The organism is Streptomyces sp. KR80 (assembly GCF_052245555.1).
In the GTDB taxonomy this organism is placed as follows: Bacteria; Actinomycetota; Actinomycetes; order Streptomycetales; family Streptomycetaceae; genus Streptomyces.
On the sequence record NZ_JBQQCD010000007.1, the window covers coordinates 226627 to 315864 of the forward strand.

The 89238-nt window shown below is 69.8% G+C and carries 73 protein-coding genes (1 of these 73 only partly in view); 41 read left to right on the plus strand and 32 right to left on the minus strand.

Features of this window, described 5'->3' with window-relative positions:
• Nucleotides 1-1049, plus strand: the 3' portion of a protein-coding gene (locus ACTWQI_RS13580; RefSeq protein WP_443270226.1) for a beta-N-acetylhexosaminidase. It extends 577 nt beyond the left edge of the window; the window shows 1049 of its 1626 coding nt (coding positions 578-1626); its start codon lies beyond the left edge, outside the window; its stop codon occupies nucleotides 1047-1049.
• A gap of 99 nt (nucleotides 1050-1148) precedes the next feature.
• Here the strand turns inward: ACTWQI_RS13580 and ACTWQI_RS13585 are convergent, their stop codons facing one another.
• On the minus strand, nucleotides 1149-1796 hold the full coding sequence (locus ACTWQI_RS13585; protein ID WP_443270227.1) for a hypothetical protein: 648 nt from the start codon (nucleotides 1794-1796) through the stop codon (nucleotides 1149-1151).
• A gap of 1611 nt (nucleotides 1797-3407) precedes the next feature.
• On the opposite strand from ACTWQI_RS13585, the gene ACTWQI_RS13590 reads away from it, so the two are divergent.
• The 6 genes from ACTWQI_RS13590 to ACTWQI_RS13615 all read left to right on the plus strand — a co-directional run bounded on the left by ACTWQI_RS13590 (nucleotide 3408) and on the right by ACTWQI_RS13615 (nucleotide 16116).
• Nucleotides 3408-11168, plus strand: a complete 7761-nt coding sequence (locus ACTWQI_RS13590; RefSeq protein WP_443270339.1) for a golvesin C-terminal-like domain-containing protein — start codon at nucleotides 3408-3410, stop codon at nucleotides 11166-11168.
• 1194 nt (nucleotides 11169-12362) lie between these two features.
• Nucleotides 12363-12860, plus strand: coding sequence for an RDD family protein (locus ACTWQI_RS13595; RefSeq protein WP_443270228.1), 498 nt, complete (start codon nucleotides 12363-12365; stop codon nucleotides 12858-12860).
• Nucleotides 12861-13432: 572 nt separating this feature from the next.
• Nucleotides 13433-13861 carry a DUF5959 family protein gene (locus ACTWQI_RS13600; protein WP_443270230.1) on the plus strand — a complete coding sequence of 143 codons (429 nt, stop codon included), beginning with the start codon at nucleotides 13433-13435 and terminating at the stop codon, nucleotides 13859-13861.
• A gap of 163 nt (nucleotides 13862-14024) precedes the next feature.
• Nucleotides 14025-14261, plus strand: a complete 237-nt coding sequence (locus ACTWQI_RS13605) for an AbrB/MazE/SpoVT family DNA-binding domain-containing protein (protein ID WP_443270231.1) — start codon at nucleotides 14025-14027, stop codon at nucleotides 14259-14261.
• A 275-nt stretch (nucleotides 14262-14536) separates the two neighbouring features.
• Nucleotides 14537-14962, plus strand: a complete 426-nt coding sequence (locus ACTWQI_RS13610; RefSeq protein WP_443270232.1) for a hypothetical protein — start codon at nucleotides 14537-14539, stop codon at nucleotides 14960-14962.
• A 275-nt stretch (nucleotides 14963-15237) separates the two neighbouring features.
• Nucleotides 15238-16116: a L,D-transpeptidase family protein gene (locus ACTWQI_RS13615; RefSeq protein WP_443270233.1), complete on the plus strand. Its 879-nt coding sequence runs from the start codon at nucleotides 15238-15240 to the stop codon at nucleotides 16114-16116.
• A gap of 331 nt (nucleotides 16117-16447) precedes the next feature.
• On the opposite strand, the gene ACTWQI_RS13620 is transcribed toward ACTWQI_RS13615, so the two are convergent.
• Nucleotides 16448-17353 carry a DMT family transporter gene (locus ACTWQI_RS13620; RefSeq protein ID WP_443270235.1) on the minus strand — a complete coding sequence of 302 codons (906 nt, stop codon included), beginning with the start codon at nucleotides 17351-17353 and terminating at the stop codon, nucleotides 16448-16450.
• A 37-nt stretch (nucleotides 17354-17390) separates the two neighbouring features.
• Here ACTWQI_RS13620 and ACTWQI_RS13625 point away from each other — a divergent pair, with 37 nt between their 5' ends.
• Nucleotides 17391-18803: an aminotransferase-like domain-containing protein gene (locus ACTWQI_RS13625; protein WP_443270237.1), complete on the plus strand. Its 1413-nt coding sequence runs from the start codon at nucleotides 17391-17393 to the stop codon at nucleotides 18801-18803.
• A gap of 483 nt (nucleotides 18804-19286) precedes the next feature.
• Here ACTWQI_RS13625 and ACTWQI_RS13630 read toward each other — a convergent pair whose 3' ends face one another.
• The gene (locus ACTWQI_RS13630) at nucleotides 19287-19607 is read right to left on the minus strand and encodes a hypothetical protein (protein ID WP_443270238.1); all 321 of its coding nucleotides are present in this window, start codon (nucleotides 19605-19607) and stop codon (nucleotides 19287-19289) included.
• Between the two features lie 184 nt (nucleotides 19608-19791).
• Here ACTWQI_RS13630 and ACTWQI_RS13635 point away from each other — a divergent pair, with 184 nt between their 5' ends.
• Together ACTWQI_RS13635 and ACTWQI_RS13640 are read left to right on the plus strand one after the other, a co-directional pair.
• Nucleotides 19792-20640, plus strand: coding sequence for a helix-turn-helix domain-containing protein (locus ACTWQI_RS13635; RefSeq protein WP_443270239.1), 849 nt, complete (start codon nucleotides 19792-19794; stop codon nucleotides 20638-20640).
• Nucleotides 20619-20837 carry a DUF397 domain-containing protein gene (locus ACTWQI_RS13640; RefSeq protein WP_443270240.1) on the plus strand — a complete coding sequence of 73 codons (219 nt, stop codon included), beginning with the start codon at nucleotides 20619-20621 and terminating at the stop codon, nucleotides 20835-20837. Before ACTWQI_RS13635 ends, ACTWQI_RS13640 begins: the two co-directional genes overlap by 22 nt.
• A gap of 93 nt (nucleotides 20838-20930) precedes the next feature.
• Here the strand turns inward: ACTWQI_RS13640 and ACTWQI_RS13645 are convergent, their stop codons facing one another.
• Nucleotides 20931-23201 carry an ABC transporter permease gene (locus tag ACTWQI_RS13645; RefSeq protein WP_443270241.1) on the minus strand — a complete coding sequence of 757 codons (2271 nt, stop codon included), beginning with the start codon at nucleotides 23199-23201 and terminating at the stop codon, nucleotides 20931-20933.
• Entirely contained in the window at nucleotides 23198-23881 is a 684-nt protein-coding gene (locus tag ACTWQI_RS13650; protein WP_443270243.1) for an ABC transporter ATP-binding protein, read from the minus strand. Before ACTWQI_RS13650 ends, ACTWQI_RS13645 begins: the two co-directional genes overlap by 4 nt.
• Nucleotides 23882-24236: 355 nt before the next feature.
• On the opposite strand from ACTWQI_RS13650, the gene ACTWQI_RS13655 reads away from it, so the two are divergent.
• Together ACTWQI_RS13655 and ACTWQI_RS13660 are read left to right on the plus strand one after the other, a co-directional pair.
• Nucleotides 24237-24743, plus strand: coding sequence for an AMIN-like domain-containing (lipo)protein (locus tag ACTWQI_RS13655; RefSeq protein ID WP_443270244.1), 507 nt, complete (start codon nucleotides 24237-24239; stop codon nucleotides 24741-24743).
• A gap of 196 nt (nucleotides 24744-24939) precedes the next feature.
• A complete protein-coding gene (locus ACTWQI_RS13660) occupies nucleotides 24940-25176 on the plus strand; it encodes a hypothetical protein (protein WP_443270245.1) in 237 nt (78 codons plus the stop codon).
• A gap of 114 nt (nucleotides 25177-25290) precedes the next feature.
• On the opposite strand, the gene ACTWQI_RS13665 is transcribed toward ACTWQI_RS13660, so the two are convergent.
• The 3 genes from ACTWQI_RS13665 to ACTWQI_RS13675 all read right to left on the minus strand — a co-directional run bounded on the left by ACTWQI_RS13665 (nucleotide 25291) and on the right by ACTWQI_RS13675 (nucleotide 30275).
• Nucleotides 25291-28047 (minus strand): FG-GAP-like repeat-containing protein, encoded by a 2757-nt coding sequence (locus ACTWQI_RS13665; protein WP_443270247.1) that lies wholly within the window; start codon nucleotides 28045-28047, stop codon nucleotides 25291-25293.
• A 267-nt stretch (nucleotides 28048-28314) separates the two neighbouring features.
• On the minus strand, nucleotides 28315-29454 hold the full coding sequence (gene rho, locus ACTWQI_RS13670) for a transcription termination factor Rho (protein WP_443270249.1): 1140 nt from the start codon (nucleotides 29452-29454) through the stop codon (nucleotides 28315-28317).
• Nucleotides 29455-29720: 266 nt separating this feature from the next.
• Nucleotides 29721-30275 carry a GNAT family N-acetyltransferase gene (locus tag ACTWQI_RS13675; RefSeq protein ID WP_443270251.1) on the minus strand — a complete coding sequence of 185 codons (555 nt, stop codon included), beginning with the start codon at nucleotides 30273-30275 and terminating at the stop codon, nucleotides 29721-29723.
• 283 nt (nucleotides 30276-30558) lie between these two features.
• On the opposite strand from ACTWQI_RS13675, the gene ACTWQI_RS13680 reads away from it, so the two are divergent.
• From ACTWQI_RS13680 to ACTWQI_RS13700, 5 genes are all read left to right on the plus strand, one after another.
• Entirely contained in the window at nucleotides 30559-31203 is a 645-nt protein-coding gene (locus ACTWQI_RS13680; RefSeq protein ID WP_443270252.1) for an RNA polymerase sigma factor, read from the plus strand.
• A complete protein-coding gene (locus ACTWQI_RS13685; protein ID WP_443270255.1) occupies nucleotides 31200-32018 on the plus strand; it encodes a hypothetical protein in 819 nt (272 codons plus the stop codon). Before ACTWQI_RS13680 ends, ACTWQI_RS13685 begins: the two co-directional genes overlap by 4 nt.
• Nucleotides 32019-32939: 921 nt before the next feature.
• Entirely contained in the window at nucleotides 32940-33716 is a 777-nt protein-coding gene (locus ACTWQI_RS13690; RefSeq protein WP_443270340.1) for an RNA polymerase sigma factor, read from the plus strand.
• A complete protein-coding gene (locus ACTWQI_RS13695) occupies nucleotides 33716-34786 on the plus strand; it encodes a hypothetical protein (RefSeq protein ID WP_443270257.1) in 1071 nt (356 codons plus the stop codon). Before ACTWQI_RS13690 ends, ACTWQI_RS13695 begins: the two co-directional genes overlap by 1 nt.
• Nucleotides 34787-35215: 429 nt before the next feature.
• Nucleotides 35216-36823 (plus strand): acyl-CoA mutase large subunit family protein, encoded by a 1608-nt coding sequence (locus ACTWQI_RS13700; protein WP_443270260.1) that lies wholly within the window; start codon nucleotides 35216-35218, stop codon nucleotides 36821-36823.
• 80 nt (nucleotides 36824-36903) lie between these two features.
• On the opposite strand, the gene ACTWQI_RS13705 is transcribed toward ACTWQI_RS13700, so the two are convergent.
• Nucleotides 36904-38988 (minus strand): M4 family metallopeptidase, encoded by a 2085-nt coding sequence (locus ACTWQI_RS13705; RefSeq protein WP_443270262.1) that lies wholly within the window; start codon nucleotides 38986-38988, stop codon nucleotides 36904-36906.
• A 266-nt stretch (nucleotides 38989-39254) separates the two neighbouring features.
• Here ACTWQI_RS13705 and ACTWQI_RS13710 point away from each other — a divergent pair, with 266 nt between their 5' ends.
• Nucleotides 39255-40274, plus strand: coding sequence for a hypothetical protein (locus tag ACTWQI_RS13710; protein ID WP_443270263.1), 1020 nt, complete (start codon nucleotides 39255-39257; stop codon nucleotides 40272-40274).
• A gap of 105 nt (nucleotides 40275-40379) precedes the next feature.
• On the plus strand, nucleotides 40380-41051 hold the full coding sequence (gene leuE / locus ACTWQI_RS13715; protein ID WP_443270265.1) for a leucine efflux protein LeuE: 672 nt from the start codon (nucleotides 40380-40382) through the stop codon (nucleotides 41049-41051).
• A gap of 75 nt (nucleotides 41052-41126) precedes the next feature.
• Here the strand turns inward: leuE and ACTWQI_RS13720 are convergent, their stop codons facing one another.
• The 5 genes from ACTWQI_RS13720 to ACTWQI_RS13740 form a co-directional block, all read right to left on the minus strand.
• Nucleotides 41127-41861: a hypothetical protein gene (locus ACTWQI_RS13720; protein WP_443270267.1), complete on the minus strand. Its 735-nt coding sequence runs from the start codon at nucleotides 41859-41861 to the stop codon at nucleotides 41127-41129.
• 86 nt (nucleotides 41862-41947) lie between these two features.
• Nucleotides 41948-42874: a proline iminopeptidase-family hydrolase gene (locus ACTWQI_RS13725; protein WP_443270269.1), complete on the minus strand. Its 927-nt coding sequence runs from the start codon at nucleotides 42872-42874 to the stop codon at nucleotides 41948-41950.
• Nucleotides 42875-43002: 128 nt separating this feature from the next.
• Nucleotides 43003-44148 carry an acyltransferase family protein gene (locus ACTWQI_RS13730; RefSeq protein ID WP_443270270.1) on the minus strand — a complete coding sequence of 382 codons (1146 nt, stop codon included), beginning with the start codon at nucleotides 44146-44148 and terminating at the stop codon, nucleotides 43003-43005.
• Nucleotides 44148-45566 (minus strand): polysialyltransferase family glycosyltransferase, encoded by a 1419-nt coding sequence (locus ACTWQI_RS13735; RefSeq protein ID WP_443270272.1) that lies wholly within the window; start codon nucleotides 45564-45566, stop codon nucleotides 44148-44150. Before ACTWQI_RS13735 ends, ACTWQI_RS13730 begins: the two co-directional genes overlap by 1 nt.
• Nucleotides 45566-46543, minus strand: coding sequence for a glycosyltransferase family 2 protein (locus ACTWQI_RS13740; RefSeq protein WP_443270274.1), 978 nt, complete (start codon nucleotides 46541-46543; stop codon nucleotides 45566-45568). The genes ACTWQI_RS13735 and ACTWQI_RS13740 overlap by 1 nt, the downstream gene beginning before the upstream one ends.
• Nucleotides 46544-46730: 187 nt before the next feature.
• On the opposite strand from ACTWQI_RS13740, the gene ACTWQI_RS13745 reads away from it, so the two are divergent.
• The 11 genes from ACTWQI_RS13745 to ACTWQI_RS13795 all read left to right on the plus strand — a co-directional run bounded on the left by ACTWQI_RS13745 (nucleotide 46731) and on the right by ACTWQI_RS13795 (nucleotide 60473).
• Nucleotides 46731-48059 carry a DUF6716 putative glycosyltransferase gene (locus ACTWQI_RS13745; RefSeq protein WP_443270276.1) on the plus strand — a complete coding sequence of 443 codons (1329 nt, stop codon included), beginning with the start codon at nucleotides 46731-46733 and terminating at the stop codon, nucleotides 48057-48059.
• 173 nt (nucleotides 48060-48232) lie between these two features.
• Nucleotides 48233-49435, plus strand: coding sequence for a cytidylyltransferase domain-containing protein (locus tag ACTWQI_RS13750; protein WP_443270278.1), 1203 nt, complete (start codon nucleotides 48233-48235; stop codon nucleotides 49433-49435).
• A gap of 17 nt (nucleotides 49436-49452) precedes the next feature.
• Entirely contained in the window at nucleotides 49453-50379 is a 927-nt protein-coding gene (locus ACTWQI_RS13755) for an N-acetylneuraminate synthase family protein (RefSeq protein ID WP_443270279.1), read from the plus strand.
• 369 nt (nucleotides 50380-50748) lie between these two features.
• Nucleotides 50749-51936: a hypothetical protein gene (locus ACTWQI_RS13760; RefSeq protein WP_443270342.1), complete on the plus strand. Its 1188-nt coding sequence runs from the start codon at nucleotides 50749-50751 to the stop codon at nucleotides 51934-51936.
• 164 nt (nucleotides 51937-52100) lie between these two features.
• The gene (locus ACTWQI_RS13765; RefSeq protein WP_443270344.1) at nucleotides 52101-53357 is read left to right on the plus strand and encodes an amidohydrolase; all 1257 of its coding nucleotides are present in this window, start codon (nucleotides 52101-52103) and stop codon (nucleotides 53355-53357) included.
• A 131-nt stretch (nucleotides 53358-53488) separates the two neighbouring features.
• The gene (locus ACTWQI_RS13770) at nucleotides 53489-54526 is read left to right on the plus strand and encodes a BMP family lipoprotein (RefSeq protein WP_443270280.1); all 1038 of its coding nucleotides are present in this window, start codon (nucleotides 53489-53491) and stop codon (nucleotides 54524-54526) included.
• Between the two features lie 216 nt (nucleotides 54527-54742).
• Nucleotides 54743-56353 (plus strand): ABC transporter ATP-binding protein, encoded by a 1611-nt coding sequence (locus ACTWQI_RS13775; RefSeq protein WP_443270345.1) that lies wholly within the window; start codon nucleotides 54743-54745, stop codon nucleotides 56351-56353.
• Nucleotides 56350-57462 carry an ABC transporter permease gene (locus ACTWQI_RS13780; RefSeq protein ID WP_443270282.1) on the plus strand — a complete coding sequence of 371 codons (1113 nt, stop codon included), beginning with the start codon at nucleotides 56350-56352 and terminating at the stop codon, nucleotides 57460-57462. The genes ACTWQI_RS13775 and ACTWQI_RS13780 overlap by 4 nt, the downstream gene beginning before the upstream one ends.
• Nucleotides 57459-58748 (plus strand): ABC transporter permease, encoded by a 1290-nt coding sequence (locus ACTWQI_RS13785; RefSeq protein ID WP_443270284.1) that lies wholly within the window; start codon nucleotides 57459-57461, stop codon nucleotides 58746-58748. Before ACTWQI_RS13780 ends, ACTWQI_RS13785 begins: the two co-directional genes overlap by 4 nt.
• A gap of 13 nt (nucleotides 58749-58761) precedes the next feature.
• Nucleotides 58762-59196 carry a cytidine deaminase gene (locus ACTWQI_RS13790; protein ID WP_443270285.1) on the plus strand — a complete coding sequence of 145 codons (435 nt, stop codon included), beginning with the start codon at nucleotides 58762-58764 and terminating at the stop codon, nucleotides 59194-59196.
• On the plus strand, nucleotides 59196-60473 hold the full coding sequence (locus tag ACTWQI_RS13795) for a thymidine phosphorylase (protein ID WP_443270286.1): 1278 nt from the start codon (nucleotides 59196-59198) through the stop codon (nucleotides 60471-60473). The genes ACTWQI_RS13790 and ACTWQI_RS13795 overlap by 1 nt, the downstream gene beginning before the upstream one ends.
• Nucleotides 60474-60492: 19 nt before the next feature.
• Here ACTWQI_RS13795 and ACTWQI_RS13800 read toward each other — a convergent pair whose 3' ends face one another.
• On the minus strand, nucleotides 60493-61815 hold the full coding sequence (locus tag ACTWQI_RS13800; protein WP_443270288.1) for an MFS transporter: 1323 nt from the start codon (nucleotides 61813-61815) through the stop codon (nucleotides 60493-60495).
• Between the two features lie 62 nt (nucleotides 61816-61877).
• Here ACTWQI_RS13800 and ACTWQI_RS13805 point away from each other — a divergent pair, with 62 nt between their 5' ends.
• On the plus strand, nucleotides 61878-62879 hold the full coding sequence (locus ACTWQI_RS13805; protein ID WP_443270290.1) for a LysR substrate-binding domain-containing protein: 1002 nt from the start codon (nucleotides 61878-61880) through the stop codon (nucleotides 62877-62879).
• A 360-nt stretch (nucleotides 62880-63239) separates the two neighbouring features.
• On the opposite strand, the gene ACTWQI_RS13810 is transcribed toward ACTWQI_RS13805, so the two are convergent.
• The gene (locus ACTWQI_RS13810) at nucleotides 63240-64004 is read right to left on the minus strand and encodes an alpha/beta hydrolase family protein (RefSeq protein WP_443270292.1); all 765 of its coding nucleotides are present in this window, start codon (nucleotides 64002-64004) and stop codon (nucleotides 63240-63242) included.
• Between the two features lie 103 nt (nucleotides 64005-64107).
• Here ACTWQI_RS13810 and ACTWQI_RS13815 point away from each other — a divergent pair, with 103 nt between their 5' ends.
• Nucleotides 64108-65268, plus strand: coding sequence for an adenosine deaminase (locus ACTWQI_RS13815; RefSeq protein WP_443270294.1), 1161 nt, complete (start codon nucleotides 64108-64110; stop codon nucleotides 65266-65268).
• Nucleotides 65269-65455: 187 nt separating this feature from the next.
• Nucleotides 65456-65800 carry an ATP-binding protein gene (locus ACTWQI_RS13820; protein ID WP_443270295.1) on the plus strand — a complete coding sequence of 115 codons (345 nt, stop codon included), beginning with the start codon at nucleotides 65456-65458 and terminating at the stop codon, nucleotides 65798-65800.
• 173 nt (nucleotides 65801-65973) lie between these two features.
• Here ACTWQI_RS13820 and ACTWQI_RS13825 read toward each other — a convergent pair whose 3' ends face one another.
• The 5 genes from ACTWQI_RS13825 to afsQ1 form a co-directional block, all read right to left on the minus strand.
• Nucleotides 65974-66225 (minus strand): PspC domain-containing protein, encoded by a 252-nt coding sequence (locus ACTWQI_RS13825; RefSeq protein WP_443270297.1) that lies wholly within the window; start codon nucleotides 66223-66225, stop codon nucleotides 65974-65976.
• A 45-nt stretch (nucleotides 66226-66270) separates the two neighbouring features.
• Nucleotides 66271-66855 carry a VanZ family protein gene (locus ACTWQI_RS13830; protein WP_443270298.1) on the minus strand — a complete coding sequence of 195 codons (585 nt, stop codon included), beginning with the start codon at nucleotides 66853-66855 and terminating at the stop codon, nucleotides 66271-66273.
• A gap of 110 nt (nucleotides 66856-66965) precedes the next feature.
• On the minus strand, nucleotides 66966-67574 hold the full coding sequence (locus ACTWQI_RS13835; RefSeq protein ID WP_443270300.1) for a hypothetical protein: 609 nt from the start codon (nucleotides 67572-67574) through the stop codon (nucleotides 66966-66968).
• Entirely contained in the window at nucleotides 67571-69163 is a 1593-nt protein-coding gene (locus tag ACTWQI_RS13840; RefSeq protein WP_443270301.1) for an ATP-binding protein, read from the minus strand. Before ACTWQI_RS13840 ends, ACTWQI_RS13835 begins: the two co-directional genes overlap by 4 nt.
• Nucleotides 69164-69308: 145 nt before the next feature.
• The gene (afsQ1, locus tag ACTWQI_RS13845; RefSeq protein ID WP_443270302.1) at nucleotides 69309-69986 is read right to left on the minus strand and encodes a two-component system response regulator AfsQ1; all 678 of its coding nucleotides are present in this window, start codon (nucleotides 69984-69986) and stop codon (nucleotides 69309-69311) included.
• A gap of 348 nt (nucleotides 69987-70334) precedes the next feature.
• Between afsQ1 and ACTWQI_RS13850 the strand changes: the two genes are divergently transcribed.
• Entirely contained in the window at nucleotides 70335-71150 is an 816-nt protein-coding gene (locus tag ACTWQI_RS13850; protein ID WP_443270303.1) for a SigE family RNA polymerase sigma factor, read from the plus strand.
• A 198-nt stretch (nucleotides 71151-71348) separates the two neighbouring features.
• Here ACTWQI_RS13850 and ACTWQI_RS13855 read toward each other — a convergent pair whose 3' ends face one another.
• Nucleotides 71349-71999, minus strand: coding sequence for a uridine kinase family protein (locus ACTWQI_RS13855; RefSeq protein WP_443270305.1), 651 nt, complete (start codon nucleotides 71997-71999; stop codon nucleotides 71349-71351).
• A gap of 128 nt (nucleotides 72000-72127) precedes the next feature.
• Here ACTWQI_RS13855 and ACTWQI_RS13860 point away from each other — a divergent pair, with 128 nt between their 5' ends.
• Nucleotides 72128-72595 carry a hypothetical protein gene (locus tag ACTWQI_RS13860; RefSeq protein ID WP_443270306.1) on the plus strand — a complete coding sequence of 156 codons (468 nt, stop codon included), beginning with the start codon at nucleotides 72128-72130 and terminating at the stop codon, nucleotides 72593-72595.
• A gap of 79 nt (nucleotides 72596-72674) precedes the next feature.
• Here ACTWQI_RS13860 and ACTWQI_RS13865 read toward each other — a convergent pair whose 3' ends face one another.
• Genes ACTWQI_RS13865 through deoC form a run of 3 tightly spaced genes read right to left on the minus strand, consistent with a single transcriptional unit; the run spans nucleotide 72675 to nucleotide 76033 of the window.
• The gene (locus ACTWQI_RS13865) at nucleotides 72675-73565 is read right to left on the minus strand and encodes an aldehyde dehydrogenase family protein (protein WP_443270307.1); all 891 of its coding nucleotides are present in this window, start codon (nucleotides 73563-73565) and stop codon (nucleotides 72675-72677) included.
• Nucleotides 73562-75022 carry an aldehyde dehydrogenase family protein gene (locus ACTWQI_RS13870; RefSeq protein ID WP_443270308.1) on the minus strand — a complete coding sequence of 487 codons (1461 nt, stop codon included), beginning with the start codon at nucleotides 75020-75022 and terminating at the stop codon, nucleotides 73562-73564. The genes ACTWQI_RS13865 and ACTWQI_RS13870 overlap by 4 nt, the downstream gene beginning before the upstream one ends.
• Nucleotides 75023-75028: 6 nt before the next feature.
• A complete protein-coding gene (gene deoC / locus ACTWQI_RS13875) occupies nucleotides 75029-76033 on the minus strand; it encodes a deoxyribose-phosphate aldolase (RefSeq protein ID WP_443270346.1) in 1005 nt (334 codons plus the stop codon).
• Nucleotides 76034-76167: 134 nt separating this feature from the next.
• Here deoC and ACTWQI_RS13880 point away from each other — a divergent pair, with 134 nt between their 5' ends.
• From ACTWQI_RS13880 to ACTWQI_RS13890, 3 genes are all read left to right on the plus strand, one after another.
• Entirely contained in the window at nucleotides 76168-76812 is a 645-nt protein-coding gene (locus ACTWQI_RS13880) for a PH domain-containing protein (RefSeq protein ID WP_443270309.1), read from the plus strand.
• A gap of 192 nt (nucleotides 76813-77004) precedes the next feature.
• Nucleotides 77005-77697: a helix-turn-helix domain-containing protein gene (locus ACTWQI_RS13885; RefSeq protein ID WP_443270348.1), complete on the plus strand. Its 693-nt coding sequence runs from the start codon at nucleotides 77005-77007 to the stop codon at nucleotides 77695-77697.
• 64 nt (nucleotides 77698-77761) lie between these two features.
• The gene (locus ACTWQI_RS13890; RefSeq protein ID WP_443270311.1) at nucleotides 77762-78478 is read left to right on the plus strand and encodes a hypothetical protein; all 717 of its coding nucleotides are present in this window, start codon (nucleotides 77762-77764) and stop codon (nucleotides 78476-78478) included.
• Between the two features lie 146 nt (nucleotides 78479-78624).
• Here ACTWQI_RS13890 and ACTWQI_RS13895 read toward each other — a convergent pair whose 3' ends face one another.
• From ACTWQI_RS13895 to ACTWQI_RS13905, 3 genes are all read right to left on the minus strand, one after another.
• Nucleotides 78625-80364, minus strand: a complete 1740-nt coding sequence (locus tag ACTWQI_RS13895) for a phospho-sugar mutase (RefSeq protein WP_443270313.1) — start codon at nucleotides 80362-80364, stop codon at nucleotides 78625-78627.
• Between the two features lie 214 nt (nucleotides 80365-80578).
• Complete coding sequence (locus ACTWQI_RS13900) at nucleotides 80579-81394, minus strand: purine-nucleoside phosphorylase (RefSeq protein WP_443270314.1); 816 nt, start codon at nucleotides 81392-81394, stop codon at nucleotides 80579-80581.
• A gap of 347 nt (nucleotides 81395-81741) precedes the next feature.
• Nucleotides 81742-82179 (minus strand): gamma-glutamylcyclotransferase, encoded by a 438-nt coding sequence (locus ACTWQI_RS13905; protein ID WP_443270315.1) that lies wholly within the window; start codon nucleotides 82177-82179, stop codon nucleotides 81742-81744.
• Nucleotides 82180-82263: 84 nt separating this feature from the next.
• On the opposite strand from ACTWQI_RS13905, the gene ACTWQI_RS13910 reads away from it, so the two are divergent.
• A complete protein-coding gene (locus tag ACTWQI_RS13910; protein WP_443270316.1) occupies nucleotides 82264-83712 on the plus strand; it encodes an NAD(P)H-quinone dehydrogenase in 1449 nt (482 codons plus the stop codon).
• A gap of 98 nt (nucleotides 83713-83810) precedes the next feature.
• A complete protein-coding gene (locus ACTWQI_RS13915) occupies nucleotides 83811-84806 on the plus strand; it encodes a DeoR/GlpR family DNA-binding transcription regulator (RefSeq protein WP_443270318.1) in 996 nt (331 codons plus the stop codon).
• Nucleotides 84807-84886: 80 nt separating this feature from the next.
• Here the strand turns inward: ACTWQI_RS13915 and ACTWQI_RS13920 are convergent, their stop codons facing one another.
• On the minus strand, nucleotides 84887-85486 hold the full coding sequence (locus tag ACTWQI_RS13920; RefSeq protein ID WP_443270320.1) for a TetR/AcrR family transcriptional regulator: 600 nt from the start codon (nucleotides 85484-85486) through the stop codon (nucleotides 84887-84889).
• Between the two features lie 162 nt (nucleotides 85487-85648).
• Nucleotides 85649-87412: an acetyl/propionyl/methylcrotonyl-CoA carboxylase subunit alpha gene (locus ACTWQI_RS13925; RefSeq protein ID WP_443270322.1), complete on the minus strand. Its 1764-nt coding sequence runs from the start codon at nucleotides 87410-87412 to the stop codon at nucleotides 85649-85651.
• Between the two features lie 373 nt (nucleotides 87413-87785).
• On the opposite strand from ACTWQI_RS13925, the gene ACTWQI_RS13930 reads away from it, so the two are divergent.
• Nucleotides 87786-88253: a hypothetical protein gene (locus ACTWQI_RS13930; protein ID WP_443270323.1), complete on the plus strand. Its 468-nt coding sequence runs from the start codon at nucleotides 87786-87788 to the stop codon at nucleotides 88251-88253.
• 59 nt (nucleotides 88254-88312) lie between these two features.
• Here ACTWQI_RS13930 and ACTWQI_RS13935 read toward each other — a convergent pair whose 3' ends face one another.
• Both ACTWQI_RS13935 and mmpB read right to left on the minus strand, forming a co-directional pair.
• Nucleotides 88313-88966 carry a Maf family protein gene (locus ACTWQI_RS13935; RefSeq protein ID WP_443270325.1) on the minus strand — a complete coding sequence of 218 codons (654 nt, stop codon included), beginning with the start codon at nucleotides 88964-88966 and terminating at the stop codon, nucleotides 88313-88315.
• A gap of 73 nt (nucleotides 88967-89039) precedes the next feature.
• Nucleotides 89040-89162, minus strand: a complete 123-nt coding sequence (gene mmpB / locus ACTWQI_RS13940) for a morphogenic membrane protein MmpB (RefSeq protein WP_443270327.1) — start codon at nucleotides 89160-89162, stop codon at nucleotides 89040-89042.
• Between the last annotated feature and the right edge of the window lie 76 nt (nucleotides 89163-89238).

Genomic DNA, 89238 nt, shown 5'->3' on the forward strand with positions numbered 1-89238 from the left:
GCCTCCAGCTCGACATCGCCCGCAAGCACTTCACGGCCGACTGGATCGAGGCCCGGCTGCGTGAGATGGCCGGCCTCAAGCTCAACCAGCTGGGCCTGCACTTCTCCGACGACCAGGGGTTCCGGCTGGAAAGCTCCTCGCACCCGGAGATCGTCTCCCGGCAGCACCTCACCAAGGCCGAGCTGCGGCGGATCCTGGACCTCGCAGAGCGGCTCCACATCACCGTCATCCCCGAGATCGACTCGCCGGGCCACCTCGGCGCCGTGCTCCGCGCCCACCCCGAACTCCAACTGACCAGCGCCTCCGGCACACCCGCGCGCGGCGCGGTGAACATCGCCGATCCGCGGGCGGCGCGGATCGTGGACGACCTGCTGCGCGAGTACGCCGGTGTCTTCCCCGGCCCGTACCTGCACGTCGGCGCCGACGAGTACCGGGCGCTGATGGCGAAGAACCCCGAGGCGTCCTATCCCCGGCTCGCCTCGGCGGCGCGGGCGAAGTTCGGGCCGAAGGCGCGCGTGCAGGACCTGGCGACCGGCTGGCTGAACGACCGGGCGGCCGTGGTGCGCGCGGCGGGCAAGCGGGCCAAGGCCTGGAACGACGGCTTCTTCGCCGGTGGCGTCGTCGCCCCGGACAAGCGCATCGAGGTCGAGTACTGGACGGGCAAGGAGATCGGGGCGCGCAAGCCGGCGGAGTATCTGCGCGAGGGCCGTACCGTCGTCAACCTCAACGACGAGTACCTCTACTACGTGCTCGGTCAGCCCAATCAGTTCGTCTACCCGACGGGGGAGCGTATCTACAAGCAGTGGAACCCGGCGGTCCTGCGCGGCACCCAGGCCGTGACGTCCTCGCCCACCGGGCCGCGCCAGGTGCCGGGCGGGCGGTTCGCCGTCTGGTCCGACATCGCGCACGCGCAGACCCAGGACCAGGTCGCCCGGGGCATCCGTCTGCCGCTGCGCGCGGTCTCCCAGAAGCTGTGGGATCCGCGGAGACCGGCTCTGGGCTGGCCGGAGTTCAAGAGGCTGGCGGACCGGCTCGACCGGCGCCGGTAGCGCGCCGGTTCCCCCGGGGGGCTGCCCCTGGGCATTCGCCCCCCGGCGGCGTGGAGGCGCCCGGCCGGGCAACGCCGTTGCCTGCGACCTTGTGCATCGTCAGGGCGCGAGGACGTCGCCACTCTGTGCGGCCCCGGGTGTGGCTGATGGCAGCGATTCGGCGCTGCACGTAGCGCGCCCGAACTTGCCCATTGCGGTGGAGCGTTGGACATGCCGCCCCTTGATGGTCAGGGTGCACTGCGCGGTCCCGCCCTTCGCGCCCAGGACGACGCTCACGTGAGGCTGCGTGCCGTCCTGAGGCAAGGGGACCTTCTTGGTCCAGGGCAGTTCGACCGCGGTGACCTCCCCGCCTTTCCCGTCGAGGCCACCTCCGGTCGCGTAGGTGATGTCCGCTGTGCCCGAACCGGAGACCGTGTAGACCACCGCGTACGTCGGGACCTTGGGCTTGTCGGAGTCCTCGGGGCCGGAGAAGGCGACCCAGGCGGCACCCGCCGCTGCGAGCGCGGCCAACGGGGCTCCGACACGGACGAGTAGCACATGCGAGCGCGTACGGGGCGGCACGTCCGGCTCCGGCGCCTCCCCCAGGGATTCGTCCGGGGTTTCCTCCGATGGCACGTCGCCGGCGACGGGGCCCTGCTTGCTCTCGGCCTCGTCCTGCACCTCGGTACACGACTCCCCCGGCGCCGGTGGCTCCGTCCGCCGTGTCTCGTCGGAGTCCTGCTGCGCGGGTCTGTGGTTGTCGGGCATGGGACGTTGCTCCTGTCGGAGGGGTGGTTCAGGGGACGAGGCCGCTGCCGATGGGCGAGCTGGTGGGACGACGAGTCAGGCGAAAGTGCCACCTTTGAAGTTCCCGTCGGTGTGGGCCGGCACGAATGCGGAATGTGGAGAGAGCACGGGAACCGGCGTGATACCGATGGCCGAAGCGATTACTGCCGCCATGGAATTCGCCGCGATTCCCGTACGCATTGCCTCGAACCTCCCTTGGAGAGTCTGCTCGGCGTCCGAGAATGTGCACCCCCGAGGCTGAGCCCGAGGGTTATACCGCACGTGCGATTGCCATGTCACCCCCTTGGTGATGTCGCCACATGTCCGTTAAGTGAAGGTGGTTGACACCGGGTCAGAGCGCTGGCTAGAAACCTCGCCACCGCGTCGGTCGGCACATTTGGTGCGCGGTGACGTCTCTCTTGGCGGACCCCCTGGCCAGGGGCTTCGCCTGGAGACGCGTCGCTGTGCGTTCTCTTGGCATGCCGAATTGACGCCGGTCCGATCAAGGCCGTTCGGAATCCTCCGTGCGGTGTATTCGGCATGCCTTTTGCGCGCGCGTGAGCAGCGGGCGCGGGAAAGGCCGCCGGGAGAGAGGGCGATGTGAGAGCTCGGTACAGACGCCTGGTGGCCTGCCTGGTGATATCGGCGGTGGGGACGAGCCTGCTGCCGCAGGTGGCGTACGCGGCCCCGGCCTCCGGGAACGACGGCGATGGCAAGGGCATCGTTGACACCGTCAAGGACTGGTTGTCCGACGACGACGAAGCGCCGAAGCCGCCGGGCGACCCCAAGCTCGGCATCGCCGACCGGGAGAAGCTCCCGAAGGGTAAGAAGGAGCGCAAGGCCAAGCGGGTCAAGGAGCTGAAGGCCAAGCGCACGGAAACTGCTCGGTTCTGGCAGCTCTCCGACGGCCGGGTCCAGGCCGAGCTCTCGGCTGTTCCCACCTCGTACCGGTCCGGGAAGTCCTGGAAATCGATCGACACGACAGTGCGCAGGGCGAAGGCCAAGGGCTTCGACTTCGCCAACACCTCCAATTCGGGCCGTAGTTACTTCGGATCGGAGGCGAAGCGGCTGATGCGCTTCGCGACCGAGGGCGGCCGGTCGGTGACCATCGGTCTCGAGGGCGCGGCGGGCAAGGAGCTGAAGCCGCGGGTCAAGGGCGACACCGTGACGTACGAGCACGCCGCGGCGGGCGCGGACCTGTCGTACACGGTGGGCCCGGGCCGGGTGAAGGAGAACATCACCCTCGCCGAGCGCCCGGACTCGCCGGTGTCCTTCACCTTCACGCTGGACACCGACGGTCTCCGGCCGAAGGCCCGCAAGAACGGGTCGATCGCCTTCTACGGCCAGTCGAGCCAGCCCGTGCTGGTGATCCCGCCCGCGTACATGACGGATGCCGCGAAGGCGACGTCTTCGCCGTACGGGCACCCCTACAGCCACAAGGTGACGCAGAAGCTCACCAAGGACGGCAGCGACTGGCGGCTGACGGTGACGCCGGACGCGAAGTGGCTGGCGTCCAAGGAGCGGCAGTACCCGGTGGTGATCGACCCGACGATCACGATCACGCCGCAGACTGAGGCGGAGACGCAGGACGCGATGGTCCTCTCCGACCAGCCGTCGACGAACTTCGACAGCAGCTGGAAGCTGTCGGCCGGGGTCACCAACGTCGGTATCGCGCGGTCGCTGCTGAAGTTTCCGCTGACCGAGATCCCGCAAGGCGTGAAGGTCGACTCGGCCCGCCTGGAAATGTACTTCGACCAGGCGCACACCACCGGCGCCAACGACGTGCTGATCCAGGCTCACCGGGCGACCGGGGCGTGGGATGAGACCACGGCCACCTGGAGCAACACCAACTCGCTGGTCGGTGAGCTGTCGGGCACGACGGTGGAGATCGACGACGGTGATGTGGGGACCGCTGCCGTCGGCACCTGGCCCGCCTCCGGATCGTCCCTGACGCAGTACGCGGTCGGGCAGGACTACCGCTACAACAAGGACAGCGTGTCGGGCGACACCTACACCTGGCAGCCGAGGGTCCCCGAGACCGCCTCGTACCGGGTCGACGCCCACTACATTCCCTGGACCGACCGGGCCACCAACGCCCCGTACACGGTGACCTACGACGGCGGCACGGCGAACTACACCGTCGACCAGAGCGTCGGCTCGGGCGGCGTCTGGAAGACGCTCGGCACCGGCTCGCAGCTGTCGTTCGCGAAGGGCACGGCGGGCAAGGTCGTGCTCGGTGACACCTCGGCCACGACCGCTGTCACCGCGGACGCGGTCCGGTTGGTGAACCCCGCCCAGATCTGGAAGAATAACGGCGAGTACAGCCAGTGGCACAAGTTCCCCGTCAAGGACACCGTGCAGCAGTGGGTGGACGGCACCTACGCCAACCACGGGTTCGTCCTGAAGGCGAGCAGCGAGTCGTCCACCGCACCGAAGGGCGGCCCCCGCTACGAGGCGGGCGACGGCTACTACGGCGGCGAGACGTCGACCCTTCCGCGGCTGACGGTGACCTATGGGCGGGTGGGTACGTCGCTGCGGTCACCGACGGTGGTGCACGGCACGGGCCCTGAGCTGTCGTGGCCTGCGTACAGCAACACCACCGGTGACGCGGGTGCGGACATCGTGGAGTACCAGCTGCACCGCTCCACCAAGCAGGCCTTCACCCCGTCGGCGGCCACGCTGATCGCGCCGATCGACAAGAGCGCCACCAGCTATACGGACACCACCGCGGTCCCGACACCGGACAGCTACCTCGATGGGGAGATCGGCAAGTCGTACTTCTACCAGATTGCGGTCAAGACCAAGGACGGGCAGCTGCTCGGGTCGCCGACCCGGACCGTGGGCATACCCAAGGCCGGCCGGACCATGAAGCTCATCCAGGGCACCGACGCGGGCGTCACCGACACCACGCTTTCTTCGACCCAGTCGACCACCAATCTCGACAAGCTGCCCGTGGACGGAGTGGGGCAGACCTGGCTGGAGGTCGGCAACAAGGACGACACCTACGGCAAGACGCGATCCGTCCTGAAGTTCCCCACCACCGGCATCCCACCCACAGCCACGGTCCTGGAGTCCCAGCTGCAGATGTGGGCTACGGAGACAAGTGCGTTCAACGGCGCGGTCTACGAGTTGCACGCCCTGACCCGGGGCTTCGACGAGGAGACGGCGACGTGGACGAAGGCGGACACCCTCACCAACTGGACCACCGCCGGTGGTGACTTCTCGGCGACCGTCTCCGACACCGTGCCGGGAATCACGACTGATCTGGGTCGGCACTACTGGGACGCCACCTCCATGATGCAGTCCTGGGTGAGCACTCCTGCCAACAACAAGGGCGCCCTGATCAAGCTCAAGGACGAGACGACCAGCGGGCCGCAGGAGTACACCCGGTTCCTGTCGTCGGAGGCGTCCGACTACCAGCTGGGTCCGCTGATGCGGGTCATCTACGTCGACTCCACCACCGCGTCGACGTATCACGCGCCGCAGACCCCGGCCCGCATGACCCCCAACACCACATACACGGTGGACTTCACGGTCACCAACACCACCAGCTCCGCGTGGGCGGCCGGTGAGCGGGAGCTGTCCTACACCTGGAAGCTGCCCGACGGAACCGACCACACCACCGGCGGCAACCAGCTGAAGACCGCGATCCCGGCGCTGGCGCCGGGCAAGTCCACCACCATCAAGGCGCAGGTCAGCACCCCGACCAATTCGGAAACGGGGAACAAGAACAAGCGCACCGAGTACGTGCTGGGCTGGGACATCCGCAAGGTCTCCACCGGCACCTGGCTGTCCGCCACCAACAGCACCATCCAGCCGTTGAAGCAGAACGTGGCGGTGGAGGACCCGACCTCCGACCAGCTGGGCCTGGAGAAGTTCTACTCCTACACCGGCAAGAACACCGGCGCCGGTTCGACGGTCATGAACAACCTGGCCTCGGGCAACAGCGTCTGGTCGTACAACGCCTTCAGCAACCCGGGCCGTGGGCTGAACACCTTCGCCCGCCTGGCCTACAACTCCCTCGACACCTCCGACACGATGCTGGGCCACGGCTGGTCGGCCCAGGCGGCAGGACCCATCCGGCTGACTGCGCCGCTGGAGTTCCACCCCAAGCCGAACCCCACCGAGATCCGCCTCCCGGACGGGGACGGCACCACGCACACCTTCCGCTGGGACTCCACCAACAGTGTGTGGAAGGCCCCGGCCGGCGTTCACTACAAGCTGGCTGCCAAGGCGGGCCTGGACTGCACTCCGGCGAAGGACCCGATACCGGATGCCTGGACGCTCACACGCCCTGACGGCACACGGTTCCTGTTCGGCTGCGACGGCTATCTGACGTCGGTCGTCGACAAGAACGGCAACACGCAGACGTACAGCTACGAGGAGCGCAAGTCCAACCACAGGCCGACGAAGTTCCTCAAGTACATCACCGACCCGGCCGGCCGGCAGACGCTGACCGTCGACTACTTCGACAAGAGCGAGGCGCCCTTCCCGAAGGTCACCGACCACGTCCAGTCGATGACCGACATCTCGGGCCGCACCCTCACGTTCGAGTACTCGGACAATGCGCTGCTGACGAAGCTGACGGACGGCGCGGGCTCGTCGCAGCCGAAGGTGTTCACCTTCACGTACGACGCCACGCAGGGCATGAAGAACGTCAAGCTGGTCAAGGTCACCGACCCGCGCGGCAACGCGACCAGCCTGGCGTACAACCAGCCGCCGACCGATGACCCGAAGTACCACTGGTGGACCAAGACCATCAGCGATCGTCTGGGCGGCGACACGAACTTCCTGTACAAGGCCCACGCGAGCAATGCGAAGTTCATCGACACGAAGGTGACGGACGCCAAGGCGAACGCATCCACCCATGTGACGGACGACTACGGCCGCCCCGTCGAGGTCACCAACGCAAAGTCGCAGACCACCAAGATGTCGTGGGATGCGGACAACAACGTCACGTACCTCGAAGAAGCCAATGGCGCGAAGACCGCGTTCTGCTACGACCAGAAGACCGGCTATCCGCTGCGCCAGTGGGACGCGGAGACCACGAAGTCGTGGGCACCGGTGGCATTCAACCCGACCTACTACTGCGACCCGGCGAAGGCCGGTGATTACCCCAACCCGACCAAGTTCGAGTACCAGACCCGTGCCGACGGCTACTCCGCGGACCTGTGGAGGAAGACCTCTCCTGAGGGCCATACCTGGCAGTTCGACACGGACAACTTCGGCAACCTCACCTCGGTCACCGACCCCAAGGGCGTGGCGACCACTACGGCTGGCGACTACACGACGACGTACACCTACGACGCGTACGGTCAGCTGACCAAGGCGACGGACGCCAACGGCAACGCGACGACGAACAGCGACTTCGGTCCGACGGGTTACCCGAAGAGGATCACGGATGCGCTGAGCAAGTCCTCGACGTACGTCTACGACGAGCGCGGCCAGGTCCTGGAGGCCATCGACGCGCTGGGCAAGAAGACCACGCAGACGTACGACACGTTCGGCCGTCCGCTGGTGAGCACGGTGCCGAAGGACCAGGACGCCGGTGTCCTGATCACCACCCCGGCGCCGGAGTACGACGCCAACGACAACGTCACGAAGGCGACGGCGCCGAATGGCGCGGTGTCCACGGCGGTGTACGACGCGGCGGATCAGATCTCCGCGGCCACGGCCCCGAAGGACTCGTTGACCTCCGATGAGCGGAAGTCGACCTACACCTACGACAAGGTCGGCAACCTGCTGAAGACGACCGAGCCCAAGGGCAACCTGCCCACCTCCACGGACCCGGACGACTACACGACCACCAACACCTACGACGAGATCTACCAGCTCACGGACGTGGTCAACGCGGCCGGCGACAAGATCTCCTACAGCTATGACAGCGTCGGCAACCCGATCAAGGTCGTCGACCCGAAGAAGAACGCCACCGCGGACACCACCGACTTCACCACCAAGACCGATTACGACCTGAACCACCGGGTCACGACGGTCATGGACGCGGCGGGCAAGACGACCTCGCGGGCGTACAACAAGGACTCCTTCGTCGTCTCGACCACCGATCAGGAGGGCAACAAGACCCTTATCTCCTACGACGAGCGCGGCAAGCCGACCGAGGTCAAGGTCCCCCACTCGGGCACCTCGACGATCACGTACCGGACGACGAAGTTCGAGTATGACCAGGTCGGCAACCGCACCAAGGTGATCTCGCCGCGCGGTGTGGAGACCGCGAACGCGGAGGACTTCATCTCGGAGACCACGTACGACGCGCTGAACCGTCCGAGCAGGCAGATCCAGCCGTACGACCCGGCGGACACCCGTTACAACAAGAAGGTGTGGACGGAGACGTCGTACGACGCGGTGGGCCGTGTCGCGAAGGTGTCGGCGCCCCCGTCGGAGGGCCAGACGGTCCGTAACGACACGACGTACGGCTACTTCGACCACGGTCTAGTCAAGTCCTCGACCGACCCGTGGGACATCGTCACGACCTACGACTACAACGAGATCGGCAAGCAGACCGCACGTACGCTGACCTCGGCCGGCGGGTCTTCGAACCGCACGATGACGTGGGGGTACTACCCGGACGGCAAGCTGAAGTCGCGGTCGGACGACGGCGTCCCGGTCGGCAAGCACGTCGTGATGGTCGACAACTCGGACTCGCAGAACACTTCCTCCACGGGCACGTGGACCAAGGGTGACGCCTACGGCCAGCAGGGCTACGACCATCACAAGCACGCGGCGGGCACGGGCACGGACTCCTTCACCTGGAACCTCAACGTCCCGGCCGAGGGCACCTACACCGTCTACGCCAAGTACCCGTCCGTGACCGGTGCGTCGACCAGCGCGAAGTTCACCATCGCGCACAAGACGGCGCTCGGCTCGGACACCACCACCGACAAGACCGTCGATCAGACGAAGAACACCGGCACCTGGGTGTCGCTGGGCTCGTACAGCTTTGCCAAGGGCAACAGCCACAAGGTCACCCTGGCGCAGAACAGCGGTGGGGTCGTGGTGGCCGACGGCATGAAGCTGGTGCGCGACACCACCGGCGAGGTCGACAACGAGAAGCGGACCTTCTCCTACACCTACGACGTCAACGGCAACCTCACCGACATCGCCGACAGCTCCTCGAGCGCCAAGATCGACGCGTACAAGATCGGCTACACCGGCCTGAACCAGGTGCAGAAGGTCGAGGAGCTGGCCACGGGCTTGGTGAAGGAGGCCACCTCCTACACCTACGACGCCAACGGTCTGACGAAGACGCTGACCAACCCGGACCAGTACTCCGCGTACACGTACGACCTCCGCGACCTGGTCTCCAAGGTCTCGGTGGGCGACAGCCCGACCGACACCACACCGAAGGACACCGCGTTCACCTACACCGACCGCGGGCAGAAGCTGCAGGAGGTCAAGGGCAACAAGAACACCGTCGACTACACGTACTTCCTCGACGGCCAACTCAAGACCCAGGTCGAGAAGAAGCCCAACGGCACCCTGGTCTCCGAGCACACCTACGCCTACGACCCGAACGGCAACAAGGCCCAGGACGTAGCGAAGAAGATGAACGCCGACAACAACACGGCGTACCTCTCCTCCACCACGGACTACACCTACGACCCGGCGAGCCGTATCGCGAAGGTCACCAAGACTGGCAATGGCGCGGGCACCGAGACGTACGTCCATGACGACAACGCCAACGTCATCAGTCAGACGGTCAAGGGCGTCACCAGCACGTACACCTACGACCGAAACCGCCTGCTGTCGGCTTCGGTTTCGGGCACTGGCTTCTCCTACAACTACGACCCCTTCGGCCGCCTGGACACCGTGACCGGCGCGGGCAAGGTCGTCGAGCGAAGCACCTACGACGGCTTCGACCACGTGGTGGAGCACACCAAGCTCACCGACACCGGCGGCACGAAGACCACGAAGTACACCTTCGACCCGCTGGACCGCACCGCGACCAAGACGGACAACGCCGGCGCGACCGGCGAGAAGACCACCACCTTCGACTACCTCGGCCTGTCCGGCGAGGTCCTGGACGAAGAGGTCGCCGGCAAGGTCACCAAGTCCTACCAGTACAGCCCCTGGGGCCAGCGCCTCTCCCAGATCAAGCACAACAGCGACGGGACCAAGGAAGACGGCTACTACGGCTACAACAGCCACACCGACGTCGAAACCCTGACCACGTCCACCGGCGACACCAAGGCCACCTACGGCTACACCGCCTACGGCAAGGACGACGAATCCGAGTTCACCGGCATCGACAAGCCCGACACGGCCAACCCGGATAAGGAGGCCTACAACCCCTACCGCTTCAACTCCAAGCGCTGGGACGCCAAGTCCGGCACCTACGACATGGGTTTCCGCGACTACAACCCGGGCCTGAACCGCTTCACCACCCGGGACATGTACACCGGCGCCCTCGCCGACATGAACCTCGGCGCCGACCCAATGACCGGCAACCGCTACGCCTTCACCGGCGGCAACCCCACCAGCTTCATCGAACTCGACGGCCACGAGAGCTGCTACCCCAACTACTGCTCGGGCAGCAACGGAACCTACGGCACGTACCAGCCCAGTAAGGACCCCGCCGCGAAAGCCAGCTTGGAGCGAAACCAGGGCATTTCAAATGTTCAGTCTGCCTGTGGTGGTGGTACGGCGGGCATGAGCGGTCATGACGCTGCCGTGTGCCAGAGCGGCTACATGGCCCAAGCGTGGGCAGCAGCCCGCGGGGTGAACGGGTACGTGACAGTGGATATCGGCACGGGCGGTACTATCGCCAATGGAATTCCCGGTGCGAGCGGCAATGGCACGGGTAATGCTGGCGCCGCAGATGTGATCCTCTGGGGTGAGGATGAGGTCTTCATTTGGGAAGTCAAGCCCAATGGAAAGAAAGACGGGTATGGCCGTGTAGACGGCCCGAAGGATCTTCGGCGCTACATTAACGGACTTCGAAAGTATCTCAACGACTACATCGGGGACAATCGAACGGTCGAGGCGGGGCCCTCGTTGGCCAGAGGCTCCGTATTCTCCCGAGAGGGGTGGAAGGACGTATGGTCTGAGGCCGGATATCCGGGGATGAGGTTCTACGGTGGTGACAAGCGGCGGAGGGCCACGCCTAGTGCCACACCCAATCCGAGTCCAGGGCCGACAAGTATTCCCATGCCGCGGTCAACACAGTCTCCGCAGCCCACACCCTCGCCCTCAGCCACTGGAATGTACGGATCACCTGTTCCTGGCGCGCAAGGCTATGCACCTGAGGCGGCTGCTGGCCTCGGCCTCGCCGCATTCCTCGGATGGGCGGCTAGTATCCTCAGTGGAGGGCCAGCCTGTGTCCTGGGCGGAGCGTGCTGATTCGGCGTCGTGTAGATTTTGCTGAGGCAGGATTCCTGCGAAATCGCTGAAGCCCTTTATCACATGGCTGCGGCCGACCAGTCTCAGGTCGGCCGCAGCTTGGTCTTGAAAGGTGATCAAGTGGAAGATAGTCGAGACTGGGTCTTCTCCATGTGGGAGGTGGAGAGGAGTGCCCCCAGTATGGAATTCACCCAGGGGTGGTTCCGTGCAGCAGCTGAGTCCATCTCTGCTGCCGCGGGATCGGACTCGCTTCCCCCGGCGCGAGGAGTGGCCTTCATGGCCGTCTCGTGGGAATCGGGGGATTCCGTCACACGAGAGATCGAGCCGCGAGACGTATGGAGGGATGTCCAGCATGCCCTGGAGTCCAGTGCAGACTATGTGAACGTGGGGCTGTTCAGGCGTGGGCCGGATGGTCAGGAGCTGCCTCTTGGGCGTGTCGGTGTGGAGAGTTCGGGCGATGATGTCCTGCAGTACTCCTGTGACATTCCGGTCACGAAAGTGCATTCAGATTGTGATTCCACATCCCGTCAACTTTGGCTCCCGCTGATGACGGCTCCGTGGGGTGAGTTGAATCCACTCTTCGGTGTTGTCAGCAGGACGGATCAAAGGAACTCTACTGATCTTGATCGGGGTCTGAGGCGTAATCTCTATACTTCACACCGAGAAGGGCGGAGATGTCTTCGCGGATATTCTTGGATCACAGTCTGCCCTCAGGAAGTCGCCGATCGCCTGGGTGGTCAAGAGTCCCTGGCCCGATCGGGAGCCTTCGCCGATGTCGTTACTTCGAGGGGCGGCGGATTGGTGCTGTGTGCCACTCCGTCCCTTTCAGGATACGGGCCTGAGAATCAGAGGAAGGTTTTTAAGGCGCTCGCACCGGCACTTCCTCCGGGAACACCTAGGGTTAATCCCGCGTGGCCTGATCTGGAAATTGTGTATGAAGAAGCTGGGCGCGTCGTGTGACACAGTATCCTGATCCCTACCGAGTGGCGTCGTTAGATGGTTCGGTTCCAGGTGGGCCGGCGTAGGTGCTGATGGAATCGTCGAGTCGCACCATCACTGTAAGAGCCGAGTGAGACCGGCGGCGAAGGATGCGACCTCGGCCTCCGCGTTCCACAGCCAGCCCTGGCTGCGCCAACCTGTGACAGTCAAGGTCGGCTATTCCATTGTGAGTGTGAATAAGAAATGCTCGGACGCATGTCATCGGGCGACGACCTCGGTCCGCTTCAGCCCTACCCCTGGATGGTTGTCGGATCCCGTTCGCAGCCCGGTTCCCCGGCCGACGTCCTGCGGCGCGGCGCGGCTGTGCTCATCGACCTTGCGCTCGGCATCGCCGTCATCCTGGGGCCGCTGATCGCCCTCGAATGGATCCTCGAGGCGGCCTCGGCAGGTGACGCCTGGCTGCCCTTGGCCGCGGTGTGGTCGCTTGCCTTCCTGGTGCTGTATTCGCCGCTGAGTGTGTCGCGGTGGGGTGGAACTGTGGGCAAGCGGCTTCTCGGGATGGAGGTCGTCCGCGACGCCGATGGCGGACGCCTCTCCTACGGCGCCGCGCTGGTGCGCCACCTGAGCAACCTCGTGTTGAACACGGTGACGGTGTTCCTAATCGCCAACATGACGGTGATGGGCCTCAGTCCGAAGAGGCAGGGCATGCACGACCGGCTGGTCGGCAGCAGGGTGGTCATGCGGGGCCGGTGAGCAGCAGGCATGGGCAACGTCACGATCGCGCGGACAACCGAGACGAAGCGTGGGTCGACCTCTCTTCCGGTCCGTTGCCTGGCCCGGAGAGCAGCCACCTGATCGCTGGAGCGGCGGGCGACGGGATACGGGCTGTCCCGCTCGACTTCCTCGTCCTCCAGGCCGTCTACGGTGTCGGGGCCGTCGGAGGAGGCTGCGGCAGGCGTGCGCCCCGGCTCACCGCGATGCGATGCACATTGCCGAGCGCCTCCGTCGACTGGACCCGTATCGCCTCAATTCCTGTCGGGCGGCGCGATTCCTGTCCCTCGAGGTCGCGCAAGGCCCGGGTAGCGACACCGGCGCGCCCATTTCGGCAGCAGCGGCTCGATCCGCTCCCACAAGTCGTCTGGCACGACCCACGGCGAAGTGCCCAAGGCCCGGACAACGGTCAACTCACTCCTCGGACACGGCCACTCAGGTTCCGCCGCCGATGAGCGTGTGCTGCGGGAGGGACCGTTCCACCTTGGGTCACGCGTGTGTACATATCGGTGGCTAGTGTCCCTGCAAACACATGGGAGTCGGGAGGGGCACCGGTGGCTGACGAACTGATCGACTTGATCCGCCTGGAGGGCGAGGGCAATAGCGTCATCCTCAGGATCACTGGGAAAGTACGCCGGGAAGGATCAGCCGCGACCGTACTGGCCGGAGAGATCCTGGTCGATACCCCCTTCGTACGTGGAAGCATCACGACCTCGGTCTTCCCGGAGGAGCTGCAGCAGTGGCAGGAGGCCCTGGACGCACTCGACGCCGGTCAGGACATCGCGTGGAGTAAGGACACACGTGGGCCCCAGATGTTCATCGAGCGTGATGTGGGCGAGGAGCGGGCGCACGTCACGATCAGGGACAACTCGATGTCGCTGACAACGGTGACAGTGACCGTCCCGCTGGTCGACGCCTGGTTCGACGACGCATACCACCGCCTGGATCTGACCTGGCAGACCTGGCCTCTGATCGACGACTAGAACAGGCGGCCGTTCACAACACGGCGGCACTCCTGAGCGCGGTGTGGGTCTTCGACAACGAACCGCGCGGGTGGTGGGGGTCGGGTCACGGTCTGGCGGGAGGGTGCGGACCTGCTGGTATGCCGTGGTATGCGTAACACGGAATACGGAGGGTGGTCGCGAGATGCGCTTGAACAGCAAAGGGCAGGTGACGATCCCAGCGGAGATCCGTGATGAGTTCGGGCTCCGCCCCGGCGACGAGCTGGACGTGGTCGTGGAGGACGGCAAGCTGTGTCTCATGCGACGGCAAGGCAGTCCCACGCGAGGTCAGCTGGCGGCGAACCGGCTCCGGGGTACGGCGAAGACGCAGATGACTACGGACGAGATCATGGAACTGCTGCACGGAGAAGTAGTCACCTGACGGTGGCTGGGGAAAACGCCCGCAACACCCGCTGCCACCCTGGCGGATTCACGCATTCTGCGGATGTCGCGACCGTACGCGCCCCTCGTCGCCCGCCGGACGCTCGAGGTGGGCAAATGGTTGTAGAGAGGGGGCGATCCCTTTCTGTGATAGTGGGCACAGCGTTGACGCGTGATGGTCGGAACCCCGATTCCGCTTGGTGAGGTGGGAGTGACGCGCACTCCCTCATGGCCGAACGAAGGGGTGGGGACCTCATGGGCGCAGAGGCGGAATGGATGCCTGGGGCAGCCGGGATGCGGGGGTACGCGGTGGGCTTCGTGAATCAGCTGACGGCCAGGAACCGCCTGCCGCTTGACTACTCGGTCGCCAGCCTCCGCGTCGTCGACTTCATCGTCGACGGCCTGCGCAAGAGCAAGCCCGAGCGTCAACGCGTGGAGCGGACCCTGTTCGGCCTCGGCGCATACGTCGGCGAGGTCCTGGTCCGCCGGGCGGGCGCCGTATGGGTCGACTTCGATGCGTCCCAACGCAGATTGTTTGCCCAACCCGTTGGGATCCGGATGCCCGATGGACGCGTGTGGAACCCGCTCGGCAAGGTGGCGAACCGATTCGACTTCGGGCCCGAGGAATCCGTTCAGCAGCTGTATCTGCAGCTCCATGGCCGTCGTCGTGCCCACGAGGTGGACGAGGCCGGAGCTGCCTGAGCGGCTCGATGCCGTACGACCTCAATCTGCCCTTCAACTGTCCTGATTGTCTGTGGCCTTGACCCTGTTGTGGCGCGGTGGCTAGAACCTCGGCGCAGCGGCATGTGATGTCCCGCGGCCACGGTCGTTTGGTGTGGCACTCGGGGGCAGTAGGCGCGGTGATCCCCCATGTCACCGTCCCGTTCTGTGCGCGGCGGAACGCTTATGCGCACCCATCATTTCGGCCATCTCGACGTGCCCGTTTACCACCCATGATCCCGAGCAAGGAGCACAGCGTGCAGGTCCCACCCCGACAGGTTCTGGTCACCACTGCGGTCCTCGGCGCATTGGCGGTGATATCCGGGTGCGGACCCAACGACCGCCAGAATCCAGCCCAGGGCTCGGACTCGATCACAGTGACGGAGACCCCCGAGGAGGGCACCCCCAGCGCCGCCGCTTCCAAGAGCCCTTCCAGCTCACCCAGCGCCTCGGCTTCGCGCACCGCCAAGAAGACCACGGCTCCCTCCAGCCGTGCGCAGTCCGGGACCACCACCGAGGCGGCGACCGCGCCGCCCCCGGCTCCCTCCTTCCCGGTACCGGTCGCGGTCGGCAACGCGACCCAGATCATCACCGTCAAAGCCGGCGGCTCGTACGCCACCGTGACGGCGTGGGCCAAGGGCTCCTCAGGCTGGAAGGCGCAGTTCAGCACCACGGCGGGCCGTGTCGGCTCCAATGGTGTGACCGACGGGGCGACCCGGAAGCAGAGCACCTACACCACCCCCACAGGCACGTACACCATCACTGAGGGATTCGGCGTCGAGTCCGGGGGCACCGCCATGCCATACACCGTGGTGAACGACAGCCACTGGTGGGTCCAGGACCCCGAGTCGAAGTTCTACAACCAGATGCACACCGAAGAGGGCGCGGACTTCCCGCTGACCGAAGAAGGCGAGCGCGGCAGCGAACATCTCATCAACTACCCGACGCAGTACGCCAGGGCGCTCGTCATCAACTTCAACCGGTGGCCGGCCGTCCCCGGCCGTGGCGCTGGAATCTTCCTGCACGTCAACGGGCGGGGGGCCACAGCGGGCTGTGTCTCGGTCCCCCGCGCGACGATGGATCGGATCATGGCCTGGATCAAGCCGGCCAACCACCCCAGAATCGCCATCGGCTGAGCCCCATCGCCCCGGATCCGGCAACTACCTCGGCGTTTGTGGCTTGGGCCGGTCCTGCCGAATGGCCCGAGCGCGCCGGCGGGATGTTTCACCCTCACTCGACGGCGTCGCCCACGGCATGCTCGAGTCGGTGGGTCTTTCCTGGTGGGGCGGTGGCCGTGCCGTGGAGGGGGCCAAAGTCCTTGCGGGTCGGCTGGGGAGGCCGGGTGCCGGAGCGAATGGCGCCGGCGGGTCGCCCAGGCACGGCGGAGGTCTCCCTGGTCGGCTATGGCATCGGATCAGTAGCCGGCGTGGGCGAGGCGGCACGGAAGCGGGGAGACATCGGCTGTCCCTACTTCGCACCTGCACTCGCGGCGGGGCCCAACCGGGTGCGTACGGCGATACCGGCGCAGGCGATCACGGCGATGCCGCCGAGGATCGTGGGCCAAGTGATCTGCTCGCGCAGGACCAGTACAGCCCAGCAGATGCTCATCACGGGTTGGACGAGCTGGACCTGGCTGACCTGCGCCATCGGGCCGATCGCAAGTCCGCGGTACCAGGCGAAGAAGCCGAGGAACATGCTCACCACGGCCAGGTAGGCGAACGCAGCCCACTCGATCGGGGTGTCGCTCGGGGCCTGCTGGGCCATCGAGATGCCGGTGAGGACGATCATCAGCGGCGCGGAGAGCACGAGCGCCCAGGACACGGTCTGCCAGGCGCCGAGCTCGCGGGCGAGGAGCCCGCCTTCCGCGTAGCCGATCGCTGCTGCGACGACGGCGCCGAATAGGAGCAGGTCGGACCAGTGCAGCCCGCTGAGCCCGCCGCCCTGCAACGCGGCGAACACGACGGCGGCGATCGCGCCCACGGTCGCCGTGATCCAGAACGACGTCGGGGGCCGTTCGTGCCCGCGGAGCACGGCCATCACCGCGGTCGCGGCGGGCAGGAGGGCGATCACGACGGCGCCGTGGCTGGCCGGTGCGGTGGTGAGGGCGAAGGAGGTCAGTACGGGGAAGCCCACGACCACGCCACCGGCGACGATCGCCAGGCGGCTCCACTGGATGCCGCGGGGCAGACGCTGTTTCGTGATCGCCAGCGCCGCGGCGGCGAGCAGCGCGGCGATGACCGCACGGGCGGAGCCGATGAACAGCGGCGACATCCCGCCGCTCTCGACGGCGACGCGAGTGAACGGGACGGTGAAGGAGAACGCCGCGACCCCGAGCAGTCCCCACCGGAGGCCGGCACGCGACGGGGATAGCACTGGCGCCTCTGCGAGAGTAGCGCTACTGTTCCGTGTCATGTCGAACGATAGCAGTTCGCGGATCGTCGCGGGACTCCGCGAGTGGATCGCGGCGGCTCCGCCGGGTGCGAAGCTGCCGTCGACGCGGGCGCTGGTGGCGCAGTACGGGGCGAGCCCCGTCACGGTGCAGAAGGCGTTGCGGACGTTGACCTCGCAGGGGATGGTGGAGAGCCGTCCCGGTGTCGGCACCTTCGTGCGCGCGATCCGCGTTGCCCGCCCGAACGACTACGGATGGCAGACCGCCGCGCTCGGGTCACCGCAGAACCGCATCCCGCAGCTGTCCACCGCGTTGCGTACCGTGCCGAATGACGTGGTCGCGTTGCACTCGGGCTACCCGGATCGGGAGTTGCTGCCCGAGCGTCTGGTGCGTGCCGCGTTCACGCGCGCCGCGCGCCGTGATGCAGCCGTCAGCAGGTCCCCGGCCGCCGGTCTTCCAGAACTGCAGGCGTGGTTCGCGACCGAACTCGGCAAGGCCGCCCCGGTCGGGGTCGCGCCGCCAGCGCTGAGCGATGCGGTCATCCTCCCGGGAAGCCAGAGCGGGCTCAACACAGCCTTCCGCGCACTGGTCGGTGCGGGCCGGCCGCTGCTGATGGAGTCGCCCACCTACTGGGGTGCGATCCTCGCCGCCGCGCAATCAGGCGTGCAGGTCGTGCCCGTGCCCAGCGGCATCCGCGGACCGGACCCGGACGACCTGGCCCGCGCGTTCGAGCACACCGGGGCACGCGCCCTCTACGCCCAACCGAACTTCGCCAACCCCACCGGCGCTCAATGGTCGCCCGTCCTGGCCGATCAGGTGCTGGACACGGTGCGCCAGTACGGGGCGTTCCTGATCGAGGACGACTGGGCGCACGACTTCGGGATCACCATCGACCCGGCCCCCATCGCCGCGCGCGACGACAGCGGGCACGTCGTCTACCTGAGGTCGCTGACCAAGAGCGTGTCCCCGGCCGTGCGTATCGCCGGGATCATCGCCCGCGGTCCCGCCCGCGAACGCATCCTCGCCGATGCCCAAGCCGAATCCATGTATGTCAGCGGCATGCTGCAGGCCGTCGCGCTCGATGTCGTCACCCAACCCGCCTGGCACACCCATCTGCGCAGCTTCCGCCACCAGCTGGCCGCCCGCCGAGACCTCCTCATCGGAGCCCTCCGGGATCATGCCCCCACCGCGCATCTGGAAGCGGTGCCCCAGGGCGGGTTGAACCTCTGGGTGAGGCTCCCGGATACCACCGATCTGGTGCGGCTCGTTCGGGACTGCGAAACCGCCGGAGTCATCATCGCCCCCGGTAACGAGTGGTTCCCCGCCGAACCCACCGGCCCCTATCTCCGGCTCAACTACTCCGGCCCGAACCCCGGGGCCTTCACCGACGGTGCACGCATCATCGGGCAGGTACTCGCGCAGCAGCAGGCGTAGTAGCGGTCGAGTGCCACGGGCGCGATGAAGGGATGAGCCTGTTCGGAAGGACTCGCATCCAGTGAGGCAGTCATCACTGCGGGTCAGATCCCGATCGCATCCTCATCTGCGGAGAGCTCGATGACCTGCGCACACTCGGTCGTCGTTGATCGACACGTGGAACATCGCCGGGGTTCGGGCGGTCCGCCCACATCCCAGCGGTGTTTGTGCTTGGCGTCTCGCCGACTTGGTCAAGCGGTCCGTGCGGGTCTTCTAGTCACGGGCGCTCATCGCCTCGCCTGTCGCCGCGGTACCGCCTTAGGGCAGCGAGGACTTCGAGCGGGTCCGGTGCGGGCGGGATGTGCGGCGCGCAGTCCGGGCAGGCGTACACGTTCCAGCCGGGGCCGCTGTTGCTGTGGATCTCGCGGACCAGGACCGGTGCGGTCGTTGTCCGTTGACAGCGGACGCACATACGGACGGGCCAGGGTCGGTCGGAGGCGTGCATCAGGCGACCTCCACGCCGTGGATCACGTACGGACCGGGCGCGTCGATGCCCACCGTCGCCAGCAGCAGGGCGCTGCGCCGCTGCCGCTGCTCCTCCGCGACGAGGTACGGGCGCACCATGACGGTCGCGTCGCCGTCGATCGGCCGGTCGGGCCGCCTCCGTCGGGCCCATGGGGCGTGAGGAGGGTCCCAGGGCCGTACGACGAGCTTGCGGGCGCTGCGGTATGTGCGGGCTTGGGGGCCGGTTTCATGCCGTTCGCGGGTGCGGAAGGCGAAGAAGGCCCGCACCCATGCGAGACATCGGGCAATACGCTGTGTCATGTCGACGCTCCTGTTCAGCGTTGGCCACGCCCCGGGGCCGTTGCAGCGGCCGCCGGGGTCTGTCGTCGTCCGCCGCACGCGGACGATCAATCACCGTGTGTGCCCTCATGGTTGCCCTGTGCTGGCTACGATCGACAGAGGGTTGCTGTCCCACGCTCCGTCGTGGGACAGGGGAGGTGGACCGATGACGTTCGAACCGCGTGGACTTTCCCCGGACCGCTCGGCGCGTGACCTGTTCGGTGCCGAGGTCCGTCGTCACCGGGAGAAGGCCAACATGTCGCTGAGGCGGCTCGCCGAGGTGCTGAACTACAGCAAGTCGCATCTGGCACGGATCGAGACCGCGGAGTCGCTGCCGTACGACGACCTGCCGGCGAAGCTGGATGCCTGCTTCGGCACGGACGGGCTCTTCGCCTGCCTCCACGCCCTCGCGCGGAAGGAGCCCTTCCCTGGCAAGTACCGCCGGGTGATGGAGATCGAGAGCCGGGCCGCCGTCATCGAGACGTACGTGAGCGCCACGGTTCACGGTCTGCTTCAGACCCCGGAGACAGCGGAGCGGTGGCTGCGCTGTGGGCATCCGTACGCCCCGGACGCGGAGATCGAGGCGATGGTAAAGGCCCGAATCGACCGGCAGAAGCGGCTGAACGCCCCCAAACCGCCGCGCTGCTGGTTCATCCTCGACGAGGCGGTCCTGCGTCGCTCGGTCGGCGGGCCCGAGGTGATGCACCATCAGATGCTGTCCCTGATCGAGCGTGGGACAGCGCCGCACATTACCCTCCAGGTCCTGCCGTATACCGCGGGCGAGCATCCGGAGCCGGGTGGGGCACTGAATCTCTACACGGTGCCCGACGAGCCGCTGGTGGCCTACGTGGAAGGAAGCCAGGCCGGGACGATCATCGAGGACCGAGACGCGGTCGCGAGGCGCAGGGAAAACTACGATCTCCTCAGGGCCATGGCCCTCTCGCCTCGCGACTCCGAGGCGATGATTCGAGCGGCGATGGAGGACTGGACGCCATGCGAACCACCCCGGACCTGAGCGCTGCTATCTGGCGCAAGAGCAGCCACAGCAACCCCGATGGCGGAGACTGTGTCGAGGTCGCCTCCGGCTTCCCTGGCATCGTCCCCGTTCGTGACAGCAAGGACGCCAACGGTCCCGCCCTGGTATTCACCAGCGGAGCATGGAGCGAGTTCATATCGGGCGTGAAGTCAGGTGATTTCCCAGTCGCCGGCTGAGCCCATGCACAACCTCGAACAGCCCCGGCACGCGTACGGCTGCCGGGGCTGTTGCGCGTCCGCCGCGGTTGCGTGCGCCGATTCGTCGGCCCCCTAATCGCGGCGGATCAGCTCCGGGTTGATGCGGCGGCCGACCAGGGGCAGGGTGCCGAGTATCGCCACCACGAGGACGCCGAGCGCGGCCAGTGCGAGCAGGGGGATGCCTGCGCTGTCCCAGAAGACCTCGCCGCCTCCCGTCACGAGGTACGAGGACTCGGCGAGCTTTCCGGTGATCAGAGCGAGGATGAGGCCGAGGGCGAGCGGCAGGACGACCTGGGAGCACTGGACGAGCCGCAGGGTGCGCGGCCGGGCGCCGATGAGGGTGAGAGCGGTGACCTGCGGCCGGCGTTCCACGGCCCGGTCGGTGACGGAGACGAGGAAGGCCGCGACCCCGATCACCAGACCCATGATCATGCCGAGGGCCAGCAGTGTCTCGATCACGGTGATCTGCTGGAGTGCGTCGATATTGATGCCGACCGGCTCGACCTCGGCGGTGGGCACGATGGTGCCGATGCGGTCGAGGACGGTCCGTACGGTCTCGGGGTCGGAGGCACTGGCGAGGACCAGTGTGCCGGCCATGGTGACGGCGCCGGGCGGGAGCTTGGACGGTGGGTAGAGCACGGGGGCGTCGATGGACGTGACGTCGTAACCGGAGTAGGTGACCTGCTGGCGCGGCACGTTGATCTTGACGGAGGTGCGTCGGTCGCCCTGCTTCAGTCGGATGGTGGAGGGGGAGATGGAATCTTCCGTTTTCGCGGGGTCGGTGAGGTGGAGAACCTTGCCATCCACACAGCCCTCCATGTGGCGCACCATCTTCGCGAGCTGGTCGCAGGTCGCGACCAGGGCGCTCGCGGGAATCTCCCGGCCCTCGTCGTTGGGGTCGAAGGGTGGCTCCATCACGATCACGTGCGCGCGCAGTTCCGGGATCTCGCGGAGCCTGCGCTGCTGGTCCTTGCTGAGGTCGGAGAGTGAGAGCCCGTACTCCTGCGAAGGCGAGCTCGACCGCAGGATCTGGGCCTCTTCGACCAGGACGCCCTGCGCGAGGGACGCGGAGAACACCAGGAGCACAAGACCGGTGACGACGCGCATGGCGCTGCCTGGCTCCACCTCGTTTCGGCGCATGGCCAGATTGAGGGTGAGGGAGCGGGAGCGGGCAAGGCGCCTGGCGACGACGTACGACAGCAGCGGCATCGTCAGGACGAGGCCGAGTCCGGTGAGCAGGACGCCGAGCGGGACCAGCAGGGTGTGGATACCGATGCTCTGAGCCGGGTGGTCGGTGAGTCCGGTCAGGCAGTAGCCGATGACGAGGCCCAGGCCGGTGACGAGCAGGAGCCCACCCCAGATCCGGGGTGCGCGGGGCGCTGCCGTACGACGCGTGCTCAGCGGGTTGGCAGCGGCCGCGCGTGCGCTGGCGCGGCCGACGAACCAGGCGAGGGCCGGACAGCCGAGCAGACAGAGGGCGAGAGTGGAGGCGGAAAGCGCGCCGTCGCTCGGGTACCACTTCAGGCCGGGCAGGCCGGTCCTGGCCATGACCTGGTTGAGCAGCCAGAACTCGCCGAGACCGAGGAGCGCGCCGAGCAGCGCGGCGACGACCGTCTCGGCCGCGTTGACCCGCTGTGTGCCCTTGGTGCTGAGGCCGAGCAGCCGCAGGGACGCGAGACGGCGGTTGCGGCTGGCGGCGGAGAGTTTGGCGCAGACGGAGAGGAAGACGCCGAGCGGCAGGAGCACCAGCGTGGCGAGGGTGAAACGCAGGATGTCGAGGGTGGAGGGCTCGACGGCAGGGATGGGCGGGTAGCCGGTACCGAAGCCCTTGAGGTCGCGCGTGGCACTGAAGCCAGTGAGCTCCGAGCGCTCGGTGCCGACGTAGGCGTACAGCTCATTGGGGTCCGTGAGGCCCGCCGGGGAGATGAGCCCCTTCTCGCGGCCGGGCAGCAGCCCCTTCAGAGCACGCTCGCGCTCAAGTTGGTCATGCAGGGCCGGGGAGACGAACACCTCGCCCGGAGCCGGGAGTTCGCTCAGTCCGGGCGGCGGCTCAGGGGTGTCGTCAGTGCCGCGGGCGAGGAAGACGCGGTGGAAGGGCCTCGAGCCGTGTGGGTCGGACCGCTCAAGGACCAGCGTGCGGTTCTGCTGGGGCTTGCCTGCGAAGTTGACCGGCGTACGATCCCCGGCCCGGCCGTCGCGCGCGTCGAGGATCGCCGGGATGGTCAGGACGAGGGCGAGACAGCACACCCCGAGGGAGCCGCCCACGGTCATGAGCAGAAAACGAACTCGGGTGCCGCGCCCGGATCCGAGCAGCAGCCGTAGGCCGAGCAGGAACTCCCTCACGCGGCTGCCCCCTTGGGGGCGAGGACCCCGTCGGCCATCGTGTAGTTGCGGTCGGCCTGGGCGGCCACCGTGGAGTCGTGGGTGACCAAGAGCACCGCGGTGCCCTGCGAGCGCGCCAGGGACAGGAACTCTTTCAGTACGGCGCTGGCGTTGGCGCTGTCGAGCGAGCCGGTGGGCTCGTCGGCGAAGACGACGGCGGGCCGGTGGACCAGAGCTCGTGCGACGGCGACGCGCTGGCTCTGCCCGCCGGACACCTGTGAGGGCCGGCGCTCACGCAGGTCGGCGATGCCGAGGCGGTCGAGGACCTCGGCGGCGGCCTTGAGCGCGGGGCCCTTGCGCCTGCCGGCGAGGCGCAGCGGCAGCGCGGTGTTCTCCTCAATGGTCAGCTCGGGGAGCAACTCGCCGTACTGGAAGACGAATCCGAAGCGCTCGCGGCGCAGCGTGCTGATCTCCTCGTCGTCGAGGTCTGCGAACCCCCGCCCCTCGAACCGGATCTCACCTCGGCTGGCGGGCAGTACCCCGGCCAGGCAGTAGAGAAGAGAGGACTTGCCGGAACCACTGGCCCCAGTGATCGCGGCGACTTCGCCACGGGCGAGGCTGAGGTGCGCGTCGCGCACGGCGAGCGTGGAGCCGTAGGAGAAATCAACTCCCATGGCCGACAGGACTTCTGACGTACTCATTGCTTCCCCCCGATGATCCAGAGCGTCCCCGCTCATAGGGCCGGGTGGTACGCACGTCCACTCCCACCCCCGTGGATCAACGGTGACCCACCTCCGGTCGTTCCCGTGAGGGGCGACACCGCGGGCTCGAGGGCACGTACGGCTCCGGCGGCGCGAAGGTGCGACTCCGGATCGTGGGACGCCGACCGATGGCCGTCGGTCGTACCCTCGGAGCCCCCCGGGGATGCCTGCGGGAACCCCTTCTCAGCGGGCCGGGGAACAAGTACGGCTCTATATGCAACCAAGGGGCTTGTTTGGCTGTCTATAGGGATATTCCGGTATTCCGGCATCCATCACCAGCAGAATCGGGGGCGACATGAACAGTCGCCAGCGCATCGCGGCCGGAGCGGCCGCGGGCGCGTTTCTCATCGCCGGGACCGTCGCATCGGCCCCTGCCACGGCATCCGTGCCGTCGCACGCGACGGCTTCGCCACCGCCCATAGCCCTGGTGGTCAACGCCAGGACGGGTGTCCATCCCACCTTCGACCGCATCGTCATCGACGTGAAGGGCAAGCTGCCGCCGACGACTGTCCGGCGTGTGAAGGAGCTCCGCTACGACGGCTCCGGTGCCAAGGTGCCGCTGCGCGGTAAGTACTTCCTGGAGATCAAGCTCTCTCCGGCCGCCGCTCACAACGAGGCCGGGCAGTCCGTCTACAAGGGGCCTCGCCTGGTCAAGCTGAACATGCCCGAGGTCAAGGGTCTCGCTCTCACCGGCGACTTCGAGGGTGTGGTCACCTTCGGCGTCGCGTTCAAGGAGAGGCCCTGCTACAAGACCTTCACCCTCCACCGCCCGGAGCGCTTCGTCCTCGACATCCGCCACTGACAGGAGCAGGAGGCGGCCGGGCACCCCACCTGGAGGTGCCCGGCCGCCGCCGCTCCCGTGGAGCGGACGGGCGAGGACTCGTCTGCGGGGCCTGAGTTCCACCCCCGCAGCGTCCGCGAGGCATCAGTCCGATTCCGGCAGAGTGATGACTCATTTCCGGCGGTAGGGCAACCAATCCTCCCTTTCAGGGATCTAGGTGCCTTGGGCGTGCGTTAACGGGGGCGGGGACGGGAAGGGCGGCAAGAGGAAGGGCGCCGGGCTCATCCGCATCGGGCGGATCGTCGGTGATATCGCCGACCGCAAGACGATCGACACCTACCCGGCCGTCACCCGCGCCGGCATCCGGCTGCGCCCGTACGTGACTGTCACCGGCGATCTGACGGTCAGCGCTCGCGGCGTGTCCGACGACGCCTCAGCGTCGGTCGCCGAGTAGGTCCGGCACTTCGACGGAGCCACCGGTCGGTGAAGCACCGCCCCCGAAAAGGCTCTCGCCATGCCGCCCCCGTGAGGGAAGCGGCACGGCGAGAGGTCGTGCAGGGTGGTGCTGCTACGGCGTCTGGGTCTGGCCGAGTCGGGCGCCCGCAGGGGTGCCCAGGTTGGAGCGGCTGTAGTAGACGCCGGTGCTGGTCGAGACCCCGGAGCTGCCGCTGTCCAGCTGCAGGATCACGCCGTCGCCCGCGTCCTCGCCCTCGACGCCGATCGCCAGGTCCGCCCGGCCCCAGCCGGACAGGTCGTGCAGCACGACCGACGAGCCGAGGCGGTCACCGGACTCGGTGGCGCCCGCGATGCCGGAGGTGTCCTGGCTGTAGGCGAGGGCGCTGCTGCCCGTCAGGCCGGTGGAGCCGCCGCGCAGCAGCAGGGCCTGACCGGCGTTGGTACGGGCGGTCCCGTCGCGCGTGATGTCCTCGCCGGGCAGACCCGCCAGGACATCGGCGTACCCGTCCAGGTTGTAGTCGCCGACGGAGACGGAGTAGCCCAGGTCGTCACCGGTCTCCGCCGCGCCCGGGACACCGGTGGTGTCCTGATGGACGGTGGTGCGGCCGGTGGTGGTCAGCCCGGTGGAGGAGCCGTAGAGCGCGGTGATCTGGCCGCCCTTGTACGCGGCGGACTCCGTGGCGTACGGCTGGCCGACCGCGGCGTCCGTGTAGCCGTCACCGTTCAGGTCGCCGACCGCGAGGGAACGGCCGCCCCTGACGCCGAGGATGCCGGTGCGCTGCAGACCGGTCGCGGAGCCCTTGAGCACCAGCACGCGCGAGACCTTGCCCGGGTCGCGGAAGGTGATCGCGGCATCGGCGTAGCCGTCGCGGTTGAAGTCACCGGTCGCGGAGTCGACTTGGGAGACGGCCGCGGTGTAGGCGGTGCTGTTCAGATAGCCGGACTTGGCGGCTCCGGTCGTGCCGTCGTACGACCACCAGCGGCCCGGCGTGCCCGGGGCGACGGACAGGACGTCCGCCTTGCCGTCGCTGTTGAAGTCGGCGACGGTGACGGACGTGCCGAGCTTCTCGCCCGCCGCGCGGGTCGCGGTCGCCGTGCTGTACGTCGTGCCGCTGGACAGTGCGGGCCCGTAGAGGACGGTGACCGCGCCGGCGTCGGTGTGCCCGGTCGTGTCGTCCTCACCTGGGGCGCCGATGGCGAGGTCGGCGTGACCGTCGCCGTTGACGTCCCCGAGGGCGTTGTCCGCGCCGAAGTTGTCACCGGACTCCGAGGAGCCGGGGACGCCGGGGCTCGACTGGGTCAGCGTCTGCTTGGCGGAAGCCACCGGGCCGTCGGGTCCGCCCGGGACGACCGTCAGCGAGCCCACGCCGCCGGAGACGCCCGGCGTACCGGCGACGAGGTCGGCGACGCCGTCCTGGTGCAGGTCGGTGCTGGCTGGCGCGGCGTTCGCGGCCGGGCTGGCGGCGAACCGGCGGATCTCCGGGAGCTTGGAATACAGATTCGCGCCGGGGCACTCGGTGGCGTAGCCGTCGCGGTGGCCGGAGATCGTGGAGAGCGTGGCCTGTTCGCCCTTCTTGTACTTCCCTGTGTCGCCCGCGGCGGTGAGCGTCACCTTGCCGGTCGGGTCGACGCCGTACTGGCCGAGCTTGTAAGCGGCGATGCGGGATATGGCGTTCAGCACGGGGGCGGTGGCCTTGCCGTCGGTGGCGTAGTTGCCGATGACGGAGATGCCGGTGGAGTACCCGTTGAAGCCGTAGGTGTGCGCGCCCATCACGGGGAGGTCGACACCGCCCGCTCGGCCCTCGTAGACCGTGCCGCACTTGTCGACGAGGAAGTTGTACCCGATGTCGTTCCAGCCGTTGGACTGCACGTGGTACGTGAAGATCGCCCGGAGGATCGCCGGAGTCTCGGCACAGGTGTAGCCGTTCGCGTCCGTCGTGTGGTGGACGAAGGCCGCGTCGATCTTGTCGAGGTACGTCGGCGGGTCGTCGACCTTGGACTCGTCGGCGCCCCACTTGGCGCGGGAGACGATCGAGGGTTTGGTGACGGTGGACGGCGGAGCCGTCGGCACGGTCGGCGTCGGCGAGGGCGAGGTGGAGTCGCTCGGCGACGGGCTCCCGCCCGCGGACTCACTAGCCGATGGGGTGGGCGAACCCGTCGGCAGGACGGACTCGGAGGACGTCGGGACAGGGGATTCGCTGACCGTCGGCTCGCCCGTGACCGGGAGGCTCGGCAGCGGGGTGTCCTCGGCCGGGAGCGCGTACGCCGCGGGGTGGGCGTCGCTGCCGTCGGGGTCCTCCTGCGCCGCTCGGTCGGCCTTCTTGGCCTCGGAGGGCAGCACACCCGGATCGACCAGATCCAGTCGCAGTCCACTCGGCAGCCCGTCGCTCACCGAGCCGTCGGCGGCCACCACGCGGGCCTCGACGCCGTCCGACGGCCCGACCCAGCGGGGCTCGGTCGCGCCGCGCGCCTCGCTCTCCCTGCCCTCCTCGGACTCGGGAGCGCGTCCATCGAGGTCGAGCTCCTGCCAGCCGGTCCACTCGCCGGTCTCGACGCTGTGGGTGCGGACCTCGGCCGTACCCTCGATCGTCGCCGTGCTGGTCGGCCAGGAGATGCCGAGCAGACTGAACGGCTCGGTGCCGCGGCGATCGACGCCGCGCTTGCCGGCGCCCTTCGCCTTCAGTGGCACGGTGTGCATTTTGACCGGGGAGGCGGCTGCCGACGGCCTGTCGTCGTCGTATGGGTTGGCGACGGCGACCGTCACCACTCCCGCACCGCCGAGGACGACGGCTCCGAGGGTCAGCCAGGTTCTGCGTTTCAGGCTCAGCGGCCGGTACGCATGGGTTGATCGCGGACTCAAGTTCCCCACCTTGGAAGGAAGTATCGAACGGCCCACCTGTCACACGGAGGGCCCGACGTACCAAGCGCAGGGGCCGCCGGAAACATCACACCGCGCGAGGACGCGGTCGGCGTTGCTGAGCTGCTGGTGGGTTCCCGCCGACGTGCGGCCCGGACCGTGGGTGCCGGGCGGCGGATACGGGTCACACGGCCACAGTTCCCGCCTGACCGAGGCTCGGCGGTGGGTTGAGGAGAGCGGCCAGGTGGAGTAGGGAATCCCCTGGCCGGGCACCGGCGCTCAGGCCCCGGGGACGGTGCGGTGCAGCTGCTGAAGGAAGGCGGCGTTGCTCGGCGTCTGCTTGATCTTCTCCAGCAGCACCTCCAGCGCCGCCCGCGCATCCCTGGTGTGCAGGGCGCGGCGCAGTCCGCGTACGGCCGTCAATTCCGCCGGCGGAACGAGGAATTCTTCACGCCGGGTACCGGAGGGTGTGACGTTCACCGCAGGGTAGATCCGTTGATCCGCAAGTGAACGGTCAAGCCGGAGCTCCATGTTGCCGGTGCTCTTCAGTTCCTCGAAGAAGTAGTCGTCGGCCCGGGAGCCGGTATCCACCAACACCGTCGCGAGGATGGTCAGCGAGCCGCCTTCCTCGGCGAGGCGTGCCGCGCCGAACAGTCGCTTGGGTCCTTGCAGCGCCGCGGCGTCCACACCGCCGGAGAGCGTACGGCCGCCGGTGGCCGCGGAGTTGTTGTGGGCCCGGCACAGGCGGGTGATGGAGTCCAGGAGTATGACCACATCCCGGCCGAGTTCGACGAGCCGCTTGGCGCGTTCGACCGCGAGTTCGGCGAGCGCGATGTGCTGTGCAGCCGGGCGATCGAAGGTCGAGGCCAGCACCTCGCCGCGGACCGACCGGGTCATGTCGGTGACCTCCTCGGGCCGCTCGTCGAGCAATACCACCATCAGGTGGCACTCGGGGTGGTTGGCGGCGATGGCGGCTGCGAGGTGCTGCAGGAGCATGCTCTTACCGGTCTTGGGCGGCGCCACGATCAGTCCGCGCTGCCCCTTGCCGACGGGTGCGACCAGATCGACGATCCGGGTGGTCAGGCCCCCGGCCGAGGTCTCCAGCCGCAGCCGCTGCCGAGGGTGGAGCGGGGTGAGATCGCCGAAGTGCGGCCGGCCGTGCAGCGCCGTCGTCGGGCCGCCGTTGACGCGCTCCACCCGGCCGAGCGAGCGCGGACGGCCGGTCATGCCTTCGACGAGATCGCCTTTGCGCAGGCCGTGTTGACGGATGAGGGCCGAGGACACCTGGACGTCGTCCGGCGTCGGCAGGTAGCGGCGGCTGGTGCGCAGAAAGCCGTGGCCCTTCACGATGTCGAGGACGCCGGCAGCCGGGGCCTTGAGGTTCTGTTGGACAAGGGGGTGTTCGAGAGTGCTGGTCATGCGAGTCCTTTCACGGACGTGGCTCGAAAGAGACCCGGCAGGCAAGGGCGGAGAAAATCACGCCCGGTGCCGCGGAATCGGAAGCCTGCGTCCGGAGAGAAGAAGAGGTGCTACGGGGCTTGATCGCCGGTCACGGAAAGACCGGGCCCAGCAGCAATACGAAGTGAAACAAGCACCGACGCGAACGAAGTGCGTACACAAGTGCTGCTCGTCACTGTAGCACCCCGGAACGGACACCCCTTGAACAGCGCACGGACCGCGGGGGCTTACGGCCGCCAGTCGGCCTTGCGCAGTTCGTACTCCACGTCGCCGTGCTCTGCGCCGTCGATGTACTCCGGCCACGACTCGTGGAACGTCCGTACGTAGGTCAGGCCGGCCTTCTCCAGAACGCGGCGAGAAGCGCGGTTGACCGTCATCGTCGTCGCGTAGACGCGCTGAACGCCGAGTTCGGTGAAGCCGTTGCGGATCAGCGCGCGGGAGCCTTCGGTCGCGTAGCCCTTGCCCCAGGCCGCCGCGCGCAGCCGGTAGCCGAGCTCGACGTCGTCGGAACTCCCGTCCTCCGGCGGCCGGAACTCGAACCAGCCCAGGAAATCCCCCGTGGACTTCTCCACGGCTGCCCAGTGGCCGAAGCCCTCATATCGCTCGTAACAGTTGAAGTACAGGGGCAAGATTTCTTTCCGGACCACCTCGCGCGGGGTCGGCTTGCCTCCGTTGAGGAACCGCATGACGGCCGGGTCGCTGTCGAGGTCGACAAGAAGATCCACATCAGCTTCGGTGAAGCGGCGCAGCAGCAGTCGATCGGTCTCCAGAAAGACCTGCATGCCGGAATCCCTCTCTTCCCCGTCGTGGCGGCCGCCCAACCGTACTGCCAGTACCGCGCCGCGCCTGTGATCGGACGAGACGCCGGCCTGGGCGGTCGGCGCCGCACGCTCGTACGGCTTCGTGGTCGTTTTGGCAGGAATGAGGTGGAAATCTTCGAACTGCCGTGACATTTGCATGAGTTCTCACGCTGTGCGGAGGGGAGCCGGTGTCCTTGCCAAGGAGCCGGCTCCACGAGGGACATGGGCACGGTGAACAGTGCCGCGTCGGGATGGAGAGGGCAGAGTGAGCGAGGGCGGGGGCACGCGCCGGCGTTGGCACCATCAGGACGACGGGGGGCTCGGCACAGCCGTCGAGCGTGCCCAGGACGGGGACGAGCAGGCCTTCGCCGCCCTCTACCGGCACCTTCATCCGAGGCTGCTGGCTTATGTACGCGTACTGGTCGGGGACGATGCGGAGGACGTCGTCTCCGAGGCATGGTTGGAGATCGCCCGTGATCTGAGGAGATTCCGCGGCGACGGCGACGGGTTCCGCGGCTGGACGGCGACCATCGCTCGGCACCGGGCCCTCGACCATCTGCGACGGCAGCGCAACCGACCCCGCGCCACCGTCCTGGAGCAGGACGTGCTCGAACTGCCGGGCGGACAGGACACCGAGCGCGAGGCCTTCGAGTCCCTGTCGACCGAGCGAACCCTTGCGCTGGTGGCTACGCTGCCGCGGGATCAGGCCGAGGCGGTCCTGCTACGGGTGGTGGTCGGCCTCGACGGTCCCGCGGCGGCCCGCGTTCTGGGAAAGCGCGTCGGAGCGGTCCGTACGTCCGCCTATCGCGGGCTGAAGCGACTCGCCCGGCACGTCGCCGACCGCCGCGCGGCGGGAGAAGCGGCATCCGTGACGTCTGCGGCGTCACGAACGCTTGGGGATATGAGATGAGCGAGAACCGAGACCGTGACAGGGACGGACAGCGTCGGCGAGCCGGGCGGGCCGCGGAGAAGGCCGCCCTCGCAGCAGTCGAACGGCTGCTCGCGGCCGCCGCAGAGCCGGTGCGGCACGAGTCGGAACGCGCCCGCGGGCGGCAGGAGGCCGCGGTCGTCGCGTTCCGGGCGGCCCGCGGTACGCCGACCGGGCCCAGGAGATCGCAGGACGACTGGCGCCCCCGGCGGGGCTTGGGTGCCGTCTTCGCATGCCGTGCGGGGGGCGTTTCCCGTTCCAAGAAGGCCGTGATCGGTGCGGTGGTGGCCGCCGCGGCGCTGGGCGGGGTGGCGGTGGCGGCGGGAACCGGTGCGGTCCCGAATCCTTTCGGGACCGGCGACAGCGGCTCCCGACCGGCGCCGGTCCACAGCGCGTCCGCCGAGCCGTCCGGAGGTCCGGGGACCTTGGACCGTACGAGGCCTGGGCGCACGGATCCGACGCCCCCGGCCGGGAGGGGCGACGCGGGGCCTCGCGTCGCCCCTCCCGGCCGGGGAACCCCCAAGCAGTGGACGACGGTGAGCTTGTGCCGGGCGTACCAGGCGGCGGCCGGTAGCGGTGCCGCGCTGGACTCCGAAGCCTTCGGCAGGCTCGCGGACACGGCCGGAGGCGAGCGGGCCGTGGACGGCTACTGCGACCGCCTGATGAAGAGGCAGGGGAAGCGGTGGGAGAGGAGCGAAGGCAGCTCGGGCGGGAGAACGCAGGACGAGCCCCCGGCCTCGACGCGGCCCTCCGGCTCCGGGGCCGAACAGCGGAGTCGGTCCGGCAGAAGCGGCTGACCCGGGTCGGTCGGCGAACCACGGGGCAGCCGCCCCGGCCCGATCCCATCCCTTCGCCTGGTCAGGCCCAGGCGCGCAGGTGAGGGCAACAAAGGACGGCCGGGGTCGCCACCCCCCACAGGAGAGACCCCGGCCGTCGTCGGTGAGGGCCCCGCAAGGGGCCCGTACTCACCTCAGCGTCCCACGCCGGATTTCTGTCACACCGCCGTCGAACCACCGTTGCGTCACCTCCTGATGACCGAGCCCGGCCGCAGGAACATGGACGCGGACCCGCCGCAGGCCGTAGCGTGCAGGTCGCGCCGTGTCGGGCGCATGTCGTGTTGGTCGGGACGCGCCGGGGAGGACTGTGTACCGGGGGTGCTCCTCAGATGTATCCGTGGGTCGACGGCCGGGCCCCGGGAGTGGAGCCGGAAGGTCGCTGCGCCGCCGGCGGCGGGTACCGGCCGGGCGTGGGGCCGACGCCCGGTCCGCCCGTGCCGCCGTCCACCGTCGGGAGACCCTCGACTGTCGGGATGCCGCATCGACCGGCCGGCGGGCACGTCGTGCCGGAGCACCGCGGAACGCTCCGGCCGCCGGGCCTATGAGCAGCATGCTTATGGCGGCGGTCGGCGTGCTCGCCCACCCATTGGTCCGCCAGATCGGCGCGATGCGGGAGCAGCGGGCGGCGTTCGCCGATCACGTCGGCGCTGCGTCCGGTGGCGAATCTTGCGGTGATGCACCGTATCGTGGTGCGTCGACCTGGGGAACGCAGTGGCGCCCCGTTCGGCAGCCCCCCGTACGATGGGGCGGTCGGCGGGATGCCTGGTGCACCCGGTCCACAGAGCCTCTGCGGACCTGGGAGGCATCGCTGACACGGCCGGAGGAGACGCACAGCGTTGGCCCCACGTCAGGAGGCCACGGAGAGTGAAGCAGGATGAGGGCGTGCTGGGGGACGACGCGGAACTGACGGCCGCAGTGCACGCGGCACAGGACGGCGACGAGTACGCCTTCCGGACTGTCTATCGGGCCGTGCACCCGCGGCTGCTCGGTTATGTCCGGACACTGGTGGGCGAACCGGACTCGGAGGATGTCGCCTCGGAGGCATGGCTCCAAATAGCCCGCGACCTCGAGCGGTTCAGCGGTGACGCCGACCGGTTCCGGGGATGGGCGGCGCGGATAGCCCGCAATCGGGCGCTGGACCACATCCGGATGCGCGGCCGTCGCCCCGCGACCGGCGGCGACGAGACCGAGCTGACGGACAAGCCGAGCGACTGCGACACCGCGGGGGAGGCCCTGGAGGCGATCGGCACGGGCCGTACGATGCGGCTCATCGCCACGCTGCCGCAGGACCAGGCCGAGGCGGTGGTGCTGCGGGTCGTGGTCGGGCTGGACGCGAAGAGCGCGGCGGAGGTGCTCGGCAAGCGGTCCGGCGCGGTACGGACGGCCGCACACCGCGGGCTGCGACGGCTGGCCGATCTCTTGGGGGCGGAAGCCGGGGACGAGCCGTACGCCGGAGCGGCACAGCAGGAATCCAGGCCGGAGGCGGTCTCGGGCGGGGCGGCGGCCGCGGAGCAGGACGCCGCTGAGGAGTCCGGATCCGGAGGTGGTCAGGACGTGGGGGGACTTGAGGGCGTACCGCCGCAGAGAGCCCCGCGCCAGGGCACCGTGACGTCAGCCGGTGTGACGGATTCCGGCCCCCGGACGCAGAAGGACATGTGATGGCCGACGACCGGTACACCTGGTTGGACGAGGAAGCTGCGGAGCGGTTGCTCCGCGGCGAGCCGGCCATTCCCTCCGTCAGAGACGACGAGCGCGCGCGTGCCCAGGCCGAGCGGCTCTCCGCGGTACTGGCCGGGATGGCCCGTGAGCCGGTGCCCGGCGGGACGCTCCACCATGGCCTGCCCAATGGCGAACTTCCCGGTGAAGCCGCCGCCGCCGCTGCTTTTCGCAAAGCGAGAGAGGCCCGCGACGACACGTCGCGGGCCGGATCTACGCGCGACGACGCCCCTGTGGATCCCGCCTCGCAGGTCGTACGGATAGGCAGGCCAGGGTGGCCGTCCCGGTTCCGTGGGCTCGGGCGGCCGCTACGGGCCGGATTCGCCGTGGCGGTGGCGGGGTGCGCCCTCGGTGGGGTCGCGGTCGCCGCGGGCGTTGGCGTGCTGCCCACGCCGTTCGGCGGATCATCCGGTGAACCGGCACCCGGTGCGAGCGTGTCCGCCGTCTCGACGCAGGAGCCGCAGTCCGGCGATCCGTCGACCGTCGGCGGCAGCGGAGAACCCTCGCGGAGCCCCAGTGCGAGCACATCCGGGACCGACGGGCCCGGCGGTGCGCCCTCGGACGGTGCCGGGCACGAGCACCCGGGCGACGGTGCCGGGAACGGCACGGCGGTCGACCCGGGCCGTGACGGCATGCTGAGTGCCGAGAAGCTGAAGGAAACCATCGCGCTGTGCCGCAAGCACGAGGCCGGCACGCTCGACAAGCGGATGGAACGCAAGCTGGAGCGGGACGCGGGCGGCAGGCATGCCGTCGACCGCTACTGCGACCGGGCTCTCGACCGCGCTGCCGAGAACAAGGATTCCGGCTCCGGGGAGTCCGGGGATTCCAGGGACTCCCCGGGCAACAGCGAAAAAGGCGACAAAGGCAACAAGGACGAGGACGACGACGACGGCAGCGAAGGCGGCACGTCGGACTTTCTCATGCAGTCGTCCCCCACCGCGCCCCCGTCGGAGGAAGCGCCGCAGCCGAGCCCTTCACCTTCGGCGTCCGAAAGCTCACCCGCGGCCCCCTGACGTCCCGGCCCGCTGACCCCGCCGGGCCCCACTGCAGGCCTGGCCGGAAGCCCGCCGTATGCCCTGTGACCTGGGCAATCACCTGACGGGCAACGGATCGGTCAGCAGTTCAACCAACAGGTGTGACACTTTCTGGCCCCGCGACGCAGTTAGGAATGAGCCGACTGGTCATCGGCGGCGTGGCGAGCCGGGGTTCCCCCCGTACCTGCGGCTCCACGCGTATGGCGCGGGCGGGGCACGTTCCCCCGGTCCCGCCCGCGCCCTCTCTCCCTTCCGCTCTCTCCCGAGCACCGCCCCTGTGTGCCCTGTGCGTCGGATACGGATCTCTCCCCTCCTTCATCTGTTCTCTTGTTCTCTGGGCTGCCCGAGGACGGACCTGGGGTACATGGAGAGAGACCGGTTCAAAACGCCCCACGGGAGGCACAGCACATGACGCGCGAGTCGGGCGGCCCCGGCGGTCACCGCATGTCCGAGAGCGGCCTGCCCATCGAGCCGGTGTACGGTCCGGAGGCGCTGCGCGACTGGGACCCGGCCGAGAAACTGGGCGCGCCCGGCGCCTACCCCTTCACCCGTGGTGTGCATCCGACGATGTACACCGGCCGGCCGTGGACGATGCGGCAGTACGCGGGCTTCGGCACGGCCGCCGAGTCCAATGCCCGTTACCGCGACCTCATCGCCCACGGGACCATGGGCCTGTCGGTGGCCTTCGACCTGCCGACCCAGATGGGACACGACTCGGACGCGCCCATCGCCCACGGCGAGGTCGGCAAGGTCGGTGTGGCCATCGACTCGATCGACGACATGCGGGTCCTGTTCGACGGCATTCCGCTGGACCGGGTCTCGACGTCGATGACCATCAACGCGCCCGCCGCCGTACTGCTGCTCCTGTACCAGCTCGTCGCCGCCGAACAGGGCGTTCCGGCGGGCCGGTTGACCGGCACCATCCAGAACGACGTGCTCAAGGAGTACATCGCGCGGGGCACGTACATCTTTCCCCCCAAGCCGTCGTTGCGGCTGGTCGCCGACGTGTTCCGGTACTGCGGGGCGGAGATCCCGAAGTGGAACACGATCTCGATCTCCGGCTACCACATGGCCGAGGCGGGTGCCTCGCCCGCACAGGAGATCGCCTTCACCCTCGCCGACGGCATCGAGTACGTCCGTACGGCGGTGGCGGCCGGCATGGACGTCGACGACTTCGCGCCCCGACTGTCCTTCTTCTTCGTCTCGCGCACGACGCTCCTCGAGGAGGTCGCCAAGTTTCGGGCGGCCAGGCGGATCTGGGCGCGGGTGATGCGGGAGGAGTTCGGCGCCCGGAACCCGAAGTCGATGACCCTGCGCTTCCACACCCAGACGGCGGGCGTGCAGCTCACCGCGCAGCAACCGGAGGTGAATCTGGTGCGGGTCGCCGTCCAGGGGCTCGCCGCGGTGCTCGGCGGCACGCAGTCGCTGCACACCAACGCCTTCGACGAGGCCATCGCGCTGCCCACGGACAAGTCGGCCCGGCTGGCGCTGCGCACCCAGCAGGTACTGGCGTACGAGACCGATGTCACCGCCACCGTGGACCCGTTCGCGGGCTCCTACGCCGTGGAGAGCATGACCGACGGCGTCGAGGCGGCGGCTGTCGCGCTCATGGACCGGGTGGCGGAACTCGGCGGTGCGGTGGGCGCCATCGAGCGCGGCTTCCAGAAGAGCGAGATCGAGCGCAATGCGTACCGGATCGCGCAGGAGACGGACGCCGGGGACCGGACCGTCGTCGGCGTCAACCGCTTCCAGCTGAAGGAGGAAGAGCCGTACGAGCCGCTGCGCGTCGACCCGGCGATCGAGGCGCGACAGCGGGAGCGGTTGTCCGCGCTGCGAGCCGGGCGGGACCGGGCGGCGGTCGAGGCGGCACTCGCGGCGTTGAAGAAGGCGGCGGCGGGGACGGACAACGTGCTCTACCCGATGAAGGACGCCCTGGGGGCCCGGGCCACCGTCGGGGAGGTGTGCAACGCGCTGCGTGAGGTCTGGGGCGCCTACGTCCCCTCCGACGCGTTCTAGGACGACAGGGCACGGCCCGGGCGGGTGATGGGGGGCACCGCCCGGGCCGTGGCTGGTCATGGCTCATGGCCTGACGGTGATCAGCCGGTCGCCACCGCGGTGTCGTCGATCAGGAAGCTGGTGCTCAGGGACGAGTCCTCGGTGCCGATGAACTTGATCGTCACGGTCTTGCCCTTGAAGGCGGACAGGTCCAGCGTCCGCTGGGTGTAGCCGCCGGGCGTGGTGTTGGAGTACGTCGCCAGGGTCGTCGTCGTGGAGCCCGAGACGACCTGGGCCTTGAGCGTGTCGTACACCGTCGAGCCGGTCTCCGAGGTGTCGATGGCCAGCCAGAAGCTGAGCTTCGGCGCCGTCGCGGTGGACGGAACGGTCACCGACTGGGACAACGTGTCCGTGTGGGTGGTGCCGTAGCCGTTCAGCCAGGCGTAGTACGAGCCGGAGTGCGGGGTGCCGTTCGCGCTGTTGGTGATCACACCGCTGGTGGCGCTCCAGCCGGTCGCGCCGGACTCGAAGCCGGCGTTGCTCAGCAGGTTGGAGGTGGGTGGCGTGGTGGTGGTGCCGCAGGTGGTCGTGGTCGGGGCGACGGCGACGGCGCTCCAGGCCTTCTCCACCGCCGCGCACTGGGTGCTGCTCGCTCCGTACAGGTCGATGGCCGCCTTGATGCTCGCGGTGCGGGCGCCAGGGTAGGTGGTGCCGGACGTCATGTACGTGGTGAGCGCGCGGTACCAGATCTTGCCCGCGGCGGCGTTGCCGATGCCGGTGACCGTGGAGCCGTCGCAGGTCGGGCTGTTGCCCCACTGGGATTGCCCCGAGCCGGCGGCGAGCAGGTAGAAGAAGTGGTTGCCCACGCCCGAGGAGTAGTGCGGGTCGAGGTTCTTGGTGTTGGAGGACCAGCACTTGACCGATTTGCCGTCCTTGGACGGGTCGTCCATCCAGCGCAGCGGGGTGCCGTTGCCGCGGATGTCTATCTTCTCGCCGATGAGGTAGTCGGGGGCGTCGACCGAGTTGTTGGCGCTGAACTCGACCAGCGTGCCGAAGATGTCGCTGGTGGCCTCATTGAGACCGCCGGCGTCACCGAAGTAGTTGAGGTTCGCGGTGGCCGAGGTGACGCCGTGACTCATCTCGTGCCCGGCGACATCGAGCTCAGTGAACGGCTTCTGACCTGCGGCGCCATCGCCGTAGATCATGCTGAAGCTGGTGTCGTCCCAGCCGGCGTTGGCGTAGTTCTGTCCGTAGTGAACGAAGGAGCGGGCGCCGACGCCGTCATTCTTGATGCCGTTGCGGCCGTGGATGTTCTTGAAGTAGTCCCAGGTGGCCTGGATGCCGTAGTGGGCGTCCACGGCGACGGTGGCACGGTCGGTCAGGGCGCCGTCGCCCCAGGTGTTGTCCGTGTCGGTGAAGGACTTGCCCCAGCCGGCCGGCGGGCTGTCGTTGGTGGCCGTCAGGTTCTGGGCGTCGCGCGTCTCCCCGTTACCGCGCGCACCGTCCTTGAGTGAGAAGCCGCCGCTGATGGGGGTGGTACCAACGGTGACATCGCCCACCTGATAGCCGTGGCCGGTGCCATCGGCGGTGTGGAAGTCGTTCCAGGTCTGTCCGATCTTGCCGGTCCGTGCGTCGACCAGTGCGTTGAAGTGGCTGGGGGACTGGTCGGGGGCTATGCCGTCGACGACGACCTGCCAGGCCAGCCTGGGCTTGCCCGACAGCGTGTCGATGACGAGCTTCGAGGAGGTCTCGTGCTTCGTGCCCTTGAACCTCTTCTCAGCGGCGGCTTCCGCCCGCTGGGCGCCGATTCTCGCTGTGGTCGGCAGCGACAGCGGTGCCTTGAGGGTCAGGCTCGTCTCCCGGAAGTTGCCGTCGGGCGCCGAGTGCAGGATGACATCGCCGCCCAGCACCGGGAGTCCCCGGTAGGAGCGGTCGAAGTGGACGTGGCGAGTGCCGTCCTTGTCGAGCTGGACGGACTCGGGCGAGAAGGTGTCGTGCGCGCTGGCTCGGACCGCACGGGGGTGAGCGGCCACCGACTCCTTGGCGTCGCGCAGGGCTTCGCTCTTGGTCGCCTTCGGCGGTGTGGGCCGAGGGCCGTCCGCGGCGGTGGCGGGGCTGCCCGCACCGGATATGAGGAGACCGCTGACAGCTAGCGACAGTGATCCCACGAGAACGGATCGTTTCATGGGGCGGGAGCCTGGCCGCCGACATAGGACCCGGTCAACGACGTGCGAATTCTGTTAAATAAGCAACCTTGTGAAGACGTCGGGACGCGGTCTGACCGTGGGAGACGGCGGCCGGGCTGGAGGCCATGGGCAAAACTGTTCACAGAGTGACCGACGCCAGGGGCCCTTCCGGGAAGTCTGTGGATAGCATGTGGCCCCCACTTCAACTCCTGCGACAGCGGTCACAGGCGGCGCCGCCCGACCGAGGCGCGCAACGTGAGGCGACCATGGTCCCCAGCAGCGAGGTAGACAGACCCAGCCCCCCGCGCCCAACGTCCGGGAAACGGACACGGGTTCGGGGGAAAGCGGATTCCGCGCACGCGGAGCCGCTGCCGCGCGATATCCAGGAAGCGCTGCGCAACGGGCCCTTCGAGGCGGCGCTCGACGGCGCCATCCGGGCCAGCGGCCTGAGCCTCGACCGTATCCAGCACCGGCTGGCCGCGCGCGGCATCGAGGTCAGCGTCACCACCCTCAGCTACTGGCGCCGCGGCCGCAGCCGGCCCGAGCGCCCGCAGTCCCGCCAGGCGATCCGGCTCCTCGAGGACCTGCTGGAGCTGCCGACCGACTCGCTCGTCTCCCTGCTCGGACCCCAGCGACCGCGTGGCCGCTGGATCCACCGCGCCCCAGTCAGCCTGGACACCGAGCGGCTCTGGCAGGAGTACGAGAGCCTGCCCGGCCTCCTCGACGACATGGGGTCGGCGGACGACGGGCTGCTCCGGCTGGCGGCGCACGACCGCTGTGAACTGGACCACAACGGCGCCGAGTCGCGGCTCCGTACGACCCTGGTCCTCAGGGCGGAGCGCGAGCGGGTGGACCGCTGCCTGATCATCACGCGGGGCGACGACCCCGACCGCGGACTGCCCGAACTCAGCGAGGTGCGCAACGCCCGGCCGGGCCGGATCCGTTACGACGCCTCGGTCCCGCTCGTCGTGACAGAGCTCTTCCTCGACCGGGTGCTCTCCGAGGGGGAGACCTCGGTGATCGACTACGCCTTCACCTACCCGACGACAGGCCCCGCCACCAACGAGTGCAACCGCGGATTCCGCGCCCCCGCCCGGCTGTACACCCTGGAGGTGGCCTTCCACCCCTCGGCGGTGCCCGTCCGCTGCCACCGCTGCTCGGGTCCGTCCTCAGCCGGATCCCTGCCGGACGCCGCCCCCGTGTGGATCAGCTCCTCCGGGCGCGCGCACCTCGTGGTCCAGGACCCCACGCCGGGTTTCCACGGGCTGCGCTGGGAGTGGGTCTGAGCTGCTGGGCGTACTCCCCCAGCTAGCGCTGGGTGGTACCCCCAAGGGGGTCTGAAATGTGGACGCCTGAGCGATTGGCCGGAGGTGTGTGCCAAACTCCGCTGCATGCTTGGAGTCACCGACCTTCCGACGTATCTGGCCGGACTCGCACTGATCATCCTGCTGCCGGGACCGAACTCGCTGTACGTGATCTCGGTCGCCGCGCGTCGCGGCGTGCGGACGGGCTATCTGGCCGCGTGCGGGGTGTTCTGCGGTGACGCCGTGCTGATGGTGCTGTCGGCCGCCGGTGTCGCCTCGCTGCTCCAGACCAACGCCCTGCTGTACGGCATCGTGAAGTACGCCGGGGCGGGCTATCTGACGTGGATGGCCATCGGGATGCTGCGCGCGGCCTGGAGCATGTGGCGTACGCGCCATGAGCGCTCGGGCGCGGACGCGGATGCGGCCGCAGGGGAGCCGGCGCCCGGGGATGCCGCCGAGCGGCCCTACCGGCGCGCCTTGATGATCAGCCTGCTCAACCCGAAGGCGATCCTCTTCTTCATCTCCTTCTTCGTGCAGTTCGTGGACCCCGGGTACGCGCACCCCGCTCTGTCGTTCCTCGTGCTCGGTGCGTTGGCCACGGCGTTCAGCTTCCTGTACCTCACCGCGCTGATCTTCGGTGGCAGCACGCTGGCCGCCCAGTTCCGGCGCCGCAGGCGGCTCACGGCCGGGGCGACCTCGGCCGCGGGCGCGCTGTTCCTCGGCTTCGCCGCGAAGCTGTCGCTGAGCAGCCCTGGATAGTCCGTGCCGACGTTCGTCGCCGGTGGTGGCGTCCGATGACCGGCTCGCGGTGGAGACTGCCCGTCGGTGGCGTGGTCAGCGGGCCGGGGGCTCGAGCATCGGATTCCACTCGGTGACGCCCGTCACGTCGTGCTCCCGCAGGGCCTGCAGATAGGTGCCGATCCTGGCTGCCTTCACGCTGCCGTGGTGGCAGGCGAGCGTCTGCGGGTGCACCGCCTCGATCTTGTCCAGCGCGCTGTCCAGATGAGCGCGTGAGGGGAAGATCCCGACCGTCTTGTACATCTCGATCATCACGTCGCTTTGGTCGGCGTCCGTGACCGGGTGCCCGCCCTCCGGGCCGATGAAGACGTCCGAGCAGAAGACCGTGCCGGTCGTCGGGTCGTACGGGAGCATCGATTCCCAGGTGTGGACATACGGCGTGATCATGAAGCGAAGCCGGTGTGTCCCCAGGTCCAGTTCGCTGGAGGCGTCGACGGCCATCGGATCCCGCACCGCGAAGTCCCCGAGATTGACGGCCACGCCGACCGGGCTGGCCACGGGCACGGCGTGCGGTGCCTGTTCGAGGAAGAGGTTGAGCGCGCCACACTCGTCGCCCTCGAAGTGAGGTACGACGAGATAACGCAACGTGGCCGGATCGATCACCTGGGCGAGGGCCTCGCGGGTCTCGTCGAAGGCCCGGCGGAAGCCCGTCTCGACCAGGGTCGGCGCCTCGTCGCGGATCAAAAAGAAGCTGGTGGTGAAGTCCTCGTCCGGAACGGTCACCACGTTGATGCGGAAGATGTCCGGCGCGACTTCGTCGACCGCGGCCATGACCGCCTCCTCGGAAGGAGAGGGTGTTCTGTTCCGTGTTTCCACGCTACGTCCGCCGCCGGGAGCGGTCGACCGCGGTCGGGGCGTCAGGGCGGGCCCGCGTCCACGCGGTCGAGGAAGGATACGAGCACCTGCCGGTAGGCATCCCGCTCCTCGATCATGGCGACGTGGGCGCTGTGCTCGAAGAGCACCCACTCGGCTCCTCGGATCCCGTCGACCAGCTGCTGGACGAGCGCGGGCGTCATCTCGTCGTAGCGCCCCGAGGTGACCAGCACGGGTAGGTCGATCTCCCCGAGCCGACTGGTGACGGCCCAGTCCTTGAGATTGCCGGTGACATTCCACTCCTGCCCCTGCATGACCGCGTACACCTCGTCGTTCATGCTCGCGAACGACCGCAGGACGTGCGCCGGGAAGGGGACCTTCCGGCAGATCCACTGCGTGTAGTACGCCATGGCCGCCTCGACGTACGCCTTGTCGTCCGTCGTGCCCTCCGCCTCGTGCCGGTCGATGACGTCCTGGACGTCGGCCGGAAGCGAGTTCTTCAGCCGTCTGGTCTCGGCCGCGAAGGCGGGGAGACTGGCGCAGGTGCTGGCCAGCACGAGACTGGCGATTCCGGGCGGCCGGCCCAGGGTGTACTCGAGGGCGAGCCAGCCTCCCCAGGAGTGGCCGAACAGGTGGACCCGGTCCAGGCCGAGGGCGTCCCGTACGGTCGCGATCTCGTCGACGAACGTGCCCATGCGCCAGAGCAGACGGTCGTCCGGGCGATCGGACCTGCCGCAGCCGAGCTGGTCGTAGAAGACGACCGCGCGTCCGGTGTCGGCCAGCGCGGCGAGGTCCTCCAGGTAGTCATGGGGCATCCCCGGGCCGCCGTGGAGGACGAGCAGAGGTGCCTGCTTCGCCGTCTCCCCGGGGGTGGGGAGCGGGCCGACCACGCGGTACCAGGTGCGGTAGCCGCGGAAGGGTACGGTTCCTTCGGTCGCAGTGGCCATGGCGCGTGCTTTCTGCCTGCTCACCACCTCTGTTCCCATCGTCACTCGTGGTCGGCACCGGCGGCCACTCGGCAAGCCACTACCGTACGGCGCGCCGTGCGCCGAGCCCCCGCGCGGAGGACCGGGCGGGGCTCACGGTGCGGGCATGTGGTTCACATGGCGCGGCGCGGAGACGTCAGCGCCCGCTTGATGCGCGGCGTCAGCGGTGTCTCCACATAGCGGTAGAGCAGCCACGCCACCACCAGCATCGCGAAGACCGCACCGGCGAGGGTCGCCCAGGAGGGAAGCCCGAACGACCGGTGGAGGACCCACACCGCCACCCACCCGAGGTGCTCGTGCACCAGGTAGAACGGATACGTCAGCGCGCCCGCGACCGTCAGCCAGCGCCAGTTCGCCCACTGCAGATGCCCCAGGGCGATCGCGCCCACTGCCACGAAGCCGACGGTCACCACCACGACGATCCCCAGCGACGGGCGGAAGGAGAAGAAGTCCGGGTTCGGCGGGTGCCAGAGCCGGTCCACCGCGTAGTGCTGGCCGAGCAGCCAGCCTGCCGCGACGATTCCCCAGGCCGTCGTGTCGCGTCGGTCGCGGTGCACCAGATAGAGACCGATGCCGCCGATGAAGTACGGCGCGTACTCGGGCATCAGCACGATGTCCAGCAGCGGTTGGTCAGCGGACTCCGCGACCGCCGCCGTCAGGGTCCACACTGCGCAGAAGAGCACGATCCGCTGCCTGCTCGCCCCAGGCAGGACGACGAAGAGGGCGAAGAGGGCGTAGAACCGCAGCTCGGCCCAGAGGGTCCAGCACACCCCGAGGACGCGGTCGACGCCCAAGGGCTGCTGGAGCATGGTGAGGTTGACCAGCATGTCGCTCGGCGAGACCGCCTCGTACACCACGCCGGGAAGCGCGAAGACGGCGGTCACCAGGATGATCGCCACCCAGTACGCGGGGAAGAGGCGCGAGACGCGGGAGGCGAAGAACGATCGCAGCGGCCGGCCCCAGCCGCTCATGCAGATCACGAAACCGCTGATGACGAAGAAGATCTGGACGCCCAGGCAGCCGTACGCGAACAGCTGTGAGGCGGTGGGGAATTGCCGCGCGGGCGAGGTTCCCCAGGCTTGGCCGATCTCCCCGTCCCGGCCACCGAAGTGGTAGAAGGCGACCATCAGAGCCGCTATCAGGCGGAGTCCGTCGAGGGCTCGGAGGCGGGGTGGGGGCGCACTTCGCTGGCTGTGCACCCCCGGTCGTGCAGGGTGCGCTTCCGGAGAGAACGTCGGAAGCGCGGTGGCCGAGGCCATCATCCGAAGGCAGTCCGCTTCTTGGCCAGACGGCGCTGCACGGCGCGGGCTTTACGAGCGACTCGTCTCACCGTCGGGTTGCGCGGCAGGAAGGCGAGTTGGGACGGGATGGCACCGGGCAGCGCGAGCGAGGTGAGGCGACGCCGCTTGAAGTAGCGCCAGGTGTGCGCGTTCAGCTTCGTGGTGAGGAAACGCTCCGCCTCGGGCCGCAGGCTGGGGTAGATCTGGGCCTGCATGGCGTAGCCCACCGCCCTGATCAGTCCGGTGAGTTCGTCGGTGACCTGCTCGGGCGTGGCGAGGGTCCAGCCCGTGACCGCCGCCCTGTCGGTGAGTTCGGGCAGCAGCGCGTCGACGATCGTGACCGGGACCCGGTTGCTGTTCTGGTACGGCGAGAGCCGCTCCAGCAGCAGGTCCGTGCCCGTACGGGCGACCGGAAGGTCGTAGAGCGCGGTCGCCGTCAGCAGCGCGGTGGAGAAGCAGCCGACGACGAGTGCGGGCCGCATCTTCTGGTAGAGCACCTCGGCGAGCACCGGAGAGTCGAGAACGGTGAGTTCGACACCCAGCTCCCCGGCCTCCTTCTCCAGCATCCGCGACCAGCGGGCCGGAGCGGTCGGGTGCGGCTTGAAGACGATCCGGCGGTGCCCGAGTTCGGCGGCCCCGCGCACCATCGTGACGTGCAGCCGCTCCTCTTCCTCCGCCGTCAGGATGTCGAGGGCGGAGAGGTACTGACCCAGCAGCAGGGCGGGTGCCTCGACGTCGGGGAGGGCGGCCGCGCCGGCGTCCTCCGCCAGCTCGGCGAGGACCTTGGTGAAGGCCGACGTCGGGACGATCTGCGGGGTGACGCCGAACTCGGTGAGCAGCAGCGGCTGGAGCCCGGGGACGAGGTCCAGGTGGAGCAGACGGCGGATCCGGGTGCCGATCAGCGGGTCGAGCTTGTTGCGCGTGGGGCCGTAGCTCATCAGGCCGTCGGCGTATACGTCCACGGGCGCGCCCGGGAACAGCTGAGTGAGCGCCAGCGACGGGTTGACCTGGATGGACTCCACCACCAGCTCGATCTCGTCGTCGCCGAGGTCCCAGAGCAGCCGCAGATGCCGCTCCCACAGCGGTACGTCGTCCTGGCGCGGCGACCAGCCGCCGGGGTGGAACGGGCTGATCGTCTCGTTCCACGAGAGCACCCGGTCGAAGCGGCTGCGCAGCCGCTCGAAGCCGGGCATCGTGTCCAGGGACGGGGTGGTCTCCGGTGTCGCGGCGTTATTGCTGACCAGCAGGATGCGCCGGTGCGGGCCCCCGTTCCCGAGGCCGGAGGAGTGCTCGAAGCAGCCCGAGTCGAGGGCGGCGGCGAGCGTGGCGGCGCCGTAGAGTGTGGAGGCGAAGAAGATCTGCGTCGTCTCGCGCCCCTGCGTGTTGCGCGTGGCCATCAGGCGGCCACCTCCGCGGCGACGGGGCGGCGACGCAGCCGCCGCAGCCGGGAGGCGCGCTCGTAATCCATGGAGTCCAGTGCGTCCTGGAGGACGTCCTGCGGCATGCGCTTCAGCGCGGCCGCGCTCATCGACCGCAACTTGCGTGCCACGGGGGGTTCGAACCTCTCGATGTTGCCGAGATGATGGGCAATGATCGCGCAGTAGGTGCGGACGGCCTTCGGGAGCAGCTGATCTGCCTCCTGGTCCTGCGCCGTCTCCTCGACCACCTGGTCGAAGGCGCGAATGAAGTCGAGCTGGCGCACATCGCCGATCTGGGTCAGCGAGGACGCGACACCGCGCCGGTAGAAGACCCCGAGCAGGCCGACGACCGCGAAGGACTGCGCCTCGCGGTGCAGCCGCCAGATCCACGGCCGGTCCTCCGCCGTGCGCAGGCCGTGCCGGAAGTGCAGGATCCCGTCGTCGACCAGCCGCCGGTGGTAAATCCCCGCCCAGGCATAGGCGTAGTCGACGGAGGTGCTGCGGTCGGCGGGCAGGATGACGTCGCGCGGGTGCAGCACGACGCCGCGGCGGCCTTGCGGGACGCGGTGGATGCTCCGGGCGCGGGCGGTGCACTGGACGTGGTCCGTGCGGAGGAAGTCGCAGCCCAGATCCTCGATGGCGGCCAGGAGTTCGGGGTAGTAGCCCGGTCTTAGCCAGTCGTCGCCGTCGAGGAAGGTCAGGTACTCGCCGCGCGCGGCATCGATGCCCGTGTTGCGCGCGGTGGCGAGACCGCCGTTCTGCTCGTGCCGTACGACGACGGCTCCCGGCAGGTCGCGCGAGGCGCGCTCGAGGATCTCCGGCGTCTCGTCGGTCGAACAGTCGTCGACGAGAATGAATTCGAAGTCCTGGCTGGCGTTCGCACGCAGGCTTTTCAAGGTGTCGGGCGCGTATGTCTGCACGTTGTAAAACGGCACGATGACGGAGAGCTTTACCACCCGGGTGACGGTAGGGCCGCGCCCGGCATTCGTCTTGACCTGTGGTGAACCTACGGGTGAACGAAGTGTGGCGGAATGGTTAACCTGCCGCTCCCACGTGCCGATTCCCCATTCGTCGACTTTCTGTTAACCCTTTGTTGCGGCTCCGTTCGGCTGTGAATCGGAATGCCTTCCTAGCGTCTTCGACGTGCCAGCAAGTACCAGTAGACCTCTACGGGTTGCCGTGCTCGCCGATTCCGATACGCGATGGAAGTGGGGCGCGCTCACCGCGGACCGCATCGCATCGGACACCCGGCTCGACGGCTTCCTCCTGCGCGGACGCGCGACACCGACCCCCCGGCAGCTCGCCGAAGTAGGGGTGCGCGCGAACGCGCTGCGCGAGGTCACGGGCGTCGAGTTCCTCCGGACCCTGGGCCGCGAGTCGTACGACGTCGTCGTGCTGGCCTGCGTCGGCGGCGCGGTCCAGGCCATGCTGCACGGATTCGCCCGCACCTGGGAAGGCCGGCCGAAGCGCCCCGCAGTCGTCACCGGCTATGTCGGGGTCGTCTACGAGAAGCTGGCGGACGGCCTGCTGCTGCGGCACGGCGCGGACCTCGTGCTGGCCAACTCACGGCACGACGCGGAACGTTTCCGCGCCGTGTACGAGGGCGTGGGGGCCGACGCGGGAAGCGTCGTCGAGACCGCGCTCCCCTTCCTCGGGGGCGCGCCGTACGACGAGGGGTCGCGCAGCGACCGTCCGTACGCCGTCGTCTTCGCCGCCCAGCCCTCCGTGCCGGACAACCGCGCCGACCGTACGTACCTGCTGCGCCGCGCCGCCGAGCACGCCCGCAAGCACGCCGACAGCGAGGTCCTGATCAAGCTGCGCAGCAAGCCCGGCGAGCACACCACGCACGTCGAGGAGCTGCCCTACCAGAAGCTCGCGGCGAAGATCCCGGGCGGCCTGCCGGACAACTGCAAACTCGTCTACGGGCACATGGGCGAGGTGCTGGACCGCACCGACCTGCTGGTCACCGTCAGCTCCACCGCCGCGCTGGAGTCGCTGCACCGCCGGATCCCGACCGCGATCCTCACCGACCTGGGTGTCCGCGAGACCCTCGGCAACCACCACTTCCTGGGCTCCGGCTGCCTGGCCTCCTGGGACGAGCTGGACGCCGGCCGGGTGCCCGAGCCGGACCCGGAGTGGCTGAGCCGTCAGGGCGTGGCGGCCGACGGACCGTACGAGGCGGCCTTCGACGCCGCCCGGTCCCGGGTCGCCGAGCTGGTGGCGGCGGACGCGCTGCCGCCGATCGAGCCGTACTACACGCCCGTCACCGCGCCCGGCTACCTGCCGGGCATCCTCGCCCGGCACCACCTCGACCCCAAGGGCGAGCCGCTTCCCGGTGCCGCCGTCGGCGCGGGCGAGGCCACCGGAGTGCGGCGGGTCGTCCGCAGCGCCGTACGGGACGTGGCGCGCGGCGCGTACCGCCACGGCGTGCAGCGGGTGGCTCCCGTCATCCGCCGGATGGGGGAGCTGTGACCGCGCGCCCGGCCCCGGGCGAGCCCCGTGCGACCGCCGGCGTGCGGACCGCCGCTGGGCCGCACTCCCACGCGAACACCACGCCCGAGGCGGCCCGGGGGCAGCACGCGCTGCCGGCCCCCCGGCAGCCGGGCGACCAGACCAGGGCTGTAGCACCCTCGGAAGGAGCCCTCATGCCCCCCACAGTGCTGGCCGTCATCCCCGCGAGAGGCGGGTCGAAGGGCGTGCCCGCCAAGAACCTCGCCGCCGTCGGGGGTGTGCCGCTCGTCGTGCGCGCCGTGCGCGAATGCCTGGCGAGCCGGATCGTCACGGATGTCGTCGTCTCCACCGATGACGCCGGCATCGCGGCCGCGGCGCGCGGCGCGGGCGCCGACGTCGTACAGCGGCCGCCCGTCATCGCGGGCGACACGGCCACCAGCGAGGCCGCGGTCCTGCACGCCATGGACGCCCACGAGGCCATGCACGGCCGCCGGGTGGACACCGTCCTGCTCGTCCAGTGCACCAGCCCCTTCCTGGTCCGTGAGGACATCGACGGCGTGGCCGGTGCCGTGACCGAGGACGGCGCGGAGAGCGCACTGACGGTCGCGCCCTTCCACGGCTTCGTCTGGCGGGACGGGGAGGACGGGGCGAACGAGGCCGACGCGGAGGACGGCGCCTACGGGGTCAACCACGACAAGTCCTACCGTCCGCGCCGCCAGGACCGTCCCCAGGACCTCCTGGAGACCGGGGCCGCGTACGCCATGAACGCCGCCGGCTTCCGCAAGGCCGGGCATCGCTTCTTCGGCCGCACCGCGCTCGTACGGACCGACCCCGCGCGCGTGCTGGAGATCGACGATCCGCACGACCTGGCGCGCGCCCGCGCGCTCGCGCCCCTGATGGACGCCCCGCGTCCCGGCGCGCTCCCCACCCGCGACGACGTCGACGCGGTGGTACTCGACTTCGACGGCACCCAGACCGACGACAGGGTGCTCGTCGACTCCGACGGACGGGAAATGGTCGCCGTGCACCGCGGCGACGGGCTCGGCGTCGCGGCCCTGCGCCGCTCCGGCCTGAACCTGCTGATCCTGTCCACGGAGCAGAACCCGGTCGTCGCCGCACGGGCCCGCAAGCTGCAGGTACCCGTACTGCACGGCATCGACCGGAAGGACCTCGCACTGAAGCAGTGGTGCGAGGAGCAGGGCATCGCGCCGGAGCGCGTGCTCTACGTCGGCAACGACGTGAACGACCTCCCGTGTTTCGGACTCGTCGGCTGGCCGGTCGCGGTCGCCGGTGCGCACGACGTCGTGCGCGGCGCCGCACGCGCGGTCACCTCCACCCCTGGTGGCAACGGCGCGATCCGCGAGATCGCCTCGTGGATCCTCGGCCCCTCCCTCTAGAGAAGGACTGTCTTTTTATGAGCACCACCCCCCGCCTGCGCACCCTCGGTGACAAGATCGCCGGACCGGGCAACCCCGTTTACATCACCGGCGAGATCGGCATCAACCACAACGGCGACCTGGAGAACGCGTTCAAGCTGATCGACGCGGCCGCCGACGCGGGCTGCGACGCGGTCAAGTTCCAGAAGCGCACCCCGGAGATCTGCACCCCGCGCGACCAGTGGGACATCGAGCGCGACACCCCCTGGGGCCGGATGACCTACATCGACTACCGCCACCGCGTGGAGTTCGGCGAGGACGAGTACCGCCAGATCGACGAGTACTGCAAGCAGAAGGGCATCGCCTGGTTCGCCTCCCCGTGGGACACCGAGGCCGTCGCCTTCCTCGAGAAGTTCGACGTCCCGGCCCACAAGGTCGCCTCCGCCTCGCTGACCGACGACGAGCTGCTGCGCACCCTGCGGGCCACCGGCCGCACGATCATCCTGTCGACCGGCATGTCCACCCCGAAGCAGATCCGCCACGCGGTCGAGGTCCTGGGCAGCGACAACATCCTGCTCTGCCACGCCACCAGCACCTACCCGGCGAAGGCCGAGGAGCTCAACCTCCGGGTGATCCACACCCTGCAGGCCGAGTACCCGAACGTGCCGATCGGCTACTCCGGCCACGAGACCGGCCTGCAGACCACCCTCGCGGCGGTCGCCCTCGGTGCCACCTTCGTGGAGCGCCACATCACCCTCGACCGCGCCATGTGGGGCTCTGACCAGGCCGCTTCGGTGGAGCCGCAGGGCCTGCAGCGTCTCGTCCGCGACATCCGCACGATCGAGGCCTCGCTCGGCGACGGCGTGAAGAAGGTCTACGAGAGCGAGCTCGGCCCGATGAAGAAGCTGCGCCGCGTGCCGGGCGTCGTGGCCGAGGGCGAGGACCGCGAGCCGGCTGCGGTCTGACGGTCTGACGGGCCGCCGCAGTCAGCGCGGGGTTCCGCGCCACGCATGCGGACGGGGACGCTCCCCGTCTCCCCAGCCGACGCCCCCGGCCCCGCCGGGGGCGAACCGGCACGAGAATCGAGGTGGACCTCGGTGAGCACACCTGACGGGCCCGCGGGCCCGACCCCGGAAGCGGTGCGCGACCGGCAGACGCCGATGTCCGCGGACGGCTTCCGGGGCCTGCCCGGGCAGGCCCCGGACCCGTACGGCACGGCGCTCCCCGCCATGGGGGGCGGGGGACCGGGGCCGGGCGACGCCCTCGCAGTGCGGGGTGCTGCTCCGGTGTCGGGGAACGGCCGGGCCGCCCGGGGTCCGTCGGCGAGTGCGGGAGTGGGGCCTGCAGGGGGCGCGGCTGCGGCGCCGGGGGGCACCCTCGCCTTCGTCGAAAGCCCCGTCCAGCTCCTCAACGTCCTGGAGTGGGTCTACGCCGACGCCCGCCGCGCCACGCGCGCGCAGGCGGAGCACCCCGGCGCCCGTGGCGCCGACCCGGCCAACCCGGCCGCCGATCACGCACCCCAGGCGCAGATGGGTGCCGTTGCCGTTCCCGTCAGGGGCGGAGACATCACCGTCGTCATCCTGTCGCCGAACGACCCCATGACCCGGGGGCAGCTCCGCCGGATGGCGGAGCTGGCGCGGGACGAGGGGCTGACCGTCCGGTGGGAGGACGCACGCGGCGGGGCCGCGGCGCCGTTCCAGACGATCGGGGCGCTCACGCCCGCCCTGCGCCGGGCCCGGCGGATCGTCATCGGCGACCCGTTCTCCCGGTACGTACAGCTGCTGCTCACCCTGGCCCGTGCCCGTGATCTGGTGATCGTGGACGACGGCACGGCCACGATGGAGTTCGTCTCCCAGCTGGCCCGCGGGGAGCGCCTGGTGCGCTGGCACCGCAGCGGGCGCAAGGGCGGGGCGCGCGATGCCGTCTTCGCGCCCATCTCCGCTGTGGCACGCCGTCGGCTCATGCCGCGGCAGGGCCGCCGGGTGGAGGTGTTCAGCTCGATGCCCGTCGAGCCTCCCGCCGGGGTCACGGTCACCGAGAACGACTTCTCCTGGACCCGGGCCCGCTTCGGCCCGCCCCGGCTCACCCGGGGCGCCGACCTGGTCGGGACCTCGCTCGCCGAGACCGGCGTGGTCGACCTCGACCGCTACATCGACGCGGTGGGAGCCTTGGCCCGCGCGCACGGGGCCACCCGCTACTTCGCCCACCGCCGCGAGAGCGCCGAGAAGCTGAAGCGGCTCTCCGAGGAGACGGGGCTGGAGATCGTCCGCCCGGATCTGCCGCTGGAGCTGATCGCCCGCCGCGGCCCGATAGGCCGAACGATCCTGAGCTTCCCGTCGACCGTGGTGCACACCCTGCCGCTCGCACTCACCGGTACGGACGTGAAGGTGGCGGTGCTCGACATCGATCCGGCCTGGCTCACGGATACCGCGTCCCCGCGCGCCCAGGGTTTCCTGTCCGGGGTCACCGGAACCGCCCGTGACGTGCAACGACTGCGGTCCGTACCGGCCGCAGCCCCCTGATACCGCCACCTGTCGGAGTAGAGAGCAACCCAACTTCATACCCGTCCATGCCCACGCTCATGCGGCCCGTGGGCGCATTTTCGTACCCTGACGGGCTGAACTTTTGTTGATCGAAGGACAGTTACCCGGCCGACAGCCGTAAGCTTCAGAGGGTGAACCAACTGATGTCCCGCGACGCGGGCGCCGACCTGCCCGCGCCACCCGACGACCTGCCCGGGGTCCTGTCCGACGCGCTGCGCGAGGAACTCATCGCCTTCCGGCGGGACCTGCACATGCACCCCGAGCTGGGAAATCAGGAGTTCCGCACCACTGCCGCGCTCAAGGCGCGGCTGGAGCAGGCCGGCCTCCAGCCCCGTGTGCTGTCCGTCGGCACGGGACTCATGTGCGACATCGTCCCCCAGCTACCGCTGGGAGGTGCCCCCAGGGGGGATGAAGGCAGTGACCGGCCCATGCTGGCCCTGCGCGCGGACATCGACGCCCTGCCCATCCCGGACACCAAGACCGTCTCGTACCGCTCGACCGTGCCCGACCGCGCCCACGCCTGCGGTCACGATGTGCACACCACCGTCGTGCTCGGCGCCGGCCTCGTCCTGGCCGAGTTGGCCCGTGAGGGCCGGCTGCCGTATCCCGTGCGGCTGATCTTCCAGCCGGCCGAGGAGGTCCTGCCCGGCGGTGCACCCGACGCGATCGCCTCGGGAGTGCTGGACGGGGTCGGGCGGATCGTGGGAGTGCACTGCGACCCCAAGGTCGAGGTGGGCCGGATCGGGCTGCGGCCGGGCCCGATTACCTCCGCCTGCGACCGGCTCGAAGTGGCGCTGGACGGCGCGGGCGGCCACACCGCGCGCCCGCACCTGACCACCGACCTCGTGACCGCCGCCGCCAAGGTCGCCACCGAGGTCCCTGCCCTGGTCGCCCGCCGGATCGACGCACGCTCCGGGCTCGCCGTCACCTGGGGCCGGATCGAGGCGGGGCACGCCTGCAACGTCATCCCGCAGCACGCCGAGCTGTCGGGCACCGTACGCTGCCTCGACCTGGCGGCCTGGCGAGCCGCGCCCGACCTCGTGCACGCGGCGATCGACGAGATCGCCACCCTGTATCGCGCGAAGTCGCAGATCACCTACATCCGCGGCGTCCCACCGGTGGTCAACGAACCCTCCGCCACCGAGCTCCTGCGCGACGCGATGACCCTCCGGCGTGGCCCGTACGCGGTCGAGGACACCGAGCAGAGCCTCGGCGGGGAGGACTTCTCCTGGTATCTGGAGCGGGTGCCCGGAGCCATGGCGCGCCTGGGTGTGCGCGCCGTCGGGGACACCACGCGCAGGGATCTGCACTGCGGTGACTTCGACGTGGACGAGGCGGCCATTCAGGTCGGTGTGGAGCTCTTCACCGCCAGTGCGTTGCTCGATGGCTGCAGAGCGTAACGACCCTGCTCAACAGTCGTCGCGTCGATCCGATAACGGCCGCAGGAGAGGGTGCAATCGGGCATCTACGCGCGTTACGATGCGGCGAACCAGCGCCGTAAGAGGCGCTTTCAGCAGAAGGGGAAGTCCTCTTGCGCCGGGTAACCAAGATCGCCGCCGCGGGCGTCGCCACCGCGGCCCTCGTCCTCACCGCAAGCGCCTGTGGAGAGTCCTCCACCGAGAGCGCTACCAAGGAAGGCCAGCTGAAGGTCGGCCTGGCCTACGACGTCGGCGGGCGAGGTGACAACTCGTTCAACGACTCCGCCGCCCGCGGCCTCGACAAGGCCAAGGCGGAGTTCAAGGCCGAGGCCAAGGAGCTCACCGCCAAGAGCGGCGAGACCCCGGCCGACCGGGAGCAGCGCCTCATCTCGCTGGCCGAGGGCGGCTTCAACCCCGTCATCGGCGTCGGTTTCGCCTACAAGGACTCCATCCAGGCGGTGGCCGAGAAGTTCCCGGAGGTCTCCTTCGGTCTGGTCGACTCCGTGGCCGAGGCCAAGAACGTCGACAACATCGTCTTCACCGAGGAGCAGGGCTCCTACCTGGCCGGTGTCGCGGCCGCGCTCAAGTCCAAGAGCGGCGAGGTCGGCTTCATCGGTGGAGTGGACCTGCCGCTGATCAAGAAGTTCCAGGCCGGCTTCCAGCAGGGCGTCAAGGACACCGACCCGAAGGCCACGGTCCAGACCCAGTACCTCACCACCGGCTCCGACCTGTCCGGCTTCGGTAGCCCCGACAAGGGCAAGGCGGCCGCGCAGGGCATGCTCGACAAGGGCGTCGACGTGATCTACGCGGCGGCGGGCGGCTCCGGTGCCGGTGCGATCGAGGCCGTCGCGGACAAGAAGGGCACCTGGGCGATCGGTGTGGACTCCGACCAGTACCAGGACCCAGCGCTGGCCAAGTTCAAGAACTCGATTCTGACCTCGGTGGTCAAGAACGTCGACACCGGCGTCTACGACCTGATCAAGAGTGTCAACGACGGGAAGCCGCTCACCGGGACCCACGCGTACTCCCTGGCCAAGGACGGGGTGAGCCTCACCCAGTCCGGTGGCTTCCTCAAGGACATCCAGCCGAAGATCGACGAGGCCAAGAAGAAGATCGTCGACGGCGAGATCAAGGTCAAGACGACGACCTGACCACCGGTCACCACGTAACCGAAGGAAACGGGGCCGGTGGGTGGACATCCACCCACCGGCCCCGCTACCTGACCACGCTACGCGCGTAGCGAATGCCCGGCGCGATAGCGTCGCTATCCGGCACCGACCTCCCCCTGCCTTCGGCGGTGGGGGTGCCCCCGGCGAAGCCAGGGGGAGCCCCCCAGCCCCACTCCTTTTTCTCAAGGAGAGTGCGCCATCAAAGCGTCCAGCAGTCCCCATGCCGTCGAGCTCCGCGGCATCACCAAGCGATTCCCCGGGGTCGTGGCCAACCACGACATCGACATCACCGTGCGCCGCGGCACCGTGCACGCCCTGGTGGGCGAGAACGGAGCGGGCAAGTCCACCCTGATGAAGATCCTGTACGGCATGCAGAAGCCGGACGAGGGCACCATCACGGTGGACGGCGAGCAGGTCTCCTTCCACAACCCGGGCGACGCCATCGCCCGCGGCATCGGCATGGTGCACCAGCACTTCATGCTCGCGGACAACCTCACCGTCCTGGAGAACGTCGTCCTCGGCGCGGAGGACCGGCACGGCATCGGAGCCACGGCCAAGAAGAAGATCCAGGAGATCTCCGACGCCTACCACCTGAACGTCCGCCCCGACGTCCTCGTGGAGGACCTGGGCGTCGCCGACCGGCAGCGCGTCGAGATCCTCAAGGTGCTCTACCGCGGGGCGCGGACGCTCATCCTCGACGAGCCGACCGCCGTGCTCGTACCCCAGGAGGTCGACGCGCTCTTCGACAACCTCCGCGAGCTCAAGGCCGAAGGACTGACCGTCATCTTCATCTCCCACAAGCTGGGGGAGGTGTTGTCGGTCGCCGACGAGATCACGGTGATCCGCCGCGGTACGACCGTGGGCACCGTCGACCCGTCCGCCACCACCCCCAAGCAGCTCGCCGAGTTGATGGTCGGCGCCGAGCTGCCCTCCCCGGAGACCCGCGAGTCGACCGTCACCGACGTGCCGATGCTGAAGGTCGAGGATCTGCATCTGACCGCCACCGACCCCGAGGGGGTCGTACGGATCGTGCTCGACCGCATCTCCTTCACCATCCACAAGGGCGAAGTCCTGGGCATCGCGGGCGTGGAGGGCAACGGCCAGTCCGAGCTCGTCGAAGCCATCATGGGCATCCGCGACCCCGACGGCGGCGTCATCACCCTGGACGGGGCCGACATCTCGCACGTCCCGACCCGTAAGCGCCGCGAGAGCGGCGTGGGCTTCATCCCCGAGGACCGCCAACGCCACGGTCTGCTGCTGGAAGCCCCGCTGTGGGAGAACCGCATCCTCGGCCATGTCACCGAGCGTCCCAACAGCAAGGGCGCGTTCCTGGACCCGTCCGCGGCCCGGCGCGACACCGAGCGGATCATCAAGGCGTACGACGTCCGTACCCCCGGCATCGAGGTCACCGCGGCCTCGCTGTCCGGCGGCAACCAGCAGAAGCTGATCGTCGGCCGGGAGATGAGCCACGAGCCCAAGCTGCTGATCGCGGCGCACCCGACGCGCGGCGTGGACGTCGGCGCACAGGCGCAGATCTGGGACCAGATCCGCGAGGCCCGCCACCAGGGACTGGCCGTGCTGCTGATCTCCGCCGACCTGGACGAGCTGATCGGCCTGTCCGACACCCTGCGCGTGATGTACCGCGGCCGGCTGGTGGCCGACGCCGACCCCGCCACGATCACCCCGGAGGAGCTCGGCTCCGCCATGACGGGCGCGGCGACCGGCCATCTCGAGCACCCGCACGACAACGACTCCGCGGACGGCTCCGGCAACGCCGATGGAGGAGCCGACGGGGGAGAGGACCGATGAAGAAGATCGACAAGGAGCGGGTGCTCCTCGGCCTCGCGGCGCCGCTGCTCGCGATCGTCGCGGCATTCGTGATCACGGCCCTGGTCCTCGGGGCCACCGGCAAGGAGCCGTTCAACGCCTTCGGCATCATGTTCGACTACGGCGTCAAGAGTGACAGCCAGGTCTTCATCATCAACAAGGCGACGACGTACTACCTCGCGGGTCTCGCGGTGGCCGTCGGCTTCCGGATGAACCTGTTCAACATCGGTGTCGACGGCCAGTACCGGCTCGCCGCCTTCGTCGCGGCCGCGGCCGGCGGCGCCCTGACCCTGCCCGGCTTCGTCCAGATCCCGCTGATCATCCTCATCGCGGTGGCCGTCGGTGCGCTGTGGGCGGGCATCGCGGGCACGCTGAAGGTGACCCGAGGGGTCAGCGAGGTCATCTCGACCATCATGCTGAACGCGATCGCCACCGCGATCATCGGCTACCTCCTCCAGCCGGGCCGCCTGGGTCATCTGGACCCCGCAGGCACGAAGGTCGCCACCACCCCGATCCCGGAGTCCTCCCACTTCTTCGAGTTCCCCACCACGCCGGACCCGGTCTGGGGCTTCCTGGTCATCGCCGTGCTCGCGGGCGTCGCCTACTGGTTCGTGCTCGGCCGCACCCGCTTCGGCTTCGACCTGCGCACGGTCGGCCGGTCCGGCACCGCGGCGCAGGCGAGCGGGGTCGACGTCAAGCGCATGGTCGTCACCAGCATGGTGATCTCCGGCGCCATGGCCGGCCTGATCGGCATGCCGACGCTGCTCAACGACAGCTACGAGTACAGCGGCGACTTCCCGACCGGCATCGGCTTCACCGGTATCGCCATCGCGCTGCTCGGCCGCAACCACCCGATCGGCATCGCGCTGGGCGCCCTGCTGTGGGGCTGGCTGGAGCGCGGCACCGCCAAGCTCGAGTTCGAGGGTTACGACAAGGAGATCGTCGGCGTCATCCAGGGCGTGATCGTGCTCTGCGTCGTCATCGCCTACGAGGTGGTGCGCCGCTACGGCCTCAAGCGCCAGCAGCGGCAGGTGGGCGAGAAGCTCGCCGCCCAGGCCCGTACGTCCGAGAACCAGGAGGTGTCGGCGTGACCGCCACGACGACTGCCACGCCGCCCCCCGCGGCGCCCAAGGCGGCCGGGAAGAAGGGCCGGCGCCGGCGCCTCAGCTACCCCGTCGTGCTGCTGATCATCGCGGCCGGGCTGATCGGCCTCGCCGCGGTACGGGCCATCACCGGCGCCCAGGACCTCACCTCGCAGGGCCAGATCAGCGCGGCCATCCTGATGGCGGTGCCGATCGGCCTCGCGGGACTCGGCGGCCTGTGGTCCGAGCGGGCCGGTGTGATCAACATCGGCCTCGAGGGCATGATGATCCTCGGCACCTTCTTCGGCGCCTGGGCGGGCTGGCAGACCAGCCCGTGGGTGGGGGTCATCGCAGGTGTTCTGGGCGGTGTGTTCGGCGGCCTGCTGCACGCGATCGCCACGGTCACCTTCGGCGTGGACCACATCATCTCCGGCATCGCGATCAACATCCTGGCCGTGGGCATCACCACCTACTTCGCCAAGCTGTGGTTCAACACAGGTGAGGCGGCGGAAAAGGGCGGCAGCCCCAAGCAGTCGCCGCCGGCCGACGCGATCGAGTCCTTCACCGTGCCGGGGCTCTCCGACGGGCTGAAGTCGGTCGAGGAGCACCACTGGTTCCTGGTCTCGGACCTGGCGGGCATTCTCGGCGGCCTGGTCACCAACGTCTCCTGGCTCACCGTCATCGCCGTCGCGCTCTTCGTGGGCACGTTCTACGTGCTGTGGCGCACCGCGTTCGGTCTGCGGCTGCGGTCCTGCGGCGAGAACCCGGTCGCCGCCGAGTCGCTGGGCGTCAACGTCTACCGGTACAAGTACCTGGCCCTGCTCGCCTCCGGCGCCTTGGCGGGTCTCGGTGGCGCATTCCTGTCCCTGGTGACCTCGCACATCTACAACGAGGGTCAGACCGGTGGCCGTGGCTACATCGGCCTCGCGGCGATGATCTTCGGTAACTGGCGGCCGGGTGGACTCGCTGCGGGCGCCGGCCTGTTCGGCTTCGCCGACGCTCTGCAGCTGCGCGCCGGTGGCGAGTCCGTACACGCGCTGCTCCTGCTGCTGTTCGTGCTGCTGGCCGTACTCGCGCTCTGGAAGCTCGTCCGGAAGAGCTGGGTGACGGCCGCCGTCAGCGCCGTCTTCGCCGCTGGAGCGCTGGTCTGGTACCAGTTCACGGACACGGTGCCCACCGAGTTCGTGAGCGCCACGCCGTATGTCGTGACCCTGCTCGTCCTCGCGCTGTCCGCACAGCGGCTGCGGATTCCGAGGTCGATCGGCCGGCGGTACCGGAAGGGTGAGAGCACGTGAGCGAGGCGCGGGTATGAGCGACACGTCCGACTGGGAGGCGCTGCGCGCGCGGGCCCGGGACGCCATGTCCCGGGCTTACGCCCCGTACTCCGGCTTCCCCGTGGGCGCGGCGGCGTATGTGGACGACGGCCGCATGGTCAGCGGCTGCAATGTGGAGAACGCCTCCCACGGCCTCTCGTTGTGCGCCGAGTGCGGGCTGATCGCGGAGCTGTTCGCCACCGGCGGCGGGCGGCTCACCGCCTTCACCTGCCAGGGCCCGGACGCCGAGGTGCTGATGCCGTGCGGCCGCTGCCGCCAGCTGCTGTGGGAGCACGGCGGTCCCTCGATGCTCATCGACACGGCACACGGCATCCGCCCGCTGCGGGAACTTCTGCCCGACGCCTTCGGCCCGGACGAGCTCCTCACTCGAAGGCTGAAGGGCATCGACCACTTGGGAGGGAACTCCTGATGGACGCCATCTCCGTGATCCGTACGAAGCGCGACCGGGGCCGGCTGACCGATGCACAGATCGACTGGGTCATCGACGCCTACACGCGGGGCGAGGTCGCGGACGAGCAGATGTCCGCGCTCGCCATGGCGATTCTGCTCAACGGCATGGACCGGGGTGAGATCGCCCGCTGGACCGCCGCGATGATCGCGAGCGGCGAGCGGATGGACTTCTCGTCGCTGCCGCGCCCGACCGCCGACAAGCACTCCACGGGCGGCGTCGGTGACAAGATCACGCTGCCACTGGCACCCCTCGTCGCGGCCTGCGGTGCCGCCGTACCGCAGCTGTCCGGCCGCGGCCTCGGCCACACCGGCGGCACGCTCGACAAGCTGGAGTCCATCCCCGGCTGGCGGCCGCTGCTCTCCAACGAACAGATGCTGCAGGTCCTCCGGGACACCGGCGCGGTCATCTGCGCGGCCGGCGACGGGCTCGCCCCCGCGGACAAGAAGCTGTACGCGCTGCGCGATGTCACCGGCACGGTGGAGGCGATCCCGCTGATCGCCTCCTCGATCATGTCGAAGAAGATCGCGGAAGGCACGGGCTCGCTGGTCCTCGATGTGAAGGTGGGCTCCGGTGCCTTCATGAAGAACCTCGACGACGCCCGGGAGTTGGCCTCGACGATGGTCGGCCTGGGCACCGACCACGGGGTCAAGACCGTCGCGCTCCTCACCGACATGTCCACCCCGCTCGGACTCACCGCCGGCAACGCCCTGGAGGTCCGCGAGTCGGTGGAGGTCCTGGCGGGCGGCGGCCCGGCGGACGTCGTCGCGCTCACGCTGGCCCTGGCCCGCGAGATGCTCGCCGCGGCCGGACTGCCGGACGCCGACCCGGCGAAGGCCCTCGTCGACGGCTCCGCGATGGACGTCTGGCGCCGCATGATCCGCGCCCAGGGCGGCGACCCGGACGCGCCGCTGCCGCTCGCGCGCGAGCGGCACGTCGTCGTCGCCGAGTCCACCGGTGTCCTCACCGGCCTCGACGCCTACGCGGTGGGCGTCGCGGCCTGGCGCCTCGGCGCAGGCCGAGCCCGCAAGGAGGACCCGGTGCAGGCGGGCGCGGGCGTGGAGATCCACGCCAAGCCGGGCGACCCGGTGACGGCCGGCCGGCCGCTGCTGACCCTCCACACGGACACCCCGGAGAAGTTCGACTACGCCCTCGAGGCCCTGGAGGGCGGCATCGACATCGCCGCCCCCGGCACGGAGTTCACCCCGGGCCCGATCATCCTCGACCGCATCGCCTGAATCCGCCCACAACTGAGGGCTATGCGCGGGCGTATGCCGGGTGGGCGCGGCGGCAGCGGCGTTCCGCCAGCGCCCTGCGCGTGGCGTAGAGGGTGATGCCCGCCGCGCCGAGCACCGCCGCCAGGCCGAGCACGACCGTGCCCTCCCAGCCCGCCGCCCGGTAGGCGAGGGCGCCGAGCGCGCCGCCCGCGCTGCTGCCCAGGTAGTACGCCGCCTGGTACAGCGCCGAGGCCTGGGCGCGCCCCGTCGTCGCCGCGCGGCTCACCGACGAGGAAGCGACCGCGTGGCCCGCGAAGAAGCCCGCGGTGATCAGGACGAGGCCCAGCAGGACCGCGGCCAGCGCGTCGGACAGGCTCAGCAGCAGACCGGCCGTGGTCGTGGTCACGGCCGTGTAGAGCGCTCCGCGCCGCCCCAGGCGGCCGACGAGCCGGCCGGACGCGGCCGAGGATACCGTCCCCACGAGGTAGACCAGGAAGATCGAGCCGACGACGCCCTGCGGCAGGCCGAACGGCTCGGCCACCAGCCGGTAGCCGATCACCGTGTACACCGCGCCGAAGACCGTCATGAAGAGCCCGCCGATGGCGTACAGCCGGCACAGCAGCGGGTCGGACAGGTGGCGGCCGACCGTACGAGTCAGGGCCCGCGGGCTGATCGAGCCCGGTGTGAAGTGCCGGGCCCTCGGCAGCAGCAGCCGGTAGGCCACCACGCACACCACGGCCAGCACGCCGACCGCTCCCAGCCCGGCCCGCCAGCCCCAGGCCTGCGCCACCCAGCCGGTGACGATCCGGCCGGACATCCCGCCGATGCTGTTGCCCGCCACGAAGAGTCCGATCGCGCCGACGAGCGCCTTCGGGCGCACCTCCTCCGCCAGGTACGCCATCGCGGACGCCGGGAGCCCGGCGAGCGCCACGCCCTGGACGGTGCGCAGGGCGACGAGCGAGCCCAGGTCGGGAGCGAACGGCACGGCCAGCGCGACGAGCGCCGCGATCGTCAGCGAGGCGGTCATCATCGCCCGCCGCCCCAGACGCTCGGACAGCGCGCTGAGCGGGAGCACGGCCAGCGCCAGGGCGGCCGTGGGGGCGGACACCGTCCAGCTCGCCGCATCCGGCGTCACGCCGAACCCCGCGGAGATCGCGGGCAGCAGCGCCTGGGTGGAGTAGAGGAGCGCGAAGGTGGCGACTCCGGCTGCGAACAGTGCGGCGTTCATCCGGCGGTAGCCGGAGGAGCCGGGGCGCAGCTTCGTGTGGTCGGATCCCCGGGGTTGGGGGGACTCGACGGACAGGGGCATTGCGGTGGAGGCGCCCACGGGGTTCGTGGACGCCCCGGTATCAGCGGGAGGCATACGGCCAACGTAGGCGCCCCCGTTTCATGCGTCCAATGCATGAAGTCGTCATAATCGTTCCCATGGTGCATGAACGCAGCTCACGACCGCGTCCGTCACGGAACGGCAACGAAGAAGACAGCTGGGCAACAGCCGAGCAGGGCACCGCGGAACTCGCCGCGGAGTCGTGGTCCGCGCTGCTCGCGCCGCGTCTCGCGCAGTTCGCGGGGGTGGCGCGGAACGAGCATGTGACGCGGGCCGCATACCAGTTGGCGGTGCCGCAGTCGACGCTCAGCCGGGCGATGGTACGGCTCGAAGAGGACTTGGGGGTCGCACTCTTCGCGCGGCACGGCCGTACGCTTTCGCTGACCCCCGCGGGGCGCAGCTTCCTCGGCTCGGTCGAACGGGCTCTGGCGGAGGTCGAGCGGGCCGCCGAGTCCGTACGGGTGGACGCCGACCCGGCCGCCGGCAAGGTCGCCTTCGGCTTTCTGCACACGCTCGGCTCCGAGACCGTGCCCGGTCTGCTGCGCACCTTCCGCGCCGACCACCCGCGCATCCGTTTCCAGCTCGTCCAGAACTACGGTGAGGCGATGATCGAGCGGATGCGGGCCGGAGGGCTGGATCTCTGCCTGACCTCGCCGGTGCCGGACGCGCCGGATCTCGTGGCCCGCCGCCTGGACGAGCAGAAGCTCCGTCTGGTCGTCCCCGACGACCACCCGCTCGCCGCCCGCAAGCGGATCCGGCTCGCCGAGGCCTCCGGCGAACTCTTCGTCACGCTCGAACCGGGCTACGGGCTGCGGAGGATCACCGACGCGCTGTGCGCGGAAGCGGGGTTCACGCCCAAGGTCGCCTTCGAAGGGGAAGAGGCGGAGACGCTGCGCGGGCTGGTCGCGGCCGGGCTCGGGGTGGCGCTCCTCCCGCCCCCGGCGGTGCCGCGGCCGGGTGTCGCGGAGCTGACGGTCACCGCGCCGCGGGCGGTCCGCGAGATCGGCGTGGCCTGGATCGACGGCCGGCCGGACACCCCGCCGGTGACCGCCTTCAAACGCTTCCTGCTCTCCCGCCGCGGCCAACTCCTCCCGCGCTGACCGCCAACCGCCCCTGCCGCGGCCGGCGTTCCCCCAACCCCCCGGCTCCAATACCCGGGCTCCGCGACGGGGGCGCCGGTCGGTCCGGATGCGGAGGTGGGCGCCGTCGAGCCGCGCCCGCGCGTGGCTGCGGTTCGGGGCTCCGGTCGAGCCGTCGAAGCATGCTCCGCCTCGTCCGGCCCCAGTGCGACCTCCGACGGGCACCTGCGCGCTGTCGGCCAACTCTGGGCGGCTCGAGGCAGACGCGGACGCATCCTCCTCCGCCCGCGGAGGACTCCGCCCTGCGGGGCGGGCCGACGGGGAATGCGGATGGGGAGGAGTCCCCGGTCGCTCCGGTATGCGGCGGAGCCGCCACGCCGGTCAGTGCCGCAGGGCCGCGCCGAAGCCGGCCGCCAGTGGCATGCGCAGCCCCAGCGGCGGCGGCGCCGCGAGCGCGTCGGCCACCGGGCGGGAGAACCCGCGGCCGAAGAGGGAGCCGAGCACGAAGTCCGTGGCGAGCGCGAGGACTTCGGCGCGGTGTCCGGCGAGCCCGTGGCCGTCCGTGTGGACCTCGAAGCGGCAGACGTCCCGGTTGACCTTCTTGGCCCGCTCCGCCAACCGGTACGACAGCTCCGGCTCGGTCCGTGCGTCGTTCGTACCGTGGACGAGCAGCACGGTGCGGCCGGAGAGCTGTTTCACCGGGTCGGGTTTGTCTCGCGCGGTCCATTCCGGCAACCACGGGGCAAGCGCCAGCACGGAGTTGACGGCCGGGTGGCCGGCGGCGTGCAGTGCCGCGCGGGCGCCCATGTCCGTGCCCGCCAGGCAGACGGGGACGTCGCCGTAGCGCCGTACGGCCTCGTCGGCCGCCCAACGCGCGTCCTCGACCGGGTGCGCCGAGGCACCGTTCCAACCGCGGTACCGGTAGTGCACGACGTGCGCGATCAGCCCCTCACCGCGCCCTTCCCGGGCCAGCCGCCGCGCCAGCGGGCGGGCCGTCGCCGTGGTGATCGGCGACTGACGGCGCGTGCTCACGGGCTCGCCGCCCGGCAGCAGCAGCACCACACCCTGGACCGTCTCCCTGGCACCGGTCGCGCCAACCGGTCGCCCCAGCCGGGCACCTCGCACCGGCACCGCATCCTGAGCCATGCCAGAAACGATGGCAGAAGCACCGGTGTACTCCACCATGCGTGCGGGTCACCTTTGGGTATCTTTCGCGACGCTCTACGCGCGTAGGAGTTAGAGTGCGGAGATGACGAGCGAGACCCCCAACACCCCCAGCCCGGATCAGATCCGCCGGGCCCCCAAGGTGCTTCTGCACGACCACCTCGACGGCGGGCTGCGCCCCGGCACGATCGCCGAGCTGGCCCGCGAGACGGGATACGACCGCCTGCCGGAGACCGACCCCGACAAGCTCGGCACCTGGTTCCGCGAGGCCGCCGACTCCGGCTCGCTGGAGCGCTATCTCGAGACCTTCGACCACACCTGCGCCGTCATGCAGACCCGTGAGGCGCTGGTGCGCGTGGCGGCCGAGTGCGCCGAGGACCTGGCGGCCGACGGTGTCGTCTACGCCGAGGTGCGCTACGCCCCGGAGCAGCACCTCGAGGCGGGGCTCAGCCTCGAAGAGGTGGTGGAGGCCGTGAACGAGGGCTTCCGCGAAGGCGAGCGCGTCGCCCGGGAGAACGGCCACCGCATCCGCGTCGGCGCTCTGCTGACCGCGATGCGGCACGCCGCCCGCGCCTTGGAGATCGCCGAACTCGCCAACGCCTACCGCGACTCGGGCGTCGTCGGCTTCGACATCGCGGGTGCCGAGGCGGGCTACCCGCCCACCCGTCACCTCGACGCCTTCGAGTACCTGAAGCGGGAGAACAACCACTTCACGATCCACGCCGGCGAGGCCTTCGGCCTGCCCTCCATCTGGCAGGCCCTGCAGTGGTGCGGCGCCGACCGGCTCGGCCACGGTGTGCGCATCATCGACGACATCGAGGTCTCCGACGACGGCTCCATCAAGCTCGGCCGCCTCGCCGGTTACGTCCGGGACAAGCGCATCCCGCTGGAGCTCTGCCCGACGTCCAATCTCCAGACGGGCGCCGCCGACTCGTACGCCGAGCACCCGATCGGGCTGCTGCGCCGGCTCCACTTCCGGGCCACCGTCAACACCGACAACCGGCTGATGAGTGGAACCAGCATGAGCGTCGAGTTCGAACACCTGGTGAAAACCTTCGGGTACACGCTCGATGATATGCAGTGGTTCACAGTCAATGCGATGAAATCAGCGTTCATTCCTTTCGACGAACGTTTGGCAATGATCAACGACGTGATCAAGCCCGGATATGCCGAGCTGAAATCGGAGTGGCTGTTCCGGCAAGTGCCCACCGGACCGGCTGTGACCAGGGATTCTTCCGTCACGTAGCGCTGAACTTCGGGCACGGAGAAGCGGCCGGGATCTCGTGACCCGGCCGCTTCGGCTGTTTGCGGCGAACACCCTTCAATGGCTACGTTTCGGATTCCTGCGGTATCGGCCCGTGCATTTCCGTGTGCCCGTCATGCCGGTGTCGCGGTGTCGCTGAACTCTTCCCCCATCACGAGGACGTAATTCGATGAAGCAGGGAACCGCCAAGACTCTCGGTGTCGCCGCACTCGGCGCCGCCTTCGCCGCAGTCGCAGCCGGTCCGGCCTCCGCGGCCCCCGGAGACGTGCTGCAGTACGTGCCGACGGAGAAGGTCACCAAGCTCCTGCCGCCCGGTGCGTCCCAGACCGTCGCCGACGGACAGAACACCGTCAGCCGGACCGCCGCCAACGCGATGCCCATCGCCCAGCAGTTGCTGCGCGTCACCCCGGCCACGCCGAACCTCCAGGCCGCCCAGGGAACCCAGGGCGTGAAGGGTCTGCTCGGCGGCCTGCCGCTGGGGAACATCCGCGGTGGCTCAGTGGGTCTCGGCTGAACGGCCCGCGACCCTCGCCGCCCGGCGGGGCGTACGCCCCGACAGCGGGATGCGAGCCCGGAATGTGGGATGCGCCCTGCCCGAGTCGACGATCACCTCGTGGCTGTGCCCCCGTCCGTACGACCGTACGGACGGGGGCACAGCCGTGTCTCCCCTGGTTGTCCCCCGCTCGGTCACCAGGTCTCGCGCGGGGTCTTCTCTCCCCCAGCATTAGCTGGGGGAGTGCCCCCAGGCAGCAGCACCCACAGGGCCAGGTACAGCAGGAACTGCGGACCGGGAAGCAGGCACGAAACCAGGAAGATCACGCGCATCGTGGTCGCGGAAGTGCCGAAGCGCTGGGCGAGCGCCGCGCACACGCCGCCGATCATCCGTCCCTCACGGGGGCGGACAAGGCCCGGGCGGACCGGGCGGGCAAGGGCTGTCATGAGGGCTCCTTCGCGAACCGTGGACATCGAAGCGATGCTTCAAATCTAGGTTCGCGACACCGGCAGAGCGTCGGACTGCGGGGCGATCCCGACCCTGGGGATCGTCGGGGTCGGACCCTGAGATCCCTCCTCCCGAGGGAGCGGCACGATCCGCCCGCCATGGCCCTGGGGGGCGTTCCGGCGCAGCCAGGCCCTGAGCGGCGGAACCAGCGACAGATGGGTGACCCCGACCCCGGCCGTGTTGAGCAGCACCGCGTCCACGTCGAGCGTCCGCCCGGGCACGTCGGTCTGCATCAACTCGATGGCGAGCGACACCATGGCGCCGGTGAAGGCGGTGTGCGCGAGGGAACCCAGCAAGGACCCCGCGACGCGGCCGGTGACCACTGGGAGCAGCACCCCGAGCGGAGCGAGCAGCAGCAGCTGGGGAGCCAGGCTGTGGGCCGCCTCCCAGAGGCCCTGTGCGAGTTCCGTACGGATCGTGGCCAGCGGCCGGAGATTCTCCGGTGCCACCCAGGGCACGGACAGTGGACGCAGCGCGACCCAGGCGACGAGCAGCAGATGCGCGACGAGAAGCACGAGTCCCGTCACGCGGAGGTAGATGGGGATGCCGCCGGGGCCATGACGCTGCACGCACAAGAGGACGCGGTCGCCTCGGCCCCGGTTCCGACGGCGGCTGCCTACTTCCCGCTGTCGCCCCATGGTTACTGATGAGTTACCAGTAGGGCCGGGCCGTCCGGCGCTCAGTCCACGGGGACGCCGAGGGCCGGTGGTGCATCCGGCCGGGAGCGCAGGCTCTCCGTGCACCGGTAGCGCTCGGGAGCGTCGTCCGCAGGCCCCCCGAGTACGACGGCGTGGTCCTCGCCCGTCGCGGGCGCCTCCGCGAACGTACAGACCAGTTGGGCGAGTGCGTAGGCCGGGAGCTCGTCCGGGGACCTGCTCAGCCGCAGTGTCTGCTCCGGGTCCCCCTCGCGCGGTCCGTCCACCGCCAGGGAGTCCGGGACCTCGCTGGAGAATCCGGCCTCCTTCTCGGGGACGGTCGGCTCCTTCTGCAACTCCTGCAGCAGGGCGCGCGCGGCCTGCCCCGGGTCCCGGGCGATCACATCCGCCGGCACCCGCACCGTACGGTCCACCGACAGAATCTGCGTGCTGCAGATCAGATGGACCTGGACACCCGTGGCGTCCCCCGAGCCATCCGCCGACGCGCGGTCCCCGGACACCTCGCAGGAGGCGCGCGAGGGTGCGGGCCCGGCGTCCACGGGCACGGATGTGCCGCGGATGCCGCAGCCTCCGGAACCGAGCGCGGTCAACGCGACCACCACCGCAGCGGCGGCGGGCAGCCCCCGCCTCATCGTCCCCCTCCGTCGCTGTCGCCGCTCTCGCCCGGCGCCGTCCCGGGCTCTTCCACCGCGCCGAAGGGGCGTGCGGAGGGAGCGTCCATGGGCAGCCGAAGGGTGAACACGGCACCGCCCTCCGCCGAGTTGCTCGCGGTGATGTCACCGCCGTGGATGTGGGCGTTCTCCAACGCGATGGACAGGCCCAGGCCGCTGCCCTCGGACCTCGGCCGGGAGGCGCTCGCCTTGTAGAAGCGGTCGAAGACGTGCGGCAGCACGTCCTCGGGGATGCCGGGGCCGTGATCCCTGATCTCGACGATCAGCTCGGCTTCGGGCGTGCCCTCGGCGACCGTCCGGACCGCCACGCGCACCGGGGAGCCCCCGTGCTTCAGCGCGTTCCCGATCAGATTCGCCAGGATCACATCGAGCCGTCGCGGGTCCAGCCGCGCCACGATCCCGCGCTTGGCGTCCAGCTCGACCGCGTCCAGCCAGGCCCGGGCGTCGATGCATGCCGTCACCTGGTCGGCGACGTCCACGTCGTCCAGCACCAGGCGGGCCGTGCCCGCGTCGAACCGGGTGACCTCCATCAGGTTCTCCACCAGGTCGCCCAGCCGCCGGGTCTCCGTCACCACCAGATGGACCGCCGGGGCGATCATCGGGTCGAGGTTGTCGGCCTCGTCCTCCAGCACCTCGGTCACGGCCGTGATCGCCGTCAGCGGGGTGCGCAGCTCGTGGGACATGTCCGCGACGAAGCGCCGGCTCGCGGCCTCCCGCGCGCTCAGCTCCTCGACCCGCTTCTCCAGGGACTCCGCGGTGCTGTTGAACGTCCGCGACAGATCGGCGAGCTCGTCAGCGCCCGACACCCGCAGCCGGGTGTCGAGCTTGCCCTCCCCGAGCCGCTTCGCCGCCTCCGCGAGCCGCTGCACCGGGCGGAGCACCGTCGACGCCGCCGCCTGGGCGAGCAGGGCCGAGCCGACCAGGGCGAGTGCGGTGGCGATGCCCAGCGACCAGGCCAGCGAGTTCAGATCGTCGCGCTCGGATGCCAGGGACTTGAGCATGTAGCCGGTCGGGCCGTCGCCGATCACCTTCGCGCCACCGACCAGGAAGGGGTCGCCGTCCACGGTGATCCGCTGCCAGTACAGGTGGTACGGCATTCCGTCGCCCCCGGTGCCCGCGTCATCGGGGCGCCTCTCGTTCACCGCCGTCTGCAGCGTCTCCGGGACCACGTTCAGGGCGAAGACCGTGGAGTCCGAGGGCGCGGCGCAATAGCTGCCGTCCTGCTCCTTGTCGATCAGCACGACCTCGTAGTGCTGAGTGGTGCCGGCCATCCGGCCCGCGGCGTCCTTGAGCAGATCGCAGGGCGGGCGCTTCGGCAGCGAGCCGGCGTTGTCCTCCAGCGACTTGCGGAAGTCGTTCAGAGCGGCGTTCTGCGTACGGGTCAGCACGGCGTCCCGGTTCAGCCAGTACGCGATGCCGGACGCCGACACGGCCGCGGTCAGCGCGACGAGCCCGAAGACGACCACCAGTCGCAGCCGCAGGCTGGTCAGCCGCAACAGGCTCGCCGCCCAGCCGCGCACCCGGCCGGGAGGCGCCGGCTGCACCGTCACTCCGCCGTCTCTTTCCCTATGCCGCGCGGGCACCCCCGGGGAGGGCCGGCGCTCACGGCGCTTTTCTGTTTCGCTTCTCCGCCCGAGCGGCGCAGAGGTGCAGCTCTCGTCGCTGTCTGCAGCCCGGCGGCCGCTCGTGCGTCGCTCACGACGGAGTGTCCAGCCGGTAGCCGACGCCGCGGACCGTACGGATCAGCGTCGGGGACGACGGCACATCCTCGACCTTCGCCCGCAGTCGCTGCACGCACGCGTCGACCAGCCGCGAGTCGCCGAGGTAGTCGTGCTCCCACACCAGCCTCAGCAGTTGCTGGCGTGACAGCGCCTGACCCGGTCGGCGGCTCAGCTCCAGCAGCAGCCGCAGCTCGGTCGGCGTCAGCTGGAGGTCCTCGCCGTTCTTGGTGACGGTCATCGCCGAGCGATCGATGACCAGGCTGCCGAACGTCGCCGAGTCGTTGGACTCCCGCTCCCCGCGGCGCAGCACCGCGCGGATACGGGCGTCGAGCACCCGCGGCTGGATGGGCTTGACCACGTAATCGTCCGCGCCGGACTCCAGCCCGACCACGACGTCGATGTCGTCACTCCGCGCGGTCAGCAGGATGATCGGCAGCTGGTCGGTACGCCTGATCCGGCGGCACACCTCGAACCCGTCGATACCGGGCAGCATCACGTCCAGCACGATCAGGTCGGGCCGCTGCTCGCGCAGCAGCTTCAGGCCGTCCTCGCCTGTGGCCGCGGCCACCACGCGGTGGCCCTGGCGAGACAGGGAGAGTTCGAGGGCCGTACGGATGGCGTCATCGTCCTCGATCAGCAACAGGAATGGCACGCTGGTCATTCTGGCCCAACTCTCTCGGTCCGGGCCAACCCCCGAACCCTCGAGGGCCATCGCTCCTATCGGGGCAGAAGTGGGCATACATCGCATATCGCCGTCATCGCGTTCGGCTGCCTCGGGGAGGCGGCGCCGGACGCCGCGACCGACGACCGCAGTGCCCCGGACGGGGCGAGACCGGGGCGAGACCCCCCTCGTTACCGGGCAGTTGACGATCCCCTGTGACAGGTCTGTGACAGTCGGCGGACAGCGCGATGAAACTGGCGCGGCAGTCTTTTGGCACCGGGAAAGCCGACCACCCGGGACGACGACAAACCAGCTGACTCCACCGGCGGGGGGCGCGAGATGAGCACACTGCAGAGCACCGCTAACAGCGCAGTTGTCACGCGTCTGCACGGCGTCGGGCGGAGCGCGGAGAAGTCCGGTTCCGCGGACAGCGTGCTGGGGGGAAGGGCTCCCGGACGGGGCCCGGGGGACAAGCGAGTGGGCAGCTGCGTCCGCGGAACCGGGCGCACGAAGCTCCCTTTCATGGTGGCGATCGACTCGATCGTGGTACGTGACGGGGGGCGCGGGAGCAACGGGGGAGCGTCGTCCAGGGAGGGAACGGGGAAGCGGACCAGCGTGCCGGAGATCGTGGACGCGGAAGCGGCGTTCACCGCCTATGTGCAGGAGCGCCGCGCCTCCCTGTACGCGACCGCCTACCACCTGACCGGCGACCGCCACGAGGCCGAGGACCTGCTGCAGAGCGCCCTGTTCTCGACCTACCGCGCGTGGGACCGGATCAGCGACAAGGGCGCCGTCGGCGGCTATCTGCGGCGCACCATGACGAACCTGCACATCAGTGCCTGGCGTCGGCGCAAGCTCAACGAGTACCCGACCGAGGAACTGCCGGAGACGGTCGGCGACCAGGACGCGATGCGCGGCACCGAGCTGCGCGCCGTGCTCTGGCAGGCCCTGGCCCGGCTTCCCGAACTGCAGCGCACCATGCTCGTCCTGCGCTACTACGAGGGTCGTACGGACCCGGAGATCGCGGACATCCTGAACATCAGCGTCGGCACGGTGAAGAGCAGCATCTGGCGCTCGCTGCGCCGACTGCGGGACGACGAGGTCCTGAGCTTCGGACGGAGCGAGGAGGAGTCCTTCGGCGAACTGGTCGCCTGAGGGCGGGGGGTACGGGGGAAAAGGGGCGCCTGCCCATCGGGGGAGGGGCAGGTGACGGGGGAACGGGGGACCGCCCCACCGGGGGTAGGGCGGTGGGGAGGAAGCGTGACCGAGTGGCCCGGGGGGGCTGCTCGGTCACGCCTTTGCGCCTAAACCGGCGCCGCTCTCGCGGGCCTGGTTACTCGCCGTCGGGGTTCCTCAATTGGTGGTTGCTGTGCTCGCGGGCTGAATCGCCATGGGTGCCTGCTCGGCGGCCGCGGTGACGATACGGGCGTACGCTTCCTGCTTGCCGCATGGGTGGGCGCCGAGCGCCGTTTGGCGTGCGACGATTCCGCGCTCCGCGCGCATCAGCCGCCAGCCCCGCCGCACCAGCACGCGTACCGACTTCCGGCCTTCGTGCAGATCCCGCAGCAGCCGTCGGCGGAAGGTGACGGCCGGCCGGCCGCGCAGACACAGTGCGTCCTCCAGCAGGTCCAGCTCCCGGCACCGGTCGACGATGTCCGCGGCGAAGACGCCCTCCGCGATGAACAGCGGCGCGTGACCGATGTCGAGCGCCTCCTCGCCGATCCGCGCGCTGCTGGCGATGGAGTACACCGGCACGGTCGTACGCCCCGTACGGCACAGCGCTTCGATCGCCTCCACCGCCGCGTCGGCGTGCCACGACTGCGGCGAGTCCCAGTCCGTACCCGAGCCGTCGGGGAGGAGGGGCAGCGTCGGATCCCCTGCCTCCTTGTAGAAGTCGTCGAGCTGGAGCACGGGCAGCCCGGTGCGGGCGGCGAGGGACGACTTGCCGGAGCCCGAAGGGCCCGTCAGCAGCACGACGCGAGCGTGACGAGGGTGGGAGTTCACGGAACACCATTCTCGCGCACCAGTGCGGGCTTGCGACCCGCAGGGGCCAACATCAATCCCCTCGAGGCCAGTTTGCGCTACTCTGCGTTGTCGTTCAGTTACCCAAACGACATCATGGCAGGTGGCTCATGGCCTCTGACACTCCATCCAAGGCTCCCGAGGCCGGTCGGCTCCAGAGCACGCTGCTGTGCGCCGGACTCGTGGCGGCGGCCGGTACGGCTCTCGTCGCCGGCGCTGCGGCAACCGCGAGCGCGGCGCCCGCGCCGCCGGCGGAACCCCCGAAGCTGGCGACGCCCGTCGGCCAGCTCGACACCTCAGCGGTTTCCAACCCGGGCACCGCGCTGCTCACGGGGGTGCACTACGGCGTCGTACGCCCGGTCACCCGCCTCCCGCTCAACCCGCTGGCCAACACCGGTGTGAATCCGCTCAGCAACGGCGTCGGAACCCAGGTCGCCGACTTCAAGCCGATCGGCACCAATGCGATCACCGGACCCATTGCGCGCGGGGTGACGGTGGGCGGTCTGCCGATCGTGGGGCCGACCGTCCGCACGCTGCCGGGCGGCGATGCGCCGGTGCGGCGCACAGTGTCGAGGTGACACACCTGGCCCCGCCGACCCGGAAGGGCGGCGGGGCCACGGCATGTCAGCAGACGCGTCAGCAGGCCGCCGCGTGCGGTCAGAGTCCGATCGGGTGCCACACCGTCTTGGTCTCGAGGAAGGCCAGGAGCCGGTCGGTGCCGGGATCGGCCGCCCAGTCCTCATGGGTGGGGCGCAGCACGCGCTTGAGGTTCTCGGCCGCCGCCGTCTCGAGTTCCTTCGCCAAGCCGGCGTCGGCGCCCGCGAGGTCGATCGCGTTGACGTCCTGGTGGGCGGCGAGCGGCGCCGCGATCTCCGCGGTCCGGCCCGACAGGACGTTGACCACGCCGACCGGCAGATCGGAGGTCGCCAGCACCTCGCCCAGGGACAGCGCGGGGAGCGGAGCCCGCTCGCTCGCCGCCACTACGACCGTGTTGCCGGAGACGATCACCGGGGCGATCACGGACACCAGGCCCAGGAAGGACGACTCCTGTGGCGCCAGGACGGCCACGACACCGGTCGGCTCGGGGGTGGAGAGGTTGAAGAACGGACCCGCGACCGGGTTGGCGGAGCCCGCGATCTGGGCGATCTTGTCCGACCAGCCCGCGTACCAGACCCAGCGGTCGATGGCCGCGTCCACCTGCGCCGTCGCCTTGGCCTTGCGCAGCCCCTCCGCGTCCGCGACCTCGGCGACGAACTGATCGCGGCGGCCCTCCAGCATCTCGGCGATGCGGTAGAGGATCTGGCCGCGGTTGTAGGCGGTGGCGCCCGACCAGCCGCTGAAGGCCTTGCGGGCGGCGGCGACCGCGTCTCGCGCGTCTTTGCGGGAGGCGAGCGGCGCATTCGCCAGCCACGCGCCCTTGCCCGCCGCGCCAGCGGCTGATGTCGCTGTCGTCACCTCGTACACCCGTCCGCTCTCGGACCGGGGGAACCTGCCCCCGATGAACAGCTTGTAGGTCTTGAAGACGGACAGTCGCTCAACTGCTGTCATTTCTCGCTCGCCTTCGGCTTCGACGGGACGAGGTAGGCCTCCAGCCCGTGGCGGCCGCCCTCGCGGCCGAAGCCCGACTCCTTGTAACCGCCGAAGGGCGATGCCGGGTCGAACTGGTTGAACGTGTTGGCCCACACGACTCCGGCCCGGAGCTTGTCGGCCATCCACAGGATGCGCGAGCCCTTCTCCGTCCAGATGCCCGCGGACAGGCCGTACGGCGTGTTGTTCGCCTTCTCCACTGCCTCGGCCGGGGTGCGGAAGGTCAGCACCGACAGCACCGGGCCGAAGATCTCCTCGCGCGCGATGCGGTGCGCCTGAGTGACGCCGGTGAAGAGGGTCGGTGCGAACCAGTAGCCCGAGGACGGCAGCTCGCACGGCGGAGCCCAGCGATCGGCGCCCTCCGCCTCGCCCGCCTCGGCCAGCGCCGTGATACGACCGAGCTGCTCAGCGGAGTTGATCGCGCCGATGTCGGTGTTCTTGTCGAGCGGGTCGCCCACGCGCAGTGTGGCCATCCGGCGCTTGAGAGCGTCCAGCAGCTCCTCCTGGACGGATTCCTGGACGAGGAGGCGGGAGCCGGCGCAGCACACGTGGCCCTGGTTGAAGAAGATGCCGCCCACGATGCCCTCGACGGCCTGGTCGATCGGAGCGTCGTCGAAGACGATGTTGGCTGCCTTGCCGCCCAGTTCGAGGGTGACCTTCTTGTCCGTGCCCGCCACCGTACGCGCGATGGCCTTGCCGACCTCGGTGGAACCGGTGAAGGCGACCTTGTTCACATCGGGGTGGGCGACCAGCTCGGCGCCGGTGGAACCGTCACCGGTGATGATGTTGACGACGCCCTTGGGGAGGCCGGCCTGCCGGCAGATGTCCGCGAAGAACAGGGCGGAGAGCGGGGTGGTCTCGGCGGGCTTCAGGACCACCGTGTTGCCGGTGGCCAGAGCCGGGGCGATCTTCCACGCCAGCATCAGGAGCGGGAAGTTCCACGGGATGACCTGGCCGGCCACGCCGAGCGGCCGGGGGTCCTTCCCGTAACCGGCGTGGTCGAGTTTGTCGGCCCAGCCGGCGTAGTAGAAGAAGTGCGCCGCGACGAGGGGGAGGTCGGCGTCGCGGGACTCCCGGATCGGCTTGCCGTTGTCGAGGGACTCCAGCACGGCCAGCTCGCGCGAGCGCTCCTGGATGATGCGGGCGATCCGGAAGAGGTACTTGGCGCGCTCGGAGCCCGGGAGGGCGGACCAGGTCGAAAACGCCTTACGGGCGGCCTTCACCGCGCGGTCGACGTCCTCGGCGTTCGCGTGGGCGACCTCGGAGAGGACCTCCTCGGAGGACGGGGAGACCGTCTTGAAGACCTTGCCGTCGTGGCCCGAAGTGAATTCGCCGTCGATGAAGAGCCCGTAGGACGGTGCGATGTCGACGATGGCCCGGGACTCGGGTGCGGGAGCGTAATCGAAAACTGGGCTCATATCGGATCAGTCCACCGTCACGTAGTCGGGACCGGAGTAGCGCCCGGTGTTCAGCTTCTGGCGCTGCATCAGCAGATCGTTGAGGAGACTGGACGCGCCGAAGCGGAACCAGTCCGGCGTCAGCCAGTCGTCGCCCAGCGTCTCGTTCACCATCACCAGGTACTTGATGGCGTCCTTGGTGGTGCGGATGCCGCCCGCGGGCTTCACTCCCACTTGTACACCCACGGCGTCCCGGAAGTCGCGGACGGCCTCGAGCATCAGGAGGGTGACCGGCGGGGTGGCGTTGACCGCGACCTTGCCGGTGGAGGTCTTGATGAAGTCCGCGCCCGCGAGCATGGCCAGCCAGGAGGCCCGGCGCACGGTGTCGTACGTCTGGAGCTCGCCGGTCTCGAGGATCACCTTCAGGTGGGCGGCGCTGCGGTCCGCGCGGCGGCAGGCCTCCTTCACGGCCCTGATCTCCTCGAAGACCTCGAGGTAGCGGCCGGACAGGAACGCGCCCCGGTCGATCACCATGTCGATCTCGTCGGCACCGGCTGCGACCGCGTCACGGGCGTCGGCGAGTTTGACGGGCAGCGCGGCCCGGCCCGAGGGGAAGGCGGTCGCGACGGACGCGACATGGATGTCCGGGGCGCCGCCGTCGAGCAGCGCCTCCTTGGCGGTGGCCACCATGTCGGGGTAGACGCAGATCGCCGCAACCTTGGGGACGGTGCGGTCGGTGGGGTCCGGGGCCGCGCCCTTAGCGCAGAGCGCCCGGACCTTGCCCGGGGTGTCCGCGCCCTCCAGGGTCGTCAGGTCGATCATCGAGATCGCCAGGTCGATGGCGTATGCCTTCGCCGTGGTCTTGATCGAGCGGGTGCCGAGGGTCGCGGCGCGGGCCTGCAGGCCGACCGCGTCGACGCCCGGCAGACCGTGCAGGAAACGGCGCAGCGCGGCGTCGGATGCGGTGACGTCCGCCATCGACGCGAGGCGCTCCGCGGCTTCGGTGCCGTATGCGGGAACTGTGGTGGGCATGGTCACCAGCCGAGCATATCTACGCGCGTAGCCAGTGTCACCCCCGCCTCTGCCGGTCAACTCCGCCGCCGCGCCTGCGATCCGATGCCGGACCGCAATCCCCGGCATCCGAACGATCGGGCAGAATCGGCTCCATGACGAGCCCGGACGACTCCACCGCCCCCGACGCCGCCCCCACGTATGCCGACCGTGCCTACCGCTCGCCCGCCGCGCTCGCCGGCGGTGTGCTGCTGCTCGGGCTCGCCGCCTGGCTCGGCGGCGACGCGATCATCCGCGGCGAGGGGCGTACGCCGTGGCTCGCGTTGGCCGGGCTGCTGTTCGTCGTGCCGCTGGTCGTCGCGTACACCCTCCGGCCCGTCGTCTACGCGGGCGAACACCGGCTCCGCGTGCGCAATCCGTTCCGCACGATCACGCTCCCCTGGGGATCGGTCGAGGACGTCCGCGCGAGGTACTCCAGCGAGGTCGTCGCGGGCGGCCGCACCTACCAGCTGTGGTCGATCCCGGTCTCCCTCCGCGCCCGCAAGCGCGCCGCCCGCCAGGCCGCACGCGCCGCGTCCCCGGCCCCGCACGGCCGGACGCCCGCCCCGGCTGCCGCCTCCGACACGTCCGGCCACCGCGCGCCCTCCGACCAGGCCGTCCACGAACTGCGCGAGCTCGTGGAGCGTCACGCCTCGGACGAGACGGCGCAGGGCGCGCCGACGGTGCGCTGGGCGTACGAGATCATCGCGCCGAGCGCGGTCGGCGGGGTGCTGCTCGCGATTCTCCTCGCCATCGTGTGACGCGTGGCGCTGGCCGCCGACGCACCTGACACGCTGTTGAAGCGCAGTTCGCCCAGGTTGACGTGGTGATTGCGGCAGCCAGCCGCCTTCGTAGTCGATTGACTCATCCGTTGCCAAGTGACAATATAAGCGTCAACCGGTTGCCTGATCTATTGTCGATTGGCAAGGGAAGAGTCAAGAGGCGGTGTGGTGATGGAGCTCTCGGTTTCTGAAGTGGCCGAGCGGCTCGGAGTCTCGCGTCAGCGGGTGCTCGCGCTGATTCACTCCGGGAAACTCCCTGCCCGGCTCATTGGCGGACGCTGGGTGGTTGAGTCGGCGGACGCGGACGAACTGAGGGGCGGCCGGCGGACTGGCCGGCCGATGGCCGGCCGGATCGCCTGGGGGCTTCTCGACCTCCTCGATGGCGGGCGTGCCCCCTGGCTCACGGCTACCGAACGGTCCAGGCTGCGTGCGCGTCTGCGTGCACGGCCGCCGGTCGCCCAGGTCGCTCATTGGGTGCGCCGTCGCAATGAGGTGCTGTGGCTGCGCGGCCATCCGGCTGCGCTGCCCAGGCTGCTCGCCTTCGACGGGGCGGTGCCCGCAGGCGCTTCCGCGCCTGGGCAGGACATCGTGGACCCGAGCCGGGTGGAGGTCTACCTGCACAGGGATGACGCGGCCCGCGCGATGCGGAAGCTAGCGCTGCGCCCCGTGGCTCGACAGGATGCGAACGCCGTGGTGAAGGTGCCACAGGGCGTGTGGCCGTTCTATGAAAGCCCCGGTCGGGCGGTCGTCGCACTTGATCTATGGGAGGCGGGAGACGAACGCTCGCGCCGTACTGCTCGCAAGCTCTATTCGAGTCTGCTGGAACAGGTTTTCCCGTTCAGGAACGAGGGACTGCGTGACTGAAGGCATGGCGCGATTGGAGATCGCGCCGATCCGACTGCCGCCACTCGCAGGTGCGACAGACGACTTGTGGCAGCTCCTGTTGGACCTCGCCGGTGCGGTCGATGCCCCGTGGACGCTGGTTGGCGGCCAGATGGTGATGTTGCACGGTCTCCAGCGTGGCCGTCCGTCGCCGCGCGTCTCCACGGACATCGACACGGTCGTCGATGTCCGGGCCGATCCCCGCGGGATACGCCGGATGGTGCGAGCTCTCACGCATCTCGGTCTGGTTCCCGCGGGGGACCCGGGACCGAACGGCCTGATGCACCGCTACGTGAAGCCGGGGACTAACGTCGCCGTCGATTTCGATACACGTGGCGCATCGGTGGACGTGCTCGTGCCCGAAGGGCTGGGCCCCGCCGCGGATGTGAGCACGAGCCGTCAGGGTCGCGCCTTTCCGGCCCCTGGTGCGTCGCAGGCATTGTCACGCAGTGAGTTGGTGCCGGTTTCGTACGACGGCAGACAGGCGGACGTGCCCCGCCCGAACTTGCTCGGGGCCATTGTGGGTAAGGCTGTTGGCGCCATGGTCGACAACAAGGAGCCGGAGCGGCACGTGCGGGATCTGGCCTTCCTCTGCAGTCTCGTAGAGGACCCATTCGCACTCGCGGAAGCCCTGACGCCGAAGGACCGCAAGCGGCTGCTCCAGGCGGCGAAGAAACTGAGTGGAGCATCCCCGTACTGGCGTGAGCTCAAAGGAAACGGCGACGACGGCCGGGCGGCCTGGGAGCTTCTCACCGCAACATGAGTACGACGCCAGCTGCGCCCGGCAGCGGGCGCGCTCGGCCTGGCAGCCGCCGGGCCTTAGCTGAGGGCTGAAATCTGAGGTGCACGGCCGAGGCGGGTGGCCGGAGGTGCGCTGTGCCGCTGCCGGGGCGCTCGGCGGAGTGGGCGTCAGATTTCGGAGATTCCGGCTGCGGACGACAGGTCCGTTGTGAGCGCGGCCAGGACGGTGGCCGCGGTCGTGCGGGCCTTCTCCAAGGCGTCCTGGGCCGCGACTGGAACTACCACCTCCAGGTAGCACTTCAGCTTCGGTTCCGTGCCGCTCGGGCGGACGACGACGCGCGCCGTCTGCACGCCCCGCTCGTCGTCCCCGGCCAGGTGGTAGCGGAGTCCGTCCGTCGGCGGGAGCCGGTCGGAGCCGTGGGTGAGGTCCTCCGCCGAGGTGACGGTCAGCCCGGCGAGCGCGGTCGGCGGCTGCTCGCGCAGCCGCTGCATCGCCGCGGCGATCAGCGACAGATCCGCCACCCGTACGGACAGTTGGTCGGTGGCGTGCAGGCCGTACTCGACCGCGAGGTCGTCGATCAGATCGGAGAGGGTGCGGCCCTTCTGCTTGAGCTCGGCCGTCAGTTCGGCGACGAGCAGTGCGGCGGTGATCCCGTCCTTGTCGCGGACGCCGGACGGATCGACGCAGTATCCGAGTGCCTCCTCGTAGCCGTAGCGCAGGCCGTCGACCCGGGCGAGCCACTTGAAGCCGGTGAGTGTCTCGTCGTAACCGACCTCCGGCCCCGCCGCGTCCGCGATCCGGGCCAGCAGGGAGGACGAGACGATTGTCGTCGCGAAGGTCCCGCGGGCCCGCTTGTGGACGAGGTGCGTGGCCAGCAGCGCGCCGACCTCGTCGCCGCGGAGCATCCGCCAGCTTCCCTCCGCGGTGGCGTCCGGTACGGCGATGGCGCAGCGGTCGGCGTCGGGGTCGTTGGCGATGACGATGTCCGGCCGCGCGGACCGGGCGGCGGCGAAGGCGAGGTCCATCGCCCCCGGCTCCTCAGGGTTGGGGAAGGCCACTGTGGGGAACGCCGGGTCCGGGTCCGCCTGCTCGGCGACGACCGTGGGCGGGGGGAAGCCGGCGCGGTCGAAGGCCGCGGTGAGGGTGTCCTTGCCGACACCGTGGAGGGGTGTGTAGACGACCCGTACGTCCCGGGCGGAACCGGGCGTCAGGACGGCGTCCGTACGGGCCAGGTAGGCCTCCACGACCTCGTCCCCGAGGACCTCCCAGCCCTCGGCCGGGCGGGGTACGTCCGCGAGAGCGCCGACGGCCGCGATCTCCGCGGCGATCTCGCCGTCGGCGGGCGGCACGATCTGAGAGCCGTCACCGAGGTAGACCTTGTAGCCGTTGTCGCGCGGCGGGTTGTGGCTCGCGGTGACGGTGACGCCCGCGACCGCACCGAGATGCCGGACGGCGAAGGCGAGCACGGGGGTGGGCAGCGGGCGGGGGAGCAGCGTGGCCCGCAGTCCCGCGCCGACCATCACGGCGGCGGTGTCGCGCGCGAAGTCGGCGCTCTTGTAGCGGGCGTCATAGCCGATGACGACCAGGCCGGCTCCGTCGTCTCCGGTGGCGGCCCCGTGCTTGCGGAGGTAGGCGGCCAGACCGGCGGCGGCGCGGATGACGACCGCGCGGTTCATTCGCATGGGGCCCGCACCGAGTTCCCCGCGCAGTCCGGCCGTGCCGAACTGGAGGGTGCCGGCGAAGCGCTCGGCGATCTCGGCGAGCTGCGCGCTCTCGACGCCGTTCTCGACATCCGCCGGATCCAGCTCGTCGAGCAGCCTGCCCAGCTCGTCACGGGTCTCCGGGTCCGGATCCTCCGCCAGCCAGGCGCGGGCCTGGCGGATCAGCTCCGCTGTGTCGGTTGCCACGGTGATGCTCCTGTCCGGTACGGGACGCTCGCCGTGGGGACCTCCCCCCCGGCGAAGCCAGGGGGCCCGTGGCGAACGGGTGCAGTGCGGGTTCGAGTGAGGACGCGGGTGCGGGATCCCTACCCGGCGGCGGCCCGGGTCTGTCACCGGGCATCGGATCTGTCCGGACCTCCCTCTGGGGGCACTCCCTCAAGGGGAGTGCCCCAGCCGCTGCTCAGATCCGGCCCAGGACCTGGGCGAGCAGGCTGCCCATCCGGGTCGCGGAGTCGCGGCCCGCCTGGAGCACCTCTTCGTGGTTGAGCGGCTCGCCCGTCATGCCGGCGGCGAGATTGGTCACCAGGGAGATGCCCAGCACCTCGGCACCGGCTTCGCGGGCGGCGATGGCCTCGAGCACCGTAGACATCCCCACGAGGTCGGCGCCCATGGTGCGGATCATGTTGATCTCGGCGGGCGTCTCGTAGTGGGGGCCGGGGAACTGCACGTACACACCCTCTTCGAGGGTCGGGTCGATCTCCTTGCACAGAGCGCGGAGGCGCGGCGAGTAGAGGTCGGTGAGATCGACGAAGTTGGCGCCCACGATGGGGGAGGCGGCGGTGAGATTGATGTGATCGCTGATCAGGACCGGCTGACCGGGGCGCATGCCGGGCCGGAGGCCGCCGCAGCCATTGGTCAGGACGACGGTCTTGCAGCCGGCGGCGACGGCCGTGCGAACGCCGTGCGCGACGGCGGCGACGTCGCGGCCCTCGTAGAAGTGCGTGCGACCGAGGAAGACCAGCGCGCGCTTGTTCCCGATCGTGTACGAGCGGACCTTGCCGGCGTGGCCCTCGACGGCGGGCGGCGGGAAGCCGGGGAGCTCGGTGACCTGGAACTCGTGGTCCGGCGCCCCGAGCGCCTCGGCGGCGGGGACCCAGCCGGAGCCCATGACGAGCACGACGTCGTGGCTCTCGGCACCGGTGAGCTCGCGCAGGCGGGCGGCGGCGGCGTCGGCGTCGGGAGCGCCGGGGTTGTCCGGGGTATCAGAAGCGTTCACGCGCATGAGGGTAACCCGTATTCGCCTACGCGCGTAGACGCCTCCGCTGAGGGGTCAGATGTTTCGGACGTTCCGACGTCTCGGGGGCGTGGGGGCGTAGCTCTGCACGAACGGGTCCGATCACCGGGCCGCTCCGCGGCAGGTCTCCGGCTGAAGGCCGGTGGGGACACCGCCCTGGGGGCGAACCCAGCGGTAGCTGGGGGAGGTAGGCCCCTGGCCTGCGGCATGGGGAGCCCCAGGGGGAGTACCCCCAGGGGGAGGGTGGCTCGTCGGGCGGGGCGCGTGGTGGCTGCGCCATCGGTCCGGGCCCGGGGGCCGGCGCGGGGGCGGCCGCTGCGGCGAGCGGGTCAGCACGGGCGCTTGCGGATCTCCATCACGTAGTCGTGCGGCGCGCCCGCCGATTCCGCCGCGTCGGCGATCTCGCCCAGATAGCGCGCCGACGGCAGCCCGCCCTCGTAGCCGTTCAGGACGTAGACCCACGCCGCCTCGTCGCCCTCCAGGGTGTACACGCGGACCCGCATGCGGCGGTAGATGTCGAGCCCCACGCCCTCCCAGCGGTCCATGGACTCCTCGTCCATCGGAGCGATGTCGTAGAGCGCGACGAAGACCTGAGCGCTGGGCGCCTCGACGATTGTGGCCAGGGCTCCCTCCCAGCCCATCTGCTCCCCGCCGAAGGTGAGCCGCCAGCCGTTGAGCCAGCCCGTCCCACGCAGCGGCGAGTGCGGAGCGCGGCGGGACATCAGCCGCGCGTCGAGGTTGCCGGCGTACGCGGCGTAGAGCGACATGATTCGAGAGTACGTGAGCGTCGTCCGGCTTTCCCGCGGGCGCCGGGGGCCCCGGCGGGAGCGCGCCCGGGCGGGTGCGGGACAATGGAGTACGTGACTCGGATCGTGATCATCGGTGGCGGACCCGGCGGCTATGAGGCGGCGCTGGTGGCCGCCCAGCTCGGCGGGGAGGTGACCGTCGTCGACTGCGACGGTCTGGGCGGGGCGTCGGTGCTCACCGACTGCGTGCCGTCGAAGACGCTGATCGCCACCGCCGAGGTGATGACCAACTTCGACTCCTCGCACGAGGAGCTCGGGATCATCGTCGCCGACGACACCCCGCACATCGACCAGCCCGCGCGCATCGTCGGCGTCGACCTGGGCAAGGTCAACCGGCGGGTGAAGCGGCTGGCACTGGCCCAGTCGCACGACATCGCGGCCTCTGTCACCCGGGCGGGCAGCCGGGTGATGCGGGGGCGTGGGCACCTGGAGCCCGCACAGGCCCCGGACGGGTCGCGGAGGGTGGTCGTACGGGCGGCCGACGGATCCGAGGAGACGCTGGTCGCCGACGCCGTGCTGATCGCGACCGGCGCGCACCCGCGGGAGATCCCGGACGCGCTGCCCGACGGCGAGCGCATTCTGAACTGGACCCAGGTGTACGACCTGGAGGAGCTGCCCGAAGAGCTGATCGTGGTCGGCTCGGGTGTGACCGGTGCCGAGTTCGCCGGGGCCTATCAGGCGCTGGGTTCGAAGGTGACCCTGGTCTCGAGCCGTGACCGGGTGCTGCCGGGTGAGGACCCCGACGCCGCGGCCGTGCTGGAGGACGTCTTCCGGCGGCGCGGCATGAACGTCATGGCGCGCTCGCGGGCGCAGTCCGCGAAGAGAGTCGGCGATCGGGTGGAGGTGACCCTCGCGGACGGGCGGGTGATCACCGGGACGCACTGCCTGATGGCGGTCGGGTCCATCCCGAACACGGCGGACATGGGCCTGGAGGAGGCCGGGATCCGGCTGAAGGAGTCCGGGCACATCTGGACCGACCGGGTGTCGCGGACGAGCGTGCCCGGCGTGTACGCGGCGGGTGATGTCACGGGCGTCCTCGCACTGGCGTCGGTGGCGGCGATGCAGGGCCGGATCGCGATGTACCACTTCCTGGGCGACGCGGTGGCGCCGCTCAACCTGAAGACCGTCTCGGCGAATGTCTTCACCGACCCCGAGATCGCGACCGTGGGCTACTCGCAGGCAGACCTGGACAACGGACTGATCGACGCCCGGGTCGTCAAGCTGCCGCTGCTGCGCAACCCGCGCGCGAAGATGCAGGGCATCCGGGACGGGTTCGTGAAGATCTTCTGCCGGCCGGGCACGGGCATCGTGGTCGGCGGTGTCGTCGTCTCGCCGCGGGCGAGCGAGCTGATCCATCCGATCTCGATCGCGGTCGACAACAATCTGACGGTGGAGCAGATCGCCAACGCCTTCACCGTGTACCCGTCGCTGTCGGGTTCGATCGCGGAGACGGCGCGGCAGCTGCACACCCGGAAGACCCAGCGCGAAGTCTGAGTCCGCCTATACCACTTCCGGTGTGCCGCCGCGAACAACTTCTGTTATTCGGCGCAAACTGCTGAAAGCAGACGGTCGTTGGGGTTACTGTCAGTTTCGTGTTCGCTGCAGAACGTCGCCAATTGATCCTCGAAATGGTGCGGGCCAACGGAGCCGTTTCGCTCCGTGAGCTCGCCCGCGTCGTCCAGACCTCCGAAGTGACCGTACGGCGGGACGTGCGCGCGCTGGAGGCAGAAGGACTGCTCGACCGCCGGCACGGCGGTGCGGTGCTGCCGGGCGGATTCACCAGGGAGTCCGGCTTCCCGCAGAAATCCTTGTCCGCGACCGCGGAGAAGACGGCCATCGCCGACCTTGCGGCCGGTCTCGTCGAGGAGGGCGAGGCCATCGTCGTCGGGGCGGGTACGACCACGCAGGAGCTGGCCCGCCGGCTCGCGCGGGTCCCGGGGCTCACCGTGGTCACCAACTCCCTGCTGGTCGCACAGGCGCTGGCCCATGCCAACCGGGTCGAGGTGGTGATGACCGGCGGGACCCTGCGCGGCTCGAACTACGCCCTGGTGGGCAGCGGAGCCGAGCAGTCCCTCCAGGGGCTGCGGGTGTCCCGGGCCTTCCTCTCCGGCAGCGGCCTGACCGCGGAGCGCGGTCTGTCCACGTCCAACATGCTCTCGGCGAGCGTGGACCGGGCGCTCGTACAGGCCGCGGCCGAGGTCGTGGTCCTCGCGGACCACACGAAGCTCGGTACCGACACGATGTTCCAGACGGTGCCGACCGATGTGATCACGCGCCTGGTGACGGATGAGCCGCCGCTGCACGACGACCGGGCCGCCACCGAGCTGCAGGCGCTCGCCGATCAAGGCGTCCAGATCGCCGTCGCCGGACAAGGCGCCGCGACTCCCGGGCCGGGCCCTGGCGGGGGAAACGGTCCGGCGGGCCGTCGTCCGCGCCGTGTGCAGGGCGGAGAGGAGCTGCCGCTGCCGGGGCAGCGGCGCAGTCACCCGCCCGGGCCCGGCGGTTCGCAGCTCCGCAGCGCGGCCGCGCTCGGCGAGCAGCCGGCCGCGGTCGGCCGGATCGCCGACCTCTCGCCCCGCCGCAGGTAGCACCGGCCGGTCGATCGGGCCGGGTCGTACGGGCCCGGTGCGGTCGGTCGGCCGTCACGACAGGATCCCGGCCTCGGGAGTCAACCGGCCTCGGTCCGGGGACCTTTGAGGCCGGTGAGCGTGAGCTGCAGGAGCCGGTCCGCCAGACCGGGATCGTCCGGGTTCTCCTCGACGGCCAGGGCAATGGCGTTGGTCAGCTGCATCAGGTCGGCGATGCCGACATCGGTGCGTACTGAGCCGGCCTCCTGGGCCCGTACGAGCAGCGCGCGCCCCGCCTCGCGCATCGGCACACTGCACCGTCCGAGGGCGGAGCTGTCATCGTGCGAGGCGACCATCAGCGCCCGGGACAGCCCGCGATAGGTGCTTGCGTGGGCGATGAGGGCCCGGAGCCACTCCACCAGCGCCCGACACGGCTGCTCGGCGTCCATCAGCTCGTGCGACCGGGCCAGCAGAGCGTCGACCTCACTCTGGAAGACGGCGCCCATCAGGGCATACCGGTTGGGGAAGTGACGGTAGAGCGTCCCGATGCCCACGCCGGCGCGCTTGGCGACGTCCTCCAGCGAGGCCTCCGTGCCGTGCTCGGTGAAGGCCTGCCGGGCCTCGGTCAGCAGCCGCTCGTGGTTGCGCCGCGCGTCGGCGCGCATGGGCCTCGTCGACGGGCGCGCCGTCTGGGTCCCCATCGCCGTCCTCCCTCTCCGGGCGTGGGTCCAGCATGCCACCGCCTCAGCGGCGATCCTCGTCTGACCCAGGCGCGGCCCCGACCCACCCACAGCGGGGCGGGCATGCGACGGGCCCCGGCATCCGATGCCGGGGCCCGTGCGTACGGTATGGGCGGGGCCGCGTCAGTCCTTGATCTCGCAGATGACGGCGCCAGAGGTGATGCTGGCGCCGACCTCGGCTGTGAGGCCCTTGATGGTGCCCGAGCGGTGGGCGTTCAGCGGCTGTTCCATCTTCATGGCCTCCAGGACGACCACCAGGTCGCCCTCGTTGACCTGCTGTCCGTCCTCGACGGCCACCTTGACGATGGTGCCCTGCATCGGGGAGGCCAGCGCGTCGCCGGACGCCGCCGAGCCGGCCTTCTTGCTCGCCTTCCGCTTCGGCTTCTTCGCACCCGCGGCCGGAGCCGCCGAGACACCCAGGGAGGAGGGGAGGGAGACCTCCAGGCGCTTGCCGCCCACCTCGACGACGACGGTCTCCCGGGTCTCGGTCTCGGCCTCCTCCACGCCCGGAGCCGCGAACGGCTTGATCTCATTGACGAACTCGGTCTCGATCCACCGGGTGTGGACGGTGAAGTGCGCGTCCGAGCCGTCCAGCTCGGGAGCGAACGCCCGGTCCTCGACCACCGCGCGGTGGAAGGGGATGGCGGTGGCCATGCCCTCGACCTTGAACTCCGCCAGGGCGCGGGCGGCCCGCTGGAGGGCCTGCTTGCGGGTGGCGCCGGTGACGATCAGTTTGGCCAGGAGGGAGTCCCAGGCCGGGCCGATGACCGAACCGGTCTCCACGCCCGCGTCCAGGCGCACGCCCGGGCCGCTCGGCGGGCTGAAGAGGGTGACGGTGCCGGGAGCCGGGAGGAAGTTGCGGCCCGGGTCCTCGCCGTTGATACGGAACTCGATGGAGTGGCCGCGGATCTCCGGGTCGTCGTAGCCGAGCTCTTCGCCGTCGGCGATCCGGAACATCTCGCGGACCAGGTCGATGCCGGTGACTTCCTCGGTGACCGGGTGCTCGACCTGGAGGCGGGTGTTGACCTCGAGGAAGGAGATGGTGCCGTCTGCGCCCACAAGGAACTCCACCGTGCCCGCGCCGACGTAGCCGGCCTCTTTGAGGATGGACTTCGACGCGCGGTACAGCTCGGCGTTCTGGATGGGGCTCAGGAACGGGGCCGGGGCCTCCTCGACCAGTTTCTGGTGGCGGCGCTGGAGGGAGCAGTCGCGGGTGGAGACCACGACCACGTTGCCGTGCTGGTCGGCCAGGCACTGGGTCTCCACGTGCCGGGGCTTGTCGAGGTAGCGCTCGACGAAGCACTCGCCGCGGCCGAAGGCGGCCACGGCCTCGCGGACCGCGGAGTCGTAGAGCTCGGGCACCTCTTCAAGCGTGCGGGCGACCTTCAGGCCGCGGCCGCCGCCGCCGAAGGCGGCCTTGATCGCGATGGGCAGGCCGTGCGCCTGCGCGAAGGCGACGACCTCCTCGGCCCCGGATACCGGGTCGGGGGTGCCGGCGACCAGCGGGGCGCCGGCGCGCTGGGCGATGTGCCGGGCGGCGACCTTGTCGCCCAGGTCACGGATGGCCTGCGGCGGCGGGCCGATCCAGGTCAGCCCGGCGTCGATGACGGCCTGGGCGAAGTCGGCGTTCTCCGAGAGGAAGCCGTACCCGGGGTGGATCGCGTCTGCCCCCGAATCGGCCGCTGCCTGAAGGACTTTGGCCATGTCCAGGTAGCTGGCGGCCGGGGTGTCACCACCCAGTGCGTAGGCCTCATCCGCAGTGCGGACGTGCAGTGCGTCCCGGTCCGGATCGGCGTAGACGGCTACGCTCGCGATCCCGGCGTCCCGGCAGGCACGGGCGACGCGGACAGCGATCTCGCCACGGTTGGCGATCAGCACCTTGCGCACGATGGGTCCTTCCTTGGCGCTTCGCCGCAAACTGAATTGGACGACGTGAGTTTAGGGACTGCCGACACGCCCTGCCGAGTCGCCCCCTGGGGTGACCTTGCCCACACGGAGTGTCATCCGGTCACCGCACAAGGGCCGAAACTCCTTGTCGTCCAACGGTACGCCCGGATGCCCGGCGTCCTGCTCGAGCCTCGGTGTGGTCAACATCTCTGCGCCGACGACCTGCTGCGCACGCTGAACGTTTGTGGAATCCCTACGAACGGCGACTGGAAACTTTGCGAGCGGCCCCTCCCTCTTGTCCTGAAGGATTACCCGTTAGTAGCGTGCCCATGTCTTTCGGGGTTCGTGGTCACGAGGGAAGTGGGTGGGCGGGGTGGCGCGCAGACCGGTGGCCGTGGTGGCGGCGGTGCTGTTGTTCCTGGAGGCGGTCGGCATCGGGCTCATCCACATGATCCTCGGCATCGCCGTGGACCGGCAGGACATGTCGCTGGCCGGACTCGACCCGGCGGCGATGAGCGTCTCCACCTGGATCATGGGCGGCCTCTTCGGCCTCTACCTGGCGTTCTGCGGCGTCGTGCTGCTCCGGACCGCCCTCCGCGACCGCGCTCCCGGTCGCTTCGCCCGCATTCTGCTCATCAGTTGCGCGGTGGTGCACGGCGTGCTGGGCATGCTTACCGTCGGCCTGGTCGGGTGGGCCGCCTTCGTCTTCATGATGGTCGTGCTCGGCCTGATCGTGCTGACACTGCTCGCCTTCGACGGGCGCGGGAGTGATGGCGAGCCCGGTGGTGCACCGCCCGCCGATGCCCCGCCCCCGGCCGCCCCCGCCGCCGACCCGGCCTGAGGGGACTTCCGGTCCTGAAGCGGGCTCGGCGCCCTGAGAGGACCGGGGCTGAGGGACTGTCACACCCAGAGGTCGGTGATCCGTACGTCCAGGTCGGCGAGGAGCCGCCGCAGCAGCGGCAGCGACAGGCCGATGACATTGCCCGGGTCCCCGTCGACGCCCTCGATGAAGGGGGCGGAGCGCCCGTCGAGGGTGAACGCGCCCGCCACGCGCAGCGGTTCGCCGCTCGCGACGTACGCCGTGATCTCCTCGTCCGTCGGCTCCCCGAAGCGCACCGTGGTGGACGCGGTCGCCGATGCCCGTCGTCCGTTCCCGGTGTCGATCACGCAGTGGCCGGTCAGCAGCACACCCGACCGTCCCCGCATGGCCTTCCAGCGGGCCGTGGCGTCCTCGGCGTCCGCCGGCTTGCCCAGCGCCTGACCGTCCAGTTCCAGCACCGAGTCACAGCCCACGACCAGGGCATCCGGCCCGGCATCGCCACCTTCCCGCTGGTGGGCCAGGAGCGAGGCCACGGCCGTGGCCTTCGCCACCGCCAGCGCCTGCGCCAGCTGCGCCGGGGAGTCGGCGGCGAGCCCGTCCTCGTCCACCCCGCTGACGATCACCTCGGGCTCCAGGCCCGCCCGCCGAAGCAACTCGAGCCGGGCGGGGGAGGCGGAGGCGAGAACGAGCGCACGGCGGCGATCCGGTCCGGTGGAGGGGTGCTGATCGGTCATGCCCGCAAGCGTATAGAAACTGCCGGGCAGCCCTGGGGGTACCCCCGGCGGTAGCTGGGGGAGGTGCCAAGGCTCAGAAGAGCGCGAACACGAGAATGATCATTGCGATCGCCAGCACCTTGCCCGCACGGCGGAGCATCGCCTCGGCGTCGCGCGCCTCCTCGGATGGCTCGTCGGCGGGGTCGGACCAGAGCATGGTTCCGATACTCGGACGGATACCTCCGTGGGGGGGGGGGGGGGGGGGGGAGGGGGGGGGGGGAGGGGGGGGGGGG

Excerpts from the sequence above, each read along its gene's own strand:
- ACTWQI_RS13585 (WP_443270227.1), bottom strand. The coding sequence starts at position 1,796 with ATGCCCGACAACCACAGACCCGCGCAGCAGGACTCCGACGAGACACGG.
- ACTWQI_RS13590 (WP_443270339.1), top strand. The coding sequence starts at position 3,408 with ATGGTCCTCTCCGACCAGCCGTCGACGAACTTCGACAGCAGCTGGAAG.
- ACTWQI_RS13595 (WP_443270228.1), top strand. The coding sequence starts at position 12,363 with ATGTCATCGGGCGACGACCTCGGTCCGCTTCAGCCCTACCCCTGGATG.
- ACTWQI_RS13605 (WP_443270231.1), top strand. The coding sequence starts at position 14,025 with ATGCGCTTGAACAGCAAAGGGCAGGTGACGATCCCAGCGGAGATCCGT.
- ACTWQI_RS13610 (WP_443270232.1), top strand. The coding sequence starts at position 14,537 with ATGCCTGGGGCAGCCGGGATGCGGGGGTACGCGGTGGGCTTCGTGAAT.
- ACTWQI_RS13625 (WP_443270237.1), top strand. The coding sequence starts at position 17,391 with ATGTCGAACGATAGCAGTTCGCGGATCGTCGCGGGACTCCGCGAGTGG.
- ACTWQI_RS13630 (WP_443270238.1), bottom strand. The coding sequence starts at position 19,607 with ATGACACAGCGTATTGCCCGATGTCTCGCATGGGTGCGGGCCTTCTTC.
- ACTWQI_RS13635 (WP_443270239.1), top strand. The coding sequence starts at position 19,792 with ATGACGTTCGAACCGCGTGGACTTTCCCCGGACCGCTCGGCGCGTGAC.
- ACTWQI_RS13640 (WP_443270240.1), top strand. The coding sequence starts at position 20,619 with ATGCGAACCACCCCGGACCTGAGCGCTGCTATCTGGCGCAAGAGCAGC.
- ACTWQI_RS13650 (WP_443270243.1), bottom strand. The coding sequence starts at position 23,881 with ATGAGTACGTCAGAAGTCCTGTCGGCCATGGGAGTTGATTTCTCCTAC.
- ACTWQI_RS13655 (WP_443270244.1), top strand. The coding sequence starts at position 24,237 with ATGAACAGTCGCCAGCGCATCGCGGCCGGAGCGGCCGCGGGCGCGTTT.
- rho (WP_443270249.1), bottom strand. The coding sequence starts at position 29,454 with ATGACCAGCACTCTCGAACACCCCCTTGTCCAACAGAACCTCAAGGCC.
- ACTWQI_RS13675 (WP_443270251.1), bottom strand. The coding sequence starts at position 30,275 with ATGCAGGTCTTTCTGGAGACCGATCGACTGCTGCTGCGCCGCTTCACC.
- ACTWQI_RS13685 (WP_443270255.1), top strand. The coding sequence starts at position 31,200 with ATGAGCGAGAACCGAGACCGTGACAGGGACGGACAGCGTCGGCGAGCC.
- ACTWQI_RS13695 (WP_443270257.1), top strand. The coding sequence starts at position 33,716 with ATGGCCGACGACCGGTACACCTGGTTGGACGAGGAAGCTGCGGAGCGG.
- ACTWQI_RS13700 (WP_443270260.1), top strand. The coding sequence starts at position 35,216 with ATGACGCGCGAGTCGGGCGGCCCCGGCGGTCACCGCATGTCCGAGAGC.
- ACTWQI_RS13705 (WP_443270262.1), bottom strand. The coding sequence starts at position 38,988 with ATGAAACGATCCGTTCTCGTGGGATCACTGTCGCTAGCTGTCAGCGGT.
- ACTWQI_RS13710 (WP_443270263.1), top strand. The coding sequence starts at position 39,255 with ATGGTCCCCAGCAGCGAGGTAGACAGACCCAGCCCCCCGCGCCCAACG.
- leuE (WP_443270265.1), top strand. The coding sequence starts at position 40,380 with ATGCTTGGAGTCACCGACCTTCCGACGTATCTGGCCGGACTCGCACTG.
- ACTWQI_RS13720 (WP_443270267.1), bottom strand. The coding sequence starts at position 41,861 with ATGGCCGCGGTCGACGAAGTCGCGCCGGACATCTTCCGCATCAACGTG.
- ACTWQI_RS13730 (WP_443270270.1), bottom strand. The coding sequence starts at position 44,148 with ATGGCCTCGGCCACCGCGCTTCCGACGTTCTCTCCGGAAGCGCACCCT.
- ACTWQI_RS13735 (WP_443270272.1), bottom strand. The coding sequence starts at position 45,566 with ATGGCCACGCGCAACACGCAGGGGCGCGAGACGACGCAGATCTTCTTC.
- ACTWQI_RS13750 (WP_443270278.1), top strand. The coding sequence starts at position 48,233 with ATGCCCCCCACAGTGCTGGCCGTCATCCCCGCGAGAGGCGGGTCGAAG.
- ACTWQI_RS13755 (WP_443270279.1), top strand. The coding sequence starts at position 49,453 with ATGAGCACCACCCCCCGCCTGCGCACCCTCGGTGACAAGATCGCCGGA.
- ACTWQI_RS13765 (WP_443270344.1), top strand. The coding sequence starts at position 52,101 with ATGTCCCGCGACGCGGGCGCCGACCTGCCCGCGCCACCCGACGACCTG.
- ACTWQI_RS13780 (WP_443270282.1), top strand. The coding sequence starts at position 56,350 with ATGAAGAAGATCGACAAGGAGCGGGTGCTCCTCGGCCTCGCGGCGCCG.
- ACTWQI_RS13790 (WP_443270285.1), top strand. The coding sequence starts at position 58,762 with ATGAGCGACACGTCCGACTGGGAGGCGCTGCGCGCGCGGGCCCGGGAC.
- ACTWQI_RS13795 (WP_443270286.1), top strand. The coding sequence starts at position 59,196 with ATGGACGCCATCTCCGTGATCCGTACGAAGCGCGACCGGGGCCGGCTG.
- ACTWQI_RS13800 (WP_443270288.1), bottom strand. The coding sequence starts at position 61,815 with ATGCCTCCCGCTGATACCGGGGCGTCCACGAACCCCGTGGGCGCCTCC.
- ACTWQI_RS13805 (WP_443270290.1), top strand. The coding sequence starts at position 61,878 with ATGGTGCATGAACGCAGCTCACGACCGCGTCCGTCACGGAACGGCAAC.
- ACTWQI_RS13810 (WP_443270292.1), bottom strand. The coding sequence starts at position 64,004 with ATGGCTCAGGATGCGGTGCCGGTGCGAGGTGCCCGGCTGGGGCGACCG.
- ACTWQI_RS13815 (WP_443270294.1), top strand. The coding sequence starts at position 64,108 with ATGACGAGCGAGACCCCCAACACCCCCAGCCCGGATCAGATCCGCCGG.
- ACTWQI_RS13820 (WP_443270295.1), top strand. The coding sequence starts at position 65,456 with ATGAAGCAGGGAACCGCCAAGACTCTCGGTGTCGCCGCACTCGGCGCC.
- ACTWQI_RS13825 (WP_443270297.1), bottom strand. The coding sequence starts at position 66,225 with ATGACAGCCCTTGCCCGCCCGGTCCGCCCGGGCCTTGTCCGCCCCCGT.
- ACTWQI_RS13835 (WP_443270300.1), bottom strand. The coding sequence starts at position 67,574 with ATGAGGCGGGGGCTGCCCGCCGCCGCTGCGGTGGTGGTCGCGTTGACC.
- ACTWQI_RS13850 (WP_443270303.1), top strand. The coding sequence starts at position 70,335 with ATGAGCACACTGCAGAGCACCGCTAACAGCGCAGTTGTCACGCGTCTG.
- ACTWQI_RS13860 (WP_443270306.1), top strand. The coding sequence starts at position 72,128 with ATGGCCTCTGACACTCCATCCAAGGCTCCCGAGGCCGGTCGGCTCCAG.
- ACTWQI_RS13865 (WP_443270307.1), bottom strand. The coding sequence starts at position 73,565 with ATGACAGCAGTTGAGCGACTGTCCGTCTTCAAGACCTACAAGCTGTTC.
- ACTWQI_RS13870 (WP_443270308.1), bottom strand. The coding sequence starts at position 75,022 with ATGAGCCCAGTTTTCGATTACGCTCCCGCACCCGAGTCCCGGGCCATC.
- deoC (WP_443270346.1), bottom strand. The coding sequence starts at position 76,033 with ATGCCCACCACAGTTCCCGCATACGGCACCGAAGCCGCGGAGCGCCTC.
- ACTWQI_RS13880 (WP_443270309.1), top strand. The coding sequence starts at position 76,168 with ATGACGAGCCCGGACGACTCCACCGCCCCCGACGCCGCCCCCACGTAT.
- ACTWQI_RS13885 (WP_443270348.1), top strand. The coding sequence starts at position 77,005 with ATGGAGCTCTCGGTTTCTGAAGTGGCCGAGCGGCTCGGAGTCTCGCGT.
- ACTWQI_RS13905 (WP_443270315.1), bottom strand. The coding sequence starts at position 82,179 with ATGTCGCTCTACGCCGCGTACGCCGGCAACCTCGACGCGCGGCTGATG.
- ACTWQI_RS13910 (WP_443270316.1), top strand. The coding sequence starts at position 82,264 with ATGGAGTACGTGACTCGGATCGTGATCATCGGTGGCGGACCCGGCGGC.
- ACTWQI_RS13920 (WP_443270320.1), bottom strand. The coding sequence starts at position 85,486 with ATGGGGACCCAGACGGCGCGCCCGTCGACGAGGCCCATGCGCGCCGAC.
- ACTWQI_RS13935 (WP_443270325.1), bottom strand. The coding sequence starts at position 88,966 with ATGACCGATCAGCACCCCTCCACCGGACCGGATCGCCGCCGTGCGCTC.
- mmpB (WP_443270327.1), bottom strand. The coding sequence starts at position 89,162 with ATGCTCTGGTCCGACCCCGCCGACGAGCCATCCGAGGAGGCGCGCGAC.